Raw genomic sequence first — 111,202 nt, 5'->3', positions numbered from 1 at the left:
GATGGGCTTCGACGAGCGCGGCAAGGTTCGCCTTTCCATGAAGGTGGTCGATCAGACCACCGGCGAGGAGATGAAGGAAGACGCCGCCTGATCGGCGACCTTCTTTCCGGCCCTTCGAAAGGCGCGTCCCCCGGGGCGCGCCTTTTTTGCGTCTTTGTCACGGGGCAACAGGAATCGGTGCCCGGCTCTTCGTCCGCGCACGGCCGGCGAGGCGAGACTCGACCGGCTCTTGAGGAAGATCCGCCGATGGTGCCCTTGCTGATTCGCGTCTTCGCCGCGCTGCTCACCGGCACGGTGTTCAGCCAGTCGGGCGAATTCACCCAACAATATCTGCAGCGGCTCGGCGGTGCGGCGGACGAACTCGCAACGGTCGTCGCGCGATTCGACGCCGGGGCGGCGCAAGCGGGCGTCTCGCGGGACGCGGCGCTGAAGCGCTTGCGCGGGAATTCTGATCCTCTGGCGGCGCGGCAGGGCGAAGACGCCGCTACTACGATCTTGCGCTACGAGGAGTTGGCGCGGCGTTACCGCGATCTCGTCGACACAGCGCCGTTGTTTCGGCCCTTCGTCGCCCTCAGCAATCCGGATTGGACGACGGCGTCCCGGACCAGCGAGGATTATCGCCCGGCCTTGCCCGTCGCGATCGACGGCATCGTGCTGACGGCGGCGGGGTTGGGACTCGGCTGGGCCTTCGGCGCCGGCGCCCATGGTGCGGTGCGGATGGGGCGTCGCCGGCGCCGCTCGGCCTAGTTACCGCCGTCGATCTCCTCCTCGCCCTCGACCACGGCCTTGCGATGTTCCTGTTCCTTCAGCTCTTCGAGCGAGGGCATCGACATGATGTTGTAGCCCGAATCGACGTAGTGGATTTCGCCGGTGACGCCGTTGGAGAGTTCCGACATCAGATAAAGGACGGCCCCGCCGACTTCCTCGATGGACGTATTGCGCCGCATCGGCGCGTTGCGCCGCTGGAAGTTGAACATCAGCCGGGCGTCCGAGACTCCGGCGCCCGCCAATGTGCGGACCGGCCCGGCCGAAACCGCGTTGATGCGGATGTTGCGGGGTCCGAAATCGGCCGCGAGATAGCGGACGGAGGCCTCGAGCGCCGCCTTGGCAACCCCCATGACGTTGTAGTTCGGCATGACCCGCTCGGCGCCGCCATAGGTCATTGTCACCATCGCGCCGCCATTATGCATGATCGCGGCGGCCCGCTTGGCGACTTCCGTGAACGAGAAGCAGGAGATCACCATGGTGCGGGTGAAGTTCTCCCGCGTGGTGTCGGCGTAAAGGCCCTTGAGCTCGCTCTTGTCGGAAAACGCGATGGCATGAAGGACGAAGTCGATCGAGCCCCATTCCGACGTCAGCGTCTCGAAGACCGCGTCGAGGGATGCCGTATCCTCGACGTCGCAAGGAATGACCAGCTTGCAGCCGATCTCTTCGGCCAGCGGCTTCACTCGCCGCCCGAAGGCCTCGCCCTGATAGGTGAGGGCGATCTCCGCGCCTTGCGCCGACAGCGCCTTGGCTGCCCCCCAGGCGATGGAGTTGCGGTTGGCGACGCCCATGATGAGCCCGCGCTTTCCTGCCATGAGGTCGCCCATAGTGCTCTTCAAATCCTCAGTCCGTCACGCGTTGGAAGGCGAGGCAGGCATTGGTGCCCCCGAAGCCGAAGGAATTCGACAGGACGCGATCGAGTGTCACCCCGTCCATGCGTTCGCGCGCGACCGGTATATCGGCAAATTCCGGGTCGATCTCATCGATATGCGCGCTTTTGGCGATGAAGCCATGCCGCATCATCAACAGCGAGTAGATCGCCTCGTGGACGCCGGTGGCGCCCTGCGAATGGCCGGTCAGCGACTTGGTTGCCGAGATCGGCGGAATGGCGTCGCCGAAGACCTCGCGGATCGCCTGGATCTCCATGCGGTCTCCGACCGGCGTCGAGGTGGCGTGCGGGTTGATGTAGTCGATCGGGCCGTCGAGATGGGCGATCGCCTGGCGCATGCAGCGCACGGCGCCCTCGCCGGAGGGCGCGACCATGTCGGCGCCGTCGGAGGTAGCACCGTAGCCGACGATTTCGGCGATGATGTTCGCCCCGCGCGCCTTGGCCCGTTCGTACTCCTCGAGCACGAGGACGCCTGCCCCGCCGGCGATGACGAACCCGTCACGCGCCTTGTCATAGGCGCGCGAGGCCATTTCGGGGCGGTCATTGAAGTCGGAGGACAGGGCGCCCATGGCGTCGAAAAGCACCGACAGCGTCCAGTGGAGATCCTCGCAGCCGCCGGCGAACATTAGGTCCTGCTTGCCCATCTGGATCGTCTCGCAGGCGTTTCCGATGCAATGGCTCGAGGTCGAGCAGGCCGAGGAGATCGAGTAGTTGACGCCCTTGATCTTGAACCAGGTGGCCAGCGTTGCCGAGGCGGTCGACGACATCGCCTTCGGCACCACGGTCGGGCCGACGCGCTTCGGCCCCTTCTCGCGGGTGATGTCCGCCGCCTGGACGATCGATTGGGTCGAGGAGCCGCCTGACCCCATGATGATGCCGGTGCGCTCGTTGGAGATGTCGCTCTCCTCGAGGCCGGCATCCATGATCGCCTGATCCATGGCGACGTGGTTCCAGGCGGTGCCGCCGCCGTGGAACCGCATCGCCCGCCGGTCGAGCAGCGTCGTTGGGTCGAGCGTCGGCTTGCCGTGGACATGGGAGCGAAAACCGAGCTCCTTGTATTCCGGCGCGAGGCTGATGCCCGAGCGTCCCTCTCGCAAGGAGGTCAGAACCTCGCCGGCATCGTTTCCGATGGAGGACACGATCCCCATGCCTGTTACAACGACGCGTCTCATGTCTTTTGCCCTTTTGAATGGGGGAAGATGGCAGCTTGTCCCGCTTGCGCCATAACTCCGCCTGCCACGGAGCGATCGGCTGCCATCACGGCCGGCTGCGTGTCAGTCCGCCTTGTCCTGTGCTAGGCCGACCCGCAGGTCGCTCGCACGGTAGATGGTCTCGCCATCGGCCTTGAGCCAGCCATCCGCGATGCCGAGAACCAGGCGCCCGCGCATCACCCGCTTGAAATCGATACCGTATTCGAGGAGTTTCGTCTCAGGTGTGACCATGCCCTTGAACTTCACCTCGCCAGTCGACAGGGCCATGCCGCGGCCCTTTTCGCCCAGCCATCCCAGATAGAAGCCGGTCAATTGCCACATGCCGTCGAGGCCGAGGCAACCGGGCATGACCGGATTGCCTACGAAATGGCAGGGAAAGAACCACAGGTCGGGGGTGACATCGAACTCCGCGCGGATATAGCCCTTGCCGTGCTCGCCGCCGGTTTCCGAAACATCCGTAATTCGATGGACCATCAACATCGGCGGCAGCGGCAACTGCGCGTTGCCTTCGCCGAACAACTGGCCGTTGGCGCAGGCGATGATATCGTCGTAGTCGAAGGAGGTCTTTGCTGTTGCCATGTCCGTTCGTATCCGCCCTGAAGTCGCCGACCGTTTGTCGGTCTGTTTCGACTGCGCCCTTAGCACGCATGCCGCTCCGCTGAAAACCGCCCGTCGCCGTGACGGGCGTGGCCGCGCATTGTTGTCGGCGCTATGTATGCTCGCTCAGGCGAACTTCGATAGTCCGGCCGGATTCGCAATGCGCATCTCACGCCGCCTTCAAGGAGACAAGCCCGTGAAAGGACACAAGACGGTAGGGCTCGCCCTTTCGGTCCGTGCCGTCATCGTTGCCGCCGCAGTTGCGGCATCGCCGGCCAGGGCGCAGAACTGGACGAGTTCGGACCGGACGGCGGGCTTCACCGTTGGCGGCGCCTACACCGGCCTGTTCTTCCGCTGCGGACCGGACGGCAAGGTCGTGATGATCTTCTCCGGATTTCCCGGTGGTTTACAGGATGGCGGCGGCTATACGGTCGGGGTGAGCGTCGACGGAACCGTTTTTTTATATGAAGCCACAGCCCGCGACGGGGAAGCGGAGGGAACGTCCATCCTCGTCAGTCGCGGCTCTCCTGCGGCGCTGTCCGCATTGATCGACGCACTGCGCAAGGGACGGAGCGCGGAGATATCCGGGCCGGCCGGCCGCTACACCATTCCGCTCACCGACTCGGGCAAGGCGCTGGACAACCTGCGGCGGACATGCGGCTAGGGCATCCGAGCAAAAGTGAGATCCTTTTTTTCCGCGCATTCCGCGCTGACGCGCTGGACACGATCCCGGTCATGACATCGGATCGTATCGGCGTATGTGATCGCGATCTGGGACCCGATGCCGACCGACATTTGTCGCGGCGCCCGACATCACGTATATAAGCCGAAAAGACGCGGCCGGAGGCTGCGTCCCAAGGGTTGAACAAGATACAAGATATTGGTGGCATTCAGCGATGGAAAACCGGCCCCGCACCCAAAGCTTCTGTGTGTTCGAGCGCCTGCGTTCGGTCGGGCTGCGCCCGACCCGGCAACGCGTTGCCCTCTGCAATCTGATGTTCGGAACCGGCGATCGGCATCTGTCCGCCGAGGAACTGCACGAAGAGGCGCATAGGGCGGGCGAGCCAGTTTCGCTCGCGACCGTCTACAACACGCTCCACCAATTCACCGACGCCGGTTTGGTACGGCCGCTCTCGGCCGAAGGCCAGCGCACCTATTTCGATACAAACACTTCCGACCACCATCACTTCTTCGTCGAGGACGAGAACGTGATGATCGACATCCCCGACGGCGGCCTGCGGCTCGAGCAAATGCCCGAAGCGCCCGAGGGCATGGAAATCGTCAATGTCGATGTGGTGGTCCGGCTACGCCGCAAACGGCCCGCCGCCATCGCCGCGGAATAGACGCCCGAAATGCCGCCGGTTGCTGTTTCGTGTCGCGACGAGGAAATGGCGTGCCGGGATGATCGGACGCGACGGTAAGCCCGTCACCCGAATCGCGATGCCCGACTCCGGCGCGCCGCCCCCGTCGCTCGTCTACTCGAACGTTTCGTCCGGATAGACCCCCCAGATTTCCTGCTGGCGCACATAGCCGCTGCGGTCGGCGACCTCGACCGAGCACCAGCCGGCCGTGCATTCCGACACGGAGGAGACCACGCCTGGCTCGATTCGCGCCACCAGCGGTGCGTCGGTCGCCGGGCTCTTGTGGATGTCGATCAGCGTTGCCTTGCCCTTCAGCCATGGCGCGGCGATGGAGGTGCGATGACCGGACAGCAGCGAGTAGTAGACCCAGCCCTCGGTGCCCTCCGAGTCGCGAATCCGCCGCCAGAGATCGTATTCCTGAATGACTTCGACCGGCAGGCCGACTTTGAGATAGAGCCAGCTCACCGGATAGTCGCGGCCGGGTCCGATGCGAAGATTCACCCGGCTTGCCTTCAGACTGACATAGCGCGGTAGCGGCAGCTTCGAGACGGGCCCGGTCTCGACCGCCTGCGCGGCCGGCAACGGGATCGCGCCGGTTACCAGGATGGCGGCGCCGACAACGGATAGGAGCGAGCTGCGGATGGATGCGGCGAGCGGCATTGAGAGACTCCGTACGATGCGATGCTCACACGGCCGACGGCCGAGCGCGAACTGATGCCGAGGCTGTTCTGCCTGCGGAGGGAAACCCTTTGTTTTCGCGCCCCCGGCTTGCTAGGAGAGAGGCCTCGGCTCTCGGATCGAATGATCGTCCGTTTCGGTTAACAACGTCTTGAGTGCAAAGGAATCGCGGCCGATGACGAAGCGCGAGAAGCCGCTAGTGATCATCACGCGCAGACTGCCGGCGCCGATCGAAGCGCGCATGCGCGAACTCTTCGACACGCGGCTGAACGAAACCGATCGGCCGATGGAGCAGCATGCGCTGGTCTCGGCCGTCCGCGAAGCCGACGTGCTGGTTCCCACTGTCACCGATCGGATCGACCGCGCGGTGATCGAACAGGCGGGTCCCCGCCTCAAGCTGATCGCCAATTACGGCAATGGCGTCGACAATATCGACGTCGAGGCGGCGCTGGCGCGAAATCTCTTCGTCACCAACACGCCGAACGTCCTCAGCGAGGACACCGCGGACATGACGATGGCGCTGATTCTCGCGGTGCCACGCCGGTTGGTCGAGGGCGGGACCCGCCTTCTAGGCAAGGAGCGTTGGCCAGGCTGGTCACCGACCTGGATGCTGGGACGCCGGATATGGGGCAAGAAGCTCGGCATTTTAGGAATGGGCCGCATCGGCACGGCCGTGGCGCGCCGCGCCAAGGCCTTCGGTCTGGAAATCCATTATCACAACCGTCGGCGGGTCGATCCGAAGACCGAGGCCGAACTCGGTGCGACCTATTGGGAAAGCCTCGACCAGATGCTCGCCCGCGTGGATATCCTCTCGGTCAACTGCCCCTACACGCCGGCGACCTACCATCTGTTGTCGGCGCGGCGGCTGGCGTTGATCCAGCCGCACGCTTTCATCGTCAACACCGCCCGCGGCGAGATCATCGACGAACGGGCGCTCGTGAAGCTTCTTCAGGAGGATCGCATCGCGGGGGCCGGGCTCGACGTGTTCGAGGAAGAACCCGCGATCGACCGCAAATTGGTGCGCCTCGCCGAGGAGAATCGCGTCGTTCTCTTGCCGCATATGGGGTCGGCGACGATCGAGGGTCGGATCGAGATGGGCGAGAAGGTCATCATCAACATTCACACGCTGATGGACGGCCATCGCCCGCCCGACCGGATTCTGCCCGGCGATTTTTGAGAGGCCTCGTGCGGGATCGGCCGCGCGGGCAACGTCGCCTCGGCAAAATTCTCTGGTTTGTGCCCGTAACCGTCGCTATGCCGGACGGCGAAGGACGCCATATGCGGCCTTGGCTGTAACGAATGAGATTTGATGCCGGACGCGAATGACGATCATGGCCCTTCGCCGGCCCTTGGGAAGAGCGGTTCGACCGATCGCGATCAGAATGCGCCGGTTCCGGCCGGGCAGACGGGCGAAGCCTTCACGGTCTTCCGCAAGGCGCTGATGGCCGACCTTGCCCGGCTCGGACGGTGGCTGGCAGCCAAGGCCGCCGTGCTGGGACGGCAGACGGGCCGAGGCCTGACCCGGTTCGGCGCCAGGACCTCGCAATCGCTCCGAGACACGGACTGGCGCGGACTGGCCGCCGCGACTGGCGCGCGGGCGAAGACGTTTCGCGCGAACTGGCGCAATCGGCCGGCCCGACGAACCTGGAGCGCCGGCCGCGTCGCATCCATTCTGGGCGTCGTCTTCGTCGCCGGCTTCCTGCTTTTGTCGGGAGTCGCCGCCTGGGCACTCTACGACGTGCCGTTCTCGGAAATCGCCGAGGGAACCGGCGAGCCGGTAGTGGTTCTGCAGGCGGCCGATGGCCAAGCCCTGGTGCAGCAGGGACCCTATCAGGGCAGCTACGCCCCCCTGGACGAATTTCCCGATCATCTCGTGGAGGCCGTTCTCAGCATCGAGGACCGCCGCTTCTACCAGCATTGGGGGCTTGATTTTCGCGGTGTCGCGCGGGCTTTGACCCGCAATCTCTTCGCCGGCGAGGTGGTGCAGGGCGGCAGCACGATCACCCAGCAATTCCTCAAGATCAGCTATCTGGAGCGGGATCGCACGCTGAAGCGCAAGATCCAGGAAGCCTTTCTGGCGTTCTGGATCGAGACGCGCTTGTCCAAGGACGAGATCCTCGCGCGCTATCTCAACAATGTCTATCTGGGCGCCGGAGCGACCGGGATGCCGGCCGCCGCGCGTGTCTATTTCGACAAGTCGGTGGGCGAACTGACACTGGCCGAAAGCGCCATGCTGGCCGGCCTGATCAAGGCACCGTCGCAGCTCAACCCATTGGAAAATCTGGAGGGAGCGAAGGAGCGCGCTGGCGTCGTATTGAATGCGATGGGCGATGCCGGATATCTCGAGCCGTCGGAAATCGCGGCGGCCAAACTGGGTTCGACACAGCTCAGCCCGAGCCGGCCGGACATGGGCGGCGGCTCCTGGTTCGCCGACTGGGTGATCTCCGGTGCTCGTGAGATCGCCGGTCCGTTTCGCGGCAGCATCGAGGTCAAGACCACGCTGGTCCCGGAGCTTCAGGCCGCTGCGGAACAGGTCGTGTCTGAGGCACTCGGCGGGCAGGGCGCCGAAAAGGGCGTCACCCAGGCGGCGCTTGTGGCCCTGCGGCCGGACGGAGCGGTGGTCGCCATGGTCGGCGGTGGCGATTATACCGCTTCGAAATTCAACCGCGCGGTCGCTGCCAAGCGTCAGCCGGGCTCCACTTTCAAGCTGTTCGTCTATTACGCGGCGCTGCGCGCCGGCCTCTCGCCGAATGACCGCATCGAGGATACGCCAATCGAGATCGACGGCTGGCAGCCGGAGAACTACGGCGGCAAGTACCGTGGCCGGGTCACGCTGGCCGAGGCGTTCGCCCGCTCCCTGAACGCGGCGACGGTGCGCCTCGCGATGGATGTCGGCATCGATCAGGTCGTGGCGGCAGCTCGCGATCTCGGTGTCGACGCAGACCTCACCGAAACGCCGAGCCTTGCCCTCGGCGCGTCCGAGGTCACGCTTCTCGATCTCACCGGGGCCTATGCCTCGGTGCGCGCTGGGATCACGCCGATCGAGCCCTGGGGGATCGCCTCCTTCGCCGTCGACGGCGCCGGCCAAAGCTTTCGCATCGGCCCATCGAAGCGCCCGGAGCGTGAACTGGGGCCCTTGCAGGACCCGCTTGTCGGCCTGCTCAAGCTCGTGGTCGACAAGGGTACCGGCAAGGCGGCGGCGCTCGGGGGATTTGCCGCCGGCAAGACCGGCACCAGCCAGGAATCGCGCGACGCGTGGTTCGTCGGCTTCAACGAGGCGCTGACCGTCGGCATCTGGGTCGGCAATGACGACGGCGAGCCGATGGACGGCGTGACCGGCGGACAATTGCCGGCGACGATCTGGAAGAGTTTCATGGAGCGGGCGGCCGGCGCGATGCGGCCGGCGGCCGTGGCGCCGGCAATCACCTCCGGCGCGCCAGCGGCCGAACCCGTCGAGGAAACGCCCTCGCGTCCGGCGAGTATCGCCGACATGATCGCCGGCGAAAGCGCCGAAGCCCAGGCACCGCAATGCAACGTCCGCGCTTGCTCGCGGGCCTACCGATCGTTCCGGGCGTCGGATTGCACCTTTCAGCCCTATCGCGGCCGCCGCAAGCTCTGCGAGAAGTAAAATTATTGATCCACGCCTTGCGGGAGTGAAAGCCACTCGCCATGTCTCCCGCGCGGGCCGGGCCCCTCTGGCGATGCTATCGCATCGTGATGTCGGACCGCATCGGGTGTGCTCGATGCCGGGTCTGGACGTTTTCTGAGCCGAACGGTTTCCAGCCGCCCTCGACGAACGAGGGAGCAGATGGAGTCGGTCTTCGGCATTATCTTCCTGGGTCAGCCGCTGTGGATGTGGCTTGGCTTTCTGGGCATCGTCGTCCTTCTTCTCGCCTTCGACCTCGGCATCCTGCATCGGGGAAGCCGCGCGATCGGCATCCGCGAAAGCCTGGGCCTGTCGGGCTTCTACATCGCCCTCGGCCTTGCCTTCGGCGGCCTCGTCTGGATCGAACTCGGCCGTCAGGCCGGCATCGAATATCTCACCGGCTTCGTCGTCGAAAAGAGCCTCGCGATCGACAACGTCTTCGTCATCGCCCTGATCTTTTCCTATTTCGCGATCCCGCGAGAGTACCAGCATCGCGTGCTGTTCTGGGGGGTTCTCGGCGTCATTGTGCTGCGCGCGATTATGATCGGCTTCGGTGCGGCGCTAGTCGCCGAGTATGCCTGGATTCTCTACCTCTTCGCCGCGTTCCTGATTGTCACCGGCGTGAAGATGCTGTGGACAGGCGTCGACGAGACCATCGACCTGTCGCAGAATCGGCTGCTCAAATTCGCCCGACGCCGGCTGCGGGTCACGGACGAATTGCACGGCGAACATTTCGTTGTCCGGTTGCCCGACCAAAAGACCGGGCGGACGCTCACCTACATGACGCCGCTGTTCCTGGCGTTGATCTTCATCGAAGTGGCCGACGTGATCTTCGCGGTGGATTCGATCCCGGCGATTTTTGCGATCACCACCGATCCCTACATCGTCTACACGTCCAATATCTTCGCCATTCTTGGCCTGAGGGCGCTGTATTTTGCGCTGGCCGCGGTGCTGCATCGCTTCGCCTATCTGAAACAGGCGCTGGCGATCCTGCTGGTCTTCATCGGCTCCAAGATTTTCGTCGCCGACATAATGGGATGGGCGAAATTCCCCGCTGAATGGTCGCTTGCCGTCACCTTCGCAATTCTTGGCACGGGCGTCGTCTATTCGCTCTGGCGCACACGCGACGGAATTCAGGACGCGCCGTCAGGATGATGCGTCCGCGCGCCGCCGGCTGTAGCGGATTTCCTCGATCCGCATGGTCAGAAGATCGATCATCAGGAATCGCCCGACCAGCGCCTCGCCGATGCCACAGACGAGCTTGATCGCCTCGCTGGCGGCCAGCGTGCCGAGGACGCCGGTGGTGACCCCGAGGATGCCGGCCTCGGCACAGGAGGGCACCAGCCCCGCCGGCGGTGCTTCGGGAAAGAGGTCGCGATAGCCAGGATTCGGCTGTCCGTCTGGCCCGGATTCGTAGGGCTTCAGCACGGTCAGCGAGCCGGAGAACCGGTTGACAGCGGCGGTGGCCAGCGGTCGCCGCACGGCCTCGCACAGATCCGCCATGGCGTAGCGGGTGGTGAAATTGTCAGAGCCGTCGATGACGAGATCGTATTCGGCGACGATGTCGCGGCCATTGTCCGCGTCGAGGCGCAAAGGATGGGCCACGACCGCCACATGCGGGTTGAGCGCGGCGACGGCGTCGACTGCGCTGTCGAGCTTCGACCGGCCGACATCGGCGGTCCGGTGCAGCACCTGCCGCTGCAGGTTCGACAGCGACACTGTGTCATCGTCCGCGATGCCGATCGTGCCGATCCCGGCGGCCGCGAGATAGAGGACGACCGGCGAGCCGATGCCCCCGGCGCCGACGACGAGGATCCGCGCCCGCTTCAGCTTTTGCTGGCCTGGCCCCCCGATTTCCGGCAGCACGATATGGCGCGCATAGCGGTCGAGTTCCTGGGGGTCGAGTGGCTTGTCGCTCATCGTCCTTGCTCCGATTGCGCGCTTGTCGCACCGCTCGCCGGAGCTGGGCGGACCGTGCCCGCCGCGACCTCCAGCATCTGGGCTCTGTCGCCGAGAGCGTCAAACAGGCTCGCATCGGTGCCGGTCATGAAGGCCTGCACGCCGAGCTCGGCGATCAGGTCGAACAACGCCGCCCGGCGACTGGGATCGAGATGGGCGGCGATTTCGTCAAGCAGCAGGATCGGCGGCAGCGACGAGACGGCGGCGACCAGCCGGGCATGGGCGAGCACCAGGCCAATGAGCAGCGCCTTTTGCTCGCCAGTCGAGGACAGCGCCGCCGGCATCGCCTTGGCGAGGTGGACGACCGAAAGGTCCGCCCGATGAGCGCCCAGCAGCGTACGGCCGGCGGCCCGGTCGCCATGGCGACCGGCCCGCAGCCGCGTACGAGCCTCGTCCTCGATATCGGCCGAGGGGCGGGACAGATCGGTATCGCCGTAGCCGGAGGCCAAATCGAGGCCAGCCTTGGGAAATGGGTTGTCGGCGCCGGATTGCTCGATCATCCCGACCAGCATTCCGACGAGTTCGGCGCGCGCCAGGGCCATCGCCATGCCGAGCTCGGCCATCTGCGCCTCGATTCCGCTCAGCCAGGAATCATCCATGCGGTTGTCCGAAAGCAGCCGGTTGCGCGAGCGCATGGCGCGCTCGTAGTCCACCGCGCGGCGGCCGTGGGTCGGATCGACCGCCAGCACCATGCGATCGAGGAAGCGGCGGCGGTCACCCGTCGGGCCGGTGAACAGCCCGTCCATCGCCGGTGTCAGCCAGAGAATGCGCAACAGGTCGAGCAATTCGTCGACGCTCTTGGCGGCGGTCTCGTCGATCCGCACCGTCCGCGTCGCCGGACCGGCCGGATCGGGTTGGACCTTGGTGACGACGTTCGCCTCACCCTGCAGCGAAACCAGCCCGGCGCGAATCGAAAATCCGCCGCTGCCGCCCTTGCGTGCGATGTCCTGATAGGTCGCCCGGCGCAGGCCACGCCCCGGCGTCAGCAGCGACACCGCCTCGATGAGATTGGTCTTGCCGGCGCCGTTATCGCCGACGAAGGCGACGAAGCCTCGGTCGAAGGAAAGGCGCAGGGTCTCGTAATTGCGAAAATCGGCAAGCCGCAATTCGCTCAGTCGGACGACCGGTAAGCCGGATTGTGTCCCGGCCGCGTCGCCGGTTTGGCGTTCCCCGGTCAAGACCGTCGCGGTAATCAGACCCGCATCGGCATCAGGACGTAAAGCGTCGCGTCGTCGCCGCCGTCCTTGATGAGCGTGGGGGAACCGGCATCGGCAAGCATGAAGACGGCTTCGTCGCCGGTGAGCTGGGCGGTGATGTCGAGAAGATAACGCGCGTTGAAACCGATCTCGATGTCATCTGAATCGTAGCCGACCGCCAGTTCCTCGGTCGCCGTGCCAGAATCGGGCGAGTTGACGGTGAGGGTCAGCTGGGAGTCGCTGACCGCGAGCTTGACGGCGCGTCCGCGCTCGGAGGAAATCGTCGACACCCGGTCGACGGCGGCCGAAAAGCTCTGCCGGTCGAGGGTCAGCGCCTTGTCGTTGTTCTGCGGGATGACGCGCTGGTAATCAGGAAAGGTGCCGTCGATCAGCTTCGAGGTCAGAACGACGGGACCGATAGTGACGCGGAGCTTGGCGTCGGACAGTTCGACCTCGATAGCCGCGTCGTCCTCGCCGTCGCTGAGCAATTTTTGCAGCTCACCCACGGTCTTGCGCGGTATGATGATGCCGGGCATGCCCTCCGATCCGGCTGGCGCCGCCATCTCGGCGCGCGCCAGGCGATGGCCGTCGGTGGCGACCGCCCGCAGCTTGAGGTCGCCGTCCGCTTCGATCGTGTGGAGGAAGATACCGTTGAGATAATAGCGCGTCTCCTCGGTGGAGATGGCGAAATGCGTCCGGTCGATCAGCCGCGCGAGCTCCGCCGCCTTGATCGTGAAGGCGTGGCTCAGCGTTCCCGCGGTGATATCGGGAAAGTCCGATTCCGGCAGGCACTGGAGACGGAAATTCGAGCGGCCCGACGAGACCGTCATCTGGTTGCCGTCGGCATTGGTCGACAGCTTGACCTCGGCGCCGTCCGGCAGCTTGCGCACGATGTCGTAGAGCAGATGCGCCGGCACCGTCGTCGCGCCCTCCTGCTCGCCGGTAGCCGCGACGCTCTCGGTGATTTCCAGGTCGAGATCGGTGGCCTTCAGGCGAAGCGCGCCGTCCTCGGTCTTTAATAACACATTCGACAGAATCGGAATGGTGTTGCGGCGTTCCACGACCCGGTGGACGTGGGCCAACGACTTCAGGAGGTTGGATCGTTCGATGATGATACGCATGACGAAGGCCGTTTTGTTCGGGGCAGGCACCGCGGGAGGCGGCGCCGGTTCCGGGTTCGATGGTCTTAATGATTCGCACCGCACATGGAAAGCCAAAAGCGGCGGCTTTCTAGCTCAAGCGGCGTGCTGCATCGCCCGCCGATCGCCGCGTGCGGTACCGGATCTGGATTTGGACGGGGCCTATTCCTCGATCATCCGGCGGATCAGATCGAGTTCCTCCGACAGCTTCTCGTCATTGGCGCGCTCTCCCTCGATCTTGCGCACGGCGTGGAGCACCGTCGTGTGGTCACGACCGCCGAAGCGCCGGCCGATCTCCGGCAGCGAGCGCGGCGTCATGGTCTTGGCGAGATACATGGCGATTTGACGCGGCCGCACGATGGTTCGGGTGCGGCGCGCCGACAGAAGGTCGGTGCGCGTCACATTGTAATGGCGCGAGACGAATTTCAGGATGTCCTCGACGCGAACCCGCCGTTCGATATTGGCTCGCGTCAGCTGGTTGAGCAGATCGTCCAGATGTTCCGTCGAGAGCGGTTGGCCGAGCGAATGGCGGAAGGCAATCTGGTTGAACGCTCCTTCGAGGTCGCGACCGGACCCAGCGACTCGCTCGGCGATCGTGTCGATCACCCGCTCGGGCATGTCGAAGCTGGGATCCTCCGCCCGCATCGCCGCCACGCGGCTTGCGATGATCGAGCGGCGCATTTCGTAGTCCGGAACGGCGATCTGCAGCGTGATGCCGTTGGACAACCGCGAGCGGACCCGTGGATCGAGGGACTCCAGCTCCATCGCCGGGCGGTCGGCGGCACAGATCACCTGTTTCGCCGAATCGACCAGCGCGTTCAGAAGATGACAGAACTCCTGCTGGATCGACTTGCCTTGCAGGAACTGGGTGTCGTCGATGATCAAGATGTCGATGCCGCGCAACGTCTCCTTCAGATCGAGGGCGCGGTTGTCGCGGATCGCCGTTGCGAAACGCCACATGAAATATTCCGCCGTCAGATAGACGACGCGCGGCCGGTCCTCCCGGCGCGAGGCCGCATTGGCGATCGCCTGCAGCAGATGCGTCTTGCCGAGGCCGACGGCGGCGTGGATGAACAGCGGGTTGAAGCGGACCGACTGCGGCCCGTTCTCCGCGATCGCTCGCGCGGCGGCGAGAGCGACCCGGTTGGAGGCGCCTTCCACGAAGGTGTCGAACACGTAGCGTGGATCAAGGGGCGAGCCGAACTCCGAGCCTTGGGGCAAAGCGGAGGGGGGTCGAGCGTCACCGCCGGGGATCGCCTTTGCTGGTGCCGCTGCTCCGGCGACGCTCTTTCGCGCCGGCTCCGTGACGCGCGTCGCCTCGGGCTCGCTCTGGCCCGCGACACGCGCTTGGCGGATGGTGACGCCGCCACCGCGCACGGCGCTCCGGATCGCGATGTCGACGCGCAGCGTTCCCGGCACTTCGGTGCTGAAGATCTCGGTCAGCAGCTCGTGGTAATGCGACTGAATCCAGCTGCGCAGGAAGGCAGTTGGCACCGAGATGCGGCAGATACCCTTGCCGGTCGCCTCGAGTTTCATCCGTTGGAACCAACTGGCGAAGATGTCCTGCCCGAGTTGCGCTTTCAGCCGGGCGTTCACCCGCTCCATAATCTCTGCTGTGCCCCTCGCGCCGCCGTCCATACTTGCCCCGAAATCATTGTTGTTGGTTGTTGATTGGCGCAGCACGTGAATCCCGTCCGCGTTGGGACTCACAGCTGCGATGCGCCGGCGAAGACCTAATTCTGTGCCCAAGGCAAACCCTCCGCTTTCCAACCGGCTTTCCGCCCACGATGTCCTTCGGCGTCCGGCGGCCCTTCGAAGCCGCCGAGAACATTGAAACAATTCTCGAAGCCGTGGGCGGTCAGCGCCACGGCGCCAGCGATCGAGCGCACGCCCGAACGGCAAAGAAAGAAGATCGGCGACGCTCGGCTTCCCCCCGCCTTTACGACCTGATCGGCGAGCTTCTCCGCGAAGGCCGGGTCAACCGCCATCGAAGGAAAGCTCTGCCACTCGACGAGCAGCGGCACCTTCCCGAGCGCGTTCAGCATCGGCAGCCCGACATAGGTCCATTCGGCGGTGCTGCGTACGTCGACGAGCAGGGCGTCCGGTTTCTCCGCGAGCGCTGACCAGCACTCCCCAGGTGAAACATCGCCTTTGTAATCTTCAGGCATGCAAAAAGGTCCCCCGCCTCTGCGCCACATCGGCACAGAAGTTATCTGCGCCAGGCTTCGACCGACGCTAGTTTTTACTCGGATAAATCGTGAAAAGACCGGATACTAAATTTATGCGGGAGCGACCCCAAGGGTCGTAGCCTTCCACAATTTCCAGGAAGTTTTGGATAACCTGGATTGTCCCCGCATTTCGTCTTTCCCCGCACTTGTTTCGAGGGGGAAACTACGAAACGGCGCTGCGGTGAGCAAGCCGACTCCAGCCTGAATCGTTATGCGAGCAGGTCGCCTGTTGCAGACTCGCCATGCGGGTTGTGAGGCGATGTCACGCTAAACACTTTGCTCCCGGGGCTTTCGTCGCTTCCGAGGCCGGGCTGCGGGAGGAAAAGAATAAATATGAAAAAATTGTGGCGGGCCTGCTTGACTCCGGGGGTCGGAAAAACCTCCCGGAGGGCCGATCGGTAATCGCTCACTGACCTTCTGCAAGGGGCTGGAATCCATGCAGTTTTTCAAACCTGTCGTGCGGCGGATCCCGTCCGGGATCAGGCATGAGACAGTTTGGTGACAAATTGAGCTAAATGCCGACGAAGGCGGCTGCGAATCGCAGAATCGCGGCGGAATGGGCAGAGCCAGAAGCTGGAAGGCTGCCTGAATTGCTGAGGCTTCGTCGCCAGAGGCAACCGATACGAGCCTATGCGCGACTGCCGCGATTCCCTTGCCGCCTCGACAGCGGTCAGCGCGCGACTCGTTCGTTCGCCGCGGCCCGGAAGCCTTGTGTCGGCCTTGGAATCAAAAAGCCCCGGCCGAAGCCAGGGCTTTGTCATCATCCTTGCCACCCGGTGATCGACCCGGGTGTGACGCGCCGTTCAGATCAGGCGGCGCCGATCGTTTTCACGCGATGGGCGAGGCGGGAAATCTTCCGCGACGCCGTGTTCTTGTGAAACACGCCATGCGAAGCAGCGCTCATCAGTTCCGGCTCGGCAATCCGGAAGGCCGAGACAGCCGCGTCCTTGTCGCCGGCTGTGATCGCCTCTTCAACCTTGCGCAGGAAGGTGCGCACGCGGCTGCGGCGGTTGGTGTTGATGGCGGTACGCCGCGCGATCTTCCGCGTGGCCTTCTTGGCCGAAGGGGTATTGGCCATGGATCGTCTCTCTCTATCGTAACCGTATCGGTCGGATCGGGTGGGGTACGGCTCACGCCCTCAAGTGACGCGGCAATACAAAAACGGGCCGCGCCATGAAGCGCCGCCGAAAGTCGCGCCCTTATAGGCAGATGCGCCGGGAGCCGTCAATATCTGCCGCGAAGGCGGATGGACCGGACAGCCCTCCGGCGCGCCCGGCGCCGAGCGGTGCGACCTGCCCGCATCAGAGTGCCGCGTCGGCGCTTTCGCCTCGTCAGCGCTGGCAGGCGGGACAGAAGAAGGTCGAGCGGCCCGATTGAACGATGCGGCTGACGATACCGCGGCAAGCCTCCTGTCGGCAGGGCTCACCCTCGCGGTCGTAGGCGGCGAAGCGATGCTGGAAATAACCGAGCGAACCGTCGGCCTGGCGATAGTCGCGCAGCGATGAGCCGCCGGCCGCGATCGCCTCGGCGATCGTTTCACGGATATTGAGTGCGAGCGCTTCCAGCCGCTGGCTGGCCGTCCCGTCCTTCTTCACCAGCGTTCCGGCGGCCCGCCGCGGCGACAGGCGGCTCCGCCACAACGCCTCACAGACATAGATATTGCCGAGGCCCGCAATGATCCGCTGGTCGAGCAGCACGGATTTCAGCGGCGCGCTACGCCCCGCAAAGAGCGGGGCGAGCGCTTGTCCGGATAGTTCGTTGCCCGTCGGTTCGATGCCGAGCTCGCGAAAATGCGGATGCTCGGCCAGTTCGGCGCGCTCGATCAGCGTCATGTAGCCGAAGCGGCGCGGGTCATTATAGATGATCGAGACCGGTGCGAGATCGCGTGTCATCATATCGAAGCGCACATGATCATGGCGCCGGATGTCGGATCGCGGATGCGCGAACGCGCCGGGAACGCTATCGCCCTGCGGCGCTTCGATCCGGAACGAGCCCGACATGCCGAGATGCATGGCCAGCACCAGCCCGCCCCCCAGGTCGGCGACGAGATATTTGGCCCGTCGCCCGAGGCTTTCGATCCGTCGGCCGGCCAGCCGCTCGGCGAATCGCGCCGGCAGCGGAAAGCGCAGGTCGGGCCGCCCGAGCACCACCCGTTCGATCCGCGCGCCCTCGATAACGGGAAGAAGGCCGCGGCGCACGGTCTCCACCTCTGGCAATTCCGGCATTTTCGATTAAGTCCCTGCTCAATGCGGCGCTTCCAACCGGAGCGCCTGTCGAACGCGCCGCCTCCTGTCTTTCGCAGGACCGGTAAGGGTCGACCGTCCCAATATCCGCATCGGGGCGATGCGATACAAGATAAGGTGCCATCCCATGTCGCGAACCCGTGTCACCGGAGCCGAAGCGATGGAGACCTCCTACGGCTATTCCACAGTGGCGGGCCGGGAGGAGAAGCAGGCGCGCGTCAACGACGTTTTTCACCGCGTGGCCGAACGCTATGACCTGATGAACGACTTGATGTCGGCCGGCCTCCACCGCGCCTGGAAGAGCGCGATGGTCGCCTGGCTGGCGCCGCCACACCGCACCGGCTGGCGCTTCATCGATGTGGCGGGCGGCACCGGCGACGTCGCGTTCCGAATCGTCGAGGCATCGCGGCGGCGGGCGGAAGGCATTATCCTCGACATCAACGCTTCGATGCTCGGCGTCGGCGCCGAACGGGCGGCCAAGCGCCGCCTCGGCGAAAACCTCGTATTCGTCGAAGGCAATGCCGAGGATATCAAGTTCCCCGATATGAGCTTCGACGCTTACACGATCGCCTTCGGCATTCGCAACGTGCCGCGGATCGACAACGCTCTGAGCGAGGCCTATCGGGTGCTCAAGCCGGGCGGCCGGTTCTTGTGCCTGGAATTTTCCGAAGTCGACATGCCGGTTCTCGACCGGGTCTACGAAGCCTGGTCCTTCAGGGCGATTCCGAGGATCGGCGAGACCGTCGCCAACGATCGCGAATCCTATGAATATCTGGTCGAGTCGATCCGCCGCTTTCCCAACCAGGCGAATTTTGCCGCCGCCGTTCGCGCCGCCGGCTTCGAGCGCGTCGCCTATCGCAACCTGTCGGGAGGCATCGCCGCCATCCATTCCGGCTGGAAGCTCTGAACCGATCGGGCGGAAAGACTCTTGGCCAATCCCATTTCCGGCACGATCGCCCTCGTCCGCGCGGTCTTTGTTCTCGCCCGCGAGGGCGTCATTGGCTCGTTTCCCGCCGAGGGCCTGCCGCCCGGGCCGGCGCTGCTGCACCGCTTCGCGCGATTGATCGAGCGGGGCTCGGCTGAAAATCGGGAACGCTCGGACAATCTGTCGCGCGCGCTGAACCGTCTCGGGCCCTCCTATGTGAAGCTCGGCCAGTTCCTGGCGACTCGGCCAGACCTCGTAGGAGCCGCGGCGGCGCGCGAACTCGGCAGTCTTCAGGACAAGGTTCCCCCTTTCGATACGGCGCTCGCCGTGATCGAGATCGAGACGACGCTCGGACGGCGGGTCGAGGAGCTTTTCGTCGAGTTGGGCGAGGTGGTCGGGGCTGCCTCCATCGCCCAAGTCTACAAGGCGCGTATCCGCGACGCGGACGGCAGCGAGCGCTTCGTCGCCGTCAAGGTGGTGCGACCGGGCGTCCGCGTCCGCTTCCTGCGCGAGTTGGAGACCTTTGCCTCCATCGCCCGGTTCCTGGAACGCTATGTGCGCACGTCGCGCCGGTTGCGGCCGGTGGCGGTGGTCGAGACCCTCGCCCAATCGACCCGGATCGAGATGGATCTGCGGCTGGAGGCGGCGGCGGCGTCCGAGATGGCCGAGAACACGGCGAACGATTCCGGCTTCCGTGTGCCGAAGATCGACTGGGAGCGCACCGGCCGCGACGTCCTCACCATGGAGTGGATCGACGGCATCAAGATGAGCGACGTCGCCGCGATTGCCGTGGCTGGGCATGATTTGAAGCAACTCGGCGTGACCGTGGTGCAATCGTTCCTGCGCCATGCCATGCGCGACGGCTTCTTTCACGCCGACATGCATCAGGGCAATCTGTTCGTTGGCCCGGACGGCACGGTGATCGCGGTCGATCTGGGCATCGTCGGCCGGCTGAGCGCGGAATCCAAGCGCTTCCTCGCTGAGATTCTCTATGGCTTCATTCGCCGCGACTATCTGCGCGTCGCCGAATTACACTTCGAGGCCGGCTACGTGCCGCGCAATCAGAACGTCGCCAGCTTCGCCCAGGCGCTTCGCGCCATCGGCGAACCAATCTACGGCCAGCCCGCCGAGACGATTTCGATGGGCCACCTGCTGGCGCTCTTGTTCGAGGTCACCGAGCTGTTCGACATGAAGACGCGGCCCGAACTCGTGCTTCTCCAAAAGACCATGGTCGTCGTGGAAGGCGTCGCACGCACCTTCGACCCGAAATTCAACATGTGGGTCGCCGCCGAGCCGGTGGTGTCCGACTACATCCTCGAAGAGCTCGGGCCGGCGGCCAAGCTGCGGGAAGCGCGCGAGGGTGTCGATGCGATGCTGCGGCTGCTGCACCGCGCGCCGGATTTTGCGGTCGGGCTGGAAATCCTCGCAAAACAGATGCCCGACCTGATCGAAAACGGCATCCGGCTGAACGACGACACGCTGACGAACCTTGCCACGGAGAAGCGCGCCAGCATCATGAGCGGTCGCGTCGCCCAGTGGGTGATCGCCCTGTCGCTCCTGTCGATTGCAGCTTCCTTGGTCTTCGGGTGATGTCGTGACCCGATGGTCGGTCTATTGCTTGCTGGATGATCCCGCTGCCATTATCGCCGTCCGGGACAGGAACACGATTGAAGGGGAGGCGGCATGGCCAGCCTGACAAACCGCAAGGCGGTTCCGGCGGCATGAGCGGGCTCGCCGGCAAGCGCATCCTGCTCGTCATCGGCGGCGGCATCGCGGCCTACAAGACGCTGGACCTCATCCGCCGGCTGCGCGAGCGCGGTGCGCGCGTGACGCCGGTGATGACGGCGGCGGCCAAGGAGTTCGTGACGCCGCTGGCGGTCGGCGCGCTGGCGGCCTCGAAAGTGTTCGGCGACCTGTTCGATCGCGAGGACGAGCACGATGTCGGCCATATTCGGCTCGCCCGCGAGGCCGATGCAATCCTCGTCGCGCCGGCGACGGCGAACCTGATGGCGCGCTGCGCCAACGGCCTTGTCGATGATCTCGCCACCGCCGTGCTGCTGGCGGCCAAAGGCCCGATCCTGATGGCTCCGGCGATGAACCCGGCGATGTGGGCGCATCCGGCGACGCGCCGAAATCATCAGGCGCTGGCCGCCGATGGCGTGCGCTTCGTCGGCCCGAACGTCGGCGAGATGGCCGAGGCGGGCGAGGCTGGAATCGGGCGCATGGCCGAGCCGATGGAGATCCTCGCGGCGCTGGACGCTCTGCTGGGAGGTGGGGCGAAGCTGCTCGCGGGCCGCCGCGTCGTGGTCACGTCAGGTCCGACCCACGAGCCGATCGATCCGGTCCGCTACCTCGCCAACCGCTCGTCCGGGCGGCAGGGACACGCGATCGCCGAAGCGCTTGCCGGATTGGGGGCCGAGGTGACGCTGGTCAGCGGTCCCGTCGCCATTGCAGATCCGGCCGGTGTCGCCATGCGCCGTGTCGAGACCGCCTGCCAGATGCTGCAAGCCGTCGAGGCGGCGCTTCCCGCTGATGCCGCCATCTTCGTCGCCGCCGTCGCCGACTGGCGAACGGTTGCGGAGGGCGAGACGAAGATCAAGAAGGGCGACGACGGCCCACCGACGCTCGCCCTGACGGAGAACCCGGACATTCTGGCGACCGTCGGCCATTCAGATCTGCGTCCGCGCCTCGTCGTCGGCTTTGCGGCCGAGACCGACGATCTCCTGGCGAATGCGCGGGCAAAGCTCGATCGCAAGGGCGCCGATGCGATCGTCGCCAATGACGTGTCGGCCGCAACCGGCGTCATGGGCGGCATGACCAACACCGTGCATATCGTGACCCGTGACGGCGTCGAGGACTGGCCCAAGCTCGACAAGACAGAGGTCGCGCGGCGTCTGGCGCTATGGATCGCCCCCCGTTTGACGCAGGCCGATCGCCCGTGAGTGCGCCGGCGATCGGCATTTGCCGCCTGCCCCATGGCGCGGATCTGCCGCTTCCCGCCTACGCCACCCAGGGGGCGGCCGGGGCCGACATTCGCGCCGCGCTGACGGAGGCGCTGACCTTGGCTCCCGGGACGCGGGCGCTGGTGCCGACCGGCCTGAGCTTCGAGATTCCGGCCGGCTACGAGGTTCAGGTTCGCCCCCGTTCGGGCTTGGCCGCCAAGCACGGCGTCACGATCCTCAACACGCCCGGCACCATCGACAGCGACTATCGCGGCGAGGTGAAAATCATCCTCGTCAATCTGAGCGAGGAGCCTTTCACGGTCGCGCGCGGCGACAGGATCGCGCAGATTGTGATCGCGCCGGTCGTCCAGGCGGAGTTCGGCGAACGACAAAGCCTTGCGGTCAGCGACAGGGGAGAAGGTGGTTTCGGCTCGACGGGAACCGGGTGACCGGCCGGGGCTGTCAGGGGGTGGCGGGAACCGGTTTTCCCGCGTCGCGAAGATAGCCGTGCGCGTTCCCCATCGCCGAGATGGTGCTGCGGTTTCGCCCGGCCTGCTTGGCCTGATAGAGATTGTGGTCGGCGGCGGCGTAGATCACGTCGAAGGATTGCGGCGCCGCGGAAAATGCGCCGCCGACGCTGACCGATAACCTCATGGCGTCGGCGCCTTCGCCGACGCTGAGCGCGTTGATGGCGAGCCGCAGGCGCTCGGCCACTGTCCGGCCTTGGCCGATATTGGCGCAGGGCAGCGAGATCGCGAATTCCTCGCCGCCGATGCGGCCCAGCGCGTCGCCGGCTCGGATCGAATGGCGAAGCTCGGTCGCGATCGCCTTCAAGGCCTGATCGCCGGTTGGATGCCCCAGCCGATCGTTGATCTGCTTGAAATTGTCGGCATCCACGACGAGCAGCATCAGGCCGCCCTGCTGCTTTCTCTCAAGTGTCGCGATATGGCGTCGAATTTCGCCCTCGAAGCCGGCTCGGTTGAGCAGGCCGGTCAACCGGTCGGTCGTCGCGGCGCGTTTGAGACCGGCATTGTCGGACATCAAGCTGTTCAGCCGGACAGCCAGATAGACGACATAGGGAAGGGCCGTCGCCAGCGGCACTGCGAACGCGAAAAGCGCCGCCGTCGTCATCACCGGTTGCCCGAACCCGCGGAAAAGATAGAACCCCGCCGTCCCCGACATCAGCGTCATCGCGGCGACGAGAACGAGGAATTCGCCGCAGATGGTCCGGATATGGGCGAAGGAAGGGGGCAACGGCGACCTCGCTGGTTCATCGGCCGGCGCGTTTGGCTGCCCCGGTGCACCTTTTTCCCGCGATTATCATAAGATCGCGTGGGAAGAATGCCGACAATTCGATCCATCGCCCGTATTGTCCTGTGCGGTCCGATGGCGCTTTGTCGCGCATGGGGTATGTTTTTCTATCGGAAGGGCGCACTTTGGATGTTGCGGCCTCATATCCGGTGGCTTTCCGCCCTAACGGTCACACGTGATGGGGTGGCGGCGGGATGGTACCGCGCCACGACGCGATAGGAAGGAACGAAGCCATGGACAAGGCCGCCAACGACAGCACGGCAAGGACGCACGGGCGAGGGCGTATCTACGATTCCATCGTCGACACGATCGGCGATACGCCAATCGTTCGCCTCGACAAGCTGGCCAAGGAAAAGGGCGTCGAGGCGCATCTTCTTGCCAAGCTTGAATTCTTCAATCCGATCGCCAGCGTCAAGGATCGTATCGGCGTCGCGATGATCGAGAAACTCGAGGCCGACGGAAAGATCGAGCCGGGCAAGACGACGCTGGTCGAGCCCACCTCGGGCAACACCGGCATAGCGCTTGCCTTCGCGGCCGCCGCCAAGGGCTATCGGCTGATCTTGACCATGCCCGAGACGATGTCGATCGAGCGGCGCAAGATGCTGCGGCTGCTCGGCGCCGACCTCGTGCTGACCGAGGGTGCCAAGGGCATGAAGGGCGCGATCGCCAAGGCCGAGGAACTCATCGCCGAGATTCCGGATGCTGTCATGCCTCAGCAATTCGAGAACCCGGCCAATCCGCAGATACACCGCGTCACCACGGCCGAGGAAATCTGGAACGATACCAAGGGCGAGGTCGACGTGCTGGTGTCGGGTATCGGCACCGGCGGCACCATTACCGGCGCGGGCCAGGTTCTCAAGCACCGCAAGCCCGGCCTGAAGGTCATCGCCGTCGAGCCCGAGGCATCGCCGATCCTGTCGGGTGGCGCTCCCGGACCGCACAAGATCCAAGGCATCGGTGCCGGTTTCGCGCCGGCCATCCTCGATCGCGAGATCTATGACGAAGTCGTCCAGGTCTCGAACGAGGAATCTTTCGAGTTGGCGCGTCTGGTGGCCCGGTTGGAAGGCGTACCGGTGGGAATCTCATCCGGCGCGGCGCTGGCGGCCGCGATCCGCATCGGCCAGCGGGCGGAGATGGCAGGCAAGAACATCGTCGTGATCATCCCGTCCTTTGCGGAGCGGTATCTGTCGACGGCCCTGTTCGAAGGGCTGGGTGACGAGGCGTAGGCATCACGCGTCGCAGGACCGCACCGGCCGAGCCTTTCAAAAATGCGATTGCCCGGCGAACCTCGCGGTCACCGGGCGATCGAATAGGCAAAGCAATGAGGGGGACGGGCTGGCCTTAGATGGCTGCTACGCGCCACCACTCGCATAACCGCTGCTCGTACCGGCACCGCCGGCGCCACCGGCGCCCGGACGCGCAGCGCCCGCGCGAGGCGGCTTACGCTTCGGACCAGGAACGAGACCTTCGCGCTGCGCCTGCTTGCGGGCAAGCTTGCGGGAGCGGCGAATGGCCTCCTGCTTCTGACGAGCGCGTCGTTCGGACGGCTTCTCATAGGCGCGGCGCGCCTTCATTTCACGGAAGACGCCTTCGCGCTGCAATTTCTTCTTCAGAGCCCGCAGGGCCTGATCGACATTGTTGTCTCTGACGTCGACTTTCAAAACGACTCCTCACTGATCGGTTATTAAGGGCCTCGCGCCGCTTCTCCTCATAATGGGAGAGCACGGGACCGCCACAGGGCCGGCGACGATCAGTCAGCCGGCGGATTTCTTTACGCGTGGCTTCGACGCCGTCGTCTTTGCCTTGACCTTGGCAACCTTAGGCACCTCGGTGGCATCCCGCTCCATACGGAGCTTCTTGAGCCGCGCCGTCTTTTCCTGGGTCGCCAAGGATTCTGCGGCGATGATGCCGATCGCGGAACCCTTGGCGGGTCGTTCCGGCGGACCCGAAAGCGCTGCTTCGGCGCGCTCGCGCGCCTTGCGGGAATTCTCCATCATCTCGACTTTCGATCACTTGGCACCGAGACGCGGAGCGACCCGAAATAAAGTTTCGGTCGGCGCGACCGGCGGAGCGGATTCCGCCGGTCGCGCCTTAACGTATTAGACGCGCTGGACGTTGATCGCCTTCGGGCCCTTGCCGCGGGTGTCGGGCTCGGTGTCGAAGCTGATCTTGTCGCCCTCGTTGAGCGAGGAGATACCTGCGCGCTCGAGCGCGGAGACGTGAAGGAACACGTCCTTCGCGCCGCCGTCCGGCGTAACGAATCCGAAACCCTTGGCTTCGTTGAAGAACTTGACGGTGCCGGTCTGGCTCATGGATAAACCTTTCGTCGCTGCCCTGTCGGGCTCTGCTGGAAGTTTCGCGCGACGCGATAGACTTCTATGGTTGTATGGACACAGCAACACGCTGCGGCCGGAGATTCGGAATTTCACACGGTTTCGGCGAAAGGTTTGGTTCTCATCGCTCCGGTCATTGCACAGCAAAACCAGGCAAACCGCCGATTTTTCGGTGGCGGAACGTTAGCCAGACTCCGGGTCTGCAAATACCCGAAGTAGGATTATGGCCTCTGACGCGTCCAAGTGCAAGAGCAACGATTCAAATGCGACCGCAGCCAGGGCATCAATGGCGGCGAGCCGGCCGGGTCGACCTCCCTCCTATCGCCTGGCGACGCGCAGCGGAAGGCCGCCCAGCGGCTGCACCGTGATCCGCTGCACCACTTCCGGCGGGCCGTTGCCGGCATAGTCGAACCGCAGATGTTTAAGCAGGGACGCAAGCGCGATGACACCTTCCTGCAGCGCGAAGCTCGCCCCGATGCACACGCGCGGTCCGACGCCGAAGGGCAGATATTGATAGCGGTCGATCGTCTCGCGATTGCCCGGCAGAAAGCGGCTCGGGATGAAATGGTCGGGCCGGTCCCAGAGCATTTCGTGGCGGTGGATCAGCCACGGCATGACGAGCACTGTTGCCCCGGCCGGGATCTCGACGTCGCCGGCGCGGTCCGGCGCGAGCGCTGTCCGGTTCAGCGACGGCGCGGGCGGGTAGAGCCGGAGCGCCTCCTCGAACACGGCCCTTGTGTAGACGAGGCGATCGACCCATTCGCTCGGATGCGACAGGGTCGGCAGCACGCTGTCCAACTCGGCTTCGACCGCCGCCCGCTCGGCCGGCGCCTGGCTGAGCAGATACAGCGTCCAGGCAAGCGAGCGCGCCGTCGTCTCGTGGCCGGCGCCGATGAAGGTGATGATATTGTCCTCGATCTCGTCAACCGACAGGCCGTCTGCCTTGATCAAGAGCGATAGAAGGTCGTTTGGCGCACCGTCCGGGCCACGCTCGATCTCGGCGCGCCGCCGCTCGATCGTTTCGGCGATTAGCCTGCGGAAATAGGCCATCGACCGACGGCCCTTGAGCCGGCGCAAGCGCGGCAGGAAGGCCGGTGCGTCGAGCAGGTCGAGCGGGTCGACCCGGCCCATCGAGCCGAGAAACGCCCGGGTGGATGTGGCGAAGGTCTCGCCGTCACCGGCGATATCGTCGGTGAACAGTGTCGCCTGCAGGATATCGAAGGTGAGCAGCGTCATCTCATGACTGCCGTCCACCGTCTCGCCCACGCGCCCACTGATCCGCTCGGCGAAGGCTTGCGAGCGCGCCTGCATCGTCTCGGTGAAGCCGGCGATGTTCCGCGGCGTGAAGACGGGCGCGATGGCCTTGCGGGTGCGCCGCCACAGGGCACCCTCGGCGGTCAGAAGCCCGTCACGCAGGAGCGGGCGCAGGATCCGCTGGCGCAGCGGCTGCATCACGTAATTGGCGGCATTTTCGACGAGGCAGTGGCGGACGCCCTTGGGGTCGTTGACGACGATGTTCGGAACGCCCAGCCATGTGCCGCGGATATATGGCTCCTTGAACGCGCGCGTCCCCCAGATCTCGATCGGATTGCGCGAGGCGGTCTTCAGGAAGCTGGCGAAACCGAGCGGTTCGGCGTGCGGAATCGGCGCCGGCGGGCGAAACGGTCGAACTGGCATATCCATTGGCGTATCCATGCGGCCGGCGGTCCTTTATGGTGTCGTTTGGGATATGGGTTGGCGGATGTTCGACGTCGAGCGTGGCGCGGCACACAGGGCTTTCCCGGACGGCTTGGATCGTGACAGCCGACCCTTTATATAGAGCGGGCGCAAACGGCGATTCGTCGCGGCCCGCCGCCTCGCCTGAAAACCAAGGAACAGCATGTCCGCAACGAACGAAACGAACCCCGTCCCGGAGGCCGAATACGGCGCCGATTCGATCAAGGTCCTCAAGGGCTTGGACGCGGTTCGCAAACGCCCGGGCATGTATATCGGCGATACCGACGACGGCTCAGGCCTGCATCACATGGTTTACGAGGTCGTCGACAATGCCATCGACGAGGCGCTGGCTGGGCACGCCACGCGTGTGACGGTGACGCTCAATCCCGATGATTCCTGCACGGTGACCGACAATGGTCGCGGCATTCCCACCGACATCCACACCGGCGAGGGCGTCTCGGCGGCAGAAGTCATCATGACCCAGCTGCATGCCGGCGGAAAATTCGACCAGAATTCCTACAAGGTGTCCGGCGGCCTGCACGGCGTCGGCGTCTCGGTGGTCAACGCCCTGTCGGTCAAGCTGTCGATGTCGATCAAGCGCAAGGGCAAGGTGCATGAGATGTCTTTCACCCATGGTGTGCCGGACGGCCCGCTGGAGGTGACGGGCGATGCCGGCGACGAGACCGGTACGGCGATCACCTTCCTGCCGTCCACCGACACCTTCCGGGGGGTGACGACGTTCGACTACGGGACGCTGGAGCATCGCTTGCGCGAACTCGCCTTCCTCAATTCCGGTGTCCGCATCCTGCTGTCCGACAAGCGGCACGCCGACGAAAAGCGCACTGAGCTCTTTTATGAAGGCGGACTGGAGGCCTTCACCCGTTATCTCGATCGGGCCCGCAAGCCGCTGATCCCCGCGCCGATCGCCCTGACCGGCCAGAAGGACGGGATCACCGTCGAGGCGGCGCTGTGGTGGAACGATTCCTACAACGAGACGGTACTCTGCTTCACCAACAACATTCCGCAGCGCGACGGCGGCACCCATATGGCTGGCCTGCGCGGCGCGCTGACGCGCCAGGTCACCGGCTATGCCGAAAGCTCTGGCATCCTGAAGAAGGAAAAGGTGTCCTTGACCGGCGACGATTGTCGCGAGGGTCTGACCTGCGTCCTGTCGGTGAAGGTGCCGGACCCGAAATTCTCGTCCCAGACCAAGGACAAGCTGGTTTCCTCCGAAGTCCGTCCGGTGGTCGAGAGCCTCGTCAACGAAACGTTGTCGACCTGGTTCGAGGAGCATCCGCAGGAAGCCCGGATCGTCATCAGCAAGGTCGTCGAGGCCGCCACTGCCCGCGAGGCGGCCCGCAAGGCGCGCGACCTGACCCGGCGCAAGGGCGCGCTGGACATCACTTCGCTGCCCGGAAAGCTCGCCGATTGCCAGGAGCGCGATCCGGCGAAATCGGAAATCTTCATCGTCGAGGGTGATTCGGCCGGCGGTTCGGCCAAGGGCGCCCGTTCGCGCAAGAACCAGGCGATCCTGCCCCTGCGCGGCAAGATTCTCAATGTCGAGCGGGCACGCTTCGACCGGATGCTCGGCTCCGACCAGATCGGCACGCTGATCACCGCACTCGGCACCTCGATCGGCAAGGACGAGTTCAATGCCGACAAGCTGCGCTACCACAAGATCATTATCATGACCGACGCCGACGTCGACGGCGCCCATATCCGCACTCTGCTTCTGACCTTCTTCTTCCGGCAGATGCCCGAACTGATCGAGCGCGGCCATATCTACATCGCCCAGCCGCCGCTCTATAAGGTCACCCGCGGCAAGCAGAGCCAGTATCTGAAGGACGAGAAGGCGCTCGAGAATTACCTGATCGAGGGCGGGCTCGACGATGCCGGCCTGACGCTCGCATCGGGCGAGGTGCGGACCGGCCGGGATCTGCGCGGCGTCGTCGACGATGCCTTGCAGGTGCGCCAGGTGCTGGGCGGGCTGCATTCGCGCTACCACCGCAGCGCGGTCGAGCAGGCGGCAATCTGCGGTGGCCTCACGCCGGAGGTCGCGGACGACGCCGCTCGTGCGCCGGCGATGGCCCAGCGGATTGCCGAGCGGCTGGATCTTGTCGCGGAGGAGACCGAGCGCGGTTGGACCGGCGAGGCCGTGGACGGCGGCTACCGTTTTCTGCGCACAGTGCGCGGCGTGTCCGAAATGCAGACGCTGGACGCGGCGCTGATCCATTCCGGCGACGCCTTGCAGCTCAATCGCCTTGCTGGACATTTGGCCGATACCTATGAGGGCCTGCCGGTGCTGCGCCGCCGCGACACCGAACGCGAACTGTCCGGGCCGATGGAACTCCTGACCGCCGTCTTCGAGGTCGGCCGCAAGGGATTGGCGCTGCAGCGCTACAAGGGGCTCGGCGAAATGAATCCCGAACAGCTGTGGGAGACGACGCTCGACCCCGAGGCGCGCACGCTGGTGGTGGTCAAGATCCCCGATGCGACCGACGCGGACCAACTGTTCTCGCGGCTGATGGGCGACGAGGTCGAACCGCGCCGCGAATTCATCCAGGACAACGCGCTGCAGGTCGCCAATCTGGATATCTGAGGCCGGACGCGCCGGACGACCTGCAGGGGAACTCGTCCCCGTTGACCAAATTTATCTCGCAGAGAATTTGCGATATATTGTCAATTCGATAAACGATTATGGTCTGATTCCGGCAGTATTACAGGTTAATCTGGACGGGAGGCACGCATAATAGTTGGAGAATAGAATATTTTTGGATATGAAGTCGGGATTTCCTCGATAATTCCGATCTCAACCAGTTTATCTATCGTTTTACGTGCTGCCGCATAGGTTACTCCGAGTTTTTGAGATGCCTCCGTTACCGTTATTGCCGGTCGTTCGAATAGAAAATCGATGACAATTGCCAAATTTGCTGATCGACCGGCAGAGGATGATCGATCTCTATATTCGGTCTGAAGACTAATAAGCCGGTCAATCGTACGGATTGTTTCTTTGCAGCTTTCAACTACGCGCTTACAGAAGAACGATATCCATCCCTCCCAGTCACCCTTGGCGGAAACGTTGAACATGTGATCGATATATTCATCTTTATACCGCTCCATGGCTGGAGATATGTACAATATAGGCATATCTAACAGGCCGCTATGAACCGCCATCAGAGATATTATCATCCTTCCCACACGGCCATTTCCGTCGGCGAATGGATGAATGCTTTCAATTTGGTAATGAACTAGCGCCAGATCGATAAGGGGAGGCGGAAACGAAGCGTCTTCCCTATTAATGTACCTCTCTAATTCATCCATGCACACCTGTGTTTCGGCAGGTGGAGGTGGAACGAAGCGGGCATTTTCGATGGTCCGTCCTCCGATCCAGTTTTGGTCTCGCTTGTACTCACCAGGCCGTTTCTGCGTGCCACGATGCAGGCTAAGTCCGCTAAGAAGTATTTCGTGAGCGCGTTTTATGACCCTGTGTGATATTGGGAGGGTTCTGAGAAGGTCCAGAGATTCGTTCAGTGCATTCAGATAGTTGATAACCTCGCGGGTCGACTCATCGCTTTGCGCTTCCAGTCCTGCCTCGGCGAGAAGGAGGTGGCCGTCGGTAGTGTAGGTTCCCTCCATCGCAGACGAGGTCAGAGCCTCATTTCGCTGGAGGGGTCGGACCAGCATATAAGGGTTCTGGAGTCGGCGGCACGCACCCTTTAACTCCCCAAGGGCCTGCATAGCTTCCATTAGAGATATCGCGACTGAAGCAAGGTCGAAGGCCGGAGGCAACGGAGCTGGTACAAACGCTTGTTGCCGTTCGATGGTGGGCACGAGCCGCCCTGTGGTGGGTTCGGTGAAATCGGAAGGGTTCATGCTACCTCGGTAAAATGTGTTCGGCCCGCTTTATACCAAACCGGTATTTATCTATAAAGTGCTGAAGCCGCTTTATAGATTGGTGCAAATGTCAAAGCGCGTTGGTGGTAGGTATGGCATATTAACCCCCAATATCTTGATTGCAGAGCCAAGGTACGTTGAACGATGCGACAGCGGCCCCGCCCGGGAGTCCCGAGTCCAAAATTACCTTCCAGTCGAGAAAGGCGGGTCCACAATGCGCAGCCCCCCTTCTTCCTGGGCAGTTTTTAGACTGATAGCGGCGGCGCAGGTGGAGTTTCAGCCAGTCAGTCAGGGCAAATGTGTGGTGTAAGAACAAAATATTAGTTCCTACATGTCTCTGGAACAGCGAGGATGTGGATCGATGAGTGTCGCCTTCGTCAAGGAGCCCAATGAGGACCAGGTCGAGGTTCTGCCCGATCGTGAGTTGGGCTCGGCTCCAAATCTGGTCACAGCACGCGGCCTGGAACTGATCGACGGCGAGATCGCCGCGCTGGAAAAACACCTGGACGAGGCGCGTGCAGCCGGTGACAAGCTCGCTATTGCCACCATCAACCGCGATCTTCGCTATTGGCAGGCACGCCACGCGACCGCCGAGGTTGTGGTTCCGCCGGCCTCGGTGGCGACCGTCCACTTCGGAAGCCGCGTGGCGATCCAGCGGGACGACGGGCGCCGGCAGCTGTTCCAGATCGTCGGAATCGACGAGGCTGACCCGGCCGAGGGCCTCCTCTCCTATATCTCGCCGCTGGCCAAAAGCCTGATGGGAAAAGAGCTAGGCGACGTCGTCAAGGCGGGCGCCAGCGATGCCGAGATCATCGAGATCATGGCGGACTAGACTGAGGCCGATGTCATAAAGAGCGGCGGGCGCGGCAACGATTCACGTGAAACAAAGGCGGCGCCGACGGACCGCCCCTCTCCTGATACTATCTTGCGGGGTCGAGCATGAGCAAACCTCTGTGGCCCCGTCTGAAAGCTTGGGCGCGCGATCTGAAACGCGACGTCGTTGCACTCTGGATCGCCGCGCGTGATCTGCGAACGCCGCTGTTCGCGAAACTGCTGGCCGCATCGGTCGCCGCCTACGCCCTGTCGCCGATCGACCTCATTCCCGATTTCATTCCGGTGCTGGGCTATCTCGACGATCTTCTGATCGTGCCGCTCGGCATTTTTCTGGCCATTCGGTTGGTGCCGCCGGCGCTGATGGCCGAGTTCCGGGTCGCGGCCGAGGCGCGCTCTGGGCGCCCCGTCAGCCGCGTGGCGGCGGTGGTCGTCGTGGCGCTGTGGTTGGTCGGTTTGGCGGCGGTCGCACTGTGGGCGTGGCCTGCAAAGACGAGCTGAGCGCCCGCAGGCATCCGCAGGCATCCGCTGCGGACGAAACATTGATCCTTACCAAATCCTTACCGTCGCTCTGTTTGCAGGACATGGCAGCGTTGCGCTCAAGTCTATTGCTGCGCTGCACAAGGATGGCCATTTTCGCCGGGAAGGAGAATGCCATGAACATCACCGACACGATTCGCGGCGCATTCCGCCGCAACCGCGAACAGGACCGGGTCCGGGCCTATTTGGACCAGTCCATCTCGATGGCTGATCTGGAGCGCCGCATGCGCGAGGTCGACCAGGGCCGTTTCCAGCCGCGCGGCTACGGCTTCTGAGCCAAGTCCTGTCGGCGACTCGGCCGGAGACGACCGGCCACATGCCGCCTGCGGCATCGCCGCCACGTGACGCATCCAGCCTTGGAGCTGAAGCTCTGTCGATGGTCCATGACTGCGCTCCGTTGCATCGAAGCGCGTCGATCGGCGGACTGCGCATTCCCTGCGACACCGTCAGCCTCTGGCCGAATTCGACGAAAGGGCTATTTCGACGCATGATGTCGAGTCGTCGGCGCTGCATCATGCGGTGCCCGGCGCCGAGCCAGCCCGGTTCTCAAGGCCGTCCATGTCCCCGATTCTATCCGTCCGCAACGTCTCCAAGACCTATGAGGGCGGATTCCGGGCGCTGAAGAATATCGACCTTGCGATCGACAAGGGCGAGATCTTCGCCCTGCTCGGTCCGAACGGGGCGGGTAAGACCACCCTCATCTCGATCATCTGCGGCATCACGAACCTGTCCGAAGGTGCCATCAGCGTGGCCGGTCATGACATCGGCAAGGACTACCGCGCCGCTCGGTCGATGATCGGTCTGGTGCCGCAGGAACTGACCACTGATGCCTTCGAGAGCGTCTGGGACACGGTGTCCTTTTCACGCGGGCTGTTCGGCAAGCCGCGCGATCGGGCACATATCGAGTCCGTGCTGCGCGACCTGTCGCTGTGGGACAAGAAGGACGCCAAGATCATGACGCTATCCGGCGGCATGAAACGGCGCGTCCTGATCGCCAAGGCGCTGTCGCACGAGCCGGAGCTTCTGTTTCTGGACGAGCCGACCGCCGGCGTCGACGTATCGCTCCGGCGCGACATGTGGAACGTCGTCCGGCGTTTGCGCGATTCGGGCGTCACCATCATCCTCACCACCCACTACATCGAGGAAGCCGAGGAGATGGCCGACCGCGTCGGCGTCATCTCCAAAGGTGAGCTGATCCTCGTCGAGGAAAAGGCCGAACTGATGCGCAAGCTCGGCCACAAGGAGCTGACGCTGCAATTGCAGGAACCGCTGTACCGCTTGCCGGACACCTTGGCGGGCTACGATCTCAGTCTCGCGCCCGACGGCGAAAGCCTCACCTATACCTATGACACCCACGCCGAGCGAACCGGGATCGCGACGCTGATGGGCAAGCTGTCGGAGGCGGGCGTCCGGTTCCGCGACCTGTCGACCAAGCAGTCGACGCTGGAGGAGATCTTCGTCAATCTGGTGAGGGAACGGGCATGAATTTTCAGGCCGTCCGCGCGATCTATTTGTTCGAGATGGCCCGCACCTGGCGCACCGTCATGCAGAGCGTGATTTCGCCGGTGATTTCGACCTCGCTCTATTTCGTGGTGTTCGGCGCGGCGATCGGGTCGCGCATCACCGAGATCGATGGCATCTCCTACGGCGCCTTCATCGTGCCCGGCCTGATCATGCTGTCGCTGTTGACCCAGAGCCTGACCAACGCGGCCTTCGGCATCTATTTTCCGAAATTCGTCGGCACGATCTACGAGATCCTGTCGGCGCCGATTTCCGCCTTCGAGATCGTGCTCGGCTATGTCGGCGCCGCGGCGACGAAATCGGTGATGCTCGGGCTGATCATCCTCGCCACGGCCGCGCTGTTCGTCGATCTCAGGATCGAGCATCCGGTCTGGATGATCGTCTTTCTGGTCCTGACGGCGATCACCTTCTCGCTGTTTGGCTTCATCATCGGCATCTGGGCTGATGGCTTCGAGAAGTTGCAGCTCGTGCCGCTGTTGATCGTGACGCCGCTAGCCTTTCTCGGCGGCAGTTTCTATTCGATCAGGATGCTGCCGGAGTTCTGGCAAGACGTCAGCATGGTCAATCCGGTGGTCTACCTGATCAGCGGCTTCCGCTGGGCGTTCTACGGCACGTCGGACGTCTCGATCGGCATCAGTCTGACGATGACGCTGGTATTCCTGTTGCTGAGTCTCGGCGTGATCGGCTGGATTTTCCGCACCGGCTACCGGCTGAAAAGCTGAGCCGTTCGCGGCCATGGTGAGAGCCAAAATTCGACAAGGAGGAGGATGACGGGATGAGCGACGGTCAGGCCGACATCGGCGTTCTGGGACTCGGCACGATGGGCGCCAATCTCGCCCTCAACATCGCCGAGAACGGCTTCAAGGTCGCGGTCCACAACCGCACCACCTCAAAAGCTTTTGCGTTGCGCGACGACAATCCCGGGATCGGTGACAACGTCCTGCCGACGGAAACGCTGGAAGAATTCGTATCCGCCCTGAAGGCGCCGCGGCTGGTGCTGTTCATGGTGCCAGCCGGCAAGCTCGTCGATGACGAGATGGCGCGGGTCACGCCGCTGCTGTCGCCCGGCGACGTAATGATCGATGCCGGCAATGCCGATTTCAACGACACGGTCCGCCGCTCGACCGCCGTCGAGGCAACCGGCCTGCACTTCGTCGGCATGGGGGTCTCCGGCGGCGAACTCGGCGCGCGGCATGGGCCCTCGATCATGGTCGGCGGCGCTCGCGAAACCTATCCGCTGCTCGAACCGATCCTTGCGAAGATCGCGGCAAAATACGAGGGCGAGCCTTGCGTCGCCTGGCTCGGACCCGACGGCGCCGGCCACTTCGTCAAGACCATTCACAACGGCATCGAATATGCCGACATGCAGATGATCGCGGAAATCTACGGCATCATGCGCGACGGCATCGGCCTGGAGCCGGCCGCGATGGCCAAGATCTTCATCGACTGGAACACGCGCGGCCTCGCCTCCTACCTCATCGAGATAACCGCCGTGACGCTCGCCGAGACCGACCCCGAAACGAGCCGCCCGATGGTCGATGTGATCGTCGACGAGGCGGGGCAGAAGGGCACCGGCCGCTGGGCGGTCATCGAGGCGCAAAAGCTCGGCGTCGGCGCGACGACGATCGAGGCGGCGGTCTCGGCACGCGGCGTGTCGTCCCACCGGGGTGAGCGTGAGAAGGCCTCCGCGCTCTATCGGGACGTTGAGATCGAGACAAGCCGGTTCGGCGACGAAGCCGACGACATCGCCGAGATGGAACAGGCGTTGGAGACGGCCAAGATCATCGCCTATGCCCAGGGCTACGCAACCATGGCGGCGGCCTCGGAGGAATATGGCTGGAACCTGCCGCTCGGCGAGATCGCCCGCATCTGGCGGGCCGGCTGCATCATCCGCTCGCGCTTTCTCGATGATATCGCAAAGGCCTACGACGCCGGAAGTGTCGTCAATCTGCTGCAGGCAGCCGATTTCGTTGCCCGCGTCGCGGCGGCCCAGATGGCGTTGCGCCAGGTCGTCGCCAAGGCGGCGCTCGTCGGCATTCCGGTGCCGGCCCTGTCGGCGGCGCTTGCCTATTTCGACGATTATCGCCGGGCGCGCGGCACGACCAATCTGACCCAGGCCCAGCGCGACCTCTTCGGCGCCCACACCTTCCGGCGCCTCGACAAGGATGGTGTGTTCCACCATCGCTGGCCGGCCGTCTGACGACCCTCCGCCGCGATTAGCTTTCGTGGTCGGGAATTTTCAAGGGATAGCCGCAGGCCTTGCAGTGGACCGCATCCGGCTCGTGGCGTTGCAGGCCGCATTGCGGGCAAGGGAAATGCACCTTGTTGGGGCGAAACACCGCCTGGGCGAGCCGCACGAACAGCGAGATGCCGATGATCATGATGACGATCGAGGTGAGCTTGCCCCAGGGCCCGCCGAGGGTGATGTCGCCATAGCCCGTTGTCGTCACCGAGGCGACGGTGAAATAGAGCGCGTCGAGATATCCCTCGATCCCCGATCCGGTCCGGAAGAAGGTCGTATAGACGAAGCCGGTCGCCAGAAACAGGAATGTCACCAGATTGACGATGGCGCGCGCCGGCAACTCCCACTCCTGATAACCGTGCCGCCGCAGTGGTCGCCACAGCACGCCGCTCTGCGAGATCGACCACAGCCGGATGATCCGCAGGAAACCGATATTGAACAGCCAGTAGGGCATGAGCAGCGACGCCAGGATGAGCAGGTCGAGAAGGACAAAGGGCTGCCGCAGCCAGCGCAGGGGTTCGCGGGCGGCGAAGCCGCGCCCCGCGATGTCGAGCGCCAGCACGGCGGCGACCGAGTAGTCGATATAGAGGAACCAGCGGGTCTCGCGCAGCACCGGACTGGCGATGAACAGGGCGATGATCGCCAGATCGACGATGAGGACCGCCATCTGGAAGCGCAGCGCTATGCGCGAATGGCCATGATAGAGGCGGCGCAGCCTGACCCGCGCCCGGGTGAAACGCGTCCTGAAGCTTCGGCCATGGATATCGGTTGCGGGAAAGAAGGTTCGAAGCATCGAGGCCAAGGGTTCGCTCGCGGGAAGGACAGTGTGAACCAGTCCGTGCGAAGGGGGCGTTAACACGCGGCGCCGGACCGCGGCCATAGGGAAGGAACGAAGCGATGAGCGAGAAGAACACCGCCCCGCGGATCACCATCACCTATTGTACACAATGCCGATGGCTGTTGCGCGCCGGCTGGATGGCGCAGGAGCTTCTATCGACCTTCGGCCTCGACCTGGGTGAGGTGGCCCTCGTTCCCGGCACGGGCGGCGTCTTCGAAATTTGCTACGACGGCGCGAGGATCTGGGATCGCAAGGCCGATGGCGGGTTTCCCGAGGCGAAAATCCTCAAGCAGCGTGTACGCGACCGGCTTGACCCGGCCCGCGACCTCGGCCACAGCGATCGCTGAATCCGCGTCGCGAACTCGACGCGGCGGCCCCGTGACCCGCGGCCGTTTCCGAGGCTGTTCAGAGCGCGTCGATGGTGAAATGGCGCTTGTCGAAGGCCATGTGTCCGGCGATCTCCTTCACGCCTTCCTGCGGGTTGTCATAGGCCCAGACGGCATTTTCGGCGCCGACGCCCTCGGCCGAGATCGACCAGTAGCGTGCCTCTCCCTTGAACGGGCAGGTCGTGCGATGGTCGGTTTCCTGCAGGAAAGCCATCTCCACCCTGTCCTTCGGGATATAGTAGACGGGATCGTAGCCGGTTTCCCGCAGCACCAGCGCGTTGTCCGCCGAGGCGATGATCGCGTCATGGAAGGTGACGTTCACCGGACCTTTGGCCGGCTCGATGCTGATGCGGTCTTTCGTGCGATGGACAATGTCGGCGGTCATGGCGAAGGCTCCTTGCAAGCGTGTCTGTCTCGCAAGGACAATCGAGCCGGCGACGGACGGTTCCTCATCCGCGGCAAATGGTCTGTTTTCGGCGCCGCGACGCCGGGCGGAAGGGCCGCCCGGCTTGTTGCTGAGGCTCCGCTCAGAGCGTGAGTTCGAGGTGCGGCCGGCCATCGGAGGTCTTCTCCGCCGTCGCGCCCACGGCGTCGATCGTGACGGTCACCCGCCGCCGGAACGCCGAGAAGCTCTCGAAGGCGACGACATCGACCGGCGCGTCGAACTGGATGGTGGCCCGAAAGCGGCCGCTCTTCGACAATCGCTGCAAGGCGATCAACTCGCCGGTGAAGCGCTGGCCGAGATAGCGCCCGGCGACCGCCGATCCGATCAAGAGATCGGCGACGGTCCGGTCCTGCTCCGCCGAAGCGTGCAGCGTGTTCCAGTCGCGAAACCCGTGCTGGCGGGCGACGAGTTCCAGCGTCGCGCTATGGGTGAAAGTATGGCCGTCCTGCTCGAGGCCGGCCCTGAGGCGCTTGGCCTGGGCCTTGAGCGTGTCGACGGTGGGAATCGATTGTATGCCGGTCATCTGCGTACCTTTCGCGGGTTGCACATGCGACGTCGAGGTTCGGGGCTCGCGATTGCCGTCCGGCCGCATGCCATCGCTGATGGCGTCACGGATGATCGAGAAGGGAATTCACCAAGGCTTTCGCCCGCGAGCGGCAGGCTCCCTTAGCCTGGATCCTCAAATAAGCGGGCTCGATCACGCTTTCAATATCGATCCTTCCCGGTGGCCGAACCGGGTTCGGCCCGCTAGAACTCCGTCCAACGGATGAAAAGGACACCGCCCATGCGCGCGCAGCCGACGGCTTCCCACTATATCGACGGCCTCTATGCCGAAGACGAGGCCGGCGCGGCCTTCGATAGCATCTATCCGGCGACCGGCGAGGTGATCGCCCGGCTGCGTGCCGCGACGCCGGCGCTGATCGAGCGGGCGGTGGATGCGGCCGAGCGAGGGCAGGTGGTTTGGGCGGCAATGACCGGCGCCGAGCGCGGCCGCATCCTGCGCCACGCGGCTGGGATCATGCGTGAACGCAACCGGGATCTGTCCGAACTGGAGACCCTCGACACCGGCAAGGCGATCGCCGAGACGCTCGTTGCGGACGCGGCCTCGGGTGCCGATTGCCTGGAATATTTCGGTGCGCTCGCCGCCGACATCAACGGCGAATACATTGATCTCGGCGGCTCCTTCGCCTATACGCGGCGTGAACCGCTGGGCGTCTGCGCCGGCATCGGGGCCTGGAACTATCCGATCCAGATCGCCTCGTGGAAAGCCGCGCCGGCACTCGCCTGCGGTAACGCCATGATCTTCAAGCCGTCCGAAGTGACGCCGCTCTCGGCACTGAAGCTCGCCGAGATCCTGTCCGAGGCGGGCGTCCCGCCCGGCGTCTTCAACGTCGTCCAGGGCATGGGCGCCGTCGGCGCCGCGCTCGCCGGCCATCCGAAGATAGCCAAGGTTTCGGTCACCGGCTCGGTGCCGACGGGGGCGCGGGTGATGGAAGCGGCCTCCGCGACCACCAAGCACGTGACGCTGGAACTCGGCGGCAAGTCGCCGATTCTGGTCTTCGCCGACGCCGACCTCGACGCGGCGGTCTCCGGCGCCATCCTCGGCAATTTCTATTCCACCGGCCAGATCTGCTCCAACGGCACCCGCGTCTTCGTCGAGCGTTCCGTGCGGCCGGCCTTCGTCGAAAAGCTGGTCGATCGCGTCAAGGAGATCAGGCTCGGCGATCCGATGCAGGAGGATACCGATCTCGGGCCGTTAGTCTCGAAGGCGCAGTTCGACAAGGTGCTCTCCTATCTGGCGATCGGCCAGCAAGAGGGCGCGACGCTCGCTTGCGGCGGCCATGCGGCAAAGGTTGAGGGCTTTGCCCACGGCAGTTTCGTCGAGCCGACTGTCTTCACCGACGTTGCCGATGCCATGCGCATCGCCGGCGAGGAGATCTTCGGCCCCGTGATGTGCGTTCTCGACTTCGACGACGAGGCCGAGGCGATCCGGCGCGCCAACGCCACCGAGTTCGGCCTCGCCGCCGGCGTCTATACGAGGGACATCCAGCGCGGCCATCGGGTGGTGGCGAAGCTTGCAGCCGGAACCTGCTGGATCAACGCCTATAATCTGACACCGGTGGAAATGCCCTTCGGCGGTGTCAAGCGCTCCGGCCTCGGCCGCGAGAACGGCCGCGCGGCGCTGGAGCATTACAGCCAGGTGAAGTCGGTCTATGTCGAGATGGGCGTCAGCGAGGCGCCCTACTGAGGGGCGGGCGGCGACCGGTCTTTCGACCGGCCCGGTCGTCGCTTCGGGTCGGTTGAACCAGATCTGACGATCCGCCTCGGCCGGCCGCGGTGGCGCCGGCCCTTCGAATGGACTACTGGCTCTGGCGATGAGCAAGCTGTTTTCCCTCCTGTTCCTGATTTTGATGGTCGCCCACCTGATCAGGCCGTTCGGCCTGCCTGGGCTGAAGAAGCGCGGCGACTTCTGGAAAATAGCGCTGGTCGCGCTGGTTGTGTTCAGCCTGGCGGTGTTGATCCGGCCTGAATAACCGCGACGGCGATCTTCATGGCTTTCCTCCCGTTCCATTCCCGTTAGATTGTATCGAGGGCGCGGCCTTTGGACATTCGGTCGCGACGGGAGACGAGCCCATGGCCGACGATCGACCGCTCAGTCTGCATGTACCGGAGCCGGAGGTGCGGCCGGGCGGAACGCCGGACTTTTCCGGCGTCAAGATCGCCAAGGCCGGCGCGGTCCGGCGACCGCCGGTCGATGTCGACCCGGCCGAGATCCGCGACCTCGCCTATTCGATTATCCGTGTGCTCAACCGCGACGGCGAAGCCGTCGGCGAATGGGCCGGCAGCCTCGACGATGAAGCGGTTCTCGCCGGCCTCAAGACGATGATGCGGGTTCGCGCCTTCGACCGCCGAATGCTGATGGCCCAGCGCCAGGGCAAGACGTCGTTCTACATGCAGTGTCTGGGCGAGGAGGCGATCGCCTGCGCTTTCCGCAAGGCGCTCGGCCCCGGCGACATGAACTTCCCCACCTACCGCCAGCAGGGGCTGTTGATCGCCGACGACTACCCGCTGGTCGACATGATGTGCCAGATCTACTCCAACCGCCGCGACCCGCTGAAGGGCCGGCAACTGCCGATCATGTATTCGTCGAGAGCGCATGGTTTCTTCTCGATCTCCGGCAATCTGGCGACCCAGTTCGTGCAAGCCGTCGGCTGGGCGATGGCCTCGGCGATCAAGGGCGACACGAAGATCGCCGCCGCCTGGATCGGCGACGGCTCGACCGCCGAGAGCGACTTTCACTCGGCGCTGGTCTTCGCCTCGACCTACAAGGCGCCGATCGTCCTCAACATCGTCAACAACCAGTGGGCGATCTCGACCTATCAGGGCATCGCGCGGGGCGGCTCCGGCACCTTCGCCGCGCGGGGCCTCGGCTTCGGCATTCCCTCGTTGCGGGTTGACGGCAACGACTATCTTGCGGTCCACGCCGCCTCCAAATGGGCGGTGGAACGCGCGCGAAAAAATCTCGGGCCGACGCTGATCGAATGGGTGACCTATCGCGCCGCCGCCCATTCGACCTCGGACGATCCCTCCGCCTACCGCCCGAAGGAGGAATCAGACGCCTGGCCGCTCGGCGATCCGATCAAGCGGCTGAAGAACCATCTGATCCTCCGCGAGGCCTGGAGCGAGGAGCGGCACGTCCAGGCCGAGGCGGAGATCGACGCGGAGATCCTCGCCGCCCAGAAGGAAGCCGAATCCCACGGCACGCTGCACACCGGTCCGAAACCGTCGGTGCGCGACATGTTCGAGGACGTCTACGAGACGATGCCGCCGCATCTCAGGCGCCAGCGCCAGCAGGCGGGATTCTGATCGACCATTGAGGCTGATAAACAGCTCTGTCGCTGTTGCTCGCGTGCCCCACGAATCAAATCCAGTCTTGCTAATGGTCCACCGGAAATAACTGGGACATTGGCATGTTGAGCGAGGATTTATGGCTGATCAGCTTTTCACGATCGGATATGAGGGAGTTTCGATTGAAAGCTTCCTCGAATCTTTGGGGTATGCAGGCGTCGACCTCCTCATAGATGTTCGCGATGTGCCCATTTCTCGTAAGCGTGGCTTTTCAAAGAAGGCGCTCTCCGACCGTCTTGCGGAAAAATCGATCGAATATCTCCATTTAAAGGGCCTTGGAGATCCAAAGCCTGGACGCGAGGCTGCTCGCGCCGGCCGGTACGGGGAATTCCGAGCAATCTTCGCAGATCATCTCCGTTCGGATAGGGCGCAGGCAGATATGCGTAAATGCATTGAAGTGGCCTCTGGTAGGACGGCCACCCTGCTTTGCTTCGAGAAGCATCATGAAAATTGCCATCGCAGCATCGTGGCTAACCACTTGGCGCGTGAAGGTGGCTTCAATATTGTGCATATTGCAGTTGTGGAAGATCGCGGAAAGTCGCGGCCGGTTGCAGGGAGAGCGAATGGGGGAGCAAGCCGCTAACTCGGGGAGTGACGAGGCAATAGTGATAATCAAGGCTGCTCCGCAGGTTGGGAAGCGGCATGGAGAGACGGTCTGCTGCGCGGGCCTAGACCTCTACGGTAGGTGGTTGCGCCTTTATCCTGTCTCGTTCAGGCATTTGGAAGAGAGGCAAAAATTCGGTCGGTGGGATCGCATACGCTTCAAATGGCGGAGACCGCCAGACGATTCACGAACCGAGAGCCGCCGCGTTGATCAGCAGTCGTTAGAGGTTGTCGGAAAGCTCCGACACTCCGAGCGCGGAAAATTCCTCGCCAACGCAATTGTCCATAGCCTTGCAAAAGAGCGAGAAGAGGGGCGTAGTCTCGCGCTACTCAAGCCCGAAGTTCTCGAATTCAGAGCCGATAAGAAAACTGAGACCGAACTCGCCAAAGAGCAAAGTCGCTTCGATGTGATCCGATCGCAGTCCGATATGTTTGCCAAGGAAGTCACGCCTTACCACCCGTGCCCATATTTCTTCCGTTATCGCTATCGTACTCAGGACGGTTTGCGGGAAGGCACCTGTCAAGACTGGGAGGTGGAGGCAACATTCTTCAAGTGGTCACGGGAGTATGGGGAGAAAAAAGCACTTGCCGAGATTTGCCGGGTCTTCGGTGAAGAGTACCCCGAGCGGGGAATGCTTTTGGCGATGGGAACGCATTCCCTATATCCAGATGTATGGCTTGTTAACGGCGTTATCCGCTTAGACCAAATCCAACAGGGCAGCTTGTTCTAGGATGGCCTTCGTCGCCTGAAGTGTCGGAGGAATGCTATGCCGCGCATGACCATGATCGAGGCGATCCGGGATGCCCACGCGGTCAAGATGGAAGAGGATGACAACGTCGTCGTCTATGGCGAGGATGTCGGCTATTTCGGCGGGGTGTTTCGCTGCACGGCGGGCTTGCAGGAGCGCTTCGGCAAGAACCGCTGCTTCGACGCGCCGATCAACGAAAGCGGCATCGTCGGCACGGCGATCGGCATGGCCGCCTTCGGGCTTCGCCCGGTCGTCGAGATGCAGTTCGCCGATTACGTCTATCCGGCCTACGACCAGATCGTTTCGGAGGCTGCGCGGCTGCGCTATCGCTCGGCCAACGATTTCACGGCCCCGCTCGTCGTCAGAATGCCGACCGGCGGCGGCATTTTCGGCGGCCAGACCCATTCGCAGTCGCCCGAAGCCCTGTTCACCCACGTCTCCGGCCTGAAGACCATCGTCCCCTCCAACCCCTATGACGCCAAGGGCCTCTTGATCGCGGCGATCGAGGACAACGACCCGGTGATCTTCCTGGAGCCGAAACGGCTCTACAACGGCCCCTTCGACGGCCATCACGACAAGCCGATCACGCCCTGGTCGAAGCATCCGCTGGGTGAGGTGCCGGAAGGCCGCTATAGCGTGCCGCTCGGCCAGGGGGTCGTCAGGCGGGAGGGCGCCGCCGTCACCGTTCTGGCCTACGGCACCATGGTGCATGTCGCGAAAGAAGCGGCGCGGATGACCGAGGTCGACGCCGAAATCATCGACCTCAGGACGCTGGTACCGCTCGATCTGGAACTGATCGAGACGTCGGTGAAGAAGACCGGCCGCTGCGTCGTCGTCCACGAGGCGACGATGACCTCGGGCTTCGGCGCCGAACTCTGCGCGCTGGTCGAGGAGGCGTGCTTCTATAACCTCGAAGCCCCGATCCTGCGCGTCGCCGGTTGGGATACGCCCTATCCGCACGCCCAGGAGTGGGACTATTTCCCCGGCCCTGCCCGGGTCGGCGGCGCCCTCAAGCAGGTGATGGAGGGCTGACGGTGGGCACTTACACGATCAAGCTGCCGGATGTCGGCGAGGGCGTCGCCGAGGCCGAACTCGTCGAATGGCATGTTGCGATCGGCGATCCGGTCCAGGAGGACATGATCCTCGCCGCGGTGATGACCGACAAGGCGACGGTCGACGTGCCCTCGCCGGTGGAAGGCACGGTCAAGTGGCTCGGCGGTGAGGTCGGCGATACGCTCGCCGTCGGCTCGGCGCTGGTCAAGCTGGAGGTCGCGGGAGAGGGCGGCACCGACGAGGCTGACGAGAGCCCCGACCATCTCGTGGCAAAGTCCGACAGCGAACCGCAAACGCCCTCGGAAAATCAGGCGCCAAGTCCCGATGATCGCGCGGCGGTGGTCACGGCGCCCGCCACGCCGCAACCCGCCAGACAGCCGGAAGGCCAAGCCGGGGCCGCCCCCAAAAGCCGTCCTGTTTCCTCGGTGGGGCGCGGCGGCCCGAGCCGCAAGCCGGGCGAAAAGCCGCTGGCTTCCCCCGCCGTGCGGCGCCGCGCCATGGAGGCCGGTGTCGATCTACGGCGTGTCGCCGGCTCCGGTCCGGCGGGGCGGATCTCGCAGGCCGACCTCGAAGCGTATCTCGAAGGCGGAGGGCAGCCCTCGACGACACGGGGCCTCTTCGCCGATGCCTCCCTCACCGTTGTCAGGATCGTCGGGCTGCGGCGCAAGATCGCCGAGAAGATGGCGCTCGCCAAGAGCCGCATCGCCCATATCACCTATGTCGAGGAGATCGACGTCGAGGCGCTGGAAGAACTGCGCGCCGCGCTCAACCGCAACCGCCATGAGGGTCAAGCGGAGGAGCGACCGAAACTGACGCTTTTGCCCTTTCTGATGCGGGCCATGGTGATCGCCATCCGCGACCAGCCGGCGCTGAACGCGCTCTATGACGACGAGGCGGGCATCCTGCACCAGCACGGCGGCGTCCATATCGGCATTGCCGCGCAGACCGATTCCGGCCTCGTCGTGCCGGTGGTGCGCCATGCCGAGGCGCGCGACATCTGGAGCTGCGCGGCCGAACTGGCGCGGCTTGGCGAGGCGGCGAAGGCCGGCAACGCCAAACGCGACGAACTGTCCGGCTCGACCATCACCATCACCTCGCTCGGCGCGCTCGGCGGCATCGCGACGACGCCGGTGATCAACCACCCGGAAGTGGCCATCGTCGGGGTCAACAAGATGGAAATTCGTCCGGTCTGGGACGGCAGCCGATTCATTCCGCGTAAACGAATGAATCTGTCGTCGAGCTTCGACCACCGGGTGATCGACGGCTGGGATGCCGCCCGCTTCGTCCAGCGCATCAAGGCGCTTCTGGAAAACCCGGCGATGATCTTCGTCGAGGAGGGGCGCTGAAATGGCCGACATTTCCTGCCAGCTTCTCATCATCGGCGCCGGGCCGGGGGGCTATGTCGCGGCGATCCGCGCCGGACAACTCGGCGTCGACACCGTCATCGTCGACGATCGCAAGCCGGGCGGCACCTGCCTCAACATCGGCTGTATCCCGTCGAAGGCGCTGATCCACGCCGCCGACGAATTTTTCGCGATGCGCGAGGTAGCCGCGAAGCGCGGCATTCCCGGCATTTTGGCGTCCGAACCGGACCTCGACTGGGCCGAAATCGTCGGCTGGAAGGACGGCATCGTCAACCGGCTGACCAACGGCGTCACCGGCCTGCTGAAGAAGGCGCGGGTCAAGCTCGTGCCCGGCCGCGCCCGCTTTCTCGACGGCAAGACGGTCGAGGTGACCAGCGAGACCGCGACCCAGCGCATCGCCGCCGAGAATGTGATCATCGCCACTGGCTCCATTCCCGTCGAACTGCCGATGCTGCCCTTCGGCGGCAAGGTGATCTCCTCGGAAGAAGCGTTGAGCCTCGCCGAGCCGCCAAAGCGGCTGGCGGTCGTCGGCGGCGGCTATATCGGCCTCGAACTCGGCACCGCCTTCGCCAAGGCGGGGTCGGCTGTGACGATCGTCGAGGCGACGGATCGGATCCTGCCGACCTACGACGCCGATCTGGTGCGGCCGGTGCGGACGCGGCTCGAGGCGCTCGGCGTCGAGATCCTCACTGGCGCCAAGGCGAAGGGACTAGCCGGCGGGGATGGCGACCTTCTGGTCGAGTTGGCCGACGGCTCGGAACGGCGGATCGGCGCCGACAGCGTCCTCGTCACGGTCGGCCGCAAGCCGCTGACCGAGGGATGGGGCCGCGAGGAACTGGTGCTGGAGATGGACGGGCCGTTTCTCAAGATCGACGAGACCTGTCGCACGGCGATGCGCGGCGTCTACGCCATCGGCGACGTTGCCGGCGAGCCGATGCTCGCCCACAAGGCGATGGCCGAGGGCGAGATGGTGGCGGAGATCGTAGCCGATTCGCGCCGGAGCTGGGACAAGCGCGCCATTCCGGCGATCTGCTTCACCGATCCCGAAATCGTCACCGTCGGCCTGTCGCCCGAAGAGGCAAAGGCGTCGGGCACGGAGATCAAGATCGGCAGCTTTCCTTTTCAGGCGAACGGCCGGGCGATGACGCTCGACCGCGACGACGGCTTCGTGCGGATCGTCGCGCGCGCCGACAACCATCTCGTGCTCGGCATCCAGGCGGTCGGGGTCGGCATTTCCGAACTGTCGGCGGCGTTTTCGCTGGCGCTGGAAATGGGTGCCTGCCTGGAGGATGTCGCCGGCACGATCCACGCCCATCCGACGCAAGGGGAAGGCTTCCAGGAAGCCGCCTTCAAGGCGCTCGGTCACGCGATTCATATCTGAGGCGCGCGACCGCCACCTTTCAGCCGGCCGACCTCGGCCTCAGGCAGCCTCGGCGCGACAGGCTCCGGCGAACGCGGTCTCGAACACGCCGACCCAGCCGCCATCATAGCCGTCGCGCATCGTCTGCGCGGCCTCGCCCATCGCCTCCCAGCCGTGATGGCGCAGGGTCACGCGCGTGCCGGCGCCCTGCGGCTCGAAAGCAATATCGACCAAGGTCGCCTGCTCCACGGGCAGATTGATGTGCCACAGGAGCGAGAGTCGGGAATACGGCTCGTATTCGCGCACCGACCCCCAATGATGGTGCGTTCCGTCATGCCCGATCTCGGTCACTGCGCCCCCGGATCTCGGTTCCATCGATACGGATCGAGCGGTATCGCCGGTCTTGGCCGAGATCGAGTGACGGTCCTTTGGCCACCAAGCATCCATGTTGTGCGTGAAGATGCGAAAGGCGGTCGTCTGGTCGCAGGGCACGTCAATTGTCTTGATCACGGGTTCCGGCATCATCTTGCTCCATCTGTTTGTCTACTTCATCGGCGAAGGCTTGCAGGACATCGCCCCAGATCTCATCGAGATACGCCCGCAATGGCGCGAGGCCTTGCGGCCGCACGCGGTAGAACCGCGCCGTCCCTCGGGCCTCGGCGGTGACCAGCCCCGCAGCCTCGAGCACCTTGAGATGCTGCGAGACCGCTGGCCGGCTCACCGGATGCCGCTCGGCCAATCGCGCCACCGGCATCGGCCCGGCGCGCAGGTCTTCCAGCAGAGCGCGACGGGTCGGATCGGCGAACGCCGTCAGGATTTTTTCGTAAGCCACAGCTAACGGTAAGTGGAAACTTACGATGATGTCAAGCATTCATTCGGACAGGCCCGCAACCTGCGCAACGGCGCCAAGGGACGTTGGAGCCGGCCTCACGCCGCGCGCAGCATTTGAATCGTGCGGCCCCCTCGTGTAGAGACGCGCGTTGCGGGGGACGCACACAGGCTGAACGGAATCTTCATGGATCGCATTCGCATTCGCGGCGGCAACGAATTGAGCGGCACGATACCGATATCGGGCGCCAAGAACGCGGCGCTGCCATTGATGATCGCGTCGCTCCTCACCGACGACACGCTGACGCTGGAAAACGTTCCGCATCTCGCCGATGTCGAGCAGCTGATCCGCATTCTCGGCAATCACGGGGTTGACTATTCGGTGACGGGCAAGCGGCTGCGGCAGGAGGCGAGCCTCGGGCGGACGATCCACTTCACCGCCCGGAACATCGTCGATACCACCGCGCCCTATGAACTCGTCTCGAAGATGCGCGCGAGCTTCTGGGTGATCGGCCCGCTGCTCGCCCGCATGCACAAGGCCAAGGTATCGCTGCCGGGCGGTTGCGCGATCGGCACCCGGCCAGTTGATCTGTTCATCGAAGGCCTGCGCGCGCTCGGCGCCAAGATCGACATCGAGGCCGGTTATGCCATCGCCGAGGCCAGGGGCGGCCTCGTCGGCAATCGCTTCGCCTTTCCGAAGGTTTCGGTCGGCGCCACCCATGTCATGTTGATGGCGGCCAGCCTGGCCAAGGGCGAAACGGTTCTGGAGAACGTCGCCCGCGAACCCGAAGTCGTCGATCTCGCCAACTGCCTCAATGCCATGGGGGCCAGGATCGAAGGCGCCGGGACGTCGACGATCACCATCCAGGGCGTGCCGATCCTGTCCGGCGCCCGTCATCGGGTGTTGCCCGATCGGATCGAAACCGGCACCTACGCCATGGCGGTGGCGATGACCGGCGGCGACGTGACCTTGACCGGAACCAGCGTGGAACTGTTGCAGACGGCGCTCGGGACGCTGCGGCACGCCGGCATCACGGTCGACCCGGTCGAGGACGGGATCAGGGTCTACCGCAATGGCGGCGGGATCGCCCCTGTCGATGTCGTCACCGATCCCTATCCGGGCTTTCCGACCGATCTGCAGGCGCAGTTGATGGCGTTGATGACCTGCGCGGAAGGCACCTCGCACATTACCGAGACGATTTTCGAGAACCGCTTCATGCATGTTCAGGAACTCGCCCGGCTCGGCGCGAAGATCTCCCTGTCCGGACAGGTCGCGACGATCGAGGGCGTGCGGCGTCTGGCCGGGGCGCCGGTGATGGCGACGGATCTGCGGGCCTCGGTCTCGCTGGTCATCGCCGGCCTCGTGGCCGAAGGCGAGACCACGGTCAACCGCGTCTATCATCTTGATCGCGGCTTCGAGCGGTTGGAGGAAAAACTCGGGGCCTGCGGCGCGGATATCGAGCGCATTTCCGGCTGACACGACGGCGGGGACTCGATCCGGCCGCCAAAACGGCGTAGGAGAAGAGCCGTACGACCGCCGCCAGGCTCGCGGCGTTTCGCCCAACCGCTCACCGATGCCGCCAAATCTCGGCGGCATATTGCTTTTTCGGCCGTTTGCCCCGATTTATGGCGCGAATTTCCAGTTCGTCGCCGCCCGATCGGGGGCGGCTCCCTCTTGGCCGCGAAGCCTCCGCTTCCCGCTCCGACATCGCTCAAGGCTTTACACCATATGGCAAAAGAAGAAGTTCTCGAATTTCCAGGTACGGTCACCGAGTTGCTGCCCAACGCCACGTTCCGCATCAAGCTGGAAAACGAACACGAGATCATCGCCCACACCGCGGGCCGGATGCGCAAGAACCGCATCCGCGTCCTGACCGGCGACAAGGTGCTGGTCGAGATGACGCCTTACGACCTGACCAAGGGTCGCATCACCTATCGCTTCAAATAGCCCGGCGAGCGGACAGCCCTCATGACAGCGCGCCCCCTGCTGGTGCTCGCCTCGGGTTCGCCCCGCCGGCTCGAGCTTCTCAATCAGGCCGGGATCGAGCCGGATCGCCTGCTGCCCGCCGATCTGGACGAAACCCCGCAGCGCAACGAGCATCCGCGCTCGCTTGCCAAGCGCCTGTCAAAGGCGAAGGCCGAGGTCGCGGCGAAAGCGCTCGATGAACTCGAAATCGGCGACCCGTCCTACATCGTCGCGGCGGACACGGTCGTGTCCGTGGGTCGACAGATCATGCCCAAGGGCGAACTCGTCGAGGACGCCATTGCCAATCTGCGCACGCTCTCCGGCCGCACCCATCGCGTCTATACCGGCGTCTGCCTGATCAGCCCGAAAGGCACTCCGCGCCAGCGCCTGGTCGAGACTCGGGTCCGCTTCAAGCGGTTGTCGCGCCAGGACATCGACAGCTACATCGCGTCCGGAGAATGGCGTGGCAAGGCCGGCAGCTATGCCATCCAGGGGCTTGCGGGCAGCTTTGTCGTCCGGCTTGTCGGCTCCTATACCAATGTTGTGGGTCTGCCGCTCTACGAAACGCTCGCGCTTTTGACGGGTGAAGGCTACGACATCCATGCCCGGTGGAAGGCCGCAACGGTCGCAACGGAGGACGCATGAGCGGCGGGTCCGCAACGGTGACGCCGCTCCGCCCCAGGCGCCGCTGTCCCGAATGCGGCCGCCCGGCGGAGCGCGAAAACTATCCATTCTGTTCGGCGCGCTGCAAGGCGGTCGACCTGCATCGTTGGCTGAGCGGAAGCTACGTCATTCCGGCGTCGGAGGAAGAGCCCTCGGATCCGCAAGCCGGAGATGCCGACTAGCTCGGTCTTGCCTGGCCGGCGTCGACGAATCGGTTTCGGACTGGCGTGTCTGCGCCTCTGCCGACGCCGTCTCGGTCCGCTTCGCCCCGCTCAGTTCCAAGACATAGGGCTGGACGAGGCCCGTCGATCGCGAACGCAGACGGGCGATCCCCAGCGCATTGAGGGCGGCTTCGACATCCTCGGCGAGTTGCACGTCGTCGTCGACAGGCATCAACCACCCTCCTTCCGACGAGCGACCAGTGTACCAAGCCTAACTCAGACACCCTCCGTGTCATTTTTAAGTGGTCATATATCTGTCGGCCTAATGAATGTCGGCTGAACGCGGTGCCCTTATGCGCCGCGGCTGAGGAAAGAAGTCGCGAGCGCAGGCAATCGCCGCGGTGCCGCACTTGAGGCAAGGTGGCAGACAGCCTAGATTGGAATGATTCTAAAGGGGATCATGATGCTCAGCCGTATGACAGCGTTTACCCGTAAGACCATCGACGATCTGTCGGAAGCCGAAATCCTGGCGCTGGCGATCGGCGCGGAAGAGGAGGATGGGCGGATCTACCGTGCCTACGCCGATGGTCTGCGCGATGCGTACCCGGCATCGGCCACGGTTTTCGAGGCAATGGCGGAAGAGGAGGACGGCCACCGGCGCCAGTTGATCGCGCTGTTCCGCGAAAAGTTTGGGGAGCGGATTCCGCTGGTGCGTCGCTCCGATATTCGCGGTTTTTATCAGCGCAAGCCTGATTGGCTGGTTCGCCCGCTCGGGATCGAGCGGGCGCGTGAGGCGGCAGCCGACATGGAACGGCAGGCGGCGACCTTCTACCGGGAGGCGGCCAAGCGCAGCCAGGACGCGGGCGTTCGACAATTACTCGGCGATCTCGCCGCCGCCGAAGCGCAGCATGAGCGGACCGCTCACACGCTCGTGGATGAGACGATCACCGAAGGCGTTCGCTCCGAGGAGGCCGAGACCGAACGGCGGGCGTTTATCCTGACCTATGTGCAGCCCGGTCTTGCGGGGTTGATGGATGGATCTGTCTCCACCCTCGCGCCGATCTTCGCCGCCGCCTTTGCGACCCACGACAGCCAGCAGACGCTGTTGATCGGGCTCGCCGCCTCGATCGGCGCCGGCATCTCCATGGGCTTTACCGAGGCGGCCAGCGACGACGGCGTGCTGTCGGGACGCGGCTCTCCCCTGCGCCGCGGTATCGCCTCCGGCGTGATGACCGCGTTGGGCGGTCTTGGTCATGCCTTGCCTTATCTGATTTCGGACTTCTGGACCGCGACGTCGATCGCCATCGCGGTGGTCTTCGTGGAGCTTTGGGCGATCGCCTTCATTCAAAACCGGTACATGGAGACACCCTTCCTGCGGGCGGCGCTGCAGGTGGTCCTTGGCGGAGCGCTGGTCTTCGCGGCCGGCGTTCTCATCGGCAACGCCTGACGGCGCTGGCCGTCATTGCTCGACGGAGCTGACGATCACGTCCCGGCCATGGCCGATGTCGATCCAGCCGCCGGGGTCGGCGCTGCTTTGCCGCTTGAGATATGTGTAGGGTGTGTCCGCCCAAGCCAGGATACGCCATTCGAGATTGTCGAGTATGAAGTCGCCCTGGGTCGTTCGCAGCGTCAGCACGGCATGGCCTTCGCCATCCGGTCTGAGGACGACCGTGATCAACAGGTTGGCGAGATCGATGCCTTTCTGTGAGAGCACACGGCGTTTTAAGAGGACAAAATCCTCGCAGTCGCCCTCGGCGGCGGGGTAGGCCCAGCGCTCCTCGACGCCGTAGATGTCCTTATCGGATCGGGCTTCGATGCGGGCATTGATGGTCGTGTTCACGGCAGCCACCGACAGGATGGTGGAACGATCGAGTTCCAGCGGGGCGGGCGTGATCCGGTCGACCGGCGGCGCGCACTCGCGCGAATTTTCCTGGCAGAAGAGCAGATGGCCGATCGGCTGCGTGGTTGCGGTGCCGAGGGTCATGAAGGCGCCGCGCGTCTCCGCGCGAGCCGAAGCGATGACCGACAGACAAAGCAGTAGCGTGGCGCCGAACGCGCGAAATGCCCCCATTTCGTACTCCCCTTTGTACGAAAAATGTGTTGATGGCTCATGGTTGAGGCAATCGTGAAAACTGTCAACACATTCAGGGAGTTGCGGGAGCATCGATGGGCAGCCTCGCTCAAGGCTCATCGTCGATGGCGAGGATTTTCCCGCGACCCGCGGCGCGGCTCGCGCGAAAGCCAAGCCGGCTAAGTCGAGGGAATGAAAGGGATTTGCTGCGGCGGGTCGCGGCGCAAGTGGCAAAAATATGACAGCCGCTCGCGATCCTTCATGGCGTGGGATTCCGGTGGAACCTTCGGTCAGTTGCCGTCGCGCGTCGCGGCGACCAGATCGAGCGCCGCGCGCTCGATGAGTTCGAGGTCCTGCGGCCGCGACAGGCGATGGTCGCCGTCGCGGACCAGCGTCACGATGACGCCCGCCGACGGCAGATGGGTCACCAGTTCGAGCGCGTGCTCGAACGGCACGTCCGGATCGGCCATGCCCTGGATGATCGTGACCGGACACCAGGTCTCGATCAGTCCCTCCATGACCAGATTCGCCGCGCCGTCCTCAAACAGCTCCCGGGTATAAATGTTCGGCTCCGGCGAATAGTCGGAGGGCTCGGCGATGAAGCCGTCCCGCGCGAGCGCGGCGCGTTGATCCGGACTCAGCTTCGGCTCCATCAGCCGATGCGTGAAATCCGGCGCCGGGGCCAGGAGCAGAAGGCCCGCGATCTTGGGTGGCTTGCCAGCCGCCAGCGCCACCTGGACAAGACGGAGCGCGATCCACGCCCCCATCGACGAGCCGACCAGGACCGCCGGACCGTCGATCGCGGCGTCGATGACCGCGGCGGCTTCCTCGGTCCAGCGGCTGATCGTACCGTCCTCGAACCGGCCGCCGGACTCGCCGTGGCCGGAGTAATCCAGCCGGCAGAAACCGAGCGCCTGTTTTTCGGCCAGTTGCGACAGGCGTTCCGCCTTGGTCCCGCGCATGTCCGAGCGGTAGCCGCCGAGCCAGACGAGCGTCGGCGCGTCGCCCGCTCGGTTGCGGAAGGCGATCGTGCGGCCTTGCGGGCCGGCGCCGACGGTGATGCGGCGGAGTTGCTCTTCGCTGGTCTCAAAGGGCATGGTCGTCGAGGTCCTTTCGTTGCCGCGCTGTCGGCTGGGACTGGCGAAACCGGTCGGCGGGTTCCATGTTCGATGGTGTCGGGTGGCGACCGCCTACCCGCGGGTGGCGCGAGAAACCAGCTGGCATAAGGGTCGCTGCAACCGTTAGGGCAGCTTTTTGTCGCCGTGGGCGTGCCATTCGCCAATGACGATGCTATAGAGGACGCCGCTGATTGGGCGAGTGATGAATGTCGACGTACGGTTTTCCCTTAAGGCAGGGAAATCCGGCCGCCGCTGGCGTTTTTTCACGGCCCGTCCGGAATCGTCAATAACAGGAGACAACGACCATTCGCAGACCATTTCGTGCACCGCCGACCCAGAAAGAGGGGCCGCGCTCCAACAAGGAGATTCGCGTTCCGCAGGTTCAGCTGATCGATGCCGAGGGAACGAACCTCGGGCCTGTGGCGACGCAGGACGCTTTGACGATGGCCGAGGACGCGGGACTGGATCTCGTCGAGATCGTGCCGACCGCCAATCCGCCGGTCTGCAAGATTCTCGACCTTGGCAAGCTCAAATACGAAAGTCAGAAGAAGGCCGCTGAGACGCGACGGCGTCAGAAGACCATCGAGGTCAAGGAAATCAAGATGCGGCCGAACATCGATGAGCACGACTACGAGACCAAGATGAAGTCGGTTCGTCGCTTCTTCGATGACGGCGACAAGGTCAAGGTCACGTTGCGGTTCCGTGGACGTGAGATGGCCCATCAGGAGCTCGGCATGCGGCTTCTCAACCGCGTTCGCGAGGAAACGGCCGAAATCTCGAAGGTCGAAGCCGAACCGAAGCTGGAAGGCCGCCAGATGATGATGGTTCTGGCGCCGCGAGGCTGAACAGCTCATCCGGGTTCGCCGGACGCACCTTGCGGCGCGGACGATGTGAAACCCCCATGTCGCCAGAGCATCGGACCAAGAGGCGGAATCAGTTTTTTGGATGATTCCGATGCTCGATCAGAGTGCTGGAGCGTCCGGATGGGCGGCGGCGCTTTAGCCCGACTGGCGGACCGACCGGGCGGGATCTATGCAGACCGCCCGTCGCCTCCGGGTGTGTCCTGCCGTGTTGAGCGCCGGCCTCTCGTCTCTGCGGTCTATCGATTTGCCGCCGAGGTGCGACGTGCATCCGTGCCCCCATATGGGTCGCAAGCTCCGATGATCGCCACGAGGGTTTCCTCGTCGGTCTTGGCCAAGGCGTTGAACCGTCCGCTTCCGTTCCTGCGCCCCACGGTGCGAAGCGTGACCGGCAGCGGCGCGGTGCATCGAACCCCTTTGAGGTCGATGGTCTCCACGTCGCTCTCGCCGTATACGATGCGGCCGGCTGCCAGTCGCAGGCGTTCATTGTCGTTGTTGACGGCTGCGCGCAAGGAGCCGCGGCACCCTAGCGGAGCGAAGAACCTGCGGGTCGTGACGATCTCTTCCGCCGCAATGTTCGCGGCGAGCGGCCTCAGACCTGCCGACAGCCAAACGACCCCGACGGACAATTCGTCCCAGCTTGACTCGATCGTCGCCCGGTCGGGCTGCTCGGTGGTGCCGAGGCCATACGAGATCAGAAACGACCGCCGCAGATCCGGCGCCAACCGGCGCAGCAGCGTCGCGATTGCCGCGTCGTATCGATCACCGAGCGACAGCGGAACCTGAACCGACAGAACCCAGAGGCGGGAGTCTCGCCGGTGAAGGACGATCCCCGCCCCGCCGTGGGCGATGCCGTCGTCTCGTTGCCGGGATGACGGCAGGCTGGTCTCCGGCAATTCACTCATCCGAAAGGTCGTACCGACCGAAAGGTAATCGAGACCCTGGGCATCCCATCGCGCGCCGATGATTCGGCGCAGCGACCGATTGCCTGCGGAGGAGAATATCCCGCTCTCGGCCGCGCCGAGGCCGACGCATTCCAGTACGGCAGAGGCACCGGGAAAAAGTCGCTCCAGCGAGGTCAGAACCGCAGCCCAGTGAGAGGGGCAAATTGAGGCGAGGGCGGTTTTCTCCCGGACATCGCCGAGTCGCCCCGGAAATTGAATGAGCGCCATTGCTCTCCATTTCTTGCCCCATCAGCATCTTTTCATCGAGTGTGTCGGATGGCAAGGCACCAATTCCGCGTTGTGGAAGTCGTCGGAAATTGGGAAACGGTGAGACATCGACCCGGACAACTCTCACACGCGCGCGTGTGAGCTCTTGCGTCCGCCTGCGAGGCGCCCTATAAGCCCGTCGTCCAAGCGAACCGACCGGCAGGGCATGCCGTGGCGGTTCTCAATGCTGTCGCGACAAATCCGAATGAGATCGGAGCGGAGCAGGCCGGAAACGGTGGCCCGTTCAGTCGTGATCCTCACGTTAGGAGAGCAAAATGCCCAAGATGAAGACCAAGGCGAGCGCCAAGAAGCGCTTCAGAATGACGGCCTCCGGCCGCGTGAAGGCGGGTGCCGCCGGCAAGCGCCATGGCATGATCAAACGCTCCAACGACTTCCTTCGCGACGCGCGCGGCACGATGATTTTGTCGAAGCCCGACGAGCGGATCGTCAAGACCTACATGCCCTACGACCGCTGAGCGGCGTCGCGCATTTCTAGAATTCCAGGAGCAAGATCATGGCGAGAGTGAAACGGGGCGTCACGTCCCATGCCAAGCACAAGAAGGTTCTGAAGCAGGCGAAAGGCTTTTACGGTCGCCGCAAGAACACCATCCGCGCCGCCAAGGCCGCGGTCGACCGGTCGAAGCAGTACGCCACGCGTGACCGCCGCGTGAAGAAGCGCAACTTCCGCGCTTTGTGGATCCAGCGCATCAACGCCGCCGTCCGCGAGCATGGCCTGACCTATGGCCGCTTCATCGACGGTCTGGGCAAGGCGGGGATCGAGGTCGATCGCAAGGTTCTGTCCGATATCGCGATCCACGAGCCGGAGGCCTTCGGCGTGCTCTGCGAGCAGGCGAAGTCGGCGCTGGCCTATCTCAAGGACAGCGAATTCGACGGCGCCTACGAGCGCGCCGTCGGCGAGAAGCGCGCGGCCTGAGGCCACGCTGCAGTCTTTGCGTAAAAGGCCTGCGTGGCGTTATCGCCGCGCGGGCCTTTGTGTGTTTGGGCCAGCGTTCTGGCCGCGGCTTTCATTTGACGCGCCACACCGCTAATCGGACAGCGACGTCGGCGGCGCGGCAAAGCATGGAGTAACAGGTGAGCGACACTGAAGCGTTCGAAGCACGGCTCGAGGCCGATATCGCGGCGACCGGCGACGAGGCCGCGCTGGAGGCGATCCGCCTTGCCGAACTTGGTAAGAAGGGCCGCATTTCCGAAATGCTGAAGGGCCTCGGCAAGATGAGCCCGGAGGAGCGCCGCGAGGCGGGTCCGAGGCTCAACGGGTTGCGCGACCGTGTCCAGGCCGCGATCGCGAAGCGGCGCGAGCAATTGGCGGACGTGGCGATCGCGGCGCGGCTGGCCGCCGAGCGGGTCGACGTCACCTTGCCCGTGCGGCCGAGCCCGGCGGCGCGGGGGCGCATCCATCCGATCAGCCAGGTCATCGACGAGATCACCGCGATCTTCGCCGACATGGGCTTTGCCATCGCCGAAGGTCCGGACATCGAGACCGACTACTACAATTTCACCGCGCTGAATTTTCCCGAAGGCCACCCGGCCCGTGAAATGCACGACACCTTCTTCCTGAAAGCGAACGCGGCGGGTAACCGCAAGGTGCTGCGCACCCACACCTCGCCCGTCCAGATCCGCACCATGGAGAGCCAGAAGCCGCCGATCCGCATCGTCATTCCGGGCAAGACCTATCGGCAGGATTCCGATGCGACCCATTCGCCGATGTTCCATCAGGTCGAGGGGTTGGTCGTCGACAAAACCGCCAATGTCGCCAACATGAAGTGGGTGCTGGAGGAGTTCTGCAAGACGTTCTTCGAAGTGCCGTCGCTGAACATGCGCTTCCGGCCGTCCTTCTTCCCCTTTACCGAGCCTTCGCTGGAGCTCGACATCCAGTGCGACCGCTCCAAGCCCGGCGAGGTGCGATTCGGCGAGGGCTCGGACTGGATGGAGATTCTCGGCTGCGGCATGGTGCATCCGAACGTCCTGCGTTCCGGCGGGCTCGATCCCGACGAATATCAGGGCTTTGCCTGGGGCATGGGCATCGATCGTCTCGCCATGCTGAAATACGGCATGCCGGATCTGCGTGCCTTCTTCGACGCCGACATCCGCTGGCTCGAACATTACGGCTTCCGGCCGCTCGACATGCCGACCCTGTTCGGGGGATTGTCGACCTAGAACGACCGTCGCGGTGATAGTCTACGCGTCGCTGAGAAGCATCCGCTTTCAAGGAAACAACGGAACCCCGCCATGTCCCCGCGCATGATCGTCCTCGAAGTCATCGCCGTCGTCGCCGGCGCGATCATCGGCTTGCTGGTCGTCGATGTCTTCCACTGGCTGTTCGCCGACGGCGCCTTCTTCGCGCTGCTGACCTCGCTCGGCCGCATTGTCGTGGCGCTGGTGACGGTCGGCCTGTTCGCCTTCTACTATCGCTCGATGCCGCCGACGCCGGCCGCGCTCGCCTCCTTCTTCACGGGCGTCGGTCTGCCGGCGGTTCTGGACAAGTTCGGCTTCGACTCCCCGCTCTCCTGGGGAACGCTGTTGTTCCTCTATGCGGTCTTCGCGGTCGTCGCCCTGTTCACCTATCGCTTCGTCCACGCCAACGCCGCCGTGCGCCGGGTGGCCGGCGAAATCACCTCCTCCGACGGCCCGAACCCATAGAATGGGCGCTGCCGATGGTTCTCCGCTGGCGACCTTTCCGTTGACGCAGGCGACATCCGCGTCCTACGCAGCAGGGCAGGACCCGGCGGATGTCTTGCGCCGAGCGCCGGCTCCGTCCTTCGAGATATTGACCCTTCGTACCGCAAGGCCCGTTCCCAACCCAACCGACGATCGCTTTCCATGAAATTCACCCTCTCCTGGCTCAAGGACCACCTCGACACCGACGCGTCGCTGGCCGAGATCTGCGAACGCCTGACCATGATCGGACTCGAGGTCGAGGCCGTCGACGATCGCGCGATGTTCGCGCCGTTCCGGATCGCGCGCGTACTCTCCGCCGAAAAGCACCCCGACGCCGACAAGCTGAAAGTGCTGAGCGTCGAGGCGGGGCCGGAGATCAACGGCGGCAAGCCGGTCCAGATCGTCTGCGGCGCGCCGAACGCGCGGGCCGGGCTCGTCGGCGTCCTCGCGATCCCCGGCACCTATGTTCCCGGCATCGACACGACGCTGTCGATCGGCCGCATTCGCGGCGTCGAATCCCACGGCATGATGTGCTCGGAGCGCGAGCTGGAACTCTCCGACAGCCACGACGGGATCATCGATCTCGCGGAGGACGCGCCGGTCGGGGAGAAATTCGCCGACTATGCCGATCTCGCCGACCCGATCATCGAGATCAATCTGACGCCGAACCGCCCCGACGCGACCGGCGTTGCCGGCATCGCGCGCGATCTCGCCGCCTCCGGCCTCGGCACACTGAAGACGCAGGTGCCCGAGCGGATTGAGGGCGAGGGCGATTGCCCGGTTGCCGTCCGGGTCGACAGCACCACCTGCACCGGTTTCGCGCTGCGCAAGATGTCCGGTGTCGCCAACGGCGCCTCGCCGGACTGGATGCAGAAGCGCCTGCGCGCGATCGGCCTTCGCCCGATCAACGCCCTTGTCGACATCACCAATTATGTCACCTTCGACCGCGGCCGGCCGCTGCACGTCTTCGACGCCGCCAAGGTGACGGGCGACCTCGTCGTCCGCGACGCCAAGCCCGGCGAAGAGGTGCTGGCGCTGGACGGGCGCACCTATATGCTCGCCGACGGCATGTGCGTCATCGCCGACGACAAGGGCGTGGAATCGATTGCCGGCATCATGGGCGGCGAGCACTCCGGCTGCGACGAGACGACCACCGACGTCCTCATCGAATCGGCGCTCTGGGAGCCGAGGGATATAGCCCGCACTGGGCGGGCGCTGGGCATCATCACCGATGCCCGCTACCGCTTTGAGCGCGGCGTCGACCCGGCCTTCATGGAACCGGGGCTGGACCTCGCGACCCAACTGGTCCTCGATATTTGTGGCGGCACGCCCTCGCGGCGCATCGTCGTCAAGGAAGCGACTCGTGAGACGCGGTCGATACCGTTGCCCTTCGGCGAAGTCGAGCGGCTGACAGGGCTGGATGTCACGCCGGACGCGCAGGCGGCGATCCTGGAGCGGCTCGGCTTCGGCGTTTCGCACGAAAGTGACGCGGCGAGCGTGACGGCTCCGAGCTGGCGCCCCGAGATTGACGGCAAGGCCGATCTCGTCGAGGAAATCATGCGCCTCACCGGCGTCGAGACGATCGAACCGCAACCGCTGCCGGCGGCGGCCTCCGTCAACACCCGCATTCTCACGACCCCGCAGATCCGTGACCGCGCCGCACGCCGGGCGCTTGCCGCGCGGGGTATGGTCGAGACCGTGAGTTACAGCTTCATTCCCGAAAACCACGCCGAAGCCTTCGGCGGCGGCGCGCCATCGCTGAAGCTGGAAAATCCGATCTCCGCCGACATGTCCGATATGCGGCCCTCGCTGCTGCCGGGCCTGATCGCCGCCGCAAGCCGCAACGCCGCTCGTGGCTATGGCGATACCGCCCTGTTCGAGGTGGCGGCGGTCTACGTCTCCGACGAGCCGGAGGGGCAGAAGCGCGTCGCCGGCGGCGTGCGGCGCGGCACGGCGGTTTCGATCGGCGCGGGTCGGTCCTGGCAGGGCAATGCCCCGGCTGTTTCCGTCTACGACGCCAAGGCCGACGCCATTGCTGCGCTGGAAGCGGCTGGCGCGCCCGTCGACCGGCTGATGATCGAGGCGCCGGCGAGCGACTGGTATCATCCCGGCCGGTCCGGCCGCATCAAGCTCGGCCCGAAAGTGGTCCTCGCCGAATTCGGCGAGTTTCATCCCAAGACCTTGAAGCAGCTCGATGTCGCTGGCGCCTTCTGCGGCTTCGAGGTGTTCCTCGACGCCATCCCGGAGCCCAAGCGCAAGGCCACCCGTACCAAGCCGGTGCTGACCCTGTCGCCGTTCCAGCCGGTGCGTCGCGACTTCGCCTTCGTTGTTGATGCCGATGTGGAGGCGCTCAAGCTCGTCCGCGCGGCCGAGGGCGCCGACAGGAAGCTGGTCGGCGAGGTTCGTGTTTTCGACGTCTTTTCGGGCGCGGCGCTGGGGGAAGGCAAGAAGTCCCTTGCCATCGAGGTGACGCTCAATCCGACCGATCGGACACTGACCGACGAGGACCTCGAAGAGGTCTCGAAAAAGATTGTGGCACAGGTGGAAAAGGCGACCGGCGGCGCCCTGCGCGCCTGACGCGGCACCGCCACCGGGCGACGGCGTCTGCCGGCAATGGCGCGCCCCGTTCATCATGCCGCCGCCGCCAGCCGGTCGCCGGCGACGCGGTAGGAGATCGCCTCGGCGAGATGGATGCGCCGCACGGTTTCATCCTGGTCGAGATCGGCCAGCGTGCGCGCGACCTTCAGGATGCGGTGATAGGCGCGGGCCGAGAACTTCATCTGCTCGGCCGCGTCCCTGAGCAGCTTCAGGCCCTCGGCGTCCGGTTCGGCGATCGTCTCGATGAGGGCGGCTGAGCAATGGGCGTTGACGGTCGCCCCGGACAGGCCCGCGGCCTCGTAGCGCTCCATCTGGAGCGCGCGGGCCGCCGCCACCCGCGCCTTGACGGTTTCGGAGGTCTCGGCCGGCTGCGGCCGGATCATGTCGGCGGCGGTGACGGCCGGCACGTCGACGCGCAGGTCGATCCGGTCCATCAGCGGGCCCGAGATTCGCGCCTGATAATCGGCCGCGCATCGAGCCCCGCGCGCGCAGGACCGGCCGGGCTCGCCGGCCATGCCGCAGCGGCAGGGGTTCATCGCCGCGACCAGCTGCATCTTGGCCGGATAGGTGACGCGGTGATTGGCCCGCGCGATAACGCTCTCCCCCGCCTCGAGCGGTTGGCGCAGCGAGTCGAGGACGACCGGCGGGAATTCCGGGAACTCGTCGAGAAAGAGAACACCGCGATGAGCGAGCGAGACCTCGCCGGGGCGGGCGCGCAAGCCGCCGCCGACCATCGCGGCCATGGAGGCGGAATGATGCGGCGCGCGGAACGGGCGCCGGTCGGAGAGCTTGCCGCCAGAGAGTTCACCGGCGATCGAGGCGATCATGGAGACTTCGAGGAGTTCCTTGGCGGTCAGCGCCGGCAGGATGGACGGCAGCCGCTGGGCGAGCATCGACTTTCCGGAGCCGGGAGGCCCGACCATCAGGAGATTGTGTCCGCCGGCGGCGGCGATTTCCAGCGCGCGCTTGGCGACGATCTGCCCCTTGATCTCCGAAAGATCGGGAAGATTGGCCGGGGCGGCTCTGACGGCCGGCTCCGGTCGCGCGACGATCTGCGTGCCGCGAAAATGATTGGCGATCTGGATCAGGCTGCGGGCCGCGACGATGTCCATGTCGCCGCTCGCCCAGGCCGCCTCCGCGCCGCAATCGGCCGGGCAGATCAGCCCGAGGCCGATGGCGTTGGCGCCGATCGCCGCCGGTAGCGTCCCGGCCACCGCGGTCAGCATGCCGTCGAGCGAGAGTTCCCCAAGGACAACGTAGCCGGCGAGCGCATCGGAGGGGATCGCGCCGAGCGCGGCCATCAGTCCGAGCGCGATCGGCAGGTCGTAATGGCTGCCTTCCTTGGGTAGATCGGCCGGCGCGAGGTTGACGGTGACCTTCTTGGGCGGCATCGACAGGCCCGAGGCGTGCAGCGCCGCCTGAACCCGTTCCCGGCTTTCGGCGACGGCCTTGTCGGGCAGGCCGACGATCTGGATGCCGACCTTGCCGGGCGCGACCATGACCTGGACGTCGACCGGGACGGCCTCGATCCCCTGAAACGCGACGGTCTTGACGCGCGACACCATGGCGTCACCCCCCGAACCGGCGGCCTGTTCTCACCACGGGGAGACGGCTGCCTTGACCAAGAATGCCTTTAGGTAAGCATGAAATTTAGAATGAAACAAGAACATCATTCGAACAAAACCGCGCCGAATCGCGTCGCGGTTTTCGGTCGGATGAAATCTTAAAGGCAAATAAATTCATGATGAGCCATGTTTCCCCGCCTCGGCGACCCGCCTCGCAGAGTGCGCCGAGGCCGCTGCGCGGGAAAGCACGAGCCGTCTATCCGGGTATGAATGGAACAGTCACAGCACCGCCGCAACCAGAACGGACAGCGACAGCGCCAGCCCCGCGACGAGGTTGAAGCCCCGGTTCCAGACCAGCCCGACGCGATGCGCGCTCGTATGGCCGAGCCGGGCGACGATCAGTGTCGTGGCGGTGAAGGGCGAGGAGGCACCGGTGAGCGCCCAGCCGGCGGTCAGCGCGACGATGATCGCGTTCGGCGAAACGCCCATGGCCGCCGCGGAGGGAAGCAGCGGCGCGAACAGCGACACCGACAGGATCGGGTTCATGCCGATCTGGCCGAGCAGCGGGATGATCCAGACCAGCGACACCAGGATCAGCGGCCCGGCCACCGCGTCGAGGCCGATCGGCTGGCTTTCGATCAATGGCTGCAGCAGCGCGCTGCCGACCGTGCCGATGAATCCCGCCATCACCAGGAGGACGAGCTCAAACTGGTAGGACGGCACTTCGCCAAGCGCAAAGTTTCGCAGATGGGCGAGCGTGCGCCGGCTCGCGCCTTCCGGCCCCCGCGCCTGGATGAACAGCCAGGCGACGGCGATCGCCGGAACCAGCAGCATGACGACGGCGATCATTCGAAGGCCGGTCAAAAGTTCGAGGGAGGCGACGCCGCCGAACAAGAGAAGGAGCAGCGCCAGCAGCGGTTTCAGGTCCCGCCAGCTGCCGATCGGACCGGTGCGCCGTGGTGCCGGCTGCGACAGTTTTGGCTTGTAGAGCGAATCCAGCGCCCAGCCGACGAAGGTCACCAGGGCGGCGTTGAGGATCGCGAAGCCCGCCGCGCCGCTCCAGGAGGAGCCCGGGATGATCGAGGTGGTGATCGCCATGGCGAAGGCCAGCGGCGACCACGCCAGGGTGGCGACGAAGCCGCGCTGGATGGCCAGTAGCATCCGCCGGTTGCGGATCTCGCGGATTTCGACGTTGGTCTCGCGGCTGGCGATGCTTTCGGTCAGGCCGCCGAGCAGGGGGATCGCGCCATAGTTGAGGATCAGGGCGAAGAGGTGCCCGCCGACGGTCAGCGCCAGGTAGCGCTTGCCCGGCGGCTGACTGGCCAGATACTGGCCGCAGCGCGCGATCGCCGGCGAAGTCGCGGCCGGGTTGCGTAGCGAGGCGAGGGCGATGAAGAACGCGGCGATGAAGGCGCCTTGCTCAAGGCCGCGCATGGTGATCTCCTGCCAGTCGGGCCTAAGGGCGATGGTGGCCGCGACGAGACCGAGACCGGCCACGACGAAGGCCTGCCGCGACAGGCGCGCGCGGGGCGCGGCAAGGGCGAGGAAGGCGACGCTCCCGGCCGAGGCGACGATCGCCGCCATTTCGCTGCCGGTCCACTCCCGCAGGAGGATGGCGAAGGCGGTGACGATCAGCACGACCCCGATGACACGGTCGATCACGTGCGGCGAAACTCCGGAATTTGGCGAGCGGCAGGGATTCGTTTTCCTCTCTTACCATTTTCCGGCCATGCGTCACGCCAAAGCCTGCGGGAGGTGTTGGTCGAGCGACGGGGCGCCGGGCACCGTAGGGGTCCGGCCGGCGGGATTTGTCAGGCGCCGCCCACGGCGTTATGAGGCGCCATGGCCTACACCGTCGCTGCCTTCTACCGCTTTGTTCCGCTCGATGACCTGCCCACGCTCAAGACGGCGCTAGCGGCCTTTTGTGCCGAGCGCGCCATACGCGGCACGATCCTGATTGCGCCCGAGGGCGTCAACGGCACGATCGCCGGATCGAAGGACGCGATCGCCGCGATCGTCGACGAACTCGACCGGCGCTGCGGCATCCGGCGCGGCGAGGTCAAATTCTCCGAAGCCGATGCCTGGCCCTTCGCGCGGATGAAGGTTCGTATCCGTCCCGAGATCATCACCATGCGCGCCCCCGAGGCCGATCCGTCGCTGCAAGTCGGCACCTATGTCGAAGCGCCGGACTGGAACGCGCTGATCGCCGACCCGGATGTCATCCTTGTCGACACGCGCAACCGCTACGAGACAAAGGTTGGCGGATTCGAGGGGGCGATCGATCCCGGCATCGACAATTTCACCGACTTCAAGGATTTCGTCGCGGCCAGCCTCGACCCGAAGGCCCATCGCAAGGTCGCGATGTTCTGCACCGGCGGCATTCGCTGCGAAAAGGCGTCGGCCTACATGCTGTCGAAGGGGTTCGAGAGCGTCTTCCACCTCAAGGGCGGCATCCTGAAATATCTTGAGGAGGTACCGGAAGAGGCTAGCCGCTGGCGGGGCGATTGCTACGTCTTCGACGGGCGGGTCGCCGTCGGCCACGGACTGGAAGCGACCGACTGGACCGCATGTTTCGGCTGCGGCGCACCGCTCTCGCCCGCTGATCAGGCTTCGCCGGCCTTCGAGGACGGCGTCTCCTGCCCGCATTGCATCGACCGGCTTACCGACGAGAAGGCCGCGGCGCTCCGCGAGCGCCAGCGGCAGATGACGGCGTCGGTGCCCGCCGCCTGACGGTCGTTTGCCGCGTCAGCCGGCCAGCGCCTCTCTCGCGTCGACCATCTCGCGCCCCAGCGATTCGGCGACGGCCCGGTTGGTGATCTGGCCGCGATGGACGTTGAGCCCGTGCATCAGATGCGGGTCGCCGAGCAGCGCCTCCAGCTTGCGGTTCGCGAGCGAAAGTCCGAAGGGCAGCGTCGCATTGTTGAGCGCGTGGGCCGAGGTGATCGGCACGGCGCCCGGCATGTTGGCGACGCAGTAATGGACGATGCCGTCGACCTCGAAGGTCGGCTCGGCGTGGGTCGTCGCATGGGAGGTCTCGAAGCAGCCGCCCTGGTCGATGGCGACGTCGACGAGGACGGCGCCCTTCTTCATGCCGGCGAGCATCTCGCGGGTGACGAGCTTCGGCGCTGACGCGCCCGGTATCAGCACCGCGCCGATCACCGCGTCAGCCGCGAACACCTCTTCCTCGATGGCGGTCTTGGTCGAATAGCGCGTATGGACCCGGCCGGCGAAGAGGTCGTCGAGGTCGCGCAGGCGCGGGATCGAGCGGTCGAGGATCGTCACGTCGGCGCCGAGGCCGATCGCCATCTTGGCCGCTTCCTTGCCGACGACGCCGCCGCCGATGATGACGATCTTGCCGGGGGCGACGCCGGGAACGCCGCCAAGCAGCACGCCGCGTCCGCCATGGGCCTTTTCCAGGGCGCGGGCGGCGGCCTGGATCGACAGGCGTCCCGCGACCTCCGACATCGGCGCCAGCAACGGCAGGCCGCCGCGCCCGTCGGTGACGGTTTCATAGGCGATCGCGGTGACGCCCGAGGCCAGCAACCCCTCGGTCTGCTTCGGGTCCGGCGCGAGATGGAGATAGGTGTAGAGGATCTGGCCCTCGCGCAGCTGCGCCCACTCGTTCGGCTGCGGCTCCTTGACCTTCACCACCATGTCGGCGGCCTTGAAGATCTCCGCTGCGTCGGCGGCGATCGTCGCGCCCGCGGCCTCATAGTCGGCGTCGCTGGCGTCGATGCCCGCTCCAGCGCCCGTCTCGATGAGCACGTCGTGGCCCTGGGCGACATATTCACGAGCGGCCGACGGCGTCAGGCCGACGCGGTATTCGTGGTTCTTGATCTCTTTCGGGCAGCCAACGCGCATGATGGTCCTCCTCGGGGCGATCGCGCGATTGAGCCGCGAGCTGGCCGCAATGTCCTGTCGAAATGGGATGGCTCCACCACGGCGGCTACAAGGAACTTGCACCGAGAGCACGTCCGGCGCAAAAATCCCGCGCATGGAACCGATCGATCGATTCGACCTTGCCATCATGCGGGCTTTGGAGCGTGAAGGGCGACTGGCGAACAACACCCTGGCCGAGCGGGTCGGCCTGTCGCCGTCGGCCTGCTCGCGCCGGCTCGACCGGCTGGAGGCGGCCGGCGCGATTCTCAGCTATCACGCGCGCCTGTCCAACCACGTCCTTGGTCATCCGATCACCGTCGTCGTGCATATCTCCCTGTCCGGTCAGAGCGAGCGCCAACTGGCCGAGTTCGAGGCGGCGGCGAAGCGCTGCCCGAACGTGATTGTCTGCTTTCTGATGTCCGGCGAATACGATTATCTCCTGCGGATCGCGGCCCGCGATCTCGAGGATTACGAGCGCATCCACAAGACCCATCTGTCGGCGTTTCCCCATGTCGTTCGGATCAACTCGTCCTTCGCACTGCGCGAAGTCCTCGATCGCTCGACGGTGCGGATCGACCCGGGCGTGTAAGCGTCGGCCGAACTGGGCGATCGCCGCCTCTCAGCCTGCGGCCACTTCGGCGACGTCCGTCGGCCCGTTCGCCGCCGCCCGCGCATGCGCGGCGAACACCCGGCCGACGCCGATGAGGATCGGCCGGTCAACGCCGATCTGAGCGACGATCGCGCCGAGGCCGGCCAGCGTGCCGGCGGCCCGGGTTTCGTCGTCGCGGGAGAGATTCGCCGCGACCGCCACCGGCGTCGTCTCCGGCAGGCCATTGGCGATCAGCCGCGCGGCGATCTTCGGCGCCATCCGGCCACCCATATAGAAGATCGTGGTGGCGTGATCGTCTGCCAGCGCCCGCCAGTCGAGATCCTCCGGCAGGTCGCCCTTTCTGGAGTGCCCGGTGACGAAGCGCACCTGCTGGGCGCGGTCGCGGTGGGTCAGCGAGACGCCGAACGTCGCCGCCAGCGCCGAGGCGGCGGTGATGCCCGGCACGATCGCCACCGGGATGTTCTCGCGATGCAGCTCGTCGAGTTCCTCGCCGGCTCGGCCGAACACCGACACGTCGCCGGATTTCAGCCGCACGACGTGTTTGCCCGCCTTGGCGAACTGCACCATCATCCGGTTGATGTCTTCCTGGCGGCAGCTCTCGCGGGCGGCGCGTTTGCCGACCAGCATCCGCTTGGCCTCGCGGCGGGCCAGTTCCAGAATCTCGTCGGATACCAGGTCGTCGAACAGGATGACGTCGGCGGCCTGCAGGGCGCGCACGGCCTTCAGCGTCAGGAGTTCGGCTTCGCCCGGCCCGGCGCCGACCAGGGTGACGCGGCCGCCGGCCTCGGGCGAACGGGCGAGGTCGGCGACGAATCGTTGCGCGTCGCTCTCGGCGTTCGCGTCTGGCGCCTTCGTGGTGAAAGCCTTGTCGGAAAAGCGTTCCCAGAAGGCGCGGCGCAGCGGCCCCGGCGCGAGGCGGTCGACCACGTCGGCACGGAGCTTCGACGCGAGCGCCGCCCAGCCGGCGAGCGCCGGCGGCAGCAAGGTCTCGATGCGCCGGCGGATCGCCTGGCCGAGGATCGGCGCGGCGCCGTCGGTGGAAATGCCGATGACCACCGGCGAGCGATTGACGATCGAGCCGAAGCGGAAATCGCAGAAGGCCGGCTTGTCGACGACGTTGACCGGAACCCCCGCCGCTCGCGCGGCGCAGGCAAAGGCCTGCGCCTCGGCTTCGCTCTCCACATCGCCGACAGCGATCGCCGCGCCGGCGAAAATGTCGGCCGACCACGGCCGGTCGTGATGAAGGATGCGGCCCGCAGCCGGCGGAACGGCCAGAAGCTCGGCCATCTCCTCGTCGAGATCGTCGGCCGGCGCATAGAGGTCGACATGCGCCCCGGCCGACACCAGCAATTCCGCCTTCCAGGCCGCGCCATCCGAGCCGCCCGCCATGACGACGCGCTTGGCCCCGAGGTCGAAGAACACCGGCAGGCTGGCGAGTTCCCCCATGCGCGCCGGACGCGAAGGCTCGCGCGCGCCGATCCCGTCGTCGGAACGGGCGTCGTCTAGGATGAACGGGCGCTCGGCCATATGGTCGTCCTCGTTGAGGTACAGCTTGCAGTCACTCTGCATAAGCCGTGAGCCGGCGACAAGGCGAGGCGAAATTTTGCGCATTCTAAGCTGAAAAGAGGTCAGTCTTTCGTCATGTGAGGTCCTGCGCGGCAAGATGGTGTGCTCTCAGCGGCCGCCTCTTCTCTTACCGAGACGGTCGGCCCAAAATTCCTCGCCATGACGTCGTGGCGCTTGTCGCCATCGCTCAGTCAATATATCTTTTTGATATATACCATTAGGAGGTTTGGAATGAGCACGGCGAAAGTCTTCTGGTCGGGTCGTTCCCAGGCGGTCCGGCTTCCCAAGGAGTTTCGGTTCGCCGGCGAGACCGTGCGTATCCGGCGGCACGGCAGCGCCGTCATCCTGGAACCCGTGGAGCAGGACTGGAAGTGGCTCGACGATCTGATCGGCCCCGTGGACGGTGATTTCGAGAGCGCGGCGAAGGCGCGCCCGACAGAGGAACAGGAACGCGATTTCAGCGTCTTCGAATGAAATTCCTGCTCGATACCAACGCGGTCATCGCGGCGTTGAAAGGCCACGCCGAAGTTCATGCGAGGCTCAAGCGGCACCCGCCGCATCGTTATGCCATCTCCGTCGTCGTCGCGCATGAACTCTATTTCGGGGCATACAAAAGCCGTCGGGCCGCGGAAAACCTCGCTCGGGTAGAGCAGTTGCGGTTCCAGATCCTCGAACTCGATCATGAGGACGCGCGACAGGCCGCGAGGATTCGGGCGAAACTCGCAGGCGTGGGTTTGCCGATCGGCCCCTATGACGTCCTCATCGCGGGTCAGGCGATGGCGCGATCGTTGACGCTCATCACGCACAACCGGCGCGAGTTCGAACGCGTCGAAGGCCTCCAACTGGAAGATTGGGAGAGTTGAGGAAGGGTCGCCGCCATGGCGAGCCGACATGCGTTCCCACCAGGGCAATTGCTGCATCAAGGCACGCAATCGCGCCGGTTGAGTTGACGCGGAAGGGCGTGACCCGTGCCCAGCCAGCCGAGAAGCTGGCGGCAATCAGCGTAAAGGAAAGAGAAGCAAACATCGCGAACAAGCTATCGCGAGGCAAGTTTATGGCGGTGGTTATGGCAGCGTGCTATGAGACAATCGGTTCAGACGTGATCCGATTATAATTTCGTAGCAATCTCGACATCGCACGGGGGCAGCGTCTGTGCGAAAGTTACCACAAGTGACGACGGTAAACCCTGCCTAATTTCCCAATGCTCAACTGAAGCCCCGGATGCTGAAACGGTAGCTTGACGATAGTCGACTTCACGCTCAAAAACTATGAAGAGTGCCCATGAAGCCGGCACCTCCAGAAGCGGCTTTCCATGTTGGTCGTGTATGCGAGCGCTCGGAGACCAGTAAGCAAACCAAGAAGCTATATTTTCTTCAAAAACGGCTGTTGGGGCTTCCGTTCGACCAGAAAATCGAAGCCTCAAAACCGAACGAGCCGCACGTTCCGTTTGGGTAAGAATGGGGGTCTTCTTACGATCGTAGCGAGTTGCACCCCAGTGAAGCCATGTGCCCATAGCGGCACCAGTCGCGCCGGCGGCCAGAAGTTGAAACCAAAGCTGGGAAATCAGCATCGCTACCGGCCTTCCCCAAAGGGCGGTGTCGATGCCCATTTCACTAAGGAAGGCGGCGAAGAACGGTTCTGCCAGCATGGCAGCAAATGGCGCGACAAACAAAAGCGCCACAGCGCCAAGAATTATACGTATGAAGAAGCCCATACCCGCCACCTAACCGAACTCGCGCCCGGTTGTGGAGTCGCGAGCCTACCTTGCGAACGAAATGCTAGACGGTTCATCGAAGAACCCTTCGTCTAGCCCTTTGCAGCGTCGAGCACCGTTTGGTGCATCTGCTACATAAGGGCGGTTATGCCCCCTCTCGCCCACAAAGGGAGAGAAGCGCCGAGCCTCGCACCTCGGCATCCTCAGCCTTGGCGATTGGCGAAACCGTCTAACGTGGTCGTCATCCCGGCCTTGAGCCGGGACCCATTCCAAGCCGCTGAAGCCGCCAATCCGTCGACGGACTTGATGGGGATAAAGGTCGCGGCATGGGTCCCGGCTCAAGGCCGGGATGACGAGGTTTGGATGCCGGCGCCCCTCATCGTCGATGGTGAACAAAGGGCCTGCGCAGCTTCGGAAGAAGCCTCCCTCTCCAAAAATTTTCTCCCCACCCTTTTCCCCTCCCGCATACTTCCCTCACCGCCGGCCCACGGAACGGGCGCGAATGATCACCGGGATCGTTCGTTGGGCCAAGGGGAGAAATCCCTGGCGGTGCGGTGTCCGCGACGGGGCTTCTTCCGGAGAAGCATCCGGCCCGGACGACCCTTTGCTCCGCCGGACCGTCCCCCACTAATGAGGGGTCTGCGGATCGGTCCGCTTGAGGCCCCGCAAGGGCCGAAGAGCCGGCAGCGCACGGGAGCCCACTCAAGGCAAGGGCGCCCGTGTCGAAGGGTTGGTCAAACGCCGCGCGGGATGCCGGAGGCGGACCGTATGACGTAAAACAGTCGGAGGGTTCGCCTCCGGCGTCCCGCCGCTCGTGAGAGCGGCAGCAGGGGCCCGCCAGCGACGAGCTTCGCGAGGAGCTTAAGGGCGGGACAGAGAATCAAAACGAAGCGGAAGGAGGAGCCAGTGTCGGGGAATGCATACGCCGGCCGCAAACGTGGCGCGGGCGATATCGTGCGTCGTTGTCGGAGACCCGAATGGGAGCGAAGCGGCGACGACCGTCGCTAATACGGCAGCCCCACGTAATTCTCCGCCAGCGCCGTCTGCGCCGCTTGCGAGCCGGCGAGATAGTCGAATTCGGCGTCCTGGATGCGCTGGGAGAAGGCGCCATCCGCCTCGAACATGTGGATCATCGAGGTGAACCACCAGGAAAAGCGCTCGGCCTTCCAGACCCGGGCGAGCGCCGTCTCGGAATAGGTGTCGAGGAGATGGTCGTCCTTGTCGCGGTAATGGGCGATCAGCGCCCGCGACAAATAATGGACGTCGGAAACGGCGAGATTCAGCCCCTTGGCGCCGGTCGGCGGCACGATATGCGCCGCGTCCCCGGCCAGGAACAGCCGGCCGTGGCCCATCGGCTCGGCGACGAAGGATCTGAGCGGCGTGATCGATTTCTCGATCGACGGACCGCGCTTGAGATGAGCGGCAACCCGCGACGGCAGACGCGCCTCAAGCTCGTCGAAGAAGCGTTCGTCCGGCCAGTTGGCGATGGCGTCGGCGGCGTCGCACTGGAGGTAGTAGCGCGACAATTGCGGACTTCTGAGCGAACAGAGCGCGAAGCCGCACGCGTGATGGGCGTAGATCAGCTCGTCCTGGATCGGCGGCGTCCGGGTGAAGATGCCGAGCCAGCCGAACGGATAAACCCGTTCGAAGGTCCGCAGCAGATCGGCCGGAATGGTCTGGCGGCAAACGCCGTGAAAGCCGTCGCAGCCGGCGACGTAATCGCATTCGAGGCTGTGCTCGCCGTCCTGGGTATGGAAGGTCACGAACGGCGCGTCGGTCGTGATGTCCCACAGCCGGACGTCCTCGGCCTCGTGGATGACGGGAACGCCGGCTTCGTCGAGCGCGTCGTAAAGGTCGTGCGTGAGCTCGGTTTCGCCGTATATGGTGACGGTCTTGCCGGTCAGATCGCGAAGCGGGATGTGCAGCACTTCGCCGCGCCACGCGATGTCGAACCCGTCATGGACGAGCCCCTCGCGGTCGAGACGGCCGCCGACGCCGGCTGTCCGCAAGATGTCCGTGGTGGCTTTTTCCAGCATGTCGGCGCCCATGCGCGACAAGACGTCGTCGCGGCTCCCGCGTTCCAGGACGACGCTGTCGATCCCCGCCCGGTGAAGGATGAGCGCCAGCAGCAACCCGGCGGGGCCGCCGCCGATGATGGCGACGCGGGTGCGCTCCATAGGTCTCATGCAACGCTCCGTCGGTCGGCGCTGCGGCTGTTCATCGAGGCGGTGCGCACGGGCAGCGGGCCGGCTCGGCCCGACCGGCCGAGTTGGTCGCGAGCGCCGGTCAATCCTCGACCAGGATCGTGCCGGCGACCTCGATGCCGAAGCCGGTAAGGCCGACATAGGCGCGTTCGTGCGTCGCCAGGACCGAAATCGACCGGATGTGAAGATCGCGCAGGATCTGGGCACCGACGCCGATCTCGCGCCAGCGCTGCTGGCGTTTCAGCGCGCTGCCGTGGCGCTCGCCGTCGGCGTGGTCCGCCACGGCGTCGCTGGTCTCGAAATCGTCGACATTGGGGGTCCTGAGCAGCATCAGCACGCCGCGCCCGTGGCTTTTCAACTGGTCGACGGCGACCTCCACCCAGGTCTTTGCCTCGCGGGTGCGGCCGAACAGGTCGAGCACCGGCTGCTCGCGGTGGATGCGGGTCGGCACCTTCTCGCCGTCGCGCACGTCGCCGAAGACGGCGACAACATGCTGCATCTGGTCGAAGGGGGTCTCGTAGATCCGCACCTGGGCGGCCATGCCGCCGACGGTCATTGCTTCCTGCTTGACACAGGTGACGAAGGATTCCCGCCGGATGCGATAGGAGATGAGATCCTCGATCGAGATGATCTTCAGCCCGTGTTCCCGCGCGAAGGGAACGAGCTCGGTGAGGCGCTTGACCGTGCCGTCGTCGTTGACGACCTCGGCGAGCACGCCGGCTGGCTCCAGCCCGGCGAGCTTGGCAAGGTCGGTGCCGGCCTCGGTATGGCCGGAGCGGGTCAAAACGCCGCCGTCCCGCGCGATCAGCGGGAAGATGTGGCCAGGCCTGAGAAAGTCGGTTCCGGCGCAATTGTCGTTGGCCAGCGCCCGCACGGTGTTCGTGCGTTCCTCGGCGGAGATGCCCGTCGTCATGCCGATCTTGTAGTCGACCGAGACGGTAAAGGCGGTGCGCATCGGGTCGAGATTGTTGGCGACCATCGGAGGCAGATTCAGCTTGTCGGCCCGTTCCGCGGTCATCGGCACGCAGATGATGCCGCTGGTGTGGCGGATCATGAAGGCGATCCGCTCGGGCGTCGCCTTCGACGCCGCCATGATCAAATCGCCTTCGTTCTCCCGGTCGGTGTCGTCGACGACGACGACTGGTTCTCCCGCCGCGATCGCCGCGATCGCGTCTTCGATGCTGTCGAGTTCCATGCCTTGCCCCATTGCGTCCGTTGAGGCGTCCTAAGCCGAAGCGGCGCGCCGTTCAATGGCGATAGGCCGGCCGCTCAGCCGCGGCCGCGATAGGACGGCACGCCCTGATCGGGGAGGTAGACGCCTTCGGGAGCGGGGCCTGTCTGCCAGAACACGTCGATTGGGATGCCGCCGCGCGGATACCAATAGCCGCCGATCCTGAGCCAGAGCGGCTTCGTCGCCTCGACGATGCGGCGCCCGACGGCAATGGTGCAGTCTTCATGGAAGGCGCCATGGTTACGGAAACTGGTCAGGAACAGCTTCAGCGATTTCGATTCCACCAGCTTTTCGTCCGGGGCGTAGTCGATAACGAGATGGGCGAAATCCGGCTGCCCGGTGACCGGGCAGAGCGAGGTGAATTCCGGGCAGGTGAAGCGGACGATGGCCGGCGCGCCAGCTCCGCGCGCGTAAGGCACGGTCTCAAGCACGGCTTCGTCGGGAGAGGAGGCCGGTCGGGCCTCATGGCCGAGCTGGGAGAGATCGTCGGGTTGGACCATTGTGGCCTCCAATCGGAGAGATTTGTGCGGACCTGAGCCATGTAGGTGCATCGGCCGACGGTGCATCGAGCGCGCGGGCCGAGCGACAGAGCTGCCTGTCTGATCAGGTGCGGCGCGCATCTGCGAGCAAACGGGTTTTCCGCATCCTGTGATCGCAGCCGCCCTGCCGGTCAGGTCGAAAAGCGGCTATCGTCTCACGTTGTTCAAGGCAAGAGAGGGGACCTCGCCGACATGACAAATTCGATTCTGCGCCTCGATTTCAAAGGTCATTCCGGCAACGCCCTGTCGGCGCGGCTCGATCTGCCGCTCGGCCCGGTGCGCGCCTATGCGCTGTTCGCGCATTGCTTCACCTGTTCCAAGGACCTTCAGGCGGCTCGGACCATCGCCAATTGCTTGGCCGGACAGGGCATCGCCGTGCTGCGCTTCGATTTCACCGGTCTCGGCTCCAGCGAGGGCGAATTCGCCTCCACCAACTTTTCCTCCAACGTCGCCGATCTGAAGAGCGCAGCCGATTACCTCCGGGCCAATTTCGCGGCACCGGCGATCCTGGTCGGTCATTCGCTGGGAGGTGCCGCCGTACTTGCCGTCGCCGGGGATATTCCCGAGGTCAAGGCGGTGGTCACGATCGCGGCGCCCGCCGATGCGAGCCATGTCGAAAAACAGTTCGCGGCCCATGTCGACGACATCGAGGCGGAGGGGGCGGTTGCTGTGAAACTGGCCAGCCGTCCCTTCACGATCCGCCGGCAGTTTCTCGACGACATCCGCGGCACGCAACTGACGGATCGCATCGCGACGATGCGCAAGGCGCTGATGATCATGCATTCGCCGGTCGACGAGCTCGTCGGCATCGACAATGCCAGCGCGATCTTTACCGCCGCGCGGCACCCGAAGAGCTTCGTCTCACTGGACGGTGCCGATCATCTGTTGACGAAGCGCGCCGATGCCGAGTTCGCGGCTGAGGTCGTCGCCGGCTGGGTGACCCGTTACATCGGTCCGGACCAACCGCAGGGCGAGACGGCGATCGAGCATGTCGGGGTGCGCGAGACCTTCGGCGGCAAGTTTCAGAACGCGGTGCATGCGGGCCGTCATCGGCTCTTGTCCGACGAGCCGGAAAGCGTCGGCGGGCTCGACAGCGGCCCCTCGCCCTATGACTTCCTGTCGGCTGCGCTCGCGAGCTGCACCTCGATGACGCTGCGCATGTACGCCGATCGCAAGAAGCTCGATCTCGGCCGGATCACGGTCGATGTCGCGCATCGAAAGATACACTTCAAGGACTGCGAAACCTGCACCGAGGATGAGCGGGTGCGCGACGGCAAGATCGATCAGTTCACCCGCCGCATCCACATCGAGGGTGGTGTGCCGGAGGAATGGGAAGCCAAGCTCCTGGAAATCGCCGACAAATGCCCGGTTCACCGCACGCTCAAGGCATCCTCGACGGTGGCGACGAAACTGGTCGAAAGCGAGGCTGCGGCGGGCGATGCAACGGATGCGATCGATCGCGCCGAGGTCTCTGCCGAAACCTGACCCGATGACTGGAGCGGATCTCGACGCGGCGATTGGGCTCAGCCGCCCGGCGGCAGTCGGTCTCGCGAGTCGCCGCCGGCCTGCCGCCAGCGCACTTCATCCTGATAGAGGGCTTGCCATTCGTTTGCTTCCGCCGCCGCGCGGCGCAGGTCGATGCATGCCTGACGCAAGCGCAGCCGTAGCATCATCGCCACGAAGGAGACGGCAACGATCGCCAGAAAGAATCCGGCGACGAGGGTCTCGCGTCTGAGCGGGTCGACGACCGGCTCAGTAACGAGGATGGCGGCAACGGCTAGAAACGCCGCGGCGACGAACACAAGCAGGCTTCGCGACAGAAGAAGCGACAAAAGGGCGAGCACCAGACCCATGACCGCGATGGAGGGATGGGCCGCGGCGGTCGCCTCGATATCGCGCCACCACGCCTCGGCCAGCGCCAGGATCTTTTCGGATGTCATGCCAGTCATCCCCTGTTGTCGACGGCGCAGTTCCACACCGAACCGCGATGTTCCCTATTATCGCGGTCGGGCGATCTTATGAACAGAGGAAGGTTCGACGCCCTCCCAGATCCGGCGGGACGGCGGGCCCTCACTCGGCCGGGTCGGAATCCTCGGCAAGCTCCTGCTCCGCCTCGACCGCCGGCTGCCGGGTGAACCCCTTGATTCCGGCATGCTGGTTGCGATCCCGCTCGATCTCGACCGGGGATGTGGCGTAGGCCGTGACGAGCTCGGCGAGCGAGCGCAGCGCATGCATGTGGATGCGTTCGTAGCCATGCGAGGCGTCGACACCGAAGGTGATCAGTGCGGTACGCACATCGTGGCCGGCCTCGATCGCGGACGCCGAATCGGAACGATAGAAGCGGAAGATATCCTTCTGGTAGCGGATGTCCTCTTCCTGGCAGAGCCGGACGAGCTTCTTGGTCAGATGATAGTCGAACGGGCCGGTCTGGTCGGCCATGGCGATGGTGACGCCGAACTCCGACGAGTTTTGGCCGGGCGCCGAGGTGCCGTTGTCGACCGCAATCATCGAGGCGACGTCGGGCGTCAGGATCGAGGCGGCGCCAACGCCGACCTCCTCGGCGATGGTGAACAGCCAGTGCATGTCGACGGGCGTCGACGCCTCGGCGCGCTCCATTGCCTCGATCGCGGCGAGCATGACCGCGACGCCGGCCTTGTTGTCGAGATGGCGCGAGACGATGAAGCCGTTGTCGAGAAACTCAGGCTGCGGATCGATCGCCACCGTATCGCCGATCTCGATGCCGAGGGCTTGCAGTTCGCGGGTATCACGGCCGAGCGCGTCGACCCGCAGCTCGACGTAATCCCAGCCGACCGGCATGGTGTCGATCTCGTCGTTATAGGTATGGCCGGAGGCCTTCAGCGGCAGGATCGTGCCACGATAGGTGCCGGAGTCGGTGAACAACGTGGCGCGCGCGCCCTCGGCGAAGCGCGCCGACCAGTGGCCGATCGGCACGAGTTCAAGGCGGCCGTTCTCCTTCAGTCGCTTGACCTGGGCGCCGAGCGTATCGAGATGGCTGACGATCGCCCGGGCCGAGGCGCGCCGGGAGCCTTGCCTGAGCGCCGAGATCGCGCCGCGCCGGGTCAGTTCGACCGTCAGGCCGAGGCGCTCAAGCTCCTTGGCGACATGGCGAACGACGGTGTCCGTATAGCCGGTGGGGCTGGGAATATCGAGAAGCGCCTTCAGCTGGTCCGTTAGATACTGCGCATCGATGGCAAGCCTTGGCACCTAGCCGTCCTTCCTGGATTTATGTTTACGCGTTCTGGCGGCGCGCACTGAAAACGGAATTGACAGCGGAAACAAGAGATCGATGAAGCGCTCGGCCGTCGGTTGCGGCTCGTGATTGGCCAACCCCGGCCGTTCGTTCGCTTCGATGAAGACATAGTCCGGCAATTGCGGCGCCTTGATCATCAGATCGATGCCCGTCACCGGAATCTCGATCGCCCGGGCGGCGGCGATCGCTGCCTCGACGAGAACCGGATGCACTTCGCCGGTCACGTCGTGGATGGTGCCGCCGGTGTGAAGATTCGCGGTCTTGCGCACGGCGATGCGCTCGCCCTTCGCCAGGACGTCGTCCAGGGCATGACCTGTATTCTTAATGCAGCGCTCGGTCTCGGCGTCGAGCGGCACCCGGCTTTCGCCGGCTGTCGCAGCCGCCCGGCGCCGGGACAGATGTTCGATCAGTTCGCGGACGCTGGAGCGGCCGTCGCCGGTGACCTGCGGCGGCTTGCGCAGGGCGGCGGCGACCAGGCGATAGTCGATGACGATCAGCCGGAGGTCGTGGCCGTCGAAGCACGATTCCAGCAGCACCCGTTCCGATTGCTCGCGCGCCACCGTGATCGCGCGCTCAGCGTCCTCGACGGTTTCGATTCCGACGGCGATGCCGCGTCCTTGTTCGCCCCGCGCCGGCTTGACGACGATCTGTCCGTGCCGAGCGATGAAGGCCGCGAGCGCCTTGTTGTCGCCGTCGGCATCGATCTGATCGGGTACCGCGACGCCGGCGGCCTCGACCATGCGGCGGGTCACCGATTTGTCGTCGCAGATCGACATCGCGATGGCAGACGTCAGTTCTGACAGGCTCTCGCGGCAATGGATGGTGCGGCCGCCCTGGGTCAGACGGAAAAAGCCTCCGGCCGCGTCCGTTACTTCGGTATGGATGCCCCGCCGCCGCGCCTCGTCCACGATGATGCGGGCGTAAGGGTTCAGGCTGTCGTAATCGGCGCCTGGGCCGGTGAACAGCTTCTCGTTGATCTCGTTCTTGCGCTTCACGGCAAAATACGGAACCCTGTAGAAGCCGAGCTTCTCATAGAGCCCGATCGCCAGCTCGTTGTCATGCATGACCGAGAGATCCATGAACGCACAGCCGCGTGCCTGGAAATGCTCGGCCAGCCGGCGCACTAGCGCCTCACCGATACCCGGATGCGTTGCCTGGGGGTCGACCGCGAGGCACCAGAGCGAGGAACCATTCTCCGGGTCGGCAAAGGCGCGCCGGTTGTGGACGCCCGTCACGGTACCGAGGATGGCGCCGGTGGTTTCGTCCTCGGCGACGAAATAGGTCAGCGCCCTGTTGTCGCGGTTGGACCAGAAGAAGGACGGATGCACCTGCACCATGCCGCGGCTCTGGTAGATGCGGTTGACCTCGGTGGCGTCCTGCTCGGAGGACAGGCGGCGGATGAAATAGCCGCGCGGCCGGCGCGGATCGCTGCGATAGGTCGACAGGTCCAGCCGGTAGGTGTGCGAGGGGTCGAGGAACAGCTCCTGGGGCGCGTGGCTCAAAAGCACATGCGGGTCGCGCGCGTAGAACGCGATATCGCGGCGGTCGGGACCTTCCTCGCGCAGGCTGCGCACCAGTTCCGTCGGGTCCTCGAAGGTCTGGGCGAAGACCAGCCGTCCCCAGCCGCAATCGAGATAGGCATTTTTCTCGGCCGCGGGCACATTTGGATCGTGCTTGCCGATCGGCGCCTTGATGCCATCGGTCCGCATCCGCCTCAGGCGGTGGTCGATATTGGGCTGGGTCCTGGGCCGGTGGTCTGCCATCGCGGCGCTAGATCCCTTGCTGCTGGAGCCACAATTCGAGAAGCGCGACCTGCCAGAGTTCCGAGCCGCGTAGCGGCGTGATGTGGGCCGCCGGATCGGCGAACAGCGTCTCGAGATAGTCGCCGCGGAACAAGCCGCGCGACTTGGCGCTTTCGGATGTCAGCGTGTCGCGTACCATGTCGAGATAGGGCCCGGAGATGTATTTGAGCTGGGGAACCGGGAAATAGCCCTTCTTGCGGTCGATCACAGCGGACGGGACGACCTGACGGGCGACTTCCTTGAGGACGCCCTTGCCGTCCTGTTTCAGCTTCTCCGCCGCCGGAACGCGCGCCGCGAGTTCCACCAGTTCGTGGTCGAGGAAGGGCACCCGCGCTTCCAATCCCCAGGCCATGGTCATGTTGTCGACCCGCTTGACCGGATCGTCGACCAGCATGACGTGGGCGTCGATTCTCAGCGCCTTGTCGACGGGGTTTTCCGCGCCCGGCATGGCGAAATGCCGTTCGACGAATTCGCGGCTGACGTCAGTTTCGGTGTGCCATTCCGGCGAAATGTGGCTCAGCAGCCGCTCATGCGAGCGGTCGAAGAAGGCATGGCTGTAGGCGGCGAGCGAATCATTGGCGCCGACCATCGGCGGATACCAGTGATAGCCGCCGAAGATTTCGTCGGCACCCTGGCCGGACTGGACCACCTTGATGTGCTTGGAGACCTCGCGCGACAGGAGGTAGAAGCCGACATTGTCGTAGGAGACCATCGGTTCCGACATCGCCGCGATGGTGCCGGGCAGATGCTCCATCAGTTCCGAGCCGGGCACGAAGATCTTGTGGTGCTCGGTGCCGTAGTGATTGGCGATCAGGTCGGAGAATTCGAACTCGTTGCCGACCTCGCCATTGGCGTCCTCGAAGCCGATCGAGAAGGTGTTGAGGTCCTTCTGCCCGGCCTCGGCGAGAAGCCCGACGATCAGCGAGGAATCGACGCCGCCCGACAGGAGCACCCCGACCGGAACGTCGGCGACCATGCGGCGGGCGACCGCGGTCTTGAGCGATTCCAGCACCATGTCGCGCCAGTCGTCGGAGGACAACTTGTCGTCGCCGGGGCGCGGTCCGAATTCGGGCGCCCAGTACATATCGTCGTCGAAGCTGCCGTCCGCCTCGATCAGCCGGGTCGTCGCCGGGGGGAGCTTGCGCACGCCCTTAACGATGGTCAGGGGCGGCGGCACCACGGCGTGGAACGTCATGTAGTGGTGCAGCGCCTCGCGGTCGATCGACGTATCGACGTCGCCGGTCTTCAGGATCGCCGGTAGTGAGGAGGCGAGATAGAGGCGTTCGGCGTTCTGCGACAGATAGAGCGGCTTGATGCCGAAGCGGTCGCGGGCGAGCAGAACCCGGCCGCTATCGCGCTCGTGGATGGCGAAGGCGAACATGCCGTGGAAGTGCTTGACGCAATCGCGCCCCCAGGCGTGATAGGCCTTGAGGATGACCTCCGTGTCGCCATGCGAGAAGAAGCGATAGCCCTTGCCTTCAAGCTCCTTGCGTAGCTCAGGATAATTGTAGATGCAGCCGTTGAAGGCGATCGTCAGCCCGAGTTCCGAATCGACCATCGGTTGCTCGGCCTTGTCGGACAGATCGATGATCTTCAACCGCCGGTGGCCCAGGCCGACCCGGCCGCGCATCACCTGTCCGGAGCCGTCCGGGCCGCGCGGAGCCAGGCAGTCGCCCATGCGCTGAAGCCGCTCGGCCGAGGCCTTTTGCCCGTCGAACCGGATTTCACCGCAGATGCCGCACATTGTGCCTCCGAACCGTCACGTCACGCGCCGCCAGTCTGAAAAATGACCCTCGGGCGGAACTTCCTGATCGAAGACCATATAGGCAGCAGCCCGCAACATGAACCGCAACGGCCGAATTTCTTCCGCGTCGCAGAAAGTCCGGCGAGAGGGAATTCGCCAGCCTCGCCAACCGCTATCGCATCAAGGCGCCGTAGTGCCGTACGACCTGCGCGGCCAGCGCATGGCCCTTGCGCGCGGCCTCGACCGGCGGCAGACCGCTGAGGCGGGCGGCGAGATAGGCCGCGCTGAAGCTGTCGCCGGCGCCGGTCGTATCGAGTGGCTGTGTGACCGTTTCGGCGGCGACGTCCTGGCGTTTGTCGGCATAGGCGACGAGAGCCGGATCGCGACCGTCCTTGACCACGACTTCGCCGGCACCGAGCCCGAGATAGCGCTCCGCCGTCGCGGCCGGCGAAGCGTCGTCGAAGGCGGCTTCCACGTCCGGAAAGCTCGGCAGGCAGATGGTCGCGGCGCTGGCCGCCGCTTCGATCGCGCGGTGCATTTCGGCGGGGCGCTGGGGCGCGCCGTCCGACACCGGCGGAGCGGCGGTGTTCCTCGCCTCGCAGGCGGCGCGATACGTTCATGGAGCCGTAATTCCGGTCGATGCCGGTTGGCAGGCCTGCTGACGTCAAACAGGGTTTGAATCGGCCGCCCATCTTCTTTAACACTGCGCTGGGGGGAACAGCGCGGATGACAAAAACGATGGCCCAGACCTCCCGAGTTGAGCGGCAGGACATTCACAATTCCGAGGTCCCGGCGCTCTGCCGCGCCTGCGAGGCCCGCCATCGCGGCGTCTGCGGCGCGCTCAAGCCGGATCAACTGGTCAAGCTCAGCAAGCATACGTCCAAACATGCCTATGGCAGCGACGAGGAACTCACTGCGACCGGAGACGACGTTCGCCGCTATTCCAACATCTTGAGCGGGGTCGTGAAATTGACGCGGCTGATGGCCGACGGACGGCAGCAGATCGTCGGATTACAGTTCGCGCCCGATTTTCTGGGCCGCCCCTTCAAGAGCCGAAGCGACGTCTCGGCCGAAGCGGCGACGGACGTGACCCTCTGTTCGTTTCCCAAGAGCGTGATCGAAGACATGATCGACGGATCGCCGGAACTCGGGCACAAGCTGCACGAACAGGCTCTGAAGGAACTCGATGAGGCCCGCGACTGGCTTCTGACGCTCGGCCGCAAGTCCGCGACGGAGAAGGTCGCAAGCTTCCTGTACCTGATCGCATCCCATATCGACCCTGAGCATAAGGCCAAGGACGGTCCCATCTGCTTCGAATTGCCGCTCAAGCGTGCCGACATCGCCGATTTCCTCGGTCTCACCATCGAGACGGTCAGCCGCCAGATCACCAAGCTGCGAAAGGCCGGCACGATCGTCGTCGAGCACAACAGGACCATCACCGTGCCCGATCTGCGCCGGTTGCGGGATTGCTGCGAAGTCGACCGCTGAGGGTCGGCGTCTCGGCCGGTCAGGTCGCCCGCTTCACACCGCCTTGGAATACCGGAATGCCGATGTCTGCAGATGCGCGTCGAACCGGGCCGCGACGATGCGTGTGAATGGCCGGGCGTCGTCCGGGATGACGAAGCGGTCGGCCTCGACGCGGCAGAGCCGGTCGGCGTCGCTCGCGGCGATCTGGCGAGCTTCCGCGATATAGGGCGCGGCCGCGGCGCCGAATCGCGCTTCCATATCCGCAAACGAGACCGTGAAGTCGCACATCAGCCGTTCGATCAGATGAGCGCGGATGCGATCATCATCGCTCAGCCGGTAGCCGCGTCCGACGGGAAGGAGGCCGGCTTCCAGTGCGGCGCGATAGGTTGCAGTCGGAACGATGTTCTGCACATAGCCGTCGCGAAACCGGCCGATCGAAGAGGCGCCGAGCCCGATCAGCGTCTCGCAGGCATCTGTTGTGTAGCCCTGGAAATTGCGATGCAGCCTGCCCGTCCGCGCGGCTTCGGCGAGCGTGTCGTGGGGCAGCGCGAAGTGATCGATGCCGATCGCCGCGTAGCCGGCCGCGACCAGTGCCGCCTCGGCGAGGCGCGCCTGGCCGAATCGCTCCCCCTGATCTGGCAGGTCCTCGTCCCGGATCATCGTCTGGTGCTTCTTCAGCCACGGCATGTGGGCATAACCGAACAGCGCGATGCGGTCCGGTGCGAGATCGACGACCTTATCCAAGGTTGTCGCAAGCCGCTGTTCGGTCTGCAACGGCAGGCCGTATAGGGCGTCGATATTCAACGAGTCGATGCCGATCGAACGCAGGCTGGCGACGACGTCACGGGTCAGTTCGAAGCTCTGCGGTCGGTTGATGGCGGTCTGCACGGCGGGATCGAAATCCTGAACGCCGATGCTGGCTCGCGTCATGCCCAGCGCCTTGAGACCGTCCAGCGTATCGTCCGTGACATCGGACGGGTCGATCTCGACGCTGATTTCACTCGCCTGGTCGATCGTAAAGGCCTCGCGAAGCGCATCGGACAGGCGTTGAAAGTCGCCGGAGCGCATCAGACTGGGGGAGCCGCCGCCGAAATGGAGCTGCGCCACCGGTGCGGGAAAGCCGACCGCTCGCGAGACCAGCGCGATCTCGCGCAGCAGCGAATCCACATAATCGGCCACTGGTGCGTACTGGCGAGTATGTTTGGTGTGGCAGCCGCAGAACCAGCACAGCCGGTCGCAGTAGGGAACGTGGATGTACAGTGAAACGCGCTTGTCGCCGGTAATCCCGGCCAGCATCGTGGGCAGCAAGCCCGCGCCGAGATCCGATTGGAAATGCGGCGCTGTCGGATAGCTCGTATAGCGGGGAACGGGCTCGCTGTGGCGGGCCAGGATCGTTGCCGAATCACGCATGGCCGCTCCCTTCGATCTGTTGCACAAGCGGAACGATGTGTGCCCTCTCGAAGGTGATGTGGCGCCGCATGCCTCCGAAAAATCCACGCAGCATATAGCCGAGGGCCTCCGGGTTGCGCGGCTCGAGACCACTGACGAAGCTGACGAGCCCCTCCGCCAATTCCTCGGCAAACATCTCGTCTTCCCAATGCTCGAAATGAAGGTTGTTCAGCGCTTCGCCGATGGCGGTGTCCTTGGCAAAGCACGATTTCAGCAGTGGGAAAAGAAGAGTTTCCTCAAAATCATGCGCGCGGCGCACGGTCGGGCATACACTTCGCGCGACATGCAGCGCGTCCTGCCGATTCACATTGTCGGGGAGGCGGTCGGCGATCTCCTCCAGGCGGTCGCACAGGTCCGAAAGAACCCGGAAATGACCGTTGAGCCGGCCGACGAGGCTCTCGCCGCCCACGAAAGCGCCGGCACCGACCGACCGCAATGAGGCGGCTCCACGCCCGATCGCGCGTCTGGCTTGTGCTCTGGATCGCATGTCTCGACTCCGGCGGCGGTCATCGTCCGGACCATTCATAGAGGTCGGCGGCTGCCAGTCTCCTTGATCCAGGTCAAAGCGAAGGCTTTTGGACGCTGGCAAAGAGCGAGCGGGCGTCGCTGCGCAATCGGCCGGGTTTCGTTGCGCCGTGAGGGATATTGGAGAACATTGGTCATGAAGAATCAGGTTGAGGCGATCCTGGTCGGCCTGGCGGCGCTACTGGCGTTGCTCGGCGCGGCCTTCGCCAGGGATGCGCTGTTCGAGGCTCATGCCTGGGTGCTGTTTTTCGTGCTGGCCGTCGCCACTGTCATCTTGCTGCGGCGTATCGAATTCGTTGACAAACAAGCCCTTGCCGAAGCGAAACAGATTCCGCTGAAGGCAAGCGAGGCCGGCTATGCGGACGAGGTCGTGCGCTACGGCGTCATCGCCACCGTGTTCTGGGGGGTCACCGGATTCCTGGTCGGTGTTCTCGCCGCGTCCCAACTCGCCTGGCCTGAGCTCAACTTCGAGCCGTGGCTTAATTTCGGCCGGCTTCGCCCGCTGCACACGTCCGCGGTGGTGTTTGCCTTTGGAGGCAACGCGCTGATCGCAACGTCATTCTATGTCGTCCAGCGCACCACCCAGGCACGGCTCTGGGGCGGCAACCTCGCCTGGTTCGTATTCTGGGGTTATCAGCTCTTCATCGTCATGGCGGCGACCGGCTATTTGCTCGGCATCACCCAGAGCAAGGAATACGCCGAGCCCGAATGGTATGTGGATCTGTGGCTCACCGTCGTCTGGGTCGCGTATCTCGCGGTGTTCCTCGGCACGCTGATCAGGCGCAAGGAACCGCACATCTACGTCGCCAACTGGTTCTATCTGGCCTTCATCGTCACCGTCGCGATGCTGCACGTCGTCAACGGACTGTCGATGCCGGTCTCGCTTCTCGGCGCCAAGAGCTATTCGGCGTTCGCCGGCGTGCAGGACGCGCTGACCCAGTGGTGGTACGGGCATAACGCCGTCGGCTTCTTCCTAACCGCCGGTTTCCTCGGGATGATGTATTATTTCATCCCGAAACAGGCGAACCGCCCGGTTTATTCCTACCGGTTGTCGATCGTCCACTTCTGGTCGCTGATCTTCCTCTACATATGGGCCGGTCCCCATCATCTGCACTATACCGCGCTGCCCGATTGGGCGCAGACGCTCGGCATGGTGTTTTCGATCATGCTCTGGATGCCCTCATGGGGTGGCATGATCAACGGCCTGATGACCCTGCAGGGCGCCTGGGACAAGCTGCGCACCGACCCGATCCTGCGGATGCTCGTCGTTTCCGTGGCCTTTTACGGCATGTCGACCTTCGAAGGGCCGATGATGTCGATCAAGACGGTGAACTCGCTGTCGCACTACACCGACTGGACCATCGGTCACGTGCATTCCGGCGCGCTCGGCTGGGTCGGCCTGATCTCCTTCGGAGCGGTCTATCACCTCGTGCCGAAACTCTGGCACCGCGAGCGGCTCTACAGCATGCGCCTCGTCAACTGGCACTTCTGGCTCGCGACGCTCGGCATCGTGGTCTACGCGGCGGTGATGTGGGTGTCGGGCATCATGCAGGGCCTGATGTGGCGCGAGTACGACGACCAGGGATATCTGGTCTACTCCTTCGCCGAAACCGTCGCCGCCATGTATCCCTACTACGTGCTGCGCATGGTGGGCGGCCTGCTCTACCTCACCGGCGGGCTGGTCATGGCGTTCAACGTCTACAAGACGATCCGTGGCGACATCCGCCAGGAATCCCCGATGGGTGGCTCTGCGCCCGCTCTCGCGACGGCCAAGTAAGGAGACGCGGCAATGGCACTTCCGCACCACAAACTGCTGTTCAGGCATCACGGCAAGATCGAACGCAACGCCAGTCTTCTGCTGGTTCTGTCCCTCCTCGTCGTCAGCGTCGGCGGCGTCGTCGAGATCGCGCCGCTCTTCTATCTCGAGAACACGATCGAGAAGGTGGACGGCGTACGGCCCTACTCCCCGCTCGAGCTGGCAGGCCGCAACATCTATATCCGCGAGGGTTGCTACACCTGCCACAGCCAGATGATCCGGCCGTTCCGCGACGAGGTGGAACGCTATGGCCCGTACAGTCTGGCGGCGGAGTCGATGTACGATCATCCGTTCCAGTGGGGGTCGAAGCGAACGGGGCCGGATCTGGCCCGCGTCGGCGGCCGCTATTCGGACGAGTGGCAGGTGCAGCACCTGACCGATCCACGCTCGGTCGTGCCGGAATCGGTCATGCCGACCTACGCCTTCCTGCGGAAGGAACTGGTGGTGGAGGATCCGGCTGGCCATCTGGTCGCCAACCGCCGTGTCGGCGTGCCCTACACCGATGCGATGATCGAGAACGCCAAGGCCGACTTGCGCGCCCAGGCGGACCCGGAGGCCGACACGTCGGCGCTTCTCGAGCGCTATCCCAAGGCCGTGGTCAGCAATTTCGACGGCGATCGGCAAAAGCTGACCGAAATGGACGCGCTCGTCGCCTACCTGCAAATGCTTGGAACGCTGGTCGACTTCTCGGCCTACAAGCCTGAACTCAACGACCGGTAAGGGGCGAAAGATGGATTTCGAATACCAGAGTATGCGCACCTTCGCCGACAGCTGGGGGCTCCTCTACCTGACGCTCGTCTTCGTCGCCGTCGTCGTCTGGGTCCTGAGACCAGGGGCTCGCAAGGCGGCTGACGAAGCCGCACGCATTCCGTTCAAGGAGGATTGATCGATGGCGGAAGAAAAAGACATCGACGCGGTGACGGGAGTCGACACCACCGGCCATTCCTGGGACGGCATCAAGGAACTCGACAACCCGATGCCGCGATGGTGGCTGTGGACCTTCTACGCCTCGATCGCCTTTGCCTTGGTCTACATGGTGCTCTATCCGGCCTGGCCGCTGGTCAATTCGGCGACGAAGGGTGTGCTGGGCTGGTCGAGCCGTGCTGATCTGCGCGCGGAGATGGCGCGCGCCGAAGCGCAGAATATCGATCGCATCGAGGCGATCAAGGCATCCTCCGTGACGGATATTGCGGCCGACGACAATCTGCGCCAGCTCGCGATCTCTGCGGGCAGCGCAGCCTTCAAGGTCAACTGCGTCCAGTGTCACGGGTCCGGCGCGGCCGGCAGCGTCGGCTATCCCAACCTCAATGATGACGCCTGGCTCTGGGGCGGCGGCGTGGAGGATATCTACACGACGATCCTTCATGGCGTGCGCTACGGCGAGGACGACGAGACCCGAGTGTCCGAAATGCCGGCGTTCGGCCGGGACGGAATCCTCGATCGCGAGCAGATCGCCGCAGCCGCTGCCTATGTGCGCAAGCTCTCGGGCCAGGAGGCTGACGCCGCGGCGGCCGAGAACGGCGCGACGGTCTATGCCGACAATTGCGCCGCCTGCCATGGCGAGGCGGGCGAGGGTGTTCGTGAACTCGGGGCGCCACGCCTCAACGATGCGCTCTGGCTCTATGGCGGCGAGGAGAAGGACATCATCGCGCAGATCACTTTGCCACGGCATGGCGTCATGCCCGGCTGGGGCGATCGCTTGGGCGATCTGACCGCCAAGCAACTCGCCGTCTATGTCCATAGCCTTGGCGGCGGCGAATAGAGGGGAAAGCCGCACTCAACCCATCGAACTGGATGACGATCCCCGAGATCTGAATTTCGCCGCGTCGCTGCGGGCGATCCAGATCGCGATCGTCGTCCAGCTGACGACGTAGAAAACGCCGATGGCGAGCACCGCTTCGCCCGGGAACGGGCCGATATCGGCCCGTTCGACGAACTCTGTCAGGGAGCCGACGGCGGTGGGGTGCACCATCAGCTTTCCGACATAGGCGGCGGTCTGGATCAGCAGGATCCAGAGGTAGTTTCGGCGAATCCGCCGGCCGATCGCAGTGGCCTGGCTGATATGATAGACCGGGTGCAGATAGTTGTCGGCGAGAACCTGCGCCCAGCCGCTTTCGGTGTGCAGATTGCCGTCCCGCAGCATCGGCGCGTAGAAATTGTTTTCCATCCAGCGCGCTCGCGCACGCCAGACGTTGAAATAGCGGTAGCGGCGGGCCTCCAGCAGCAGAAAGAACAGAATCAGGATGCCGACCAGAACCAGCGGCAGCGGTGAGGCATCGGGCGATGAAAACGCAATCGATAGCGCGATGCCGAGCGTGACCACCGCCCAGTTCGTCGTGGTGTCGAGCCGGGTCCGCCAGATCGTGGAGCGATAGATTTCGCCGCGATAGAGATGGGCGAGGACGCCCATTTCCGCGTTGCTGAAATCGCGCGTGCAAGCCTTGTCCGGACCGGAATCCATTGCTTCCTCCCTGCCTGACGGCAGGCGTTTGACGCAAAGTGTCTCACGCTCGAATACGGCGGTCAAAACGGGTGGTTGATCTGGGTCAAGGATAAGGCGAGCCGTTGCAGCGAAAAGATGGTCGTTCATGCCGGGGGCCGTCCGGCGATGCAGGAGTGGATTTTGGACCAACCCACCGAAATAACGCCAATCGACGTCGAGGCCGTCAATGCCGGCGGGCGCCAGCAGAGCCAGCCTCTGTATGCGCCGCGTCAGAAGATCTTTCCCAAGCGTGCCGAAGGCAATTTCCGCCGCTTGAAATGGATCGTCATGGCGATCACGCTCGGCATCTACTACGTCACGCCATGGCTGCGATGGGATCGCGGGCCTTACGCTCCCGACCAGGCGGTCCTCGTCGATCTGGCCAATCGCCGGTTCTATTTCTTCTTCATCGAGATCTGGCCGCAGGAATTCTTCTTCGTCGCCGGATTGCTGGTCATGGCCGGCGTCGGCCTGTTTCTGATCACCTCCGTCGTCGGACGGGCCTGGTGCGGCTATACCTGTCCGCAGACGGTCTGGACCGACCTATTTCTCGTCGTCGAGCGATTCTTCGAGGGTGACCGCAACGCCCGCATCCGGCTGGACAAGGCACCGTGGAGCGCCGACAAGATCCGCAAGCGCGTCTTCAAGCACACCACGTGGCTGGCGATCGCCCTGGCCACCGGCGGCGCCTGGATCTTCTATTTCGCCGACGCGCCGAAACTGCTCACCAGCTTCATCCTCGGGGAAGCGCCCTTCGTCGCCTACGCCACCGTCGGCATTCTAACTGCCACCACCTATGTGTTTGGTGGTCTCATGCGCGAACAGGTCTGCATCTACATGTGCCCCTGGCCGCGCATCCAGGCGGCGATGCTGGACGAGGACTCACTCACCGTTACATACAACGACTGGCGCGGCGAACCGCGCACGCGCGGGGCCAAGAAGGCGGCGGCGGCCGGACTTGCGGTCGGCGACTGCGTCGACTGCAATGCCTGTGTCGCGGTCTGCCCAACCGGCATCGACATCCGCGACGGGCAACAGCTGGGCTGCATCACCTGTGCGTTGTGCATCGATGCCTGCGATTCGGTGATGGACCGGCTCGGCCGGGAGCGCGGGCTGATTTCCTACGCGACGCTGCGCGATTACGACGCCAATCTCGCGATCGCGACCGATCCGGTGAGCGGGATGATCGACCCGTCCCGGGTGCGGGACGAGAACGGTCGCTTCCGCGACAATCTTCGCCACTTCGACTGGCGGATCATCTTCCGGCTGCGGACGTTGATCTATACCACTGTATGGGCGGCAATCGGCGCCGCCTTGTTCATCGCGCTGATGGCGCGCGACAGGCTCGAGATCAACGTCCAGCACGACCGCAATCCGGTCGCCGTGACGTTGAGCGACGGCTCGATCCGCAACGGCTACACGGTCAAGCTGCTCAACATGATCCCGGAGCCCCGCGTGATCACGCTCGGTATCGAGGGTCTCCCCGGTGCGACCATGAGCATCAACGAGATTGAGCAACCGGCCGGGACCAGCTTCTCAGTGCCGGTGGAACCCGATAAACTGCGCACATTGCGTGTCTTCGTTTCGCAGCCGCCCGAGACCGTCAAACCGGGCGCGACCGATTTCCGCTTCGTCGTCAAGGATCGGGCATCGGAAGAGACGGACACCTATGCGGCGATCTTCGAAGTTCTGGAGGATTGACCATGCTGGCTCGCCTGTTTCGACCGCGTGAATTCACCGGCTGGCACATGGTTGCCGTGATGGCCCTGTTCTTCGGGACGATCATTTCGGTGAATCTCGTGCTTGCCTATTTCGCCAATTCCAGCTGGAGCGGCCTCGTTGTCCAGAACTCCTATGTCGAGAGCCAGCGCTTCAATGCGCAAACGGCCGTGAAGCGGCGCCAGGCGGCGCTCGGCTGGACCGTGCATACGTCTTACGAGGACGGGGTCTTCGCGGTCAGTCTCGCCGACGCCGAGGGACGCGCCATTCGCAACGTGTCCGTCGAGGCGACGATCGGCCGACCGACGACCGAGCGGGAGGATCGCATCCTCCAGTTGAAACCCGGCCTGGGCGGAACCTACGCCGCTCCGACCGAGCTCGGCACGGGGCTTTGGGAGGCCGCCATTGCCGTGACGGCAAAGGACGAGCCGCCCTGGGACAAAGCGGTGCGCTTCGTGGTGGAGTGAGACGGTTATGACCTGTTGTGGTGGGGTGCTGGCCACGGATCTAGCGCTCGAAACCTCCGACCCGGCGAGCGCGCTGCGGGCCGAGGAACTGAGGCGGTCGGGACGCGCCAACCAAGACGGCACGGTCCAGTATGTCTTCTCGGTTCCGGACATTTCCTGCGGCCGCTGCATGGCCACGATCGAAACGGCGCTGGCGCCGCTCGACGGCGTCGTCTCGGCCCGTGTCAATCTGACGATGCGCCGGGTGACCGTGGTTCTCGATGCCGCGGACCGTTCACCACTCGTCGTCAGCGATGCCCTGGAGCGCCTTGGCTATGGCGCGCCGCCGGTCGACATTGGCGATCTGGACGACCTTGGCCGCCAGCGGGAATCGGCCGGCCTGCTCAAGGCGTTGGCCGTCGCCGGCTTCGCGGCCGGCAATATCATGCTCTTGTCGGTGTCGGTCTGGTCCGGGGCCGACGCCGCCACCCGCGGCCTGTTCCATCTAATCTCGGCGCTGATCGCATTGCCGACGGTGGCCTATTCCGGCCAGGTCTTCTTCCGTTCCGCATTTGGCGCGCTCAGGGCCGGACGCCTCAACATGGATGTTCCGATCTCGCTCGCCGTGGTGCTGGCGCTCGCCATGAGCGTCTTCGAGAGCATGACGGGTGGAGAAGAGGCCTATTTCGACGCCGCGGTGACGCTGCTCTTCTTCCTGCTGATCGGGCGCTATCTCGACCAGCGCATGCGTGAGCGAGCGCGAACCGCCGTCACCGGCCTCAGCCGTCTGGCGGTGAAGGGGGCGAGCCGGGTGGAAGACGGCGAGCTCTCCTACGTGCCGCTCGACGAGGTCCTGCCCGGCATGATCCTGCGTGTCGCCGCTGGCGAGCGGGTCCCCGTCGACGGTGCGGTGGTGCGGGGGACGAGCGATCTCGACCGCTCCCTCGTCACCGGCGAGAGCGCGCCGTTTGCCGCGTCCTGCGGCGACCGGGTCGAGGCGGGGACGCTGAACCTGGCCGGTTCGATCGACATCGAAGCGCTGGCGACGGCCGAAAACTCCTTCCTCGCCGACATCATCCGGATGATGGAAGCCGCGGAGAATGGGCGTGGACGCTATGTGCGCGTCGCCGACCGCATGGCGCGGATCTATGCACCGGCGGTCCACATCCTGGCCGCCGCCACCTTCCTCGGCTGGCTGGTGGCGACGGGCGGCGACTGGTACACGGCCACTTACGCCGCCATCGCCGTCCTGATCATCACCTGTCCCTGCGCGCTCGGACTGGCGGTTCCCGTCGTTCACGTCATCGGCGCGGCGCGGCTGTTCGAGAACGGCATCCTGATGAAGGACGGCTCGGCGCTGGAGCGTCTCGCCGAGGCCGACCACGTCGTCTTCGACAAGACCGGGACGCTGACGACGGGCGTCCCCCGCGTGATTGCGTCGGATGTCGAGGGCGACGCAGCGGCGGCCGCGCGCGCGCTGGCCGCCCATTCGACGCATCCGGCCTCCAGGGCGATCCTCGCTTTTCTCCCCGCCGCATCCGCTGGAGCGCTCACGGCGGTTCACGAGGTGCCGGGCTGCGGCGTGGAGGGTGAAGTCGACGGTCGCCGCGCCCGTCTCGGGCGCTCCGATTGGGTCGGCGCCATCGCATCCGGCGATGGATGGTCGGGGGCACGCCCCGACGGCGTCGCCTTCGCGTTGGAAGGCGGTCGTCTGTTCGGTTTCCAACTGGCGGAGACGCTGCGCGGTGATGCCGCGGCGGCGATCGACAACCTGAAGCAAGACGGCCTGGCGGTGGAGGTCCTGTCGGGCGACGCGGCCAAGCCCGTGAGCCGGATCGCCGACGAACTCGGCGTTGCCGCAATGGCGTCGGGCCAGACGCCCGGCATGAAGATCGGCCACTTGCGTGACTTGCAGGCGCGCGGGGCAAAGGTTCTGATGGTCGGCGACGGCCTTAACGACGCGCCCTGCCTGACAGCCGGCGACGTGTCGATGGCGCCGGCGTCCGCCTGCGACGCCGGGCGGCTGGCGGCCGACTTCGTTTTCACGCGGGACAGCCTTTTGGCCGTGCCCTTCGCCCACCGGGTTGCGGTCAAGGCGAAGCGTTTGGTGCAACAGAATTTCGCGCTGGCGATTCTATACAATTGCATCGCCGTTCCGTTGGCGATGGCCGGCTATATCACCCCGCTTGTCGCCGCCATCGCCATGTCCTCTTCCTCCATTGTCGTCGTCGCCAACTCCCTGCGTTTGGCCCGTGGCGGCAAGATGGGCCGGCGGCTCGAGGGCGCTTTGGCGCCGAGCACACCGCGGCTTTCGCCCGAGCGGCTCGCCAGGGAGGGCGTGGCATGAACGTACTGATCTACCTATTGCCAGTCGCGCTCGGGCTCGGGATGCTCGGCCTCGTCGCGTTCCTGTGGAGCCTGAAAAGCGGCCAGTACGACGATCTCGACGGTGCTGCCGAGCGGATTCTTCTGGACGACGACGAGGCAGACTGAGGCATGATTCAGGCGCGCGTCGGATCCTCCCGGCCGGCAACAGCCATTTCCGCCCACTTGTTTCCAGGGAGATTAAGACCATAATTATAGCCATAATAACGAGGTGCTCCCATGGACGTCACGGTCGCTGAGATGAAGGCCAACCTGTCAAACGTTCTGCGCAAGGCCGCCGCCGGCGCGGAAGTCCAGGTGACCCGGCACGGCAAGCCGTATGTCCGTCTCGGACCTGCCCGGCCGGAACGGCCGACATTGCCACGGGTCGGTGCTTTTGACGGCCAGTTTCAAGTTCCGGATAACTGGGACGATATCGCGACCGGATTCGAGCAGTACATGGAATGACGGTGGACGCATATCTGCTCGATTCGCACGTGCTCCTAGGGGCTCTCTACGAAAGCGCCAAGCTGCCCGAGCGCTATCGGACGGTTCTTGCCGGGAGCGCCCAGACATTCATCAGCGCCGCGACCGTCTGGGAAGTGGAGATCAAGAAGAAGAACGGCGCGCTTCCCGTGCCGGACAAGATTTGGGAACAGTGCGCGCAAACCGGCCACCAATTCCTGCCGATCGACACGGCGCACGCGCGCGCGGCCGCCATGCTTCCGCTCCACCATCGCGATCCCTTCGACCGCATGCTGATCGCCCAGGCCCGACTCGAAAGGCTGACGATCCTGACGGTCGACCGCGACTTCGCCAAATACGACGTGTCGCTCGCCTGACGTGATTCCCGGCGCGCCGGATCAACCGGAAGCGATATTCTCGCCGGGAGTCCCCTGGCCGCCCCGCCGGCTCGCCGCCCAGACGATCAGCGGAATGCACCAGATCGCGATGGTGAAGAGGCCGAGGCCGGCGGCGATCGGCCGCTCGAAGAAAGCCAGGAAACTGCCGTCCGCCTTGATCATCGAGGTGATGAAGTTCTGCTCCAGCATCGGGCCGAGGACCAGGCCGAGGATCGCCGGGGCAATCGGAATGTCGTTCTCCTCCATCACGAAACCGAGGACGCCGAAGATCAGCATCAGGATGACGCCGAAGATCGAGTTGTTGATGGCGAACGAGCCGACGATGCAGAACATCAGAATGATCGGCATCAGGACCCGGGTCGGGATCGATAGGATCGTGCCAGCGGCCTTGATCGCCACCCAGCCGAGCGGCAGCATGATGAGGTTGGCCAGGAAAAACACGATGAACACCGCATAGATCATCTGCGGGTTGGTGATGAAGACCGTCGGTCCCGGATTGATCCCCTTCACGTAGAGGACCCCGATGACGATCGCGGTGATCGAATCGCCGGGAATACCGAAGACCAGTGCCGGAATCCAGGCGCCGCTGACCGCGCCGTTGTTGGAGGCGCCGGCCTCGACGAGCCCCTCCACATGGCCGGTGCCGAATTTCTCCTTTTGCTTCGAAAACCGCTTGCTGATTGCATAGGAGATCCAGGCGGCGATGTCGGCGCCGGCTCCCGGCAGCGCGCCGATGGCGGTGCCGACGACGCTGCCGCGCACCACCTGCATCGGATAGCGGCGCAAATTCACCCACTGGCCACGAAAGATGCCGGACCGGCCGGACCGTTCTATATGCGGGCGTTCCTGACGGGTGACGACCGAGCGAAGCACCTCCGACACGGCGAAGAGGCCGATCATAGCCGGAATGAACTGCACTCCCGCCAGGAGATCGACGATGCCGAAGGTGTAGCGTGGTTCCCCGGCCGGGTTGTCGATGCCGACCGTTGCGGCGAAGAGGCCGATCAACAGCGAGATCAGGCCGCGCGGAACCGATCCGGGCGAGACGAAGATCGCGCAGGACAGGCCGAGCACGACCAGCCAGAAATATTCGAAGGACGAAAATTTCAGCGCGATGTCCGCCAGCGCCGGCGAGGCGGTGACGAGCACGATCGTCCCGAAGATGCCGCCGAGCGCCGAGAACACCAGCGCCGCGCCCAAGGCTTCTTCCGACCGGCCTTGACGGGTCATCCGGTAGGCATCCTCGACATAGGCCGCGCTGGCCGGCGTTCCGGGCATCCGCAAGAGTGCGCCCGGAATGTCGCCGGCGAAGATCGCCATCGCCGTCGCGGTGACGATCGCGGCGATGGCCGGCACCGGTTCCATGAAGAAGGTGACCGGCACCAGCAGCGCCGTTGCCATGGTCGCGGTCAGCCCCGGAATGGCGCCGACGAACATGCCGAAGCAGGCCGAGCCGAGAATGACGAGAAGCACGTATGGCTGGAAAACGAGGGCGAAGGCCTCGATGACGAAGGACATGGGGCTACCAGAGAAAGCCGAGGAAGGCGTTGCGGGGCAGCGGCACCAGCAAGAGCCGCCCGAACGCTTGTTGAACCACGACAGCGGCGAAGAGCGAGATGAGGACCGCGGTCAGCGGCTTTACGCGGAGCGTCAGCATCAGCGTCACCATCACCGCGAACGCCATCGGCACAAACCCGATAAGGTCGGAGAAGAGGATGTAGATGACGATCAGCGCGAGCGAGACGAGGAGGCCGATGACGGATGCGGGCGAGCGCGCCCAGTCGGCGATGACGATGGCCGGCCGCCGCGCGCCGGCGGCCACGCTGCGCCCGGTCATGTACAGTCCAAGCCCGAAGGTCAGCAGCGCGATCGTCTTGGGCATCGTCGCGGCGCCATAGGCCTGACCCGGTATCGCGGAGAATTGCGTTGCTGAGAGAAAGATCGCGATAGCGCCGGCCAGAAGCAGGACGCCGAGGGTGAGATCATTGAGCTTCATCGACGCGCTCTTTTGGACCGGAAATGATCGGCGTGGCGAATCGCGCTCCGCGCGCTGGCGATAGGGGCAGGCGTCCGGCGCGCGGCCGGACGCCTCTTGGCTGCCTCAGTTCTTCGCCAGGCCGGCCTCTTTCATCACCTCGCCAAGGCTGGCGTCGTCGTCGGCGACGATCTTCGTCGCCTCATCGCCCGCAGCCCAGCGCACGCCGAACCCACGGTCCTTCATGAAGCTTTGATATTGGTCGCTGTTATAGGCTTTTTCGATGGCGCTGGTCAGCTTGGTCTTGACCTCGTCCGGCAGGCCCTTCGGCGCGGCGACGGCGCGCCAGACCGCCAGCGTCCAGTCGGAATCGACCCCCTCTTTCAGCGTCGGCACGTCAGGGAACATCGCTTGGCGCTCGGCGGACATGGATGCCAGCGGCCGGACCCGACCCGCCTCGATCATCGCGCGGCCCTCGGCCAGCGACGACGGTACGATGTCGACGCCGCCGGCCACCATATCGGTGATTCCCGGCGCCGCGCCCTGGCTCGGAACCCAGGTCACCTGATCCGGCGGCAGATCCTCCGACAGCAGCCAGCCGGCAAGGCCCAGATGCCAGATGCCGCCCTGACCGGTGCCGGACGCCTTGAAGGTGCCCTTCGGCTGCGACTTGATGGCGTCGCGCAGTTGCTCCAGCGATTCGTACTCCGAGTCCGCCGAAACCATGATGCCGCCGGGATCGGCATTGACCAGGGCGAGGATGTCGAAATCCTCGTAAGTGAGCTCGGTAAGGCCCTGCCAATGCATCATGTCGATCTCGATCGTCATGATGCCCAGCGTGTAGCCGTCCGGTTCCGCATTGGCGATCGCGCTGTGGCCGACGACGCCGGAACCGCCGGTTCGGTTCACCACATTCACCGGCACGCCAAGCTCTTCTTGCAGCAGCGAGGCGAGGATGCGGCCGACCGCGTCGGTGCCGCCGCCCGCGCCCCAGGGCACGATCATCTGGATCGGTCGCTCGGGATAGGCCGATTGCGCCGAAGCGACGCCGGTGCCAAGAACGCTGGACGCCATGAGCGCGGCAGCGAGGGCAATGATGGAACGTCTGCGCATATTTCCTCCCAGATGGCTTGTTCGCAAGAGTGCGATGCGAAGACCAGCGACCACGGGACCGCACCTTGGTGCCGCGCCAGCGATCATGCGATCTCGTCTCCCAGGGTGACTATCAGGCGCGCTAAGCGGCGTGTCAATGTATACCTTGTTTCTGGGGATTTGCGGAGGTTCGCGCAGGATTGCCGGGAGGTGATCGGGGTGGGAAGGCCCAAAATCGACAAGCAGGGTCCGGTTATCCTAGGTTGCCGGACGGGGCATCGGTGAATACAGCGAATCTCATTTCGCGTATCTGCACAGTCGCGGACACGCGGGCGGTCGCTTGCCTCGCGCTCGCTCGGATATTGGCATCGAACGGAGACTTGAGTTGGACGAACACGTTACTGGCTTGGAGCAGATCGCCGATACCTTCGATGCCGTCGTCCTCGATCAATGGGGCGTGCTGCATGACGGCGACGCCCTCTATCCAGGTGTTCTGGAGGCGCTGGAGCGGCTGGCGGATGCCGGCAAGACGATCGCGCTTCTGTCGAATTCGGGAAAGAGGGCCGCGCCGAATCGCGACCGCCTCGCCGGCTTCGGCATTCCGGTCGAGGGGATGACGTGCATCGTGACCTCCGGTGAAGTGCTTTGGGATGATCTGGCGAACGGCGTCGTGAAGGGTTTCGATCGCCTGTTTCCCGTCGCGGCGACCCCGGAAGACGCCGAAGCCTGGATCGATGGTCTCGACGGGATTGCACTCGCCGACTCACTGTCGACGGCGGATGCAATCCTGATGATGGGCCTGCCGGACAATGCCGAGCTGTCGTCCTATCAGGGGCTTGTCGACGAAGCGCTGGCTCGTCGCGTGCCGGTCCTGTGCGCCAACCCCGATCGTGCCTCGCCGCGACCGGGCGGCAAACTGGTGGTGGCGCCGGGCGCCCTGGCGGCGCGCTACGAGGCGGCCGGTGGGCGCGTCATCTGGTACGGCAAGCCGCATGCGCGGGTCTTCGAGGCGACGGCCGAGGCTTTGGGAAATCCGCAGCACGACCGCATTCTCATGGTCGGAGATTCGCTGCAACATGACGTGGCGGGCGCCAGTGCCGCTGGCTGGCGGACGCTTTTCGTCCGCGACGGTCTCCACGCGCAATCCCTGGCCGACAAGCGCGGCGGTGACCTGGATGCGCAAATCGAAAAGCTCGCGAGCAAGGACGGCGCGCCGCTGCCCGATTACACGATCGGCATGCTGCAATGGGCTAGCCATGACGCTCGATCCTGATGTTCTGGCGCTGTCGGCGCGCTTGGGTCGTGACCCGCTTTACCTGGGTCTCGACATCGGCACCTCCGGTGTGCGCAGCGCTATCGTCGATTCGGACAAAAACCTGGTCTCGAGCGTTCGCGAGCCGATGCACGCGGCAGAGGAGTATGGCGTTTCTGCTGAAAGCTGGTGGAAGACGGTCTCCGCCTGCCTCGACGCCCAGGCGAAGGCTCTCGCCAACCAGGGCGGTTCGATGGCGGCGATTCGCGCCGTCGCGATCGACGGCACGTCCGGTACGATGGTTCTCGTGGACGACAACGCGCGGCCGGTGACGCCGGCGCTGATGTATGATTCCTCCGGTTTCGACGACGAGGCGACGCGTATCGCGGCTTGCGCGCCGACGGGTTCGATCGCCCGAGGTAGCGGTTCGGCACTTGCGCGCATGCTGCGGTTGCAAAGTTATGACCCCGATCAGCGGGCGCGCCACCTTTGCCATCAGGCCGATTTCATCCTGGCGCGGTTGACCGGGCAGCCGGGACTGTCCGACGAAAACAATGTCCTGAAGCTCGGTTACGACCTCGAACGCAACACATGGCCAGACTGGTTTGCAGCCTGCGGCACGCGGATGGATCTGCTTCCGGACGTCTTGTGCGTCGGCGCGGTCGCCGGATCGGTGACAGCATCAATGGCCGAGCGGTTCGGCTTCTCGCGCGACCTGAAGCTTCTCGCTGGCACCACCGACAGCGTCGCCGCCTTTCTCGCGTCGGGCGCGACGGAGATCGGCGAAGCAGTGACGTCGCTCGGCACCACGCTGGCGATCAAGCTCTTGTCGGACGTGCGGGTGGACGACGCGGCGCGGGGTATCTACAGCCATCGACTCGGAGACCGGTGGCTCGCGGGCGGCGCGTCGAACACTGGCGGCGGCGCGCTGCTGCATCACTTTTCCGCCGAGACCATTGCGGCGCTGTCCAAGCAGATCGATCCGGATCGGCCGACCGGGTTCGACTATTATCCGCTGGCGCGAGCCGGCGAACGGTTTCCCGTCAACGATCCCGCGCTCGCCCCACGGCTTGAGCCGCGTCCCAACGACGATGCGGTGTTTCTGCAAGGCATGCTGGAGGGGATGGCCCGGATCGAGGGCAAGGGCTACGCAGCCCTTGCCACGCTCGGGGCGCCGACGCCGAAACGCGTTCTGACCGCCGGCGGCGGCGCGCGGAACGAGGCTTGGACGGCGATCCGGCGCAGGACCCTCGGCTGTCCCGTCGAGAAGGCGCCCCAAGCCGAAGCCTCGGTCGGCATGGCGCTGTTGGCGCGGCGCGGCATGGAGCGGGTTGAAGCCTGACCGGCGTCCGTGCCCGTCGTGGCGGCGGACTCAGGTGTGTCGTTCGGTGCGGAGATCACTCGTGCTCATATCGGGCGACCGTCTGCTCAATGGCGCCGAAGATCGACCGGTGCTTGTCGTCGAGCACCTCGATGCGCACGGTGTCACCAAAATGCAGGAACGGCGTTTTCGGCGCAGCGCCCGCGATCGTCTCGACGGCGCGCGACTCCGCCATGCACGCATAGCCGACGCCGCCATCCGCAATCGATTTGGCGGGTCCGCCATCGCGCTTGTTGGAAACCGTGCCCGAGCCGATGATCGTGCCAGCCGAGAGTGGCCGCGTCCTGGCGGCATGGGCGATCAACGTCGGGAAATCGAAGGTCATGTCGATACCGGCATTGGCCCGGCCAAACGGTTTACCATTGTAGTCCACCGCAAGCGGCAGATGCAGCTTACCGCCATCCCACGCTTCGCCGAGTTCGGCGGAGGTCACCGCGACCGGCGAGAAGGCCGAGGGCGGCTTCGACTGGAAGACGCCGAAACCGTCGTCGCCTTCCGCCGGGATCAGGCCGCGCAACCAGACGTCGTTGACCAGCATGACCAGACGGATGGCGGCGCGCGCCTCGTCGACGCTCGCGCCCATCGGCACATCGCCGAGGATCACGGCAATCCCACCCCCCATGTCGAGGCCGAAGCTTTCGTCCGCGAGGGGAATGGGATCGCGCGGACCGAGGAAGGCATCTGAGCCGCCCTGCCGGATTGGCGGGTCGCTTCGCAAGCTCTCCGGCATCTCGGCGCCGCGTGCCCTGCCTGTCATCGCGATGTGGCTGCTGTAGGCTGTACCGGCCGCGAACTGAAACGCGCGGGGCAGCGGGCTCATGGCGTCATGCTCGTGAAACCGCTCGACCGGCACCGAGCCGCGATCGAGGCTGTCGGCGAGCGCTTGCAGATGCGGGGCGATGCGCGCCCAGTCGTCGAGCGCCCGTTGCAAGGTGGGCGCGAGGAACGAGGCGTCCGTCATCCGCGTGAGGTCGCGGGACACGACGACGAGTCGCCCGTCGCGGCTGCCGTCCTTGAGCGTCGCAAGTTTCATCAGTCCCACTTTCCTCGGATGTGCCGTGGAGGCGCTGGTTCGGTCCCGCCCCGCGAATCTTATGGTTGCCCTGCCGGGTTTGCGCGGCAGTGCGGGTCAGATTCCGGGGAAGCGGGTTTCGAATATGAAGGTCATTGCCTCGCAGAGCTTGACAGGCTTCGGCTCCACGGTCGAGGCCTTCTCGAAGCCCGGTGCCGAGGATACCGCGATGGGGTCTTGCGGGCGGCGAAGTCCTCGTCTTGCCTTCCCTCGTCACGGTTCCAATTTCCTGTTGGAAGGACATCCATTCCGCCGCGAGCGGCGGCGCAGCGAAAGGCTATTTCCATGACCATCAAACTTGCCACCATGACCGCACTCATCGTCGCGACCATGAGCGTTTCGGCCTGCACCACGACGCAGAAGACGGTCGGCGGCGCCGTCGTCGGCGGTGTCGGCGGGGCGGTTCTGGGCGACGCGGTCGCGGGAACCGGCGGCGCCGTGGTCGGTGGCGTCGCGGGCGCGGTTGCCGGCGGCGCGGTCGGGCGCAATCTAAGATAATGCAGAGCCGGCGGCGGGCGCAACTTCGGCCCGGACGTAACCTGTTGAGAACAGCGTGAGGGCCGCGCTCCCGTCGGAGCGCGGCCCTCATCGCGTGTATCGGTCGTTGCTGGCGCGGCTTTAGCCGGCCCGCAGCGGCGAGATCGCGATCTCGACGCGGCGGTTCTGAGCTCGGCCCTGCTCGGTCGCGTTGGTGGCGACCGGCTGGCTTTCGCCGAAGCCCTGGGTGTTGAGGCGGCGCGGGTTGACACCCTGGCTTGCCAGGAACTGGCTGACCGAGGTCGCGCGCTGCTGCGACAGCTGCAGATTGTATGCGTCGGAGCCCTGGCTGTCGGTGTGGCCGTAGACGTCGACGATCGACTTGTCGAACTCCTTGAGAACCAGCGCCACCGAGCTGAGCGTCGGATAGAAGGCCGGAAGGATCGACGACTGGTCGCTCGGGAAGGTGATGTTCGACGGCATGTTGAGAATGATGCGATCGCCGGCCCGGGTGACCGAGACACCGGTGCCTTGGAGCTGCCGGCGCAGCTTGTCTTCCTGCGAATCCATATAGGCGCCGACGCTGCCGCCAGCCAGCACACCGACGCCGGCGCCGATCAGCGCGGCGCGGCCCGAATCGGCGCCCGTCGCCTCGCCGACGAGATAGCCGCCGAGCGCGCCGACGCCGGCGCCGATGCCGGCGCCGCCGACGGTGTTGGAGAGCTTGGCTTCACCCGTATACGGGTCGGTGGTGCAGCCGGCGACGGCGGTGGTCAGCGCAAGGACGAGGGCGAGCTTTTTCATGAGCGATATCCAGTGTTGACTTCGGGGCCTTCACGGCCCGCTTCGTGTCCATTCGCGGTCGGCGTTAATGACTACAGATGACTGAAATACGGCCGACCAGATGGCCACCGCAATTCCCTCCCGGCGTTACCCACAGGTAACAGACGGAACGTGCGTGACCCTGTTGGTACACAGAAAGAATGGTCGGCCTCGCGGAGCGACACCGGCCATCCTTTGATTTGGGCTGGCTCAGGCGGCTCGCTGTTTTTCCAGAAGGCCGCGATTGATCAGCAGTTCAGCGATTTGGACCGTGTTGAGCGCCGCGCCCTTGCGCAGATTGTCGGAGACGATCCAGATGTTGAGGCCGTTCTCCAGCGTCTGGTCCTCGCGGATGCGGGAAATGTAGGTGGCGTCCTCGCCGGCCGATTCATACGGCGTGATGTAGCCGCCATCCTCGTGCTTGTCGATTACCAGACAGCCCGGCGCCTCGCGCAGGATCGCGCGCGCCTCGTCGGCGGTGATCGGATTCTCGAACTCGATGTTCACCGCCTCGGAATGGCCGATGAAGACCGGCACGCGCACCGCCGTGCAGGTGACCTTGATCTTCGGATCGAGCATCTTCTTGGTCTCGGCCATCACCTTCCACTCTTCCTTGGTGGAGCCGTCCTCCATGAAGACGTCGATGTGGGGAATGACGTTGAAGGCGATGCGCTTGGTGAATTTCTTGCGCTCGATCTCGTCGGCGACGAAGACCGCCCGGCTCTGGGTGAACAGCTCGTCCATGCCGTCCTTGCCGGCGCCCGAGACCGACTGGTAGGTCGCGACCACGATGCGCTTGATCCTGGCATGATCGTGCAGCGGCTTCAACGCGACGACGAGTTGCGCGGTCGAGCAGTTCGGATTGGCGATGATGTTCTTCTTGGTGAAACCCGTGATGGCGTCGGCGTTCACTTCCGGAACGATCAGCGGCACGTCGGGATCGTAGCGGAAGGCCGAGGAATTATCGATCACCACACAGCCCTTGGCCGCGATCTTCGGTGACCATTCCTTGGAAACGCCGCCACCTGCCGACATCAGGCAGATGTCGGTTCCGGTAAAGTCGTACTGGTCGAGCGGCTTCGTCTTCAGCGTCTTGTCGCCGAAGGAGACCTCGGTTCCCAGGCTACGGCGCGAGGCGAGCGCCACGACCTCGTCCGCCGGAAAGCCGCGCTCCGCGAGGATGTTCAGCATTTCGCGCCCGACATTGCCGGTGGCGCCGACGATAGCGACCTTGTAACCCATGGGATGCAATCCTTCGCTCTCCCCGTCCGATCATTGCACGCTCGTCTACCGCCCCGGGGGAGACAAGCGGGGCAGACGGCGTCAGATAATCGACGTTTTGATCGTGGAGCGCGCGAACATGGCCTGCGATATGCGCGGAGACACCGCGCTTGTCAATCAGGCCGTCCGAAAGGAAAAAGGCCAGCCCCCCTTTCGGAAGGCCGGCCGTTCATTCCGGGGACGCAACGGCCAGCGTCGCCCGACGGTCCGCGATCACAGAAACGGGGAGCGAAGCTAGACCCGACGCGGGTCGCGCTTGGGCTCGCTGTCGCGGTTCAGGAACTTCTTGGCCACCCAGCCGACAAAGACGGCTTTCAGGATACCTCTAATCATCGTGCTCTCCTTCGACTTATTGAGCATACAATGACTGATGCAGCCAGATGGTTGCATGTCCGGCTCAGGCGGCGAGCTTCTTCCGGAAACTGTCGCGGACCGCGTCGCCCATCTCGGCCGTGCCGACCTTCCGGCAACCGTCGGCCATGATGTCGCCGGTCCGGATGCCCCTGCCGAGCACCTCGGCGATCGCGGCCTCCAGCGCGTCGGCCTCAGCGATCATCTCAAAGGAATAGCGCAGGCACATCGCGAGAGAAGCGATCATCGCCAGCGGGTTGGCGATGCCCTGGCCGGCGATGTCCGGCGCCGAGCCGTGGACCGGCTCGTAGAGCGCGCGCCGCTTGCCGGTCTTGGCGTCGACGGCGCCGAGCGAGGCCGAGGGCAGCATGCCGAGCGAGCCGGTCAGCATCGCCGCGATGTCCGACAGCATGTCGCCAAACAGATTGTCGGTGACGATGACGTCGAACTGCTTCGGTGCGCGCACCAGCTGCATGCCGCCGGAGTCGGCCAGCATGTGTTCGAGCTCAAGGTCGGCATATTCGTCCCGGTGGATTCGCGTGACCACCTCGTTCCAGTAGAGCCCCGACTTCATTACATTGCGCTTTTCCATCGACGTCACCTTGCCGCGGCGGGTCTTGGCGAGGTCGAAGGCGGCACGGGCGATGCGCTCGATCTCATAGGTGTCGTAGATCTGGGTGTCGATGGCGCGTTTCTGGCCATTGCCGAGATCGATGATTTCCTTCGGCTCGCCGAAATAGACGCCGCCGGTCAGCTCGCGCACGATCAAAATGTCGAGCCCCTCAATCACCTCGCGCTTCAGCGAGGACGAGCCGGCCAGCGCCGGATAGCAGATCGCCGGGCGCAGATTGGCGAACAGCTCCATGTCCTTGCGCAGGCGCAACAGCCCGGCCTCGGGCCGCAGACCGTAGGCGACCCCGTCCCATTTCGACCCGCCGACCGCGCCGAACAGGATCGCGTCGGCTTGCATCGCCAGATCCATGGTCGCATCCGACACCGGCTTGCCGCAATCATCATAGGCCGAACCACCGACGAGCGCGGTTTCGGTCTCGAAACCCGCATTGGTCGCCTCGTTCAGCATGGTGACGAGCTTTTCGACCTCCGCCATTGTCTCGGGGCCGATGCCGTCTCCGGGAAGCAGCAGGAGCTTGGTGGTCATGATGCGGTGTCCTCCGTCGCATAGAATACAGTCGGCGACGGATTTACACGAAAGACGCGCGAGGGACAGCCGGGCGTCTCGCGATCATCCTGCGGCGGTCCCGGGGAGAAACTAGCGAAAGGGCCGGATTTGTATCGATCCGGCCCTTTCTCTGTCGGCGATCGGCCTGGATCTGTCTCAAAGGTCGCCCGAAGCCATCCGCCCGGCGATATGATCGGCCTGGCGCAGCGCCAGCGCGACGATCGTCAGGGTCGGGTTCTCGGCCGCGCCGGTGGTGAACTGCGACCCGTCGGAGACGAAAAGGTTGGGGATGTCGTGGGTTTGGCCGAAACGGTTGACGACGCCATCCTGAGGCTTCTCGCTCATCCGGTTGGTCCCCAGATTGTGGGTCGAGGGATAGGGTGGAGTGTGGATGGTGCGCACTGCGCCGACCGCGTCGTAGATCGCCGAGCCCTGCTGGTAGGCGTGGTTGCGCATCGCGGTGTCGTTGGGATGATCGTCGAAATTGACGTTCGCGACCGGCATGCCGAAAGCGTCCTTGTCGGTGTCCGACAGGGTGATACGGTTGTCCTTGCGCGGCATGTCCTCGCCGACGATCCACAGGCCCGCCATGTTGCGGTATTCGTCCATGGCGCTGGAGAAATCGCGCCCCCATTTCCCAGGGTCGAGAAAGGCTGCCATGAAGGGCAGGCCGAGCGACAGCGTCTCGAATTCATAGCCGCCGGCAAAGCCGCGCGACGTGTCGTGCCTGGCCTCGTCCTGGACGATGCCGGCCATCGTCGTGCCCCGGTACATGTGCACCGGTTTGTCGAAGACCGCGTAGACCGATCCGGTCGTGTGGCGCATGTAGTTGCGTCCGACCTGGCCGGAGGAATTTGCCAGCCCGTCGGGAAACATTGAGGATTGCGAATTGAGAAGCAACCGCGGGCTTTCGATCGAATTGCCGGCAACGGCGACGATGCGCGCCTTCTGCAGGTGCTCCTTGCCGTCCTTGTCGGCATAGACGACGCCAGTGACCTTGCCGGACGCATCATGCTCGATCCTGAGCACCTGGCTGTCCGCTCGCACCTCGAGCCGGCCGGTTGCCTCGCCCTTGGGTATCTCCGCGACGAGGGTCGACCATTTGGCGCCGGATTTACAGCCCTGGAAGCAGAAGCCGATCTGCAGGCACGAGGCACGATCGTCGCGCGGCTCGGAGTTGATCGCCATACGGCCAGTGTGAACCTCCTTGTAACCGATCTTCTTGGCGCCGGCCTCCAGTACTTTGAAGTTGTTGTTGCCGGGCAGGCCGGGGATGCCGTTGGTCCGCGTGACCCCCATCCGGTCCTCGGCCATGGCGTACCACGGCTCCATCTCCTTCAGATCGATCGGCCAGTCGAGAAGGTTGGCGCCCTCGATCGCGCCGTAGTTGGTCAGCGTCTTGAACTCGTGCTCCTGGATGCGCAGCGAGGCACCGGCCCAGTGGGTGGTGGAGCCGCCGACGGCCTTGACGATCCAGGCCGGAAGGTTCGGGAAATCCTTTGCGACCTGCCAGTCGCCGGAGGTCGTGCGCTTGTCCTTCCACGCGAGCTGGCCGAAGGAATCCCATTCGTCGTTGATGAAGTCCTCGGTCTCGTAGCGCGAGCCGGCTTCGAGGATGACGGTATCGATCCCCTTGAGCGCGAGTTGCGCACCGAGCGTGCCGCCGCCGGCTCCCGAGCCGACGATGACGGCAACGCTGTCGTCGTTGAGATCATAAGGTGCGGGCATGTCGTGTTTCCTCCCGGAGCCTTCGATGCCATCGCCTCCTCGCGGAGCATCGAACTCCCATTTCCGATTTTTCGTCGCGTGTTTCCCGATGGACCGCCCTCAGAGCCAGTCGATGTCGTCGAAGCCGCGGTCGATGTAGCCACCCTTGTCGGCGGAGGCGCCCTCGTAGCCGAACATCGGCCACAGCTCCTTCTGGTTGTAGAGGCCGACCACGAGGTTGGAGCGGACCTTCTGGAAGAACGGATCGCTTTCCATCTCGTCCAGGATGGCGGCGCGATCCTCATCGCTCGTCATGCTCGCGTAGTCGGTGTCGGCCGTGGTGCGGGCGGTCTCGTTCAGTTTCGTCACGCCGTCTTCCAGCACCGCGAGATCGGCCTCGGAGGCGCGGGCCGCCTGATCGAGGATGTCGACCGCGTTTGCGTAGTATTTGTCTTCGACCATGGCGTGCGGATAGATGTCGCGCGACATCTGGACGAGGGTCGCGAAGGTTTCCGGCTTGGTTGCGCGCGGCATCTGGCTCCAGGCCCGCCCGACGATCACACCGGATGGCATGATCGTCATGGCCAGAAGCCCGGCTCCGCCTTTCAGAAAGCTGCGCCGGTTCGGCGCGGCGCGCCCCACTACCTCTGCCATTTTGGTTCCTCCCGATGGCGTGGTTCGTATGTCCCGACCCGTCCCATTCTCCCGCTGGGCGAGCCAGGAGCGCTCGGCGCTATTGAAAGCGCCCGCCCCTTTCCAGTACCTCGATTTTGTAGCCGTCCGGATCCTCGATGAAGAAGAAGCGGCCGAGCCTCGTGCCCTGGTGCGAGATTTCCTTGATGTCCCTGGGCGCCAATCCCGCCGCGCGCATGCGTTCGTGCTCGGTGTCCAGATCGTCGACCGAGACAGCGACATGGCCGTATCCGTTGCCGAGATCGTAGGGCTTCGTCTCGCCCTTGTTGATCGTCAGTTCCACCTCGTGCTCGCTCTCCGGATTGGCGAGATAGACGAGCGTGAAGGAGTCGAAATCGTAGCGGTCGGCGATTTTCAGCCCGAAGGCCTCCTCGTAGAACGCGACGGAGCGCGCTTCGTCGAGCACCCGCAGCATCGTATGAATCGTCTTGGCCAAGCCGTCCTCGTCATGGTTGCGACGCGCCGTCCGGCGGCGTCGGGAATCATACGGCGGGATCGATGGTCAGTGGGTGTGGAACCCTGCCAGGCCGGCGCCCGTGACACCACGGCACTTTCTCCCCGGAGCTGGCTATTCCCGCCGTGTTGGGAGAAGTCTAGACGCAGATTTAAAGTGGCGGGTAGTATGATGATAACACACCGAAAATCCGATCGCGGTGGCGGCGAAAAGCAGGTCAGACAGCGATGCGGAAATCCTGCGGCTGGCCGGCACGACGCAGGCTCTCACCGGTATCGCTCGCTGTCTGACGGGCCGCCGTTCGTTCGAGATGCAGAAGGCAAGCGCAGCGCAGGAGCGAGGTGAAGTTGCGTGCCTCGCCGTGCAGCTCCGACACCTCGTCGTGCAGTGTCGTCAGAAATTTCGACAGCGGCATCGCCTGATCGGCGGCCAGTTCCTCCAGCACGTGCCAGAAGGCGGCTTCCAGCCGGATCGATGTCGCATGGCCGGAAAGTCGGACGGACCGCGTTTCGCTGTCGTAATTCTCGGTCGGAATTCCGGCGAAGATCTGGCACATGCGATGTCCATCCATTATTGCGCGTCGGGCCCTGGCCCTCAGTAAAGGCGCACGCGTGGACGATGACAAGCGCTGGAATGTCAACGCGTCGCTGGACCGATCGTCAAACCCGGCTTTGGCGGTGGGCCGGGCGAGCGGACGGGGGGCAGGGAGAGGCGAATGGGTGGCGGCATCCGGCCGCTCCGCTTTGCGCGAAACGGCCCGGACATCTGCGTGGTGAAACCGGAACGAGGACCCCGCTTAGCCCGCCGGGATCGGCTTCGACGTCAACTCGTCCGCGCTGGCGCGCACGAAGCCGTAGTTCTCGTAGATCGCCTGCGCCTCGTCCGAGCGCAGATAATCGAGAAACGTCTCGGCATTGTCGGAGTTACGACCCTTGGTCAGCTTGCCGATGGCATAGGCGACCTTGTCCTGCTGGTTCTGCGATGCGGGAATCTCGACGCCGTCGATCTTGCGGCCCTCGGCCTTGGCGTGACGCACCTCCGTCTCCCAGACGATGCCGACATCCGCCTCACCGGCCTCGATGCGGTCGGGCGTCTCGCGATGGTGGCGTTCGGTGAACCAGGTCTTGCCTTCCACCGCCCAGCAGCCTTTGCAATCGGCGTTCCCGGTGACCTTTTCATAGATGCCCATGTCTTTCAGCATCTGCGATCCGTAGAAACGGAAAATGCCTTCGGTCTGCGGGTTGGGATGCGACTGTACCAGGTCGTCCCGCGACAGGTCTTCCGCGCCTTTGATATCCTTCGGATTGCCTTCCGCAATCATCAGGGACAGCCGGTTGCGGGTATAGACCATGTACTGGTCCATCAGCCCCGCCGCCTTCAGCTTTTTCAGGTGGCCGAGGTTCACGCTGGCATAAAGGTCTGGATTTTGCGCCGTATCCTTGCCCTTGATCTGGCCCTGCTTCAGGATTTGTTGGTTGAGAATCTGCCCCGGCGGGATCGTCTCGACATAGACCGTTTCAATGTCCGGATTTTTCGACTGGAAGTCCTTGATCAGGTCTTCCATGACCATGAACTGGTTGCCGGCTAGATACATCACCAGATCGGCTGTGTAGGAATCCTCGATCGCGCCGTATTCGACCTCGCCGCCGGCAGAGAAGGTGCGGTAATCCTTGTCACCGCTTTCCTCTTCTTGCGCCATAACGGGACTAGCTAAGAATATCGCGAAAAAGGCCGCGTGCAGAAAACTTGTTTTCATTCGTTCTTCCTCCCATGAAGACAATCGAATTCATACATGCGAATGAACGAATGTAAAGCGGATGGAGTTTGTCTGGCCGATGACGCGGCCTCACAGGTGGGAGGCGAGTTTGCGCATCAGCTGCCGGCGCCAGCGACGAGAGCGCAATTGCCGTGTCGTCAGACTTTCGGGACGAATCCGCAGGCGTTCGTCGCCGTTCTCGACGAAAGAGAAACGACGCGACGCGCCGACCGCTATCAGATCTGGTCCATAAAGGGCGACGACCGTCAGATCCAGAGCGGTGACGGTATCGGCCCAGGCGCCGAGCCGGGAGAGTTCGGCATCTGTCTCCACCAACTGTTCCACCAGATCGTCGAAATGACCGATGTCGAGATATTCACCGGTCGACAGGCTGCCCTGGCGCATGGAAGAGCGCGGGTCGGCGCCGAGATCTTCCGGTAGATCGCGCAGGTCGGTGAGGGCGTATTCGTAGGAGTTGGTCTTGGTCTCCAGCGTGGCGATAATGCTTGTCACGTAAAGCGGCTCGGCGCTCATGCTGGTGATGAGACAACGCGAGCGGAGGCCTTGGCCGGCACCGCGACTGATCAGGACCGAGGATCGACGCTGGCGCTGATAGCCGTAGAGCAGCAGCTGCAGATAGACGATCCAGACGATCAGCATGGCCACGCTGACGGCGAGGCTCAGCACATCGGTGTTTTGCGACAACCAGTTCCACATGATGGCCGCTCCTGCGCTCGTTCGGCGGCGCGCCCCACGGCCCCGTCAACTGCGCGCAGAACGCAGGAGCGCCGTGATCGATCCGTTTTTCCCTGCCGAAATCCCGCGGCGATCACGCGGAATCGTAAAAGCGTGACTCGCTTGGACCCCGGCCGGCACGCACAATCGCGCCAGAGACTGGCCGCGTGCGGCGCGGGAGCGGGAGGACGTGATGTATCTTCGATGGCTAACGGGCGCATTGGTCGTCGCGCTGACTGTGCTGATCTGGACCGGGCTGGCCGGCGCCAATCCCGCGCGGTGGATGGCCGAAGGCTGGCGGACTGATTTTTCCAAACAATCTGTCGATCTCACGGAAATCATCTCGGGCGGTCCGCCGAAGGACGGCATACCGGCGACCGACGATCCGCGCTTCGTGACGGCCGCCGAGGCGGATGATCTCCAGCCGCGCGAGCCGGTGATCCAACTGACCGTTGGTGGCGAGACCCGCGCCTATCCCTTGAGCATCCTGATGTTCCACGAGATCGTCAACGATACGGTCGCCGGCATTCCCGTCGCCGTCACCTATTGTCCGCTCTGCAACGCGGCGATCGTCTTCGAGCGCGAGCTCGGTGGCACGGTTCTGGACTTCGGCACGACCGGGAAGCTGCGCCATTCAGACCTGGTCATGTACGACCGGCAGACGGAAAGCTGGTGGCAGCAATTCACCG

Annotated in this window: 116 protein-coding genes (2 of these 116 only partly in view); 61 read left to right on the top strand and 55 right to left on the bottom strand. The window is 64.6% G+C overall.

All coding sequences use genetic code 11. The annotated features are described in order from the left end of the window. Together pnp and ING15_RS05175 are read left to right on the top strand one after the other, a co-directional pair. Positions 1-91 carry the final stretch of a polyribonucleotide nucleotidyltransferase gene (pnp, locus tag ING15_RS05180; RefSeq protein WP_206453720.1) on the top strand. It extends 2,033 nt beyond the left edge of the window, so only the last 91 of its 2,124 coding nucleotides appear in the window; the start codon falls outside the window, past its left edge; it ends in the stop codon at positions 89-91. 155 nt (positions 92-246) lie between these two features. Beyond that, positions 247-747, top strand: a complete 501-nt coding sequence (locus tag ING15_RS05175; RefSeq protein WP_206453719.1) for a DUF2937 family protein — start codon at positions 247-249, stop codon at positions 745-747. Here the strand turns inward: ING15_RS05175 and fabI are convergent. From fabI to fabA, 3 genes are all read right to left on the bottom strand, one after another. Beyond that, positions 744-1,592: an enoyl-ACP reductase FabI gene (gene fabI / locus ING15_RS05170; protein ID WP_206453718.1), complete on the bottom strand. Its 849-nt coding sequence runs from the start codon at positions 1,590-1,592 to the stop codon at positions 744-746. The genes ING15_RS05175 and fabI overlap by 4 nt on opposite strands. Positions 1,593-1,608: 16 nt before the next feature. After that, the gene (fabB, locus tag ING15_RS05165; RefSeq protein ID WP_206453717.1) at positions 1,609-2,826 is read right to left on the bottom strand and encodes a beta-ketoacyl-ACP synthase I; all 1,218 of its coding nucleotides are present in this window, start codon (positions 2,824-2,826) and stop codon (positions 1,609-1,611) included. A 102-nt stretch (positions 2,827-2,928) separates the two neighbouring features. Continuing rightward, a complete protein-coding gene (gene fabA / locus ING15_RS05160) occupies positions 2,929-3,444 on the bottom strand; it encodes a 3-hydroxyacyl-[acyl-carrier-protein] dehydratase FabA (protein ID WP_206453716.1) in 516 nt (171 codons plus the stop codon). Between the two features lie 214 nt (positions 3,445-3,658). Here fabA and ING15_RS05155 point away from each other — a divergent pair, with 214 nt between their 5' ends. Together ING15_RS05155 and irrA are read left to right on the top strand one after the other, a co-directional pair. Then, positions 3,659-4,126, top strand: coding sequence for a hypothetical protein (locus ING15_RS05155; protein ID WP_206453715.1), 468 nt, complete (start codon positions 3,659-3,661; stop codon positions 4,124-4,126). 232 nt (positions 4,127-4,358) lie between these two features. Beyond that, on the top strand, positions 4,359-4,805 hold the full coding sequence (irrA, locus tag ING15_RS05150; RefSeq protein WP_206453714.1) for an iron response transcriptional regulator IrrA: 447 nt from the start codon (positions 4,359-4,361) through the stop codon (positions 4,803-4,805). Positions 4,806-4,937: 132 nt separating this feature from the next. Here the strand turns inward: irrA and ING15_RS05145 are convergent, their stop codons facing one another. Then, the gene (locus tag ING15_RS05145) at positions 4,938-5,483 is read right to left on the bottom strand and encodes an SH3 domain-containing protein (protein WP_206453713.1); all 546 of its coding nucleotides are present in this window, start codon (positions 5,481-5,483) and stop codon (positions 4,938-4,940) included. A gap of 193 nt (positions 5,484-5,676) precedes the next feature. On the opposite strand from ING15_RS05145, the gene ING15_RS05140 reads away from it, so the two are divergent. The 3 genes from ING15_RS05140 to ING15_RS05130 all read left to right on the top strand — a co-directional run bounded on the left by ING15_RS05140 (position 5,677) and on the right by ING15_RS05130 (position 10,302). Next, entirely contained in the window at positions 5,677-6,678 is a 1,002-nt protein-coding gene (locus ING15_RS05140) for a 2-hydroxyacid dehydrogenase (protein ID WP_206453712.1), read from the top strand. Positions 6,679-6,810: 132 nt separating this feature from the next. After that, positions 6,811-9,129 carry a PBP1A family penicillin-binding protein gene (locus tag ING15_RS05135; RefSeq protein WP_206453711.1) on the top strand — a complete coding sequence of 773 codons (2,319 nt, stop codon included), beginning with the start codon at positions 6,811-6,813 and terminating at the stop codon, positions 9,127-9,129. Between the two features lie 180 nt (positions 9,130-9,309). Further along, complete coding sequence (locus ING15_RS05130; protein ID WP_206453710.1) at positions 9,310-10,302, top strand: TerC family protein; 993 nt, start codon at positions 9,310-9,312, stop codon at positions 10,300-10,302. Here the strand turns inward: ING15_RS05130 and moeB are convergent. From moeB to mutM, 7 genes are all read right to left on the bottom strand, one after another. Further along, positions 10,294-11,067 (bottom strand): molybdopterin-synthase adenylyltransferase MoeB, encoded by a 774-nt coding sequence (moeB, locus tag ING15_RS05125; protein WP_206453709.1) that lies wholly within the window; start codon positions 11,065-11,067, stop codon positions 10,294-10,296. The two genes, ING15_RS05130 and moeB, sit on opposite strands and share 9 nt — an antisense overlap. Next, on the bottom strand, positions 11,064-12,284 hold the full coding sequence (recF, locus tag ING15_RS05120; protein ID WP_206453708.1) for a DNA replication/repair protein RecF: 1,221 nt from the start codon (positions 12,282-12,284) through the stop codon (positions 11,064-11,066). Before recF ends, moeB begins: the two co-directional genes overlap by 4 nt. 14 nt (positions 12,285-12,298) lie before the next feature. Continuing rightward, positions 12,299-13,423: a DNA polymerase III subunit beta gene (gene dnaN / locus ING15_RS05115; RefSeq protein ID WP_206453707.1), complete on the bottom strand. Its 1,125-nt coding sequence runs from the start codon at positions 13,421-13,423 to the stop codon at positions 12,299-12,301. A 180-nt stretch (positions 13,424-13,603) separates the two neighbouring features. Further along, complete coding sequence (dnaA, locus tag ING15_RS05110; RefSeq protein WP_206453846.1) at positions 13,604-15,079, bottom strand: chromosomal replication initiator protein DnaA; 1,476 nt, start codon at positions 15,077-15,079, stop codon at positions 13,604-13,606. Positions 15,080-15,174: 95 nt separating this feature from the next. Then, positions 15,175-15,609 (bottom strand): rhodanese-like domain-containing protein, encoded by a 435-nt coding sequence (locus tag ING15_RS05105; RefSeq protein ID WP_206453706.1) that lies wholly within the window; start codon positions 15,607-15,609, stop codon positions 15,175-15,177. Between the two features lie 868 nt (positions 15,610-16,477). Next, positions 16,478-16,747 carry a 30S ribosomal protein S20 gene (gene rpsT, locus ING15_RS05100; protein ID WP_206453705.1) on the bottom strand — a complete coding sequence of 90 codons (270 nt, stop codon included), beginning with the start codon at positions 16,745-16,747 and terminating at the stop codon, positions 16,478-16,480. A gap of 253 nt (positions 16,748-17,000) precedes the next feature. Continuing rightward, positions 17,001-17,894: a bifunctional DNA-formamidopyrimidine glycosylase/DNA-(apurinic or apyrimidinic site) lyase gene (gene mutM / locus ING15_RS05095; protein ID WP_206453704.1), complete on the bottom strand. Its 894-nt coding sequence runs from the start codon at positions 17,892-17,894 to the stop codon at positions 17,001-17,003. 145 nt (positions 17,895-18,039) lie between these two features. On the opposite strand from mutM, the gene ubiE reads away from it, so the two are divergent. The 4 genes from ubiE to dut all read left to right on the top strand — a co-directional run bounded on the left by ubiE (position 18,040) and on the right by dut (position 22,228). Then, positions 18,040-18,819 carry a bifunctional demethylmenaquinone methyltransferase/2-methoxy-6-polyprenyl-1,4-benzoquinol methylase UbiE gene (gene ubiE / locus ING15_RS05090; RefSeq protein ID WP_206453703.1) on the top strand — a complete coding sequence of 260 codons (780 nt, stop codon included), beginning with the start codon at positions 18,040-18,042 and terminating at the stop codon, positions 18,817-18,819. Positions 18,820-18,840: 21 nt separating this feature from the next. After that, positions 18,841-20,427: a 2-polyprenylphenol 6-hydroxylase gene (gene ubiB, locus ING15_RS05085; RefSeq protein WP_206453702.1), complete on the top strand. Its 1,587-nt coding sequence runs from the start codon at positions 18,841-18,843 to the stop codon at positions 20,425-20,427. Between the two features lie 131 nt (positions 20,428-20,558). Continuing rightward, complete coding sequence (gene coaBC / locus ING15_RS05080) at positions 20,559-21,779, top strand: bifunctional phosphopantothenoylcysteine decarboxylase/phosphopantothenate--cysteine ligase CoaBC (protein WP_206453701.1); 1,221 nt, start codon at positions 20,559-20,561, stop codon at positions 21,777-21,779. Continuing rightward, entirely contained in the window at positions 21,740-22,228 is a 489-nt protein-coding gene (gene dut, locus ING15_RS05075) for a dUTP diphosphatase (RefSeq protein ID WP_206453700.1), read from the top strand. The genes coaBC and dut overlap by 40 nt, the downstream gene beginning before the upstream one ends. Positions 22,229-22,241: 13 nt before the next feature. Here the strand turns inward: dut and ING15_RS05070 are convergent, their stop codons facing one another. Beyond that, positions 22,242-23,033, bottom strand: a complete 792-nt coding sequence (locus tag ING15_RS05070; RefSeq protein ID WP_206453699.1) for a GGDEF domain-containing protein — start codon at positions 23,031-23,033, stop codon at positions 22,242-22,244. Positions 23,034-23,323: 290 nt separating this feature from the next. On the opposite strand from ING15_RS05070, the gene cysK reads away from it, so the two are divergent. Then, on the top strand, positions 23,324-24,316 hold the full coding sequence (gene cysK, locus ING15_RS05065; protein WP_210348793.1) for a cysteine synthase A: 993 nt from the start codon (positions 23,324-23,326) through the stop codon (positions 24,314-24,316). Positions 24,317-24,442: 126 nt separating this feature from the next. Here the strand turns inward: cysK and rpsU are convergent, their stop codons facing one another. From rpsU to ING15_RS05045, 4 genes are all read right to left on the bottom strand, one after another. Continuing rightward, positions 24,443-24,751, bottom strand: coding sequence for a 30S ribosomal protein S21 (gene rpsU, locus ING15_RS05060; RefSeq protein WP_206453698.1), 309 nt, complete (start codon positions 24,749-24,751; stop codon positions 24,443-24,445). Between the two features lie 93 nt (positions 24,752-24,844). Further along, positions 24,845-25,087: a hypothetical protein gene (locus ING15_RS05055; protein WP_206453697.1), complete on the bottom strand. Its 243-nt coding sequence runs from the start codon at positions 25,085-25,087 to the stop codon at positions 24,845-24,847. Between the two features lie 102 nt (positions 25,088-25,189). Then, entirely contained in the window at positions 25,190-25,402 is a 213-nt protein-coding gene (locus ING15_RS05050) for a cold-shock protein (protein WP_206453696.1), read from the bottom strand. A 339-nt stretch (positions 25,403-25,741) separates the two neighbouring features. Next, positions 25,742-27,106, bottom strand: coding sequence for a cytochrome P450 (locus ING15_RS05045; RefSeq protein WP_206453695.1), 1,365 nt, complete (start codon positions 27,104-27,106; stop codon positions 25,742-25,744). Between the two features lie 196 nt (positions 27,107-27,302). On the opposite strand from ING15_RS05045, the gene gyrB reads away from it, so the two are divergent. Beyond that, on the top strand, positions 27,303-29,738 hold the full coding sequence (gene gyrB / locus ING15_RS05040) for a DNA topoisomerase (ATP-hydrolyzing) subunit B (RefSeq protein WP_206453694.1): 2,436 nt from the start codon (positions 27,303-27,305) through the stop codon (positions 29,736-29,738). Between the two features lie 125 nt (positions 29,739-29,863). On the opposite strand, the gene ING15_RS05035 is transcribed toward gyrB, so the two are convergent. Further along, on the bottom strand, positions 29,864-31,012 hold the full coding sequence (locus ING15_RS05035) for a Fic family protein (protein ID WP_206453693.1): 1,149 nt from the start codon (positions 31,010-31,012) through the stop codon (positions 29,864-29,866). Positions 31,013-31,394: 382 nt separating this feature from the next. Between ING15_RS05035 and ING15_RS05030 the strand changes: the two genes are divergently transcribed. The 6 genes from ING15_RS05030 (at position 31,395) to gndA (ending at position 36,125) form a co-directional block, all read left to right on the top strand. Continuing rightward, a complete protein-coding gene (locus tag ING15_RS05030; protein ID WP_206453692.1) occupies positions 31,395-31,865 on the top strand; it encodes a GreA/GreB family elongation factor in 471 nt (156 codons plus the stop codon). 107 nt (positions 31,866-31,972) lie between these two features. Further along, a complete protein-coding gene (locus tag ING15_RS05025) occupies positions 31,973-32,365 on the top strand; it encodes a YkvA family protein (RefSeq protein ID WP_206453691.1) in 393 nt (130 codons plus the stop codon). 155 nt (positions 32,366-32,520) lie between these two features. Beyond that, positions 32,521-32,679 (top strand): DUF3563 family protein, encoded by a 159-nt coding sequence (locus ING15_RS05020; RefSeq protein WP_206453690.1) that lies wholly within the window; start codon positions 32,521-32,523, stop codon positions 32,677-32,679. Positions 32,680-32,962: 283 nt separating this feature from the next. Further along, the gene (locus ING15_RS05015) at positions 32,963-33,889 is read left to right on the top strand and encodes an ABC transporter ATP-binding protein (protein WP_206453689.1); all 927 of its coding nucleotides are present in this window, start codon (positions 32,963-32,965) and stop codon (positions 33,887-33,889) included. Beyond that, positions 33,886-34,647 (top strand): ABC transporter permease, encoded by a 762-nt coding sequence (locus ING15_RS05010; protein ID WP_206453688.1) that lies wholly within the window; start codon positions 33,886-33,888, stop codon positions 34,645-34,647. The genes ING15_RS05015 and ING15_RS05010 overlap by 4 nt, the downstream gene beginning before the upstream one ends. 53 nt (positions 34,648-34,700) lie before the next feature. Continuing rightward, positions 34,701-36,125: an NADP-dependent phosphogluconate dehydrogenase gene (gene gndA, locus ING15_RS05005; RefSeq protein WP_206453687.1), complete on the top strand. Its 1,425-nt coding sequence runs from the start codon at positions 34,701-34,703 to the stop codon at positions 36,123-36,125. A gap of 16 nt (positions 36,126-36,141) precedes the next feature. Here the strand turns inward: gndA and ING15_RS05000 are convergent, their stop codons facing one another. Next, complete coding sequence (locus tag ING15_RS05000) at positions 36,142-36,960, bottom strand: ion channel (RefSeq protein WP_206453686.1); 819 nt, start codon at positions 36,958-36,960, stop codon at positions 36,142-36,144. Between the two features lie 104 nt (positions 36,961-37,064). Between ING15_RS05000 and ING15_RS04995 the strand changes: the two genes are divergently transcribed. Then, positions 37,065-37,352, top strand: coding sequence for a SelT/SelW/SelH family protein (locus tag ING15_RS04995; protein WP_206453685.1), 288 nt, complete (start codon positions 37,065-37,067; stop codon positions 37,350-37,352). A 58-nt stretch (positions 37,353-37,410) separates the two neighbouring features. Here the strand turns inward: ING15_RS04995 and ING15_RS04990 are convergent, their stop codons facing one another. Both ING15_RS04990 and ING15_RS04985 read right to left on the bottom strand, forming a co-directional pair. Next, the gene (locus ING15_RS04990) at positions 37,411-37,776 is read right to left on the bottom strand and encodes a DUF427 domain-containing protein (RefSeq protein ID WP_206453684.1); all 366 of its coding nucleotides are present in this window, start codon (positions 37,774-37,776) and stop codon (positions 37,411-37,413) included. Between the two features lie 142 nt (positions 37,777-37,918). After that, a complete protein-coding gene (locus ING15_RS04985) occupies positions 37,919-38,359 on the bottom strand; it encodes a glyoxalase superfamily protein (RefSeq protein ID WP_206453683.1) in 441 nt (146 codons plus the stop codon). A gap of 261 nt (positions 38,360-38,620) precedes the next feature. Between ING15_RS04985 and betB the strand changes: the two genes are divergently transcribed. The 8 genes from betB to lpdA all read left to right on the top strand — a co-directional run bounded on the left by betB (position 38,621) and on the right by lpdA (position 46,895). Further along, on the top strand, positions 38,621-40,084 hold the full coding sequence (gene betB, locus ING15_RS04980; RefSeq protein ID WP_206453682.1) for a betaine-aldehyde dehydrogenase: 1,464 nt from the start codon (positions 38,621-38,623) through the stop codon (positions 40,082-40,084). A 127-nt stretch (positions 40,085-40,211) separates the two neighbouring features. Beyond that, the gene (locus tag ING15_RS04975) at positions 40,212-40,370 is read left to right on the top strand and encodes a hypothetical protein (RefSeq protein WP_206453681.1); all 159 of its coding nucleotides are present in this window, start codon (positions 40,212-40,214) and stop codon (positions 40,368-40,370) included. A 100-nt stretch (positions 40,371-40,470) separates the two neighbouring features. Beyond that, positions 40,471-41,703 (top strand): 3-methyl-2-oxobutanoate dehydrogenase (2-methylpropanoyl-transferring) subunit alpha, encoded by a 1,233-nt coding sequence (locus ING15_RS04970; protein ID WP_206453680.1) that lies wholly within the window; start codon positions 40,471-40,473, stop codon positions 41,701-41,703. A 121-nt stretch (positions 41,704-41,824) separates the two neighbouring features. Next, the gene (locus ING15_RS04965; protein WP_206453679.1) at positions 41,825-42,328 is read left to right on the top strand and encodes a DUF488 domain-containing protein; all 504 of its coding nucleotides are present in this window, start codon (positions 41,825-41,827) and stop codon (positions 42,326-42,328) included. Then, on the top strand, positions 42,309-43,079 hold the full coding sequence (locus tag ING15_RS04960) for a hypothetical protein (RefSeq protein WP_206453678.1): 771 nt from the start codon (positions 42,309-42,311) through the stop codon (positions 43,077-43,079). The genes ING15_RS04965 and ING15_RS04960 overlap by 20 nt, the downstream gene beginning before the upstream one ends. Positions 43,080-43,115: 36 nt before the next feature. Continuing rightward, a complete protein-coding gene (locus ING15_RS04955; RefSeq protein ID WP_206453677.1) occupies positions 43,116-44,129 on the top strand; it encodes an alpha-ketoacid dehydrogenase subunit beta in 1,014 nt (337 codons plus the stop codon). Positions 44,130-44,131: 2 nt separating this feature from the next. Continuing rightward, complete coding sequence (locus ING15_RS04950; RefSeq protein WP_206453676.1) at positions 44,132-45,496, top strand: dihydrolipoamide acetyltransferase family protein; 1,365 nt, start codon at positions 44,132-44,134, stop codon at positions 45,494-45,496. A 1-nt stretch (position 45,497) separates the two neighbouring features. Then, positions 45,498-46,895, top strand: coding sequence for a dihydrolipoyl dehydrogenase (gene lpdA, locus ING15_RS04945; RefSeq protein WP_206453675.1), 1,398 nt, complete (start codon positions 45,498-45,500; stop codon positions 46,893-46,895). A 39-nt stretch (positions 46,896-46,934) separates the two neighbouring features. Here the strand turns inward: lpdA and ING15_RS04940 are convergent, their stop codons facing one another. Together ING15_RS04940 and ING15_RS04935 are read right to left on the bottom strand one after the other, a co-directional pair. Then, on the bottom strand, positions 46,935-47,396 hold the full coding sequence (locus tag ING15_RS04940) for an SRPBCC domain-containing protein (RefSeq protein ID WP_206453674.1): 462 nt from the start codon (positions 47,394-47,396) through the stop codon (positions 46,935-46,937). Next, positions 47,368-47,745, bottom strand: coding sequence for an ArsR/SmtB family transcription factor (locus ING15_RS04935; protein ID WP_210348792.1), 378 nt, complete (start codon positions 47,743-47,745; stop codon positions 47,368-47,370). The genes ING15_RS04940 and ING15_RS04935 overlap by 29 nt, the downstream gene beginning before the upstream one ends. A 144-nt stretch (positions 47,746-47,889) precedes the next feature. Between ING15_RS04935 and murA the strand changes: the two genes are divergently transcribed. The 4 genes from murA to yacG all read left to right on the top strand — a co-directional run bounded on the left by murA (position 47,890) and on the right by yacG (position 50,513). Next, complete coding sequence (murA, locus tag ING15_RS04930; protein WP_206453673.1) at positions 47,890-49,179, top strand: UDP-N-acetylglucosamine 1-carboxyvinyltransferase; 1,290 nt, start codon at positions 47,890-47,892, stop codon at positions 49,177-49,179. Positions 49,180-49,431: 252 nt separating this feature from the next. Continuing rightward, positions 49,432-49,650 (top strand): translation initiation factor IF-1, encoded by a 219-nt coding sequence (infA, locus tag ING15_RS04925; RefSeq protein ID WP_024349579.1) that lies wholly within the window; start codon positions 49,432-49,434, stop codon positions 49,648-49,650. A gap of 21 nt (positions 49,651-49,671) precedes the next feature. Beyond that, positions 49,672-50,313: a Maf-like protein gene (locus ING15_RS04920; protein WP_206453672.1), complete on the top strand. Its 642-nt coding sequence runs from the start codon at positions 49,672-49,674 to the stop codon at positions 50,311-50,313. Further along, entirely contained in the window at positions 50,310-50,513 is a 204-nt protein-coding gene (gene yacG, locus ING15_RS04915) for a DNA gyrase inhibitor YacG (RefSeq protein ID WP_206453671.1), read from the top strand. Before ING15_RS04920 ends, yacG begins: the two co-directional genes overlap by 4 nt. On the opposite strand, the gene ING15_RS04910 is transcribed toward yacG, so the two are convergent. After that, positions 50,458-50,724 (bottom strand): hypothetical protein, encoded by a 267-nt coding sequence (locus ING15_RS04910; RefSeq protein ID WP_206453865.1) that lies wholly within the window; start codon positions 50,722-50,724, stop codon positions 50,458-50,460. The two genes, yacG and ING15_RS04910, sit on opposite strands and share 56 nt — an antisense overlap. A 231-nt stretch (positions 50,725-50,955) precedes the next feature. On the opposite strand from ING15_RS04910, the gene mbfA reads away from it, so the two are divergent. Next, positions 50,956-51,939, top strand: a complete 984-nt coding sequence (gene mbfA, locus ING15_RS04905; RefSeq protein WP_206453670.1) for an iron exporter MbfA — start codon at positions 50,956-50,958, stop codon at positions 51,937-51,939. A gap of 12 nt (positions 51,940-51,951) precedes the next feature. Here the strand turns inward: mbfA and ING15_RS04900 are convergent, their stop codons facing one another. Together ING15_RS04900 and ING15_RS04895 are read right to left on the bottom strand one after the other, a co-directional pair. Further along, positions 51,952-52,683: a transglutaminase-like cysteine peptidase gene (locus ING15_RS04900; protein WP_232845574.1), complete on the bottom strand. Its 732-nt coding sequence runs from the start codon at positions 52,681-52,683 to the stop codon at positions 51,952-51,954. A 170-nt stretch (positions 52,684-52,853) separates the two neighbouring features. Further along, on the bottom strand, positions 52,854-53,660 hold the full coding sequence (locus tag ING15_RS04895) for an alpha/beta hydrolase (protein ID WP_206453669.1): 807 nt from the start codon (positions 53,658-53,660) through the stop codon (positions 52,854-52,856). 326 nt (positions 53,661-53,986) lie between these two features. Here ING15_RS04895 and infC point away from each other — a divergent pair, with 326 nt between their 5' ends. Further along, positions 53,987-54,526, top strand: a complete 540-nt coding sequence (infC, locus tag ING15_RS04890; RefSeq protein ID WP_206453842.1) for a translation initiation factor IF-3 — start codon at positions 53,987-53,989, stop codon at positions 54,524-54,526. Between the two features lie 254 nt (positions 54,527-54,780). On the opposite strand, the gene ING15_RS04885 is transcribed toward infC, so the two are convergent. After that, positions 54,781-55,713, bottom strand: a complete 933-nt coding sequence (locus ING15_RS04885) for a hypothetical protein (RefSeq protein ID WP_206453668.1) — start codon at positions 55,711-55,713, stop codon at positions 54,781-54,783. Between the two features lie 314 nt (positions 55,714-56,027). On the opposite strand from ING15_RS04885, the gene rpmI reads away from it, so the two are divergent. The 5 genes from rpmI to pheT all read left to right on the top strand — a co-directional run bounded on the left by rpmI (position 56,028) and on the right by pheT (position 61,008). Continuing rightward, complete coding sequence (gene rpmI, locus ING15_RS04880; protein WP_206453667.1) at positions 56,028-56,228, top strand: 50S ribosomal protein L35; 201 nt, start codon at positions 56,028-56,030, stop codon at positions 56,226-56,228. A 38-nt stretch (positions 56,229-56,266) separates the two neighbouring features. Then, positions 56,267-56,686 carry a 50S ribosomal protein L20 gene (gene rplT, locus ING15_RS04875; protein ID WP_206453666.1) on the top strand — a complete coding sequence of 140 codons (420 nt, stop codon included), beginning with the start codon at positions 56,267-56,269 and terminating at the stop codon, positions 56,684-56,686. 158 nt (positions 56,687-56,844) lie between these two features. Next, a complete protein-coding gene (gene pheS, locus ING15_RS04870; protein ID WP_206453665.1) occupies positions 56,845-57,930 on the top strand; it encodes a phenylalanine--tRNA ligase subunit alpha in 1,086 nt (361 codons plus the stop codon). A 72-nt stretch (positions 57,931-58,002) separates the two neighbouring features. Further along, entirely contained in the window at positions 58,003-58,413 is a 411-nt protein-coding gene (locus ING15_RS04865; protein ID WP_206453664.1) for a hypothetical protein, read from the top strand. A gap of 180 nt (positions 58,414-58,593) precedes the next feature. Then, positions 58,594-61,008 (top strand): phenylalanine--tRNA ligase subunit beta, encoded by a 2,415-nt coding sequence (gene pheT / locus ING15_RS04860; protein WP_206453663.1) that lies wholly within the window; start codon positions 58,594-58,596, stop codon positions 61,006-61,008. A 53-nt stretch (positions 61,009-61,061) separates the two neighbouring features. On the opposite strand, the gene ING15_RS04855 is transcribed toward pheT, so the two are convergent. Next, positions 61,062-62,594 carry a YifB family Mg chelatase-like AAA ATPase gene (locus ING15_RS04855; protein WP_206453662.1) on the bottom strand — a complete coding sequence of 511 codons (1,533 nt, stop codon included), beginning with the start codon at positions 62,592-62,594 and terminating at the stop codon, positions 61,062-61,064. A gap of 279 nt (positions 62,595-62,873) precedes the next feature. Then, entirely contained in the window at positions 62,874-64,256 is a 1,383-nt protein-coding gene (locus tag ING15_RS04850; protein WP_332873767.1) for a hypothetical protein, read from the bottom strand. A gap of 180 nt (positions 64,257-64,436) precedes the next feature. Between ING15_RS04850 and trhO the strand changes: the two genes are divergently transcribed. Next, positions 64,437-65,324 (top strand): oxygen-dependent tRNA uridine(34) hydroxylase TrhO, encoded by an 888-nt coding sequence (gene trhO, locus ING15_RS04845; protein ID WP_206453661.1) that lies wholly within the window; start codon positions 64,437-64,439, stop codon positions 65,322-65,324. A gap of 15 nt (positions 65,325-65,339) precedes the next feature. Here the strand turns inward: trhO and ald are convergent, their stop codons facing one another. After that, complete coding sequence (gene ald, locus ING15_RS04840) at positions 65,340-66,455, bottom strand: alanine dehydrogenase (protein WP_206453660.1); 1,116 nt, start codon at positions 66,453-66,455, stop codon at positions 65,340-65,342. Positions 66,456-66,588: 133 nt separating this feature from the next. On the opposite strand from ald, the gene ING15_RS04835 reads away from it, so the two are divergent. Beyond that, a complete protein-coding gene (locus ING15_RS04835) occupies positions 66,589-67,062 on the top strand; it encodes an Lrp/AsnC family transcriptional regulator (protein ID WP_206453659.1) in 474 nt (157 codons plus the stop codon). A 30-nt stretch (positions 67,063-67,092) separates the two neighbouring features. Here the strand turns inward: ING15_RS04835 and cysG are convergent, their stop codons facing one another. Further along, positions 67,093-68,529 carry a siroheme synthase CysG gene (gene cysG / locus ING15_RS04830; protein ID WP_206453840.1) on the bottom strand — a complete coding sequence of 479 codons (1,437 nt, stop codon included), beginning with the start codon at positions 68,527-68,529 and terminating at the stop codon, positions 67,093-67,095. 351 nt (positions 68,530-68,880) lie between these two features. On the opposite strand from cysG, the gene ING15_RS04825 reads away from it, so the two are divergent. The 3 genes from ING15_RS04825 to ING15_RS19830 are packed head-to-tail and all read left to right on the top strand — an operon-like array spanning position 68,881 to position 69,763. Beyond that, a complete protein-coding gene (locus ING15_RS04825) occupies positions 68,881-69,123 on the top strand; it encodes an antitoxin (RefSeq protein ID WP_206453658.1) in 243 nt (80 codons plus the stop codon). Then, entirely contained in the window at positions 69,120-69,512 is a 393-nt protein-coding gene (locus tag ING15_RS04820) for a type II toxin-antitoxin system VapC family toxin (protein ID WP_206453657.1), read from the top strand. The genes ING15_RS04825 and ING15_RS04820 overlap by 4 nt, the downstream gene beginning before the upstream one ends. Next, positions 69,500-69,763, top strand: coding sequence for a DUF6471 domain-containing protein (locus ING15_RS19830; RefSeq protein WP_332873766.1), 264 nt, complete (start codon positions 69,500-69,502; stop codon positions 69,761-69,763). The genes ING15_RS04820 and ING15_RS19830 overlap by 13 nt, the downstream gene beginning before the upstream one ends. On the opposite strand, the gene ING15_RS04815 is transcribed toward ING15_RS19830, so the two are convergent. From ING15_RS04815 to queF, 4 genes are all read right to left on the bottom strand, one after another. After that, on the bottom strand, positions 69,758-70,363 hold the full coding sequence (locus ING15_RS04815; RefSeq protein WP_206453656.1) for a hypothetical protein: 606 nt from the start codon (positions 70,361-70,363) through the stop codon (positions 69,758-69,760). The genes ING15_RS19830 and ING15_RS04815 overlap by 6 nt on opposite strands. A 1,004-nt stretch (positions 70,364-71,367) precedes the next feature. Continuing rightward, complete coding sequence (gene pobA / locus ING15_RS04810; RefSeq protein ID WP_232845572.1) at positions 71,368-72,549, bottom strand: 4-hydroxybenzoate 3-monooxygenase; 1,182 nt, start codon at positions 72,547-72,549, stop codon at positions 71,368-71,370. A 100-nt stretch (positions 72,550-72,649) separates the two neighbouring features. After that, positions 72,650-73,762 (bottom strand): 3,4-dihydroxy-2-butanone-4-phosphate synthase, encoded by a 1,113-nt coding sequence (gene ribB, locus ING15_RS04805; RefSeq protein ID WP_206453655.1) that lies wholly within the window; start codon positions 73,760-73,762, stop codon positions 72,650-72,652. 74 nt (positions 73,763-73,836) lie between these two features. After that, positions 73,837-74,298: a preQ(1) synthase gene (gene queF / locus ING15_RS04800; RefSeq protein ID WP_206453654.1), complete on the bottom strand. Its 462-nt coding sequence runs from the start codon at positions 74,296-74,298 to the stop codon at positions 73,837-73,839. Between the two features lie 231 nt (positions 74,299-74,529). Here queF and ING15_RS04795 point away from each other — a divergent pair, with 231 nt between their 5' ends. Next, complete coding sequence (locus ING15_RS04795; protein WP_206453653.1) at positions 74,530-75,822, top strand: bifunctional alpha/beta hydrolase/OsmC family protein; 1,293 nt, start codon at positions 74,530-74,532, stop codon at positions 75,820-75,822. A 38-nt stretch (positions 75,823-75,860) separates the two neighbouring features. Here the strand turns inward: ING15_RS04795 and ING15_RS04790 are convergent, their stop codons facing one another. The 5 genes from ING15_RS04790 to ING15_RS04770 all read right to left on the bottom strand — a co-directional run bounded on the left by ING15_RS04790 (position 75,861) and on the right by ING15_RS04770 (position 81,725). After that, positions 75,861-76,277: a hypothetical protein gene (locus ING15_RS04790; RefSeq protein ID WP_206453652.1), complete on the bottom strand. Its 417-nt coding sequence runs from the start codon at positions 76,275-76,277 to the stop codon at positions 75,861-75,863. A gap of 130 nt (positions 76,278-76,407) precedes the next feature. Further along, a complete protein-coding gene (locus ING15_RS04785; RefSeq protein WP_206453651.1) occupies positions 76,408-77,562 on the bottom strand; it encodes an osmoprotectant NAGGN system M42 family peptidase in 1,155 nt (384 codons plus the stop codon). Next, on the bottom strand, positions 77,563-79,371 hold the full coding sequence (ngg, locus tag ING15_RS04780) for an N-acetylglutaminylglutamine synthetase (protein WP_206453650.1): 1,809 nt from the start codon (positions 79,369-79,371) through the stop codon (positions 77,563-77,565). Between the two features lie 7 nt (positions 79,372-79,378). Beyond that, positions 79,379-81,154 (bottom strand): N-acetylglutaminylglutamine amidotransferase, encoded by a 1,776-nt coding sequence (locus tag ING15_RS04775; RefSeq protein ID WP_206453649.1) that lies wholly within the window; start codon positions 81,152-81,154, stop codon positions 79,379-79,381. Positions 81,155-81,326: 172 nt separating this feature from the next. Beyond that, on the bottom strand, positions 81,327-81,725 hold the full coding sequence (locus tag ING15_RS04770) for a PfkB family carbohydrate kinase (RefSeq protein ID WP_332873765.1): 399 nt from the start codon (positions 81,723-81,725) through the stop codon (positions 81,327-81,329). On the opposite strand from ING15_RS04770, the gene ING15_RS04765 reads away from it, so the two are divergent. Both ING15_RS04765 and ING15_RS04760 read left to right on the top strand, forming a co-directional pair. Then, positions 81,652-81,816, top strand: coding sequence for an SDR family oxidoreductase (locus tag ING15_RS04765; protein ID WP_206453647.1), 165 nt, complete (start codon positions 81,652-81,654; stop codon positions 81,814-81,816). The genes ING15_RS04770 and ING15_RS04765 overlap by 74 nt on opposite strands. 64 nt (positions 81,817-81,880) lie before the next feature. After that, positions 81,881-82,642, top strand: coding sequence for a Crp/Fnr family transcriptional regulator (locus ING15_RS04760; RefSeq protein ID WP_232845571.1), 762 nt, complete (start codon positions 81,881-81,883; stop codon positions 82,640-82,642). 33 nt (positions 82,643-82,675) lie between these two features. On the opposite strand, the gene hemN is transcribed toward ING15_RS04760, so the two are convergent. Next, entirely contained in the window at positions 82,676-84,031 is a 1,356-nt protein-coding gene (gene hemN / locus ING15_RS04755) for an oxygen-independent coproporphyrinogen III oxidase (RefSeq protein WP_206453646.1), read from the bottom strand. Beyond that, positions 84,024-84,506 carry a hemerythrin domain-containing protein gene (locus ING15_RS04750; RefSeq protein WP_206453645.1) on the bottom strand — a complete coding sequence of 161 codons (483 nt, stop codon included), beginning with the start codon at positions 84,504-84,506 and terminating at the stop codon, positions 84,024-84,026. The genes hemN and ING15_RS04750 overlap by 8 nt, the downstream gene beginning before the upstream one ends. A 225-nt stretch (positions 84,507-84,731) precedes the next feature. Here ING15_RS04750 and ccoN point away from each other — a divergent pair, with 225 nt between their 5' ends. Genes ccoN through ccoP form a run of 4 tightly spaced genes read left to right on the top strand, consistent with a single transcriptional unit; the run spans position 84,732 to position 88,173 of the window. After that, the gene (gene ccoN, locus ING15_RS04745) at positions 84,732-86,372 is read left to right on the top strand and encodes a cytochrome-c oxidase, cbb3-type subunit I (RefSeq protein ID WP_206453644.1); all 1,641 of its coding nucleotides are present in this window, start codon (positions 84,732-84,734) and stop codon (positions 86,370-86,372) included. A 12-nt stretch (positions 86,373-86,384) separates the two neighbouring features. Next, positions 86,385-87,131: a cytochrome-c oxidase, cbb3-type subunit II gene (ccoO, locus tag ING15_RS04740; protein ID WP_206453643.1), complete on the top strand. Its 747-nt coding sequence runs from the start codon at positions 86,385-86,387 to the stop codon at positions 87,129-87,131. 10 nt (positions 87,132-87,141) lie between these two features. Further along, a complete protein-coding gene (locus ING15_RS04735) occupies positions 87,142-87,297 on the top strand; it encodes a cbb3-type cytochrome c oxidase subunit 3 (RefSeq protein WP_206453642.1) in 156 nt (51 codons plus the stop codon). A gap of 3 nt (positions 87,298-87,300) precedes the next feature. Next, positions 87,301-88,173, top strand: coding sequence for a cytochrome-c oxidase, cbb3-type subunit III (gene ccoP / locus ING15_RS04730; protein WP_206453641.1), 873 nt, complete (start codon positions 87,301-87,303; stop codon positions 88,171-88,173). Positions 88,174-88,188: 15 nt separating this feature from the next. Here the strand turns inward: ccoP and ING15_RS04725 are convergent, their stop codons facing one another. Then, on the bottom strand, positions 88,189-88,872 hold the full coding sequence (locus ING15_RS04725; RefSeq protein ID WP_232845570.1) for a DUF2270 domain-containing protein: 684 nt from the start codon (positions 88,870-88,872) through the stop codon (positions 88,189-88,191). Between the two features lie 147 nt (positions 88,873-89,019). Between ING15_RS04725 and ccoG the strand changes: the two genes are divergently transcribed. From ccoG to ING15_RS04695, 6 genes are all read left to right on the top strand, one after another. Continuing rightward, positions 89,020-90,594, top strand: coding sequence for a cytochrome c oxidase accessory protein CcoG (ccoG, locus tag ING15_RS04720; RefSeq protein ID WP_206453836.1), 1,575 nt, complete (start codon positions 89,020-89,022; stop codon positions 90,592-90,594). A gap of 2 nt (positions 90,595-90,596) precedes the next feature. Further along, complete coding sequence (locus tag ING15_RS04715) at positions 90,597-91,079, top strand: FixH family protein (protein ID WP_206453640.1); 483 nt, start codon at positions 90,597-90,599, stop codon at positions 91,077-91,079. Between the two features lie 7 nt (positions 91,080-91,086). After that, a complete protein-coding gene (locus tag ING15_RS04710; protein ID WP_206453639.1) occupies positions 91,087-93,405 on the top strand; it encodes a heavy metal translocating P-type ATPase in 2,319 nt (772 codons plus the stop codon). After that, positions 93,402-93,551 carry a cbb3-type cytochrome oxidase assembly protein CcoS gene (ccoS, locus tag ING15_RS04705; protein ID WP_206453638.1) on the top strand — a complete coding sequence of 50 codons (150 nt, stop codon included), beginning with the start codon at positions 93,402-93,404 and terminating at the stop codon, positions 93,549-93,551. The genes ING15_RS04710 and ccoS overlap by 4 nt, the downstream gene beginning before the upstream one ends. 111 nt (positions 93,552-93,662) lie before the next feature. Further along, positions 93,663-93,890: a type II toxin-antitoxin system Phd/YefM family antitoxin gene (locus tag ING15_RS04700; protein ID WP_206453637.1), complete on the top strand. Its 228-nt coding sequence runs from the start codon at positions 93,663-93,665 to the stop codon at positions 93,888-93,890. Between the two features lie 2 nt (positions 93,891-93,892). Then, a complete protein-coding gene (locus ING15_RS04695; RefSeq protein ID WP_206453636.1) occupies positions 93,893-94,264 on the top strand; it encodes a type II toxin-antitoxin system VapC family toxin in 372 nt (123 codons plus the stop codon). 21 nt (positions 94,265-94,285) lie between these two features. Here the strand turns inward: ING15_RS04695 and ING15_RS04690 are convergent, their stop codons facing one another. The 3 genes from ING15_RS04690 to ING15_RS04680 form a co-directional block, all read right to left on the bottom strand. After that, complete coding sequence (locus ING15_RS04690; protein WP_206453635.1) at positions 94,286-95,803, bottom strand: tripartite tricarboxylate transporter permease; 1,518 nt, start codon at positions 95,801-95,803, stop codon at positions 94,286-94,288. A 4-nt stretch (positions 95,804-95,807) separates the two neighbouring features. Then, entirely contained in the window at positions 95,808-96,281 is a 474-nt protein-coding gene (locus tag ING15_RS04685) for a tripartite tricarboxylate transporter TctB family protein (RefSeq protein ID WP_206453634.1), read from the bottom strand. Positions 96,282-96,386: 105 nt separating this feature from the next. Beyond that, on the bottom strand, positions 96,387-97,373 hold the full coding sequence (locus tag ING15_RS04680) for a tripartite tricarboxylate transporter substrate binding protein (protein WP_206453633.1): 987 nt from the start codon (positions 97,371-97,373) through the stop codon (positions 96,387-96,389). A 364-nt stretch (positions 97,374-97,737) separates the two neighbouring features. On the opposite strand from ING15_RS04680, the gene ING15_RS04675 reads away from it, so the two are divergent. Together ING15_RS04675 and ING15_RS04670 are read left to right on the top strand one after the other, a co-directional pair. After that, positions 97,738-98,625: a TIGR01459 family HAD-type hydrolase gene (locus ING15_RS04675; RefSeq protein ID WP_206453632.1), complete on the top strand. Its 888-nt coding sequence runs from the start codon at positions 97,738-97,740 to the stop codon at positions 98,623-98,625. Next, on the top strand, positions 98,609-99,946 hold the full coding sequence (locus ING15_RS04670) for an FGGY-family carbohydrate kinase (RefSeq protein WP_206453631.1): 1,338 nt from the start codon (positions 98,609-98,611) through the stop codon (positions 99,944-99,946). The genes ING15_RS04675 and ING15_RS04670 overlap by 17 nt, the downstream gene beginning before the upstream one ends. A gap of 55 nt (positions 99,947-100,001) precedes the next feature. Here ING15_RS04670 and ING15_RS04665 read toward each other — a convergent pair whose 3' ends face one another. Continuing rightward, positions 100,002-101,018: a fumarylacetoacetate hydrolase family protein gene (locus ING15_RS04665; RefSeq protein ID WP_206453630.1), complete on the bottom strand. Its 1,017-nt coding sequence runs from the start codon at positions 101,016-101,018 to the stop codon at positions 100,002-100,004. A 324-nt stretch (positions 101,019-101,342) separates the two neighbouring features. Here ING15_RS04665 and ING15_RS04660 point away from each other — a divergent pair, with 324 nt between their 5' ends. Beyond that, the gene (locus ING15_RS04660; protein ID WP_206453629.1) at positions 101,343-101,555 is read left to right on the top strand and encodes a hypothetical protein; all 213 of its coding nucleotides are present in this window, start codon (positions 101,343-101,345) and stop codon (positions 101,553-101,555) included. A gap of 120 nt (positions 101,556-101,675) precedes the next feature. Here ING15_RS04660 and ING15_RS04655 read toward each other — a convergent pair whose 3' ends face one another. The 9 genes from ING15_RS04655 to ING15_RS04615 form a co-directional block, all read right to left on the bottom strand. Next, positions 101,676-102,338, bottom strand: a complete 663-nt coding sequence (locus tag ING15_RS04655) for an OmpA family protein (protein WP_206453628.1) — start codon at positions 102,336-102,338, stop codon at positions 101,676-101,678. A gap of 228 nt (positions 102,339-102,566) precedes the next feature. Beyond that, positions 102,567-103,598 carry an aspartate-semialdehyde dehydrogenase gene (locus ING15_RS04650; RefSeq protein ID WP_206453627.1) on the bottom strand — a complete coding sequence of 344 codons (1,032 nt, stop codon included), beginning with the start codon at positions 103,596-103,598 and terminating at the stop codon, positions 102,567-102,569. 436 nt (positions 103,599-104,034) lie between these two features. After that, a complete protein-coding gene (leuB, locus tag ING15_RS04645; RefSeq protein WP_206453835.1) occupies positions 104,035-105,150 on the bottom strand; it encodes a 3-isopropylmalate dehydrogenase in 1,116 nt (371 codons plus the stop codon). A 174-nt stretch (positions 105,151-105,324) separates the two neighbouring features. After that, positions 105,325-106,896, bottom strand: a complete 1,572-nt coding sequence (locus ING15_RS04640; RefSeq protein ID WP_206453626.1) for a GMC family oxidoreductase — start codon at positions 106,894-106,896, stop codon at positions 105,325-105,327. 99 nt (positions 106,897-106,995) lie between these two features. Then, positions 106,996-107,529, bottom strand: a complete 534-nt coding sequence (locus ING15_RS04635) for a gluconate 2-dehydrogenase subunit 3 family protein (RefSeq protein WP_206453625.1) — start codon at positions 107,527-107,529, stop codon at positions 106,996-106,998. 79 nt (positions 107,530-107,608) lie between these two features. Beyond that, positions 107,609-108,004 carry a VOC family protein gene (locus tag ING15_RS04630; RefSeq protein ID WP_206453624.1) on the bottom strand — a complete coding sequence of 132 codons (396 nt, stop codon included), beginning with the start codon at positions 108,002-108,004 and terminating at the stop codon, positions 107,609-107,611. A gap of 235 nt (positions 108,005-108,239) precedes the next feature. Next, positions 108,240-108,578, bottom strand: a complete 339-nt coding sequence (locus ING15_RS04625) for a ribbon-helix-helix domain-containing protein (protein ID WP_206453623.1) — start codon at positions 108,576-108,578, stop codon at positions 108,240-108,242. Between the two features lie 240 nt (positions 108,579-108,818). Next, complete coding sequence (locus ING15_RS04620; RefSeq protein ID WP_206453622.1) at positions 108,819-109,778, bottom strand: molybdate ABC transporter substrate-binding protein; 960 nt, start codon at positions 109,776-109,778, stop codon at positions 108,819-108,821. A 90-nt stretch (positions 109,779-109,868) separates the two neighbouring features. Further along, positions 109,869-110,495 (bottom strand): hypothetical protein, encoded by a 627-nt coding sequence (locus tag ING15_RS04615; protein WP_232845568.1) that lies wholly within the window; start codon positions 110,493-110,495, stop codon positions 109,869-109,871. 211 nt (positions 110,496-110,706) lie between these two features. On the opposite strand from ING15_RS04615, the gene ING15_RS04610 reads away from it, so the two are divergent. Beyond that, a protein-coding gene (locus tag ING15_RS04610) for a DUF3179 domain-containing protein (RefSeq protein ID WP_206453621.1) crosses the window boundary here: on the top strand, positions 110,707-111,202 show its 5' end (the start). It continues 497 nt past the right edge of the window; 496 of the gene's 993 nt are visible here — the first part of the coding sequence; it begins with the start codon at positions 110,707-110,709; the stop codon falls past the right edge of the window.

This window comes from Aurantimonas marina (assembly GCF_017183135.1).
GTDB lineage: Bacteria > Pseudomonadota > Alphaproteobacteria > Rhizobiales > Rhizobiaceae > Aurantimonas > Aurantimonas marina.
The sequence above is the reverse complement of the archived record's forward strand: the minus strand, read 5'-3'. Positions and strand labels throughout refer to the sequence as shown.

Bases quoted from the DNA above. Each gene is read 5' to 3' on its own strand.
- ING15_RS04895 (WP_206453669.1), bottom strand. From the start codon at position 53,660: ATGCCCTTTGAGACCAGCGAAGAGCAACTCCGCCGCATCACCGTCGGC.
- ING15_RS04970 (WP_206453680.1), top strand. From the start codon at position 40,471: ATGGCCGACGATCGACCGCTCAGTCTGCATGTACCGGAGCCGGAGGTG.
- ING15_RS04865 (WP_206453664.1), top strand. From the start codon at position 58,003: ATGTCCCCGCGCATGATCGTCCTCGAAGTCATCGCCGTCGTCGCCGGC.
- ING15_RS04995 (WP_206453685.1), top strand. From the start codon at position 37,065: ATGAGCGAGAAGAACACCGCCCCGCGGATCACCATCACCTATTGTACA.
- ING15_RS04855 (WP_206453662.1), bottom strand. From the start codon at position 62,594: ATGGTGTCGCGCGTCAAGACCGTCGCGTTTCAGGGGATCGAGGCCGTC.
- ING15_RS05055 (WP_206453697.1), bottom strand. From the start codon at position 25,087: ATGATGGAGAATTCCCGCAAGGCGCGCGAGCGCGCCGAAGCAGCGCTT.
- ING15_RS04935 (WP_210348792.1), bottom strand. From the start codon at position 47,745: ATGCTTGACATCATCGTAAGTTTCCACTTACCGTTAGCTGTGGCTTAC.
- ING15_RS04795 (WP_206453653.1), top strand. From the start codon at position 74,530: ATGACAAATTCGATTCTGCGCCTCGATTTCAAAGGTCATTCCGGCAAC.
- ING15_RS04910 (WP_206453865.1), bottom strand. From the start codon at position 50,724: ATGCCTGTCGACGACGACGTGCAACTCGCCGAGGATGTCGAAGCCGCC.
- rpmI (WP_206453667.1), top strand. From the start codon at position 56,028: ATGCCCAAGATGAAGACCAAGGCGAGCGCCAAGAAGCGCTTCAGAATG.
- queF (WP_206453654.1), bottom strand. From the start codon at position 74,298: ATGGTCCAACCCGACGATCTCTCCCAGCTCGGCCATGAGGCCCGACCG.
- ING15_RS04920 (WP_206453672.1), top strand. From the start codon at position 49,672: ATGACAGCGCGCCCCCTGCTGGTGCTCGCCTCGGGTTCGCCCCGCCGG.
- ING15_RS05175 (WP_206453719.1), top strand. From the start codon at position 247: ATGGTGCCCTTGCTGATTCGCGTCTTCGCCGCGCTGCTCACCGGCACG.
- murA (WP_206453673.1), top strand. From the start codon at position 47,890: ATGGATCGCATTCGCATTCGCGGCGGCAACGAATTGAGCGGCACGATA.
- ING15_RS04825 (WP_206453658.1), top strand. From the start codon at position 68,881: ATGAGCACGGCGAAAGTCTTCTGGTCGGGTCGTTCCCAGGCGGTCCGG.
- ING15_RS04760 (WP_232845571.1), top strand. From the start codon at position 81,881: ATGACAAAAACGATGGCCCAGACCTCCCGAGTTGAGCGGCAGGACATT.
- ING15_RS05025 (WP_206453691.1), top strand. From the start codon at position 31,973: ATGAGCAAACCTCTGTGGCCCCGTCTGAAAGCTTGGGCGCGCGATCTG.
- ING15_RS04700 (WP_206453637.1), top strand. From the start codon at position 93,663: ATGGACGTCACGGTCGCTGAGATGAAGGCCAACCTGTCAAACGTTCTG.
- ccoN (WP_206453644.1), top strand. From the start codon at position 84,732: ATGAAGAATCAGGTTGAGGCGATCCTGGTCGGCCTGGCGGCGCTACTG.
- cysK (WP_210348793.1), top strand. From the start codon at position 23,324: ATGGACAAGGCCGCCAACGACAGCACGGCAAGGACGCACGGGCGAGGG.
- ING15_RS04815 (WP_206453656.1), bottom strand. From the start codon at position 70,363: ATGGGCTTCTTCATACGTATAATTCTTGGCGCTGTGGCGCTTTTGTTT.
- ING15_RS05000 (WP_206453686.1), bottom strand. From the start codon at position 36,960: ATGCTTCGAACCTTCTTTCCCGCAACCGATATCCATGGCCGAAGCTTC.
- ING15_RS05020 (WP_206453690.1), top strand. From the start codon at position 32,521: ATGAACATCACCGACACGATTCGCGGCGCATTCCGCCGCAACCGCGAA.
- fabI (WP_206453718.1), bottom strand. From the start codon at position 1,592: ATGGGCGACCTCATGGCAGGAAAGCGCGGGCTCATCATGGGCGTCGCC.
- lpdA (WP_206453675.1), top strand. From the start codon at position 45,498: ATGGCCGACATTTCCTGCCAGCTTCTCATCATCGGCGCCGGGCCGGGG.
- ING15_RS04670 (WP_206453631.1), top strand. From the start codon at position 98,609: ATGACGCTCGATCCTGATGTTCTGGCGCTGTCGGCGCGCTTGGGTCGT.
- pheT (WP_206453663.1), top strand. From the start codon at position 58,594: ATGAAATTCACCCTCTCCTGGCTCAAGGACCACCTCGACACCGACGCG.
- ING15_RS04685 (WP_206453634.1), bottom strand. From the start codon at position 96,281: ATGAAGCTCAATGATCTCACCCTCGGCGTCCTGCTTCTGGCCGGCGCT.
- ING15_RS04725 (WP_232845570.1), bottom strand. From the start codon at position 88,872: ATGGATTCCGGTCCGGACAAGGCTTGCACGCGCGATTTCAGCAACGCG.
- ING15_RS04990 (WP_206453684.1), bottom strand. From the start codon at position 37,776: ATGACCGCCGACATTGTCCATCGCACGAAAGACCGCATCAGCATCGAG.
- dnaA (WP_206453846.1), bottom strand. From the start codon at position 15,079: ATGGACGGCGGCGCGAGGGGCACAGCAGAGATTATGGAGCGGGTGAAC.
- ING15_RS04715 (WP_206453640.1), top strand. From the start codon at position 90,597: ATGCTGGCTCGCCTGTTTCGACCGCGTGAATTCACCGGCTGGCACATG.
- ING15_RS04775 (WP_206453649.1), bottom strand. From the start codon at position 81,154: ATGTGCGGCATCTGCGGTGAAATCCGGTTCGACGGGCAAAAGGCCTCG.
- ING15_RS04635 (WP_206453625.1), bottom strand. From the start codon at position 107,529: ATGGCAGAGGTAGTGGGGCGCGCCGCGCCGAACCGGCGCAGCTTTCTG.
- ING15_RS05030 (WP_206453692.1), top strand. From the start codon at position 31,395: ATGAGTGTCGCCTTCGTCAAGGAGCCCAATGAGGACCAGGTCGAGGTT.
- ING15_RS04955 (WP_206453677.1), top strand. From the start codon at position 43,116: ATGCCGCGCATGACCATGATCGAGGCGATCCGGGATGCCCACGCGGTC.
- ING15_RS04710 (WP_206453639.1), top strand. From the start codon at position 91,087: ATGACCTGTTGTGGTGGGGTGCTGGCCACGGATCTAGCGCTCGAAACC.
- ING15_RS05130 (WP_206453710.1), top strand. From the start codon at position 9,310: ATGGAGTCGGTCTTCGGCATTATCTTCCTGGGTCAGCCGCTGTGGATG.
- rplT (WP_206453666.1), top strand. From the start codon at position 56,267: ATGGCGAGAGTGAAACGGGGCGTCACGTCCCATGCCAAGCACAAGAAG.
- infA (WP_024349579.1), top strand. From the start codon at position 49,432: ATGGCAAAAGAAGAAGTTCTCGAATTTCCAGGTACGGTCACCGAGTTG.
- ccoG (WP_206453836.1), top strand. From the start codon at position 89,020: ATGCAGGAGTGGATTTTGGACCAACCCACCGAAATAACGCCAATCGAC.
- ribB (WP_206453655.1), bottom strand. From the start codon at position 73,762: ATGGAACTCGACAGCATCGAAGACGCGATCGCGGCGATCGCGGCGGGA.
- ING15_RS05105 (WP_206453706.1), bottom strand. From the start codon at position 15,609: ATGCCTGAAGATTACAAAGGCGATGTTTCACCTGGGGAGTGCTGGTCA.
- ING15_RS05015 (WP_206453689.1), top strand. From the start codon at position 32,963: ATGTCCCCGATTCTATCCGTCCGCAACGTCTCCAAGACCTATGAGGGC.
- gyrB (WP_206453694.1), top strand. From the start codon at position 27,303: ATGTCCGCAACGAACGAAACGAACCCCGTCCCGGAGGCCGAATACGGC.
- ING15_RS05035 (WP_206453693.1), bottom strand. From the start codon at position 31,012: ATGAACCCTTCCGATTTCACCGAACCCACCACAGGGCGGCTCGTGCCC.
- ING15_RS04820 (WP_206453657.1), top strand. From the start codon at position 69,120: ATGAAATTCCTGCTCGATACCAACGCGGTCATCGCGGCGTTGAAAGGC.
- irrA (WP_206453714.1), top strand. From the start codon at position 4,359: ATGGAAAACCGGCCCCGCACCCAAAGCTTCTGTGTGTTCGAGCGCCTG.
- ING15_RS05010 (WP_206453688.1), top strand. From the start codon at position 33,886: ATGAATTTTCAGGCCGTCCGCGCGATCTATTTGTTCGAGATGGCCCGC.
- ING15_RS04625 (WP_206453623.1), bottom strand. From the start codon at position 108,578: ATGTGCCAGATCTTCGCCGGAATTCCGACCGAGAATTACGACAGCGAA.
- ING15_RS04680 (WP_206453633.1), bottom strand. From the start codon at position 97,373: ATGCGCAGACGTTCCATCATTGCCCTCGCTGCCGCGCTCATGGCGTCC.
- ING15_RS04665 (WP_206453630.1), bottom strand. From the start codon at position 101,018: ATGAAACTTGCGACGCTCAAGGACGGCAGCCGCGACGGGCGACTCGTC.
- ald (WP_206453660.1), bottom strand. From the start codon at position 66,455: ATGCGCGTTGGCTGCCCGAAAGAGATCAAGAACCACGAATACCGCGTC.
- ING15_RS04790 (WP_206453652.1), bottom strand. From the start codon at position 76,277: ATGACATCCGAAAAGATCCTGGCGCTGGCCGAGGCGTGGTGGCGCGAT.
- ccoO (WP_206453643.1), top strand. From the start codon at position 86,385: ATGGCACTTCCGCACCACAAACTGCTGTTCAGGCATCACGGCAAGATC.
- betB (WP_206453682.1), top strand. From the start codon at position 38,621: ATGCGCGCGCAGCCGACGGCTTCCCACTATATCGACGGCCTCTATGCC.
- ING15_RS04660 (WP_206453629.1), top strand. From the start codon at position 101,343: ATGACCATCAAACTTGCCACCATGACCGCACTCATCGTCGCGACCATG.
- dut (WP_206453700.1), top strand. From the start codon at position 21,740: ATGGATCGCCCCCCGTTTGACGCAGGCCGATCGCCCGTGAGTGCGCCG.
- mutM (WP_206453704.1), bottom strand. From the start codon at position 17,894: ATGCCGGAATTGCCAGAGGTGGAGACCGTGCGCCGCGGCCTTCTTCCC.
- ING15_RS04690 (WP_206453635.1), bottom strand. From the start codon at position 95,803: ATGTCCTTCGTCATCGAGGCCTTCGCCCTCGTTTTCCAGCCATACGTG.
- ING15_RS04640 (WP_206453626.1), bottom strand. From the start codon at position 106,896: ATGCCCGCACCTTATGATCTCAACGACGACAGCGTTGCCGTCATCGTC.
- ING15_RS04960 (WP_206453678.1), top strand. From the start codon at position 42,309: ATGGGGGAGCAAGCCGCTAACTCGGGGAGTGACGAGGCAATAGTGATA.
- ING15_RS05140 (WP_206453712.1), top strand. From the start codon at position 5,677: ATGACGAAGCGCGAGAAGCCGCTAGTGATCATCACGCGCAGACTGCCG.
- ING15_RS04940 (WP_206453674.1), bottom strand. From the start codon at position 47,396: ATGCCGGAACCCGTGATCAAGACAATTGACGTGCCCTGCGACCAGACG.
- ING15_RS05145 (WP_206453713.1), bottom strand. From the start codon at position 5,483: ATGCCGCTCGCCGCATCCATCCGCAGCTCGCTCCTATCCGTTGTCGGC.
- ING15_RS04620 (WP_206453622.1), bottom strand. From the start codon at position 109,778: ATGAAAACAAGTTTTCTGCACGCGGCCTTTTTCGCGATATTCTTAGCT.
- ING15_RS04615 (WP_232845568.1), bottom strand. From the start codon at position 110,495: ATGTGGAACTGGTTGTCGCAAAACACCGATGTGCTGAGCCTCGCCGTC.
- ING15_RS04735 (WP_206453642.1), top strand. From the start codon at position 87,142: ATGGATTTCGAATACCAGAGTATGCGCACCTTCGCCGACAGCTGGGGG.
- ING15_RS04765 (WP_206453647.1), top strand. From the start codon at position 81,652: ATGGTCGCGGCGCTGGCCGCCGCTTCGATCGCGCGGTGCATTTCGGCG.
- moeB (WP_206453709.1), bottom strand. From the start codon at position 11,067: ATGAGCGACAAGCCACTCGACCCCCAGGAACTCGACCGCTATGCGCGC.
- ccoP (WP_206453641.1), top strand. From the start codon at position 87,301: ATGGCGGAAGAAAAAGACATCGACGCGGTGACGGGAGTCGACACCACC.
- yacG (WP_206453671.1), top strand. From the start codon at position 50,310: ATGAGCGGCGGGTCCGCAACGGTGACGCCGCTCCGCCCCAGGCGCCGC.
- ING15_RS05045 (WP_206453695.1), bottom strand. From the start codon at position 27,106: ATGGATATGCCAGTTCGACCGTTTCGCCCGCCGGCGCCGATTCCGCAC.
- ING15_RS04975 (WP_206453681.1), top strand. From the start codon at position 40,212: ATGAGCAAGCTGTTTTCCCTCCTGTTCCTGATTTTGATGGTCGCCCAC.
- ING15_RS05135 (WP_206453711.1), top strand. From the start codon at position 6,811: ATGCCGGACGCGAATGACGATCATGGCCCTTCGCCGGCCCTTGGGAAG.
- fabB (WP_206453717.1), bottom strand. From the start codon at position 2,826: ATGAGACGCGTCGTTGTAACAGGCATGGGGATCGTGTCCTCCATCGGA.
- ccoS (WP_206453638.1), top strand. From the start codon at position 93,402: ATGAACGTACTGATCTACCTATTGCCAGTCGCGCTCGGGCTCGGGATG.
- fabA (WP_206453716.1), bottom strand. From the start codon at position 3,444: ATGGCAACAGCAAAGACCTCCTTCGACTACGACGATATCATCGCCTGC.
- dnaN (WP_206453707.1), bottom strand. From the start codon at position 13,423: ATGCGTATCATCATCGAACGATCCAACCTCCTGAAGTCGTTGGCCCAC.
- ING15_RS04655 (WP_206453628.1), bottom strand. From the start codon at position 102,338: ATGAAAAAGCTCGCCCTCGTCCTTGCGCTGACCACCGCCGTCGCCGGC.
- pobA (WP_232845572.1), bottom strand. From the start codon at position 72,549: ATGAGACCTATGGAGCGCACCCGCGTCGCCATCATCGGCGGCGGCCCC.
- mbfA (WP_206453670.1), top strand. From the start codon at position 50,956: ATGCTCAGCCGTATGACAGCGTTTACCCGTAAGACCATCGACGATCTG.
- gndA (WP_206453687.1), top strand. From the start codon at position 34,701: ATGAGCGACGGTCAGGCCGACATCGGCGTTCTGGGACTCGGCACGATG.
- cysG (WP_206453840.1), bottom strand. From the start codon at position 68,529: ATGGGGGAACTCGCCAGCCTGCCGGTGTTCTTCGACCTCGGGGCCAAG.
- ING15_RS05050 (WP_206453696.1), bottom strand. From the start codon at position 25,402: ATGAGCCAGACCGGCACCGTCAAGTTCTTCAACGAAGCCAAGGGTTTC.
- ubiE (WP_206453703.1), top strand. From the start codon at position 18,040: ATGTCGCGAACCCGTGTCACCGGAGCCGAAGCGATGGAGACCTCCTAC.
- ING15_RS04965 (WP_206453679.1), top strand. From the start codon at position 41,825: ATGGCTGATCAGCTTTTCACGATCGGATATGAGGGAGTTTCGATTGAA.
- hemN (WP_206453646.1), bottom strand. From the start codon at position 84,031: ATGCGTGATTCGGCAACGATCCTGGCCCGCCACAGCGAGCCCGTTCCC.
- ING15_RS04835 (WP_206453659.1), top strand. From the start codon at position 66,589: ATGGAACCGATCGATCGATTCGACCTTGCCATCATGCGGGCTTTGGAG.
- ING15_RS04650 (WP_206453627.1), bottom strand. From the start codon at position 103,598: ATGGGTTACAAGGTCGCTATCGTCGGCGCCACCGGCAATGTCGGGCGC.
- ING15_RS04985 (WP_206453683.1), bottom strand. From the start codon at position 38,359: ATGACCGGCATACAATCGATTCCCACCGTCGACACGCTCAAGGCCCAG.
- coaBC (WP_206453701.1), top strand. From the start codon at position 20,559: ATGAGCGGGCTCGCCGGCAAGCGCATCCTGCTCGTCATCGGCGGCGGC.
- ngg (WP_206453650.1), bottom strand. From the start codon at position 79,371: ATGGCAGACCACCGGCCCAGGACCCAGCCCAATATCGACCACCGCCTG.
- ING15_RS04900 (WP_232845574.1), bottom strand. From the start codon at position 52,683: ATGAGCCTTGAGCGAGGCTGCCCATCGATGCTCCCGCAACTCCCTGAA.
- rpsT (WP_206453705.1), bottom strand. From the start codon at position 16,747: ATGGCCAATACCCCTTCGGCCAAGAAGGCCACGCGGAAGATCGCGCGG.
- trhO (WP_206453661.1), top strand. From the start codon at position 64,437: ATGGCCTACACCGTCGCTGCCTTCTACCGCTTTGTTCCGCTCGATGAC.
- ING15_RS04885 (WP_206453668.1), bottom strand. From the start codon at position 55,713: ATGGCGCTCATTCAATTTCCGGGGCGACTCGGCGATGTCCGGGAGAAA.